Source organism: Mesorhizobium sp. M1428 (genome assembly GCF_040317515.1).
Classification (GTDB): Bacteria; Pseudomonadota; Alphaproteobacteria; order Rhizobiales; family Rhizobiaceae; genus Mesorhizobium.
In genome coordinates, this window is record NZ_JAMYKT010000005.1 from 1 (window position 1) to 111435 (window position 111435).

Consider the following 111435-nt stretch of genomic DNA (forward strand, 5'->3'; position numbering starts at 1 on the left):
CCCCCCCCCCTTACAAACAATATCCTTTTGCGGGGCCGGGTTTTTTTTTAAAACCACACGTCGCGTGGGTTGTTTTTTAACTTTTAAATCGGGCCCCCGGTGCTTGGCGCGGGTCCCCCTCTTGCTTGAGGCCTTTGGTTCACTTTACCACCGCCTCGATCCACACGACGATCCGCTACGCGAGGAAAGCCGTGGTCGACGGCGACAGCGCGTCGCCGGCAATGACGTGGCGCCACAGCGACCGCAAACATGATCGTCGCTCCATCCTGGATCCTACTCGACCGGTGGCTTGCGGTCGAAATTCAGCGGCCGCGCATTCCAGCGGGTGACCGTGCTGATCACCCATCGGCAGAACGGCCTCGGCAGCATCCTGAGCAGCTTCAGCGTCCAGCTCAGGCGGCGTGGGAAAGTGACTTCGAAGCCGCCGTATTCGATGCCATGCGCGATGCGGCGCGAGGCCAGATTGACCGGCATCAAGCCCGGCATCGGCAGGAAGTTCTTTTCGGTCAGCCGCGTGTCGACAAAGCCCGGATTAATCACCTGGATGCGGACGTTCATCTTGTCGAAATCGTATTTCAGCGACTCGGCCAGGATATTGACTGCCGCCTTGGTGCCGCCATAGGCGGCGGTGGTCGGCCAGCCGAAATAGGCGGTGACCGAACCGATCAGTACGACATGGCCGCGCGAGCGTACGCGCATGCGTTCGATGACGGGCACCAGGCCATTGATGATGCCGAAATAATTGACCTCGAAAGACCGACGGAAATTGTGCGCCACAAGATCCTCGCCCGGCGTTGCGATATAGCTTCCAGCGTTGAACACTGCCAACACGATCGGACCGAGATCTTTCTCGATCGCTGCAACCGTCTTCGCCATACGTTTTTCGTCGGTCACGTCGCAAGGATAGGCCGCGACACGGCCCGCCATCTGCGCCGTTTCGACGATGAGCGTATCGATCGGATGATCATCTGGCGCAGTCACCGCGACGACATAGCCCCGAGCGGCAAGATCCTTGGTCAGCGAACGGCCGATACCGCTGCTGCCGCCCGTAATCCAGGCGACGCCATGCTTCGGATTGGCCCGATAGAGTGTCATGCTGCGCCCCGCCGGCTCTTCTTAGCTTGTGCTCTAACGGTGAAGAAATCGAATGAAAAGAGTGCTTTTCGGTACATGGTTGAAATGAATACCGGCCGGGCGCGCCTGGCTGCAGGAATTGCAGTGTGCGAAATGCGACTGGACCAGGCAAATTCTTGCCTTGAAACCGAAGCTTCGGGTTTCTAGGGTTTCGCCGCACCCACAAAGGAATCTCCATGCCCCGTTCTGTGATCGACGTGATCGGCAACACGCCCCTGATCCGCCTCAACAAGGCCTCGGAAGCAACCGGCTGCGAGATCCTGGGGAAGGCCGAATTCATGAATCCCGGGCAGTCGGTAAAGGACCGCGCCGGCCTGTTTATCATCCGCGATGCGGAGCAGCGCGGGCTGCTGCGGCCCGGCGGCGTCATCGTCGAGGGGACGGCTGGAAATACCGGCATCGGATTGACACTGGTTGCCAAGGCGCTCGGCTACCGCACGGTGATCGTCATTCCCGACACCCAGAGCCAGGAGAAGAAGGATACGATCAAACTGCTCGGTGCCGAGCTGATCGAAGTGCCCGCCGTGCCTTACAAGAACCCGAACAACTACGTGAAGCTGTCGGGCCGGCTGGCCGAGCAGATGGCGAAGAGCGAGCCGAACGGCGCGATCTGGGCCAACCAGTTCGACAATGTCGCCAACCGTGACGGCCATATCCGCACCACGGCCGAAGAAATCTGGAACCAGACCGACGGCAAGGTGGATGGTTTCGTGTCGGCGGTCGGTTCCGGCGGCACTCTGGCAGGCGTCGGTTTCGGGCTGAAGGCCAAAAACAACGAGGTCAAGATCGCGCTGGCCGATCCGCTGGGGGCAGCGCTCTATTCCTTCTACACCAGCGGCGAGCTGAAATCCGAGGGCAGTTCGATCACCGAAGGCATCGGGCAGGGGCGGATCACCGCCAACCTCCAAGGCTTTACACCCGATTTTGCCTTCCAGATCCCCGACGAGGACGCGCTGCCGATCGTATTCGACCTGATCCAGGAGGAGGGGCTTTGCGTTGGCGGTTCGACGGGCATCAACATTGCCGGCGCCATTCGCCTGGCGCGCGAGCTAGGCCCCGGCCACACCATCGTGACCATGCTTTGCGACTACGGCACGCGCTACCAGTCGAAGCTGTTCAATCCTGAATTCCTGCGCGAAAAGAAGCTGCCGGTGCCGGGCTGGATGGAGCAACAGAGCACGATTTCGGTACCGTTCGAAAGGGTTGCGTGATGGCGCACAAGACCGAGGCGTTATTTCGTGACGACGCCTATCTGGGGACGGCCGACGCCACCGTCGTCGCAGTCAACGATCGCGGCGGCATCATTCTGGACCGGACGGTGTTTTACGCCACATCGGGCGGGCAGCCAGGCGACACCGGCAGCCTCGAACGCGCCGACGGCACCGGCATAGCGATTGCCGCTACGATCACCGGCGAAACCAAGGACGAGATCATCCATGTGCCGGCGCCGGAGCAGACAGTTCCAAAGGTGGGCGAGCGCCTAAGGCTCGCCATCGACTGGCCGCGGCGGCAGTTGCTGATGCGCATGCATTCTGCCTGCCACCTGCTTACCGTCGTCTGTCCATTCCCGATCACCGGCGCCGCGGTTTCCGAGGACGACAGCCGTATCGATTTCGACATCCCGGACGCCGGCTTTACCAAGGAAGACGTGACGGCCAGACTGATGGAGCTGGTGCGAGCCGACCACCCGATCTTCACCCGGCTCATTTCCGACGAGGAACTGGCATCCAATCCGGGCCTGGTGAAATCCAAGAATGTGCGCCCTCCGGCCGGCACGGGAAAGATCCGATTGGTCTGCATCGGCGAGAACGCTTCGATCGACAGCCAGCCTTGCGGCGGCACCCATGTAAAGAGCACCGGCGAAATCGGCGAGATCCATATCGGCAAGATCGAGAAGAAGGGCCGCGAGAACCGGCGCTTCCGCATTCGCTTTGGTCCTATGCCGCCAGCCTGATATAGGACTGCGACAGGCGGGACAGGAGAGAAAAGATGGCCGACGACAGTCCTTTCACCATCGATGCCGATTGGTTGCAGAAGCGGCTCGGCGAGCCCGGCCTGACGATCGTCGACGCGTCCTGGTATCTGCCGGCGCAAAAGCGTGACGCGCGCGCCGAGTATGACGCAGCGCATATTCCAGGGGCCGGCTTCCTCGACCAGGATGCGGTTTCGGACCCCGACGCGGCTCTGCCGCATACGCTGCCGTCGCCGCAGCATTTCGCGCAATATGTCGGCGCGATGGGTATTTCGGCCGATGACACGATTGTTGTCTACGACGGGCCAGGGTTCTTTTCTGCACCGCGCGCCTGGTGGTTGTTTCGCGTCATGGGCGTGTTCCAGGTCTATATACTCGACGGCGGCTTCGATCGTTGGAAAGCCGCCGGACGGCCGGTGACGGCGGAGCCGACGAAGATCGCGCCTTGCGTGTTTTATGCCAACTTCGATGCCGCCCGCGTCGCCAGCCTTGCCGACATGCGCCGGATCGTCGAGACGGGGGAAAGCCAGATCGCCGACGCGCGCTCGCCTGGCCGTTTTGCCGGCACCGAGCCGGAGCCGCGCCCCGGCATCCGCTCCGGCCATATGCCGGGCGCGCACAACGTGCCGTTTTCGGCGCTTTCGGATAACGGCGAATTGTTGCCCAAGGACAGGCTGCGTAAAGTGATCGAGGACGCCGGCATCGACCTGTCGAAGCCGGTCGTCACCTCCTGCGGGTCGGGCGTCACCGCGGCAGCCATCACGCTGGCTTTGGAGACGCTTGGCCATGCCGATAACAGGCTTTATGACGGTTCATGGACCGAATGGGGCGGGCTTTCCGACACGCCCGTCGTGACGGACAAGGACTGACAGTGATGGAAGACGGATCGCTGGAAGACATCGACGTCACCGTGACGTTTCTCGAAATGCATGTGCCGCCTGCCTATTCGCCGCCGCTGCCGTACAACCGCCAGATCGCGCTGCTCAAGACCAAAGACATTCCGCTGCATTTCTACCGCTATTTGATGGATCGGGTGGGCCGCAAATGGCACTGGGTCAATGTGCTGAGGCTGAGCGATGAGGAGCTTGCGGCGGGCATCCACCGCGAGGATCGCGATATCAGGGTGCTTTATCTGGATGGTGCGCCGGCCGGCTTCTTCGATCTCAAGCCGCATTTGCCGGAGGAAGTCGAACTCGCTTATTTCGGAATGATGGAGCACGCGACCGGGCAAGGCATCGGCCGCTGGTTCCTCGGTGCGGCGATCGCCGCAGCCTGGTCGCACGGGCCAAAGCGGGTGACCGTGCAGACCTGCACCCTCGATCACCCAGCGGCACTGCCGCTCTATCAAAAACTCGGCTTTACGCCAGTGGCGCAAAAAAAGGAGGTCGTACATCCAATGTCTTTTGCCGAGCGGGCGGCCAGCGTCATGCGGCCTTGATTTTTTCAGGCCCGTTCATCCAAGCTTCAGCTTGTCGTTGCCACGTCCCAGGGTCTCTGGATCAACACTCAAAGGCGGACCCGACTTGAATGAGCTTGGCTCTTTCCATATCGCTATCGTCTAAAAACCGATGGAGGATCGCACGATGGCAATACGCGTGGTAATGGCCGGCGCGACCGGCTGGGTCGGCAAGGCGCTGGTTCCGGCGATCGGAGCGCAAGGCGACATGGCGCTGGCCGGGGCTGTGTCACGCAGCGGCGCGGGGCAGGATTCCGGCCTGCTGGTTGGCATGCCGGCTAATGGTATCACCGTTTCGGCCACGCTGGCCGAGGCGCTGGAGGCGCCGTCGGACGTGCTGGTCGACTTCACCAAGCCGCATGTCGTGAAAGACCATGTGCTGCTCGCCATCGACAAGGGACGGCACACGGTGATCGGCACGTCGGGACTGGGTGCTGCCGACTATGCCGAGATCGACGCCGCGGCGCGCGCCAAAGGCGTCGGCGTCGTTGCCGCCGGCAACTTTTCCATCACCGCCACGCTGATGAAGCGGTTTGCACTTATGGCGGCAAAATACGTGCCGGATGTCGAGGTCATCGATTATGCCAGTGCAAAGAAGCCCGACGCGCCCTCCGGTACCGCACGGGAGCTTGCTGAGGCGCTGGCCGACATCCGCAAGGCCTCAACGGCAAAGCCGGTCTCCGAGGTCTCTGGCGTGCCCGCTACACGCGGTGGTGCGGTCGGCGCAGGCGAGGGGGTGCAAGTGCACGCGCTTCGCCTGCCGTCCTACATCCTGTCCTGCGAGGCGCTGTTCGGCCTGCCAGACGAGCGGCTGACCATCCGCCACGACGCTGGTTCGTCCGCGGCGCCTTATGTGGCGGGCACGCTGCTCGCCATCAGACGGGTACAGCAGATCAAAGGTCTGGTTCGTGGTCTCGACGCGCTGATGGATTGATCCGTTTCGGCAGGAATCGGGTGGGAAGCTCTGCATGGGAGGCATAATCTCCAGTCGAAACACCGGAGATTATGCCATGACGCTAAAATTCAAAGCCTTGCCAACCGATGCCGTCCGGGCACTTCAGCGCGGCGGGGCGGATGCTTATGGCCTTAAGCCAGAGCGGCAGATTTCGGACGGCGACGGCGTGCCTTGCCGTCACTGCCTGAAGAACGTTGCTACAGGAGAGGCCTATCTTGTTCTGGCGTATCGGCCTTTTCCGGAGCTGCAGCCTTATGCCGAAACCGGGCCGATCTTTCTTCATGCTGAAGAATGCGAACGCGCTGTCGAGGTTGAGTTGCTTCCCGAAATGCTCGAAAGCAGCGATTACATCGTGCGCGGTTATGGCAAGGACGACCGCATCGTTTACGGCAGCGGCGGCGTAATTCCGACCGACGCCATTGCCGCACGGGCAGAGACGTTGTTCGAACGCGACGACATCGCTTACGTCCACATCCGCTCGGCGCGCAACAATTGCTATCAGTGCCGGATCGACCGCGGGTAACCGGACAGGCTGCACCGGCTTGGGGCTGTCGTACTCCCGTCGCATACCGGCGGTAGAAAGAGACTGTCGATCGATTTGCCGACCGCGGATGAACCGGCGGGAATTTTCGACAACCGAGGAAGCGGGGCTTTGGCTCCGCTTTTTTGTTGTCCGGTCATTCCGCGCGCCTCGACACTTTTCAGTTTTTCGACATAAGAAAAAACCCGTCGGACGAATCCGACGGGCACTGGAGAGGCAGATTCGGACAGCTCAGGCGGCGAGAACGGCCTTCGGCTCGACCAGCTCGTAACCGAGCGCTTCGGCCACTGCGCGATTCGTGATCTTGCCCTTGTGGACGTTCAGCCCGTTGCGCAGATGGTGGTCGTCTACCAGCGCCTTGAGGCCCTTGTCGGCGAGCTGCAGGCCATAATGCAGCGTCGCATTGTTGAGCGCGTGGGCCGAGGTGACCGGCACCGCACCCGGCATGTTGGCGACGCAATAGTGGATGACGCCGTCAACCTCATAGGTCGGCTCGGCATGGGTCGTGGCGTGCGAGGTCTCGAAACAGCCGCCCTGGTCGATGGCGACGTCGACCAGCACGGCGCCTTTCTTCATGCCCGACAGCATTTCGCGCGTCACCAGCTTGGGTGCTGCTGCCCCCGGGATCAGCACGGCGCCGACGACGATGTCAGCCGAAAAACATTCTTCCTCCAGCGCCTCGACGGTCGAGTAGCGGGTGTGGACGCGGCCGCCAAAGATGTCGTCGAGCTGACGCAGGCGCGGGATCGAGCGGTCGATGATAGTGACGTCGGCGCCAAGGCCGGCCGCCATCCGTGCGGCATGCAGGCCGACGACGCCGCCGCCGAGCACAGTGACCTTGCCGGGCAGCACGCCGGGCACGCCGCCAAGTAGCACACCGCGGCCACCATTGGCCTTTTGCAGCGCCGTGGCGCCCGCCTGGATCGACAGGCGGCCGGCGACTTCCGACATCGGTGCTAGGAGCGGCAGGCCGCCGCGCTCGTCGGTGACGGTCTCGTAAGCTATTGCGGTCACGCCGGAGGCCAGCAGGCCCTTGGTCTGCTCCGGATCCGGAGCAAGATGCAGATAGGTATAGAGGATCTGGCCGTCGCGGAGCTGAACCCATTCGTTGGGCTGCGGCTCCTTGACCTTCACGATCATGTCCGACTTGGCAAACACGTCGGCGGCCGTCTTGGCAATCGTGGCGCCGGCGGCACGATACGCGTTGTCGTCGGCGCCGATGCCGGCGCCCGCGCCGGGCTCGACCAGCACTTCATGGCCATGCGCGACATATTCGCGGACCGAACCGGGTGTCAGGCCGACGCGGTATTCATGGTTCTTGATTTCCCGGGGGCAACCGACGCGCATTTTTTTCTCCTGATCCGCCCCCTTTTTGGGGCTGTTCCCTGTCTAGAGATAGTGAACCACGAATCGCTCGGTAGGTGTTTGCGAATGCGCTTGCCTGAGAGGCCACTGTTCGATAATCGTTGCGCAAAACATTAGAATTGTCGCAGGAACCCGCAAAAATGCCGCTCGACAGGATTGATATCGCCATTCTCGAGACATTGCAGAAAGACGGGCGGATACCGAACGCAGCGCTCGCCGAGAAGGTTGGCCTGTCGCAGTCGGCCTGTTCGCGGCGACTGGACAATCTGGAAAAATCCGGAACCATCCGCGGCTATCATGCCCGGCTTTCCAATGCTGCACTTGGGCACCAGATGACGGCGATCGTGCATATATCGCTGTCCGGGCAATTCGAGAAGACGTTGTCGGATTTCGAGGCGGCGATAAAGCGCTGCCCGAACGTCCTGTCCTGCCATTTGATGTCGGGCGAATATGACTACATCCTGCGCATCGCGGCAAAGGATCTCGTCGACTACGAACGTATCCACAAGGAGTGGCTGTCGGCAATGCCGCATGTGACGAAGATCAATTCGTCTTTTGCCTTGCGCGAAATCGTCGATCGCACGGCCGTGGGAATGAAGCCTGAACTCGCCTAGGCCCCGAACTCGCCTAGGTGTTGAATGCCTCGGTCACCACACGGTCCATCGGAATGTCGTGCGGCTGCGGGTAGATGGTGGCGATCCGCTGCACTTCGTAGCCGACGCCGATGACCAGCGGTTTGAAGGGCATAGCCGCAAGCGTGCGATCGAAGAAACCGCCGCCATAACCCAGGCGAAACTGCCCGGGATCGATGCCGACAATCGGCGAAATGACGATGTCAGGCAGCACCGGATCGCCCTCGGCCGGTATCGGGATATTCCAGACGCCCTTCTCCAGCCGGTCTCCGTGGGTATAGGCGCGAAAGACAAGCGGCCGGTCTTTCTCCACGACGACGGGCAACGCCGTGCGCCCGCCCCGCGCGTTAACGGTTTCCATCCACGGGCGCAGGTCCGGCTCGCCGCGAAACGGCCAATAGAGGCTGACCATGCGGCCGGCGACGTCGCCGATCACCGCGTCGAGCCCTTCGGCAATGCGCTGCGACATGGCTGCGCGCGTGTCGGCTGAAACGGCAAGGCGGGATGCGATCAACCGCTCGCGCTCGGCCTTGCGCCAGCGCTTTACGTCGGTCCAGTCGGATAGCGGCGCTTGGAACTCCGGGTCGAGCTCGTGCATAAAACAAGGCGGCGAGGCGTACTGCGCTGAGCCTTCGTCTTCATCCCTAGCCATGCTTCACCTGCAATATACAGTTCCAACCAAGTCGTATCCTGGACGTAGGCTATATCCGGGAATGAGCCTGCAGCATGCGTATTCACGACATCAAGAGACGAGTCCCAGGCAGTTGCAGCGCAGCCATTGCTGCACTGCACAACGATACTTACATCAGTCTTGGCGAGAGGGATGAGTGAGATGAACACAGCCAACCATCACGTCGTCGTCGTAGGTGCCGGTTTCGGCGGCCTCGAGTTCACCCGCGCACTTGCCGGCGCACCGGTGCGCATCACCATGATCGACAGGCGCAATCATCACCTTTTTCAGCCGCTGCTCTACCAGGTGGCGACGACGGCGCTGGCCACCTCCGAAGTGGCCTGGCCGATCCGCCATCTCCTGCGCAGGCGCAATGATGTGACGACGCTGCTTGCGACTGTGACTGGCATCGACCGCACCGGCAAGCGGGTGCTGCTGCAGGACGGCGGCACGGTCGCTTACGACACGCTGGTGCTGGCCACCGGCGCGCGGCACGCCTATTTCGGCCATGACGAATGGGAGCCATTCGCCCCGGGCCTGAAGACGCTGGAGGACGCCACCACCATTCGACGGCGTATTCTTTTGGCTTTCGAGGAGGCCGAGCGGGAAACCGATCCCGCCAAGCGCCAGGCATTGCTGACGCTGGCGATCGTCGGCGGCGGGCCGACCGGCGTGGAACTGGCCGGCACCATTGCCGAACTGGCACACGACACCCTGCGCGGCGAGTTCCGCAACATCGACACGCGGCAGACGCGTGTGGTGCTGATTGAGGCCGGCGAACGCATCCTTGCCAATTTCGCGCCGGAACTCTCCGATTATGCCACGAAGGCGCTCGAGCGGCTCGGCGTGACCGTCGAACTCGGCAGGGCGGTTACGCGCTGCGATGCCGAGGGTGTCGTCTTCGGCGACACACATTTGCCGGCCAGGACAATCCTGTGGGCGGCGGGCGTCGCCGCTTCGCCGGCCGCCGAATGGCTCGGCGCGGCAGCGGACCGCGCGGGCAGGGTGCTTGTCGAACCCGACCTGAGTGTGCCGGGAAACCCGGAGATTTTCGTCATCGGTGACGCAGCGCACGTCCTGCGGCCGGATGGCCGGCTGGTGCCGGGCGTCGCGCCCGCCGCCAAGCAACAGGGACGGCACGTCGCCGCGACGATCAGGGCAAGGCTTGCCGGTGACGCGACACCGCGTCCTTTCAGCTACAGGCATGACGGCGATTTGGCGACGATAGGCAAACGCGCGGCGGCCATCGATTTCGGCTGGATCAAGCTTACCGGCCGGCTTGCCTGGTGGTTATGGGGCTTGGCGCATATCTACTTCCTGATCGGCTTTCGTAACCGGCTTGCGGTTTCCCTGAGCTGGCTATGGATCTACTTCACCGGTCAGCGCAGCGCTCGGCTGATCACCCAGGGTGACGACGATAAGGGCTGATTGTTCGCTGCCGGACATTCATCGGCGCGTCACCTCCTCTTGATGGAATCGGCTTCTGGACTCGGCTGGATTTCGGCGCGAAGCTTTGCTTCGGGCAGGACCTGTCACGTCGTGGAAGAAAGAGAAAACGAATGTCCCAATTGCGCCACCTCGTCTCACGCCGCGATTTCCTCGCCGGCGTCGCCGCCAGCGGAGCGCTGATCATGCTACACCCGTTCTCCGCCCGGGCTCAAGCCAATCAGGCGCATCTTAGGATTATGGAGACGACCGACATCCACGTGAACGTGCTGCCTTACGACTACTACGCCGACAAAGCCAACGACACGATGGGGCTGTCGCGAACGGCATCATTGATTGAAGCCGTGCGCAAGGAAGCAACCAACGCGATGCTGATCGATAATGGCGACCTTCTGCAAGGCAACCCGATGGGCGACTACATCGCCTACGAGAGGGGGATGAAGGATGGCGATCTGCATCCGGTCATGAAGGGCATGAACCTGCTCGGCTACGAATGCTCGACGCTCGGCAACCACGAGTTCAACTACGGCCTGTCGTTCATGGACAAGGTGCTGGCCGGTGCTAATTTCCCGTTCGTCTGCGCGAATTTGATCCGCGGCACGGAGCTTGCCGCGAACCCGCGCGACGACAAGCTCTATCTCAAGCCTTACGTCATCCTCGACAGGAAGATCAAGGACGGATCGGGCGCCGAGCAGCCTATCAGGATCGGCATCATCGGCTTCGTGCCGCCGCAGATCATGGTCTGGGACCTGAAAAATCTCGAAGGCAGCGTCAAGACGCGCGACATCGTCGAGGCGGCCAAAGCGTGGGTGCCGCAGATGAAGGAAGAAGGCGCCGACATCGTCATTGCACTCTCCCATTCAGGCATCGACGTGAAGCAAAGCGACATGATGGAGAATGCCTCCTTCTTCGTTGCCGGTGTCGAAGGTATCGATGCGGTGTTTACCGGTCACCAGCATCTGGTCTTCCCTGGCAAGAAGGACTTTCAGTCGCTGGACGCCGTCGATCCGGCGAAAGGCACGTTGCAAGGCAAGCCCGCCGTCATGGCCGGCTTCTGGGGCTCGCATATGGGGCTGATCGATCTGTTGCTGGAGCGCGACGGATCGACGTGGAAAATCGTCTCGGCGACCTCTGAGGCCAGGCCTATCTTTGAGCGAGTCGACAAGACGAACAAGCCGACCGTCGCGGACGACCAGCGCATCGTCGACGGGCTCAAACAGGACCACGAGGCGACGCTTGCCTATGTGCGCCGGCCGGTCGGCAAAACCTCGGCGCCGCTCTATTCCTATTTTGCCCTGGTCGCTGACGATCCGTCGGTGCAGATCGTCAGCCAGGCGCAGACTTGGTACTTGAAGGACATCCTGAAGAACACCGAGTGGAAGGATATGCCGCTGCTGTCGGCGGCGGCACCGTTCAAGGCGGGCGGGCGCAACGGCGCCGACTATTACACCGACGTATCGGTGGGCGATATCGCCATCAAGAACGTCGCCGACCTCTACCTCTATCCAAACACGGTGCGCGCCGTCGAAATCACGGGAGCAGAGGTGAAGGAATGGCTGGAAATGTCGGCCGGCATCTTCAACCGGATCGAACCGGGAAAAGCCGACCAGGCGCTCATCAACACTGACTTCCCATCCTATAATTTCGACGTAATCGACGGGGTCACTTACAAGATCGATCTGTCGCAGCCACCGAAATATGATTCGAAGGGCGGGCTGGTTAACGCCGGCTCGAACCGCATCATTGACTTGATGTTCAACGGCAAACCAATTGATCCAAAACGGAAATTCGTCGTCGCCACCAACAACTACCGGGCCGGCGGCGGCGGCAATTTCCCGGAGATCAATGCCTCGAAAATCATCTACGAAGCGCCCGACACCAACCGCGACGTGATCGTGCGCTATATCGTCAGCAAAGGCACCATCAACCCGTCGGCGGACGCCAACTGGTCGTTTGCGCCACTACCGGGAACCAGCGTCGTATTCGAGACCGGCGCCAAGGCGAAGGATTTCATTGCGCAAGTGAAGTCGCTGAAGATCGAGCCGGCGGGCGAGGGCGAAGCAGGCTTTGCAAAATACCGCATCACTCTTTGAGGATTTGAGCGTCGGCTCGAAACTGTCTCAGCGCTAAGATACTGTCCCGATATGGCCAATCCATTTGAGACAGGTGCCTCTTCAAACAGGTGGTCCGAAACGCCGCTTGACGGCAGGCATGACCAGATCCAGCGCGTCTGTCGAAATCCCACCGGAATAATCGTCCGGCAGTTGGTCGATCGAGGCGGGGTCGTCGAGGCCTTGTGAAAAGCCGCCGCCGGAATAGGGACCGAGCAGGTTGGTACGACAATCCAGCGTCCAATCGTGGAAGACGGCGAACTTGCCGTCCGTAGTGGGATGGACATCGAGTTCGAGCGCATCCGCACCGAGCGCGAAAGCGGCTTCCATCGACGGTATCGTGTTTTCGAGGAAGGAATGGCGCGGCGTCAGCATGCGAGCGGCCGTGCATGTTTCCGATCCGAGGTTCGTACGGTCGAAATCCTGAGCCAGGCCGCGATGGGCAAGCACCGAAGGGGTGCCGGCCGGCCGGCTCGACAGCAGTGAGGTGTTGTTGAGCCAGACGCCGCCTGCAGAAACAAGAATTGCAACGAGGGAGATCGTTCGTTTGCGCATGGTATGATTCCCATTGACCGTCATGGCCGCATCCTGCGTCGCGATCGGACTTTTTGACGGCGGCAGAGCAGATCAAAAGGCGGCTAAGATTCCCGTGGAGGGTCCCCAGCAGCGTTGGAATCGCTATGGTTGCAACCGTCCATATGCGCTAGTTTCAGTCATGCGTCATGTCATCGTCATCACGACTGTCACCTTTTTCCTGATCTGGGACGGCATTTACAACCAAGGCCGCTACCTCGACAGGACGGTCAGGGAGGTGACCCGCATCGTGCACTATGTAACCAGCATGGTGTAGTTTCTCTTCGTTGCTACGGTTCGCAGACGCGACAAACCTGCCGATTGACGGCACGCTGCCGCTGACACAAAAGAACGCCGGTCCAACGGTCGAGGAGGCTGGGTTGATCCGGCATATCGTTTTCTTCAGCGCACGGCATAAAGCGGATGTCGAGGTAGTGCGCACGGGCCTCCTGGCGCTTGGCAAGATACCTCATTCGCGTCATTTCGAGGTAACGCTCAACACCAAGGTCGACCCGCTTTCGGATGAGATCGATGTGGTCGTCTATGCCGAGTTCGAGGACGAAGCGGCGCTCGCCGCCTACAAGGCGCATCCGCTCTATGCAGAGACAACCAGCCGGGTCAAACCTCTGCGCGAATTGCGTTATTCGGCCGACATCGTTGCAAGTTGACGAGCCGCCGTCCCCTACGGGCTGAGGTGGTCTTGCCGCTGAGGCGTCAGCCAAGCCCTTGAACCATTGTCAGGAATGAGGCACATCGCGCGGGACATGACCGAGAACACCCCCGCAAGGCCTCGTCCGCTCGATCACCTGGTGCTGCCGACAGCGAGCCTCGATGTTGCGCGGGCGCGCTTGACCTCGCTCGGCTTTACCGTTGCGCCGACAGGTATCCACCCTTTCGGAACGGAAAACTGCTGTGTCTTTCTCACCGACGGTACCTATCTCGAGCCGCTCGCGGTCGCTGACCGGCAGGCCGTGGCAACGGCGATCGCGAACCGCAATGTCTTTGTCGCGCGTGATCGCGCGTATCGCGAAGAAAACGGCGATGAAGGATTTTCTGCCGTGGCGCTGGGCACCGAAAGCGCCGCCGCGGACCACGCGCGCTACATGGAAGCCGGTCTGTCGGCGGGAGACGCGCTAAGCTTTTCGCGCGCCTTCACCGATGCGGCGGGAAAGAGCGACACCGCATCGTTCAAACTGGCCTTCGCGGCTACAGGCAAGACAACGGACGCTTTTCTCTTCGCCTGCGAGCGGATCAATGCGCCGAACCTCGACCGCACTGCGTTGCAGGCCCACGCTAATAGCGCAACCGGCATTGTCGAAGTCGTGGCAGTCAGTGGCGAACCTTTCGAACAACGCAATGTGATTTTGATCGCAGCCAGAATCGAGGCTCAGGGCGGCGGCACTGTCTATGAGCTGCCGAATGCCGTCGTGACCGTTCTGGATCCTGCAGCCTATTCGGCACGCTTCGGCATTCCTGCCGGCGCACCATCTGAACTCCGCTTTGCTGGGATCGTCTTTTCGATTAGGCACGGCGATGCCGTCGCCAAGCTGCTTGCAGCCAATTCCGTCGAACATCACATGCGCGGCGGTGATATCATCGTGCCGCCGGCGCCAGGGCAGGGCGCAGCCTTCATTTTCCGGGAGATCGCATGAACAAGCTCAATCCACTGATGCCGAACTCTTCCGTTGCGGTCGGCAAGGTCATTTTCGGCAACAGCGCGCCCCTGTCGCTGATCGCCGGTCCATGCCAGCTGGAATCGCGGCAGCACGCTTTCGACATGGCCGGTGCGCTAAAGGAACTGACCGAAAGGCTCGGCATTGGGCTCGTCTACAAGACCAGTTACGACAAGGCCAATCGCACCTCGCTTGGCGGCACGCGCGGTGCGGGACTTGAAGCGGCAATGCCGATCTTCGACGATTTGCGCAAGAATTTTTCGCTGCCGATCCTGACTGACGTCCATACCGAGGAACAATGCGCGATCGTCGCGCCGCATGTTGATATCCTGCAGATTCCTGCCTTCCTTAGCCGGCAGACCGATTTGCTGATTGCTGCGGCAAGAACCGGCAAGGTGGTCAATGTGAAGAAGGGGCAATTCCTCGCGCCGTGGGACATGAAGAACGTCGTCGCCAAGATCATCGGCTCCGGCAACGCCAATGTCTTGGTCACCGAGCGCGGCGCATCCTTTGGTTACAACACCCTGGTGTCCGACATGCGGGCGCTGCCGATCATAGCCGAGATCGGCGCGCCGGTGATTTTCGATGCCACCCATTCCGTGCAGCAGCCGGGTGGGCAGGGCGGTTCGTCTGGAGGTGACCGGCGCTTTGTCGAGACGCTGGCGCGCGCGGCCGTCGCGGTTGGCGTCGCCGGCGTCTTCATCGAGACGCACCAGGACCCCGACAACGCGCCTTCCGACGGTCCCAACATGGTGCCGCTGAAGGATCTTCCCGCATTGCTTGAACGGCTGATGGCGTTCGATCGCATTGCCAAAAGCGTGGGTTGAACCAGCAGTTGCGCCACAGCAGCGCGGCCAAGAAAACTTTGAAGAATTTCGAACCCGCCTGGAACCTTAGCCCGCGGCCCTCATTGTCAAAATCTAATGTCAACGACGACGAGGAGCACACCATGACGACCCAGACGGGACACACCGAAGCCATCGCCGCTTCGCGGGTTATCGGCACATCGGTCTACAATACGGAAGGCACTCATATCGGCGACATCGAGGACGTCATGCTCGACAAATTGTCGAACGGAATCATGTTTGCCGTGATCGGTTTTGGCGGATTTCTCGGAATCGGCGAGAAATACCATGCCATTCCGTGGGCGAGCCTTGACTATGATGAGAACAAGGGCGGCTATGTCGTGCCGTTCACCAAAGACCAGCTGATGGCCGCTCCTTCCTATTCGATCAACGAGCTGACCGGCGCCGACGGCGAGGCCGCACGTGACGCCTCATACAACTACTACAAGGTCGAGCCTTACTGGCACTGACCTTACTGGCACTGACTAGTCTCCTGGAATCAAAAAGGCCCCCGGGAAAACGGGGGCCTTTCGATGTGGCGGGATGCTACTGCGCAGTCTGCAGGGTCGGCAAAGGCGACGATCCCTGCGGGGGTTGCTGATTGTCGCACGACGTCAGGAACGCAGCCGCGATCAGGAACAAACTCACAATACCGCTCAACTGGGACATGGCGAAACTCCTCCTGTTTCGCCCCGCGCGACAACAGCCATAAACCAGAAACCGGCATGCCGCGTATGACAAATGATGACAGCGCTTCGTGCTTCGTGAATCCCGTAGCGCGCGGGCAATATTTGCAAGTGCCCCGATTGCGTTTTGCGGCACTTTGGCTAAGAGGTGCGCGACGCTTCAATCGATCAATCGGGGACATCGCAATGACGGCCATCATCGACATTGTCGGGCGTGAAATCCTGGACAGCCGCGGAAATCCGACCGTCGAGGTCGACGTCGTGCTCGAAGACGGCTCGATGGGTCGCGCCGCGGTGCCGTCTGGTGCCTCGACCGGCGCGCATGAGGCGGTCGAACTGCGCGATGGCGGCCCCCGCTATCTCGGCAAGGGCGTGCTGACAGCGGTCGAGGCGGTGAACGGCGAGCTGTTCGAGGCGATCGGCGGCATGGAGGCAGAGAATCAGATCCATATCGATCAGACCATGATCGAACTCGATGGTACGCCCAACAAGAGCCGGCTCGGCGCCAATGCCATCCTCGGCGTGTCGCTGGCGGTGGCCAAGGCCGCGGCCGAAGCGGCCGACCTGCCGCTCTACCGTTATGTCGGCGGCACCAAGGCCCATGTGCTGCCGGTGCCTATGATGAACATCATCAATGGCGGCGCGCATGCCGACAACCCGATCGATTTCCAGGAATTCATGATCCTGCCGATCGGCGCGCCGACGCTGCGCGACGGCGTGCGCTGGGGCTCGGAGATCTTTCATACGCTGCGAAAGAAGCTGAAGGACGCCGGCCACAACACTAATGTCGGGGACGAGGGCGGCTTTGCCCCCAACCTGAAGAGCGCGCCGGCCGCGCTCGACTTCATCATGGAATCGATCGAGCAGGCTGGCTTCAAGCCCGGCGAGGAGGTTGCGCTAGGCCTCGACTGCGCGGCGACCGAATTCTTCAAGGATGGCAACTACGTCTATGAAGGCGAGAGGAAAACCCGCGACCCGAAGGCGCAGGCCAGATATCTGGCCAAGCTTGCTGCCGACTACCCGATCATCACCATTGAGGACGGCCTGGCGGAGGATGACTGGGACGGTTGGAAAATACTGACCGATCTCATCGGCAAGCAAACGCAGCTGGTTGGCGACGATCTGTTCGTCACCAACACGGCGCGGCTGCGCGACGGCATCCGCATGGGTGTCGCCAATTCGATCCTGGTCAAGGTCAACCAGATCGGCTCGCTTACCGAAACGCTCGACGCCGTCGAGACCGCGCACAAGGCCGGCTATACCGCGGTGATGTCGCACCGCTCGGGCGAGACCGAGGATTCGACCATCGCCGACCTCGCCGTTGCCACCAATTGCGGGCAGATCAAGACGGGCTCGCTGTCACGCTCGGATCGCATGGCCAAGTACAACCAGCTCATCCGCATCGAGGAGGAGCTCGGCAAGCAGGCGCGATATGCCGGCAAGTCCATCGTGAAAAGCTAATTTTCGAGAGAAAATCCGCGGCGGCGAGGGCGGGGACATTCCCGCCCTTTTTTGCTTCCTGGCTCTGAATCCAACGGTCTGTAACCGTCCATTAAGCACAATCGGGCGACAAAGGCGGCGTAGAGGATTCGGACCATGTGGACACGCCAGCACAAGCAAAGAAACACCGGCCGGCTGATCATCCCCTCGCTCTGCGTGGTGTTCCTGACTTATTTCGGCTTCCATGCCTATCATGGCGAGTTCGGCATCTATTCCAAGTATCAGCTCGAAGCCGAGACTGCCGAATTGCAGGGCAGGCTCGATGCCGTCAAGGCGCGCCGGATCGACCTCGAGCGCCGCGTTCAGCTGATGCATGAGGGCACGCTGGAGAAGGACATGCTGGACGAGCAGGCGCGCAAGGCACTTAATCTGTCGCACGCCGACGAGATCACCATCATGCTGCCGGTCGCAAGATAACCTGATCTCAGTTAATCAGCGATATTTGCAATGATTTTAATTGCTTAGATGCATGACAGCCATGCGTTTTCGGCATGGCGAAAGCCTTCCCTGCATGTTAGCCTGCCTCAAATCGGTGGGAGAACTGATCTCCCTCGCTGTCCGCTAAGAGACGCCAACAGGGAGTGATGCATGGCCACCGCCACCAGAAGAGCGCCTGCCAAATCCAAATCCGACGGCAAAACGCCGGGCCTTTCCACCCCAAAGCCTGTTGAGTTCACCAAGGACCAGGAGCTTGCCGCCTACCGGCACATGCTGCTCATCCGCCGCTTCGAGGAAAAGGCCGGCCAGCTTTACGGCATGGGCTTCATCGGCGGTTTCTGCCACCTCTACATCGGCCAGGAAGCGGTCGTTACCGGCATGAAGATGGCGCTGATCGATGGCGACCAGATGATCACCGCCTATCGCGACCATGGTCATATGCTGGCCATGGAGTTGTCGCCGCGCGGCGTCATGGCCGAACTGACCGGGCGCCGTAGCGGCCTGTCCAGGGGCAAGGGCGGCTCGATGCACATGTTCTCCAAGGAGAAGCATTTTTACGGCGGCCACGGCATCGTCGGCGCGCAAGTGTCGCTCGGCACCGGCATTGCCTTCGCCAACCGTTATCGCGGCAACAACAATGTGACGCTGACCTATTTCGGCGATGGCGCCGCGAACCAGGGCCAGGTCTACGAAAGCTTCAACATGGCCTCGCTGTGGAAGCTTCCGGTGATCTACATCATCGAGAACAACCGCTACGCCATGGGCACCTCGGTCTCGCGCTCTTCGGCCGAGACGGATTTCTCGCACCGCGGCGCCTCCTTCAAGATTCCAGGCATCCAGGTCGACGGCATGGATGTGCGCGCCGTGAAGGCCGCCGGCGACCTCGCCGCCGAATGGTGCCGCGCCGGCAATGGGCCGCTCATTCTCGAAATGCAGACCTATCGTTACCGCGGCCATTCGATGTCGGATCCGGCAAAATACCGCTCCAAGGAAGAAGTGCAGAAAATGCGCTCCGAACGTGACCCGATCGAACAGGTCAAAGCGCGGCTGCTCGATAAGAAATGGGCAAGTGAGGACGAACTCAAGGCCATCGACAAGGAAGTCCGCGACGTTGTCGCCGACGCCGCAGAATTTGCCCAGAACGACGCGGAGCCGGATCCGTCCGAGCTCTGGACCGACATCGTACTTTAACGAGAGGGCAAGGACATGCCGATCGAAATTCTCATGCCCGCCCTCTCGCCGACCATGGAAGAGGGTAATGTTTCCAAATGGTTGAAGAAAGAAGGTGATAAGGTCGTAGCCGGTGACGCCATTGCCGAGATCGAGACCGACAAGGCAACGATGGAAGTCGAAGCCGTGGACGACGGCACGCTTGCCAAGATCGTGGTTCCTGCCGGCACCGAGGGTGTCAAGGTCAACACGCTGATCGCTGTGCTGGCCGTCGATGGCGAAGACATCGACGAGGCAGGCGAAGGCATCGGCGAGGAGGCTATCAAGTCGCAAGCGGAAGCGCCCGCTGCCGCTCCGCCCCCCGCTGCTGCTCCGGCCAAGAACGAAGCGGCAGCGCCTGTTGCCGCCGCGCCCAAGCTGGAAATTGCCGCCGATCCGGACATCCCGGCCGGCACCGAAATGGTCTCGACCACAGTGCGTGAAGCCTTGCGCGATGCAATGGCGGAGGAAATGCGCCGCGATGGCGATGTCTTTGTCATGGGCGAGGAAGTCGCCGAGTACCAGGGCGCCTACAAGATCACGCAAGGCCTGTTGCAAGAATTCGGTCCGCGGCGCGTGGTCGATACGCCGATCACAGAGCACGGCTTTGCCGGCGTTGGTGTTGGCGCGGCGATGGCCGGCCTGAGGCCGATCGTCGAATTCATGACCTTCAACTTCGCCATGCAGGCGATCGACCAGATCATCAATTCAGCCGCCAAGACGCTCTATATGTCCGGCGGCCAGATGGGCGCCCCGATCGTCTTTCGCGGCCCGAACGGCGCGGCTGCCCGCGTCGCCGCGCAGCATTCGCAATGCTATGCCGCCTGGTACAGCCATATTCCCGGCCTGAAGGTGGTGATGCCTTATACCGCCGCCGACGCCAAGGGTCTGCTCAAGGCGGCGATCCGCGACCCGAACCCGGTCATCTTCCTCGAAAACGAAATCCTTTACGGCCATTCCTTCGACGTGCCAAAGATGGACGATTTCGTGTTGCCGATCGGCAAGGCGCGCATTCACAAATCCGGCAAGGACGTGACCATCGTATCGTTCGGCATCGGCATGACCTACGCGATCAAGGCCGAGGCGGAGTTGCGCGGCATGGGCATCGATGCCGAGGTCATCGACTTGCGCACCATCCGCCCGCTCGACTTCGACACCATTATCGCCTCGGTCAAGAAGACCAATCGCCTGGTGGTGGTCGAGGAAGGCTTTCCGCAGAACTCGGTCGGCGACCATATCGCCAACCAGGTTTCGCAGCGCGCCTTCGATTTCCTCGACGCACCGGTCATCACCATAGCCGGCAAGGACGTGCCGATGCCCTATGCCGCGAATCTCGAAAAGCTGGCACTGCCCAATTTCGGCGAGGTCGTCGAGGCGGTCAAAGCCGTGACGTACCGGGGGTAACGAGATGTCGCGCGAACTAGAAGTTCCCGCGGTGGTCGTCGAGAATAGCGAATTCGATGAAATACTCCGCGTCTGGATTGGTTCGGACGCGGTCGTCACGATGCAAGACCTCTTTGGGCCAAACGCTCACAACTGGGGCATGGTGCTCGCTGATGTCGGCATGCACATAGCCAGGATGAGACTGGAACAAGATGGCATCCCTGAAATCGAGACGCTTCAGGCATTGGAAGAAGGCTACCGAGGTAGAATGTCGGAGCAGTTCAATATCCAGCACCGTTCGCTAACCGGGCGGAACTGAGGAGGAAAAATGCCGATCAACATCACCATGCCGGCGCTTTCGCCCACGATGGAAGAAGGCAACCTTTCCAAGTGGCTGGTCAAGGAAGGCGACAAGGTCTCGCCGGGAGACGTGATTGCCGAGATAGAGACCGACAAGGCAACGATGGAAGTCGAAGCCGTCGACGAAGGCACGGTCGCCAAGCTGGTGGTTCCGGCGGGCACTGAAGGCGTCAAGGTCAATGCGCTGATCGCGGTGTTGGCGGCCGAGGGCGAGGATGCTGCTTCTGCCGCGAAAAGCGGTGACGCCGCTACGCCGGCAAAGGCTGAGGTTCCGAAAGCGGACGTCTCCAAAGCTGAAACACCAAAGCCCGAAGCGCCGAAGCAGGAGCCTGCCGCACCTGCAGCCAAGGCGGAAGCGCCGCCTACCGCCAACGGCCATGCAAGCGGTGAGCGCATCTTCGCCTCGCCGCTGGCCCGGCGCATTGCCAGGGAAGCCGGCGTCGATGTCGCGGTGCTGACAGGCTCCGGCCCGCATGGTCGCGTGGTCAAGGCCGATGTCGATGCCGCAATTTCCAGTGGCGGCGCCAAGGCGGCACCAGCGGCAAAAGCGGCGCCCGCCGGCGCTCCGGCACCTGCGGCCGCAGCACCCAAAGCGATGTCGGACGAGCAGGTGCTCAAACTGTTTGCCGAAGGCTCCTACGAGCTGATCCCGCACGACAATATGCGCAAGACCATTGCGAGGCGGCTGGTCGAAGCCAAGACCACCATCCCGCATTTCTATCTGACGCTCGACTGCGAGCTCGACGCACTTCTAGCCCTGCGCACGCAGATCAATGCGGCCGCGCCGGTGAAGAAGACCGAGAAGGGCGAAACGCCGGCCTACAAGCTGTCGGTCAACGACATGGTCATCAAGGCTCTTGCCATGGCGCTGATGGCGGTTCCGGATGCCAATGCGTCGTGGACAGAAAACGCCATGATCAAGCACAAGCACGCCGATGTCGGCGTTGCCGTATCGATCCCCGGCGGCCTGATCACCCCGATCATCCGGCGTGCTGACGAAAAGACGATGTCAGTCATCTCCAACGAGATGAAGGATCTTGCCGGCCGCGCCCGCAGCCGCAAGCTGAAGCCGGAAGAATATCAGGGCGGCACCACGGCGGTGTCCAATCTCGGCATGTTCGGCATCAAGGATTTTTCTGCCGTCATCAACCCTCCGCATGCGACGATCCTGGCGGTCGGCGCCGGCGAGCAACGCGCAGTGGTGAAGAACGGCGAGATCAAGATCGCGACAATCATGTCGGTGACGCTGTCGACCGATCACCGCGCAGTCGACGGTGCGCTAGGCGCCGAGCTGCTCGTCGCCTTCAAGCGTATGATCGAAAATCCGATGGGCATGCTGGTCTAAGAGAGGGGAACAGGGCGGTGCGGAAATTCTTCACCAGCCTTTTTGCCTTCTTTCTTTCCGGTTTGGCCGGCGGATTGGTTGTGCAGTGGCTCGCCGTCGCAACCAATGCCGACGTGGAGTACATCCTTGTATTCATGATCTCGGCTCTCGTCACCATCTTCGCGACGCTCGCATTCTTCATCGCACAATTCATGTCGGACCCACGACGGGCAACAAAACTGACCGCGATCATAGGGTTAGCATTTTTTGTGCTCATTGGAGTTGCCCTGATCGGCTGGACTTTCTCCCAGCTGCCGAGCAAGCGCCAGTGGTCGAGCGATCTTCCTATCGTCGCCGGTCTCGTCCTGCCAGGCATCGCTACGGTGCTGGTCCAGTGGCTTTTCGTGCGCTGGCGATTGGGGCGCACGCAACCAAGTTTCGGCCGGGCAGGCACATGAAGACGGTCCTCTGCTATGGCGATTCGCTGACCTGGGGCTATGACGCGGCAGGCCTTGGCCGTCATCCGCCGGCGGATCGCTGGCCGAGCGTGCTGCAGGCAGCATTGGGCGGCGGCGTCGAGGTCATCGCCGAAGGCCTGAATGGCCGAACCACCGCCTTCGACGATCACTTGGCCGGGGCGGACCGCAATGGCGCAAGGCTGTTGCCAACAATCCTGACGACGCACGCACCGATCGACTTGATCATCATCATGCTCGGCGCCAACGATATGAAGCCGTGGATTCATGGTAATCCGGTCGCGGCCAAGCAAGGCATGCAACGGCTGATCGATATCGTGCGCGGTCACGATTACCCGTTCGATTGGCCGGCGCCTCAGATCCTGATCGTCGCGCCGCCCGTAGTCAGCCGCACGGAAAACGCTGAGTTCAAGGAAATGTTCGCCGGCGGCGATGACGCGTCAAAGCGGCTGGCGCCGCAATATTCCGCTCTTGCCGACGAGGCCGGCTGCGGCTTCTTCGATGCCGGCGGGGTGGCCAAAACCACGCCGCTCGACGGCGTCCACCTCGACGCAGGAAACACGCGGAACGTCGGGCAAGCGCTGGCGCCGCTCGTGCGCGTCATGTTGGAATTGTGAAGGAGAAAGCCGTGGTTGAGAACTACGACGTCATCATCATCGGCTCCGGCCCCGGCGGTTATGTCACTGCAGTGCGTTCGGCCCAGCTTGGCTTCAAGACGGCGATCGTCGAGCGCGAGCACCTTGGCGGCATCTGCCTCAACTGGGGCTGCATTCCGACCAAGGCGCTGCTGCGCTCGGCCGAGATTATGCACTATTCGGATCATCTGAAGGACTACGGCCTGAAGATCGATGGCAAGGTCAGCGTCGACACAGCCGCCGTCGTCGATCGCTCGCGAAAGGTCTCGCTGCGGCTCAACGGCGGCGTCGGCTTCCTGATGAAGAAGAACAAGGTCGACGTCATCTGGGGCGAAGCCAAGCTGACCAAACCTGGCGAGATCGTCGTGTCGAAATCGTCGAAGAAGCCGATGGAGCCGCAGCCGCCGGCGCCCAAGGGCGTCAAGGGCGAGGGCACCTATAGCGCCAAGCACATCATCCTGGCGACCGGCGCCAGGCCGCGCGCGCTGCCCGGCATCGAGCCTGACGGCAAGTTGATCTGGACCTATTTCGAGGCAATGGTGCCGAAAGAGATGCCGAAATCGCTGCTGGTGATGGGCTCAGGCGCCATCGGCATCGAGTTCGCCTCTTTCTACCGCACCATGGGCGCGGAGGTGACGGTGGTCGAACTGCTGCCGGCCGTGATGCCGGCCGAGGACGCCGAAGTCTCGAAATTCGCGCAAAAGCAGTTCGAAAAGCAGGGCATGAAGATCATGCTCGAAGCCAAGGTGACCAAGGTCGAGAAGGGCACTAACTCGGTCACCGCGCATGTCGAGATGAAGGACGGCAAGGTCGAGAAGATCACGGCCGACCGCATGATCTCGGCCGTCGGCGTGCAAGGCAATATCGAGAATCTCGGGCTCGAGGCGCTCGGCGTGAAGACGGAACGCGGTTGCGTCGTCGTCGACGGCTACGGCAAGACCAACGTACCCGGCATCTATGCCATCGGTGACGTCGCCGGACCGCCGATGCTCGCCCACAAGGCCGAGCACGAAGGCGTGGTGTGCGTGGAAAAGATCGCCAATTTCCCCGGCGTGCATGCCACCGACAAGCTGAAGATCCCGGGCTGCACCTATTGCAATCCGCAAGTCGCCTCGGTCGGACTGACGGAAGCCAAAGCGAAAGAAGACGGCAAGGACATCCGTGTCGGCCGCTTCCAGTTCGCCGCAAACGGCAAGGCGATTGCGCTCGGCGAGGACCAAGGCTTCGTCAAGACCATTTTCGACAAGAAGACCGGCCAGTTGCTGGGTGCCCACATGGTCGGCGCAGAGGTAACAGAACTGATCCAGGGCTTCGTCGTGGCGATGAACCTGGAGACCACCGAGGAAGAGCTGATGCACACGATCTTCCCGCACCCGACGCTGTCGGAGATGATGAAGGAGAGTGTACTCGACGCCTATGGTCGCGCACTGAATGCATGATAAATTAATTGGGCGAGTCTCACGCGGAAGACACAAAGGAACTCGACGGCAGAGCAATTCGTTTCGCACGCATCATCCATCATACAAGGAGAGGGCATATGGAAATGAACGGCGTGGGCTGGGTAGCAGCCATCATCATCGGCGGACTGGCGGGGTGGCTCGCCGAGATGGTCATGAAGAGCAATACCGGCATCCTCATGAACATCATTCTCGGCATTGTCGGCGCAATCGTGTTGAACGCCATCTTGCAGGCCCTGAACATCGGCATCTTCGGCGTCGGCTGGATCGCCTATCTGATCACCGGCTTCATCGGCGCCTGCATTCTGATTGCGGTGGGACGACTGGTGCGCCGCTGACCTGTGTCGGCACTTGCTATGCGAAAAAGGCCAGCGCGCCATGCGCGATCACGGCCTTTTTCTTTTCGCCGAAAAGTCCTAGATGACGTGAATAGAGCGAGCGCCGGACAAGCGCTTGCCAATGAGCCGGGTTTCACATGGTCACCGTCCTCGACACGATTGCCAATGCGCCGCGCCTGCGGCATCCCGAAAAGGCGCACAAGCCGGATCAGGACGTACTGCGCAAGCCTGACTGGATCCGCGTCAAGGCGCCGATGTCGAAAGGCTATGCCGAGACGCGCGAAATCGTGAAGTCTCACAAACTGGTGACGGTTTGCGAAGAGGCGGGCTGCCCCAATATCGGCGAGTGCTGGGAGAAGAAGCACGCCACCTTCATGATCATGGGCGAGATCTGCACGCGGGCCTGCGCCTTTTGCAATGTCGCCACCGGCATCCCGACCGCACTCGATCCCGGTGAGCCGGCGCGTGTCGCACACGCCGTCAAGCAAATGGGCCTAAGCCATGTCGTCATCACCTCAGTCGATCGCGACGATCTCGCCGATGGCGGAGCTCAGCACTTTGCCGAGGTCATCCGTGCGATCAGGGCGGCAACGCCTCTGACGACGATCGAAATCCTGACGCCCGACTTCCTGCGCAAGGAAGGCGCGCTGGAGATTGTGGTGGCGGCCAAGCCCGACGTTTTCAACCACAATCTGGAGACCGTGCCGTCGAACTATCTGACGGTTCGGCCGGGCGCGCGCTATTTCCATTCCATCAGGCTCTTGCAGCGGGTCAAGGAGCTTGACCCCTCGATCTTCACCAAGTCCGGCATCATGGTTGGCCTTGGCGAGGAGCGGAACGAAATCCTGCAACTGATGGACGATCTGCGTTCGGCCAATGTCGACTTCGTGACTATCGGCCAATATCTGCAGCCCTCGAAGAAGCATCATCCGGTGATCCGGTTCGTCACGCCTGAGGAATTCAAGTCCTTCGAGACGATCGGCAGGACCAAGGGCTTCCTGCTGGTGGCGTCGAGCCCGCTGACGCGCTCGTCGCACCACGCCGGCGACGATTTCGCCAGGTTGCGGGCGGCGCGCGAGGCGCTTCTCAAAAAGACCGCCTAACGTTCTGGTTTCATGCCACAATTCGAAGCCCATCGCCGCGTTGCGCATACGCCGGAGCAGATGTTTGCTCTGGTCGCCGATGTCGAATCCTATCCGCAATTCCTGCCGCTTTGCGAGGCACTGACGGTTCGCTCACGCAAGGAACGCGACGGACGCACCTTGCTCATCGCCGACATGAGCATCGGCTACAAGGCGATCCGCGAGACTTTCACCACGCAGGTGCTGCTGAAGCCTGACGAGAATGCCATCGACGTCAAATACATCGACGGCCCATTCAAATATCTAAGCAATGTCTGGCGCTTCGACCCGGCGGAGGGCGGCGGTTGCAACGTCTGCTTCTTTATCGACTACGAGTTCAAGAGCCGCATTTTGGGTGCGCTGATGGGAACCATGTTCGACCGCGCCTTCCGCATGTTCTCCGAGGCGTTCGAGAAACGGGCCGAAATCATCTACGACGCGCCATCGGCAGCCTGATCCGCAGCGAGCGCGCGCAGACCCAGCTCAAGGGCATGCCGGACCGTCTCCCGGCGGATGAAATCACGGCCCTTGTCGGCGAACAGCTCGCATTCGCTGACTACCGGCCGCCCAGCCACGGCAACGCCGAACCAGACCAGGCCGACAGGTTTTTCCGCAGAGCCGCCGTCCGGTCCGGCGATGCCGGTCACCGCCAGGGCGAGCCCGGCCGGCGAATGGGCCAAGGCTCCGGCCGCCATCTCCACCACAGTCTCGCGCGAGACCGCGCCATGCGCCTCGAGCGTAGCGGCCGAGACGCCGAGCATCTCGGTCTTGGCCTGGTTGGAATAGGTGATGAAGCCGCGATCGACCACCGCGGAAGAGCCAGCGATGTCGGTCAGCGCGGCGATGATCATGCCGCCGGTGCAGCTCTCGGCCGTCACCAGCATGATGCCGCGCTGCTGGCAGGCCTGAAGCAGGGCATCTGCGAGATCGCTATTGCTCATTCAGGGACATCCCCTGGAAATACAACGCTGGCGGTCGCGATGGCCGCTATGCCTTCCTCACGGCCGACGAAGCCGAGCTTCTCATTGGTTGTCGCCTTGATCGAGATGCGATCGCGCGAAATTCGCAGCATTGCCGAAAGCGCTGCGGTCATGGCCTCGCGATGCGGGCCGACGCGCGGCACCTCGCAGATAAGCGTGATATCGGCGTTGGCGATGCGCCCGCCGCGCGCGCGCACCAGCTTGGCCGCGTGTTCGACGAAGATGCGTGAAGCGGCCCCTTTCCACTGCGGGTCGGAGGGCGGGAAATGCGTACCGATGTCACCTGCGCCGCAGGTGGCGAGCAGGGCGTCGGTTAACGCATGCAGGCCGACATCGGCATCCGAATGGCCGGATAACTTCCTGTCGTGCGGAATGGCGACGCCGCACAGGGTGACATGGTCGCCGGGCTCGAACGCATGGACGTCATAGCCATTGCCGGTTCGGATGTCGGGAAAACGTGAGGCGCTGGAAAGCCGCTGATCCGCCATTGCAATATCCCGTGCCCAGGTCAGTTTGACATTGTCCGGCGAGCCGGGAACGATCTTCACCGGAATATGCGCCCATTCGGCGATTGCCGCATCGTCGGTGAAATCCGCTTTGCCCAGGTGATGAGCCTTTTCGTGCGCAGCCAGGATCGGCCAGAACGGAAAGCCCTGCGGTGTCTGTGCAGCATGAAGCCCGGCCCTGGACACGGTTTCGCCGATCATGCCTTCGGCCGTTTCGCGCTTGAGCGTATCGGCAACGGGCAAGGCAGGCAGTGCTCCCTGGCGCTCGCCAATGGCGGCGATCGTGCGGTCTATCAGTTCCGCGTCGACAAACGGCCGAGCCGCATCATGGATCAGGACCCGGCCCGGCGCATGGCTTCTCAACGCCAGCAGTCCAAGGCGGACGGACTCCTGCCGTGACGTACCGCCGGTCACAGCGAGGACATGGTCGGCGTTCGCGCCGGCGGCGCGGTGGAAAAGCGCGCCGTCATCGGCATGGATAGCAACAACGACAGGTCCAATCTTCGGGTGCGTCAGAAAGGCGTCGAGTGTGCGTGCAATGACGGCGCCGCCGCCAATCTGCTGATACTGCTTCGGCCCATTGGCCTGTCCGGCGCGCGCGCCGCGGCCGGCGGCAACAATGACCACGGCGACCTTGTCGTCCGCAGCTTGCTTTTCGCTCACATCTCTCATGCCGAGACGCTTAGCGCATGATCCCGAAAAGTGGTATCGCTTTCCGAAGACCCAGGATTGATGCGGTCCGGCGATCCTTATTTTTCCCAAATGCGCCTTAATGTCACGACATTGCGCGTTGCACATTGCCGTCGTTCTGGCTAGAGAATGTGCAGCAACCGAAGGTGCTTGGTTTTTGTGCATGCCTGATGTGACCAAATTGGCTTCGCCGCTGGACGTGGGTGGCGTGAGAATCCGCAACCGCGTGTTTCTCGCGCCGATGTCGGGCATTACCGACGAACCGTTCCGGCAGCGCGCCCATGCCCATGGCGCCGGGCTGGTTGTATCGGAAATGGTGGCGAGCGGTGAGCTCGCAAAGGGCAGGGCTGGCTCGGGCCTGCGCATCCGTCATTCCGGGCTGCCTGTCCACATGGTCCAGCTTGCCGGCCGCGAGGCGGCGCACATGGCCGAGGGCGCGCGAATCGCGGCCGGCGAGGGTGCCGACATCATCGACATCAACATGGGCTGTCCGGCCAAGAAGGTGACGGGCGGCTATGCCGGTTCGGCACTGATGCGAGACCTCGACCACGCGCTGTCGCTGATCGAAGCGGTGATCGGCGCGGTCGGCGTGCCGGTCACGGTCAAAATGCGGCTCGGTTGGGACGAAGGTGCGCTCAACGCGCCGATGCTGGCGCGACGCGCCGAGCAGGCCGGGGTGAAGATGGTTACGGTGCACGGCCGCACGCGTTGCCAGTTCTATCAGGGCAAAGCCGACTGGCGTGCCATCGCACGCGTCAAGCAGGCCGTCTCGATCCCGGTGGTTGCCAATGGTGATGTCGGCTCGCCGGCAGAGGCTGCGTCGATCCTCGATCAGTCCGGCGCCGACGCGGTGATGATCGGCCGTGCGCACTATGGCGCGCCGTGGATTGCCGGCAGCATTGTAGCGGCCGCGCTGGCCGAGCCGGTAGCCGGCATGCCGGACAGCCCGCAAGCGCTGACCGACTACGTGATTGCCCATTACGAAGATATGCTGACGCTCTATGGCGTGGAAAGCGGATTGCGCCAGGCGCGCAAGCATCTCGGCTGGTATCTCGACCGCCACGACGCCACAGGCGACGACCGGCGCAAGGCCATACTCACGTCTTTCGAGCCGGAGCATGTCATTGCCCTGCTGCGCGAGATGTTCTCAAGCGCTCCCGAAGCGGCGAACCTGCGGAGTGCGGCATGAACGCTACCGTCACACAGAGCACGGATATGGCGGACGCCGCGCATATTGTGCTCAACACCATTCGTCGGCCGGTGATCATGGTCGATCCACAAGGCTTCATCACCTTCGCCAATGCCGATGCCGAGGATTTTTTCCGCTCGAGCGCCACGATGCTCGCCCGCAACACGCTGCACAAGCTCATTCCTTTCGGCAGTCCGCTGCTGACGCTTGTCGACCAGGTGCGCGAGCGCCGGGCGCCGGTCAACGAATACCGGGTGGACGTGTCGTCGCCACGTCTCGGCATCGAGAAGGTAGTCGACCTCTACGTCGCACCGGTGACTGAATTTCCAGGCTCGGTCGTGGTGATGTTCCAGGAACGCTCAATGGCCGACAAGATCGACCGGCAGATGACGCATCGCGGCGCGGCACGCTCGGTTACCGGCCTTGCCGCGATGCTTGCCCATGAGATCAAGAACCCGCTGTCCGGCATTCGGGGTGCCGCGCAGCTGCTTGAACTGTCGGCGTCCGACGAGGATCGCGCCCTGACCAGGCTGATCACCGACGAGACCGACCGCATTGTCTCGCTGGTCGACCGCATGGAGGTATTTTCGGACGAGCGGCCGATCGACCGTTATCCCGTCAACATCCATGTCGTGCTCGACCATGTCAAGGCAATCGCCAAGAACGGTTTTGCCAAGCGGATCAAGATATTGGAGGACTATGATCCATCATTGCCTCCGGTTTTTGCCAATCGCGACCAGCTCATCCAGGTGTTCCTCAATCTGGTAAAAAATGCCGCCGAGGCGATCGGCAGTGATCCGCAGGGCGAGATCATGCTGTCGACAGCCTTCCGCCCGGGCATTCGCGTTTCCGTACCCGGGACTCAGGACCGCGTGTCGCTGCCATTGGAATTCTGCGTACGCGACAACGGTTCGGGTGTCTCCGAGGATATCCTGCCGATCCTGTTCGATCCTTTCATCACCACCAAGCCGAACGGCTCCGGTCTCGGTCTGGCGCTGGTCGCAAAGATCGTCGGCGAGCATGGCGGCATCATTGAATGCGAATCGACCCCGCGCGGCACCACCTTCCGCATCCTGATGCCGGCGTGGAAAGAAACCCAGTTTGGCACCGACGACGACGGTGAAGGAGACCGCAAATGACCGTTCGCGGCAATATTCTCGTCGCCGACGACGATGCGGCCATCCGCACCGTCCTCAACCAGGCGCTTTCGCGCGTTGGCCACGACGTGCGTGTCACCTCCAACGCTTCGACGCTGTGGCGCTGGGTTGCGGCGGGCGAGGGTGATCTGGTTATCACCGACGTTGTCATGCCTGACGAGAACGCCTTCGACATGCTGCCGCGCATCAAGAAGGCGCGACCGGAACTGCCGGTCATCGTCATGAGTGCGCAGAACACGTTCATGACAGCAATCCGGGCCTCCGAAACCGGAGCCTATGAATATCTGCCGAAACCGTTCGACCTGACCGAGCTGCTCAACATCGTCAACCGCGCGCTTTCCGAGCCGCGGCGGCCCAAGATCGATACGCGGGCCGACGAGCCGCCGGAAACGATGCCGCTGGTCGGCCGCTCGGCGGCCATGCAGGACATCTACCGCATGCTGGCGCGCATGATGCAGACCGACCTGACGGTCATGATCAGCGGAGAGTCGGGTACCGGAAAGGAACTGGTGGCGCGCGCGCTGCATGAGTACGGCCGCCGCCGGGGCGGTCCCTTCGTCGCCATCAACATGGCAGCGATCCCGCGCGACCTGATCGAATCGGAGTTGTTCGGGCACGAGAAGGGCGCCTTTACCGGCGCGCAGAACCGCTCGACCGGCCGTTTCGAGCAAGCCGAAGGCGGCACGCTCTTCCTCGACGAGATCGGCGACATGCCGATGGAAGCGCAGACGCGGCTGCTGCGTGTGTTGCAGCAGGGCGAATACACTACGGTCGGCGGCCGCACGCCGATCAAGACCGACGTGCGCATCGTCGCTGCCACCAACAAGGACCTACGCACGCTGATCAATCAGGGGCTTTTCCGGGAGGATCTGTTCTACCGCTTGAACGTTGTGCCGCTCAGGCTGCCGGCGCTGCGCGAGCGATCGGAGGACATTCCGGACCTCGTCCGGCACTTCTTCAAGCTCGGCGCCAGTGAAGGCCTGCAGACCAAGCGCATCTCGACCGGCGGCATCGAGCTGATGAAGCGCTATCCATGGCCGGGTAACGTGCGCGAACTCGAAAACCTCATCCGCAGGCTGGCTGCGCTGTATTCGCAGGACGAGATTTCCGCCGAGATCATCGAGGCGGAGTTGAAGACCGGCGAAAGGCCTGTCGTTCCAGGTGGTGGCAACCTCATTCCCGATGACCTTTCCATCGGCCAGGCGGTGGAGCATTTCCTGCAACGCTATTTTGCCTCGTTTGCCGGCGATTTGCCACCGGCCGGCCTCTATCAGCGAATCCTCTCCGAGGTCGAATATCCGCTGGTCCTCGCCTCGATGACCGCAACGCGCGGTAACCAGATCAAGGCTGCCGAACTGCTGGGGCTCAACCGCAACACGCTGCGCAAGAAGATTCGCGAACTCGGCGTCAACGTCTACAAGTCCTCCAGGCAGATCTAGCCGAACCCCTTACGAGCGCTTTCCAGGGGATCGATCGCCGAAAGATTTCCGTCTCGGCCACACTTGTTGCATAATCGCCACAATGCGTTGCATACATCCGACGCAATCACTGGCTCTAGACGGCGACATGGCCCTGCACGCACCGACACTGAGCAAACCGCTTTTCAGCAACACCGGCGCGCGAGACGGTCGCCGGCTGCTTGCGCTGCCCGGTGTGATCGCCGTTGCCGGTGCGCTGGTGACGGCGGCGATCTCCTTCGCCATTCTGGTTGGCGCGACGCCGATCACGCCCGACGCAAGGACGACGCTGGCGCTGATTGCGCTTAATGCGGCGTTCGTGCTGTTTCTGATCTTGCTGGTCGGCCGCGAGGTGCATCGTATCCTGATGGCACGACGGCACGGCAAGGCTGCGTCGCGCCTACATGTGCGCATCGTGGCGATGTTTGCGCTGGTCGCCGCCATCCCCGCGATCATGGTTGCGATCATCGCGTCGATCACGCTCGACATCGGCCTCGACCGCTGGTTCGAGATCCGCACCAAGACGATCGTCAATTCGTCGTTGTCGATTGCCGACGCCTATGTGCAGGAAAACGCACGAAATCTTCAGGGCACGACGTTGTCGATGGCTTACGACCTCGACGCTTCGCGCACGCTCTACGGCCTCGATCGCACAGGTTTCCTTGACCTCATGAACAAGGAGGCGGTGGGACGCTCGCTGGCGCACGCAGCACTCATCAAGCCCGATGGTTCCTTCGTCATGAGCGCCAAGACCGACGCGGACTTTGCTATGCCGGAGCCGCCTGAGGGCGCCGTGGCAACCGCTGCCGACGGCAAGCCGGTGCTGATAGAGCCGCGCACCCGCAATATCATGGGTGCCATCGTCAAGCTGCGCGAGATCGACGGGCTCTATCTCTACACCATCCGCCTCGTCGATCCCGAGGTGATCAAGGCACGGCAGATCGTCAAATCCAACACCGCCGAATATCGCGGTCTCGAAGACAATCGCCGCACCTCGCAAGTGGCTTTCGCGCTTCCCTATCTGTCGCTGACGCTGATCATCATCCTGTCCGCCATCTGGACTGGCATTGCGGTGGCCGACCGCCTGGTGCGGCCGATTCGTCAGCTCATCGGCGCGGCCGATGAGGTCGCTACCGGCAATCTCGACGTAGCCGTGCCTGTCCGCCCCTCCGATGGCGATGTCGCCTCGCTCGGCGACACATTCAACAAGATGCTGATGGAGTTGAAATCGCAGCGCAACGAGATCCTGTCGGCCAAGGATCTGATCGATGAACGGCGGCGCTTTTCGGAGGCGGTGCTTGCCGGCGTCACCGCCGGGGTCATCGGCGTCGATCCATATGGCATCGTCACTATTGTCAACCGTTCGGCCGAAACGATGCTGGCCATATCCGCCACGGCAGCGCTTGGGCAGAACCTTTCCGCCGTGCTGCCGCATGTCGGGCGCGTCTTTGAGATCGGCCGCAAGTCGGGCAAGCCGGTCTATCGCGAACAGGTCACCTTCTATCGTGCGGGCACTGAACGGACCTTCAACGTGCAGATCACCATCGAAGCCGGCGACGACGGTTCGGAGGATAAATCCTACGTCGTGACGGTCGACGACATTACCGATCTGGTCCAGGCACAGCGTTCCTCCGCATGGGCCGACGTGGCGCGGCGCATTGCCCACGAGATCAAGAACCCGCTGACGCCTATCCAGCTTTCGGCCGAGCGCATCAAGCGCCGTTACGGCAAGGTCATCACCGAGGACCGTGAGGTTTTCGATCAATGCACCGACACCATCATCCGGCAAGTGGAGGACATCGGACGCATGGTCGACGAGTTCTCGGCGTTCGCCCGCATGCCGAAACCGGAAATGAAGGCCATCGACCTGCGCGATTCGTTGCGCGAAGCCTCGTTCCTGGTCGAAGTGAGCCGGGCTGACATCACCTTCGAGCGCGTCTTCGGCAGCGAGCCGCTCAAAGGCACGTTCGACAGCCGGCTGATGGCGCAAGCTTTCGGCAACGTCATCAAGAATGCTGCCGAAGCGATCGACGGACTTGATGCAGAGGATCGTCCGCACGGCATAATCCGGATTCAAGCCGGGCGTCAGAATGGCGCGATTCGAATCGACGTCATCGACAACGGCAGGGGCTTGCCGCGCGAGAACCGGCAGCGCTTGCTCGAGCCTTACATGACGACACGCGAGAAAGGCACCGGGCTTGGCCTCGCTATCGTCAAGAAGATCGTGGAGGACCATGGCGGGCGACTCGAATTGCACGATGCACCAGCGGACTTCCACGATGGGCGGGGTGCAATGATCAGCATCATCCTGCCGGTTGCCGCCACCGTTCCGATACGCGGCGAGGGCAAGACGGAACACGAAAAAGAAACTGAAAAGGTCGGTAATGGCTTCTGATATTCTTATCGTCGATGACGAGGAAGACATCCGCGAACTCGTCGCCGGTATCCTGAGCGACGAAGGTCACGAAACACGCACGGCGTTTGATGCCGACAGCGCGCTGGCGGCGGTCGCCGACCGGGCACCCAGACTGATCTTCCTCGACATCTGGCTGCAGGGCTCGCGGCTCGATGGCCTGGCTTTGCTGGACGAGATCAAGACGATGCACCCGAACCTGCCGGTGGTGATGATCTCGGGCCACGGCAATATCGAAACGGCAGTCTCGGCCATCCGCCGCGGCGCCTATGATTTCATCGAAAAGCCATTCAAGGCCGACAGGCTGATCCTCATTGCCGAACGGGCGCTCGAAACCTCCAAATTGAGACGCGAGGTTTCGGACCTCAAGCTGCGCAGCGGCGAGACTTTCGACCTCATCGGCATGTCATCGGCAATGAGCCAATTGCGCCAGACCATCGAGCGCGTCGCGCCGACCAACAGCCGCGTCATGATCATTGGCCCTTCCGGCTCGGGCAAGGAACTGGCGGCGCGCGCCATCCACGCGCTCTCGGCGCGCAAGAGTGCACCGTTTGTAACGCTGAGCGCCGCCAACATCACGCCCGAGCGTATGGAGATCGAGCTGTTCGGCACCGAATCGAACGGCGTCGAACGCAAGGTCGGTGCGCTGGAGGAGGCCCATCGCGGCATTCTCTACATCGATGAAGTGGCCGACATGCCGCGCGAGACGCAGAACAAGATCCTGCGCGTGCTAGTCGAACAGCAGTTCGAGCGGGTAGGGGGCACCAAGCGGGTCAAGGTCGACGTGCGCATCATCTCGTCGACCTCGCAGAACCTGGAAGCCATGATCGCCGACGGCCGTTTCCGCGAGGACCTTTATCACCGCCTGGCCGTGGTTCCGGTCATGGTGCCGGGACTGGCCGAGCGTCGCGAAGACATTCCTTATCTGGTCGACAATTTCATGAAGCAGATCGCTCGCCAGGCCGGCATCAAGCCGCGCCGCATCGGCGACGACGCGCTGGCGGTGCTACAGGCGCACAACTGGCCGGGCAACGTTCGGCAGTTGCGAAACAATGTCGAGCGTCTGATGATCCTGGCGCGCGGCGACAATGTCGATGCGCCGATCACCGCTGACCTCTTGCCTGCCGAGATCGGCGACGTGATGCCGCGCACTCCAAACAAGTCCGATCAGCACATAATGGCGCTGCCGCTGCGTGAAGCACGCGAACAATTCGAAAAGGATTATCTGATCGCCCAGATCAACCGTTTTGGCGGCAACATCTCGAAGACGGCAGAGTTTATCGGCATGGAACGCTCTGCATTGCACCGCAAGCTGAAGTCGCTGGGCGTCTGACGCCAAACCAGTCGTGGCCCACGCAATTATCGGTTACGGCCGTGTTGGAATCACATAAGAAAGCTGGGACTTCTTCCAGGGATTAGCCATGCCGCGCATTGCCTATGTGAACGGGCGCTATGTCGCTCACGCCGAAGCTTCCGTGCATATTGAGGACCGTGGCTATCAATTCGCCGACGGCGTCTACGAGGTCTGCGAGGTGGCACGAGGCTTCATCGTCGACATGCCGCGCCATCTCGCCCGATTGAACCGCTCGCTTACCGAACTCTCGATCGATTGGCCGATCACGCGCGGCGTGCTGCCGCTCGTCGTGCGCGAGGTGGTGCGCCGCAACCATGTCGTCGACGGCCTGGTCTATGTCCAGGTGACGCGCGGTGTCGCCAGCCGCGAGTTTTTCTTCCCGCCGGCGGGCACGAAGCCGTCGCTGGTGGTGACCGCCAAAAAAGCCGATCCTGCAGCCGCCGCGAAGCGGGCCGAGAGCGGGATCCGGGTCATCACGGTGCCGGAGAACCGGTGGGATCGGGTGGATATCAAGTCGGTCGGCCTGTTGCCGAACGTGCTGGCCAAACAGAAAGCCAAGGAAGCCGGCGCTCAGGAGGCCTGGTTCGTCGATGTCGACGGCACCGTCAAGGAAGGTGGATCGTCGAACGCCTGGATCATCACCAGGGACGGCGTGCTGGTGACGCGCCCCGCCGAGCACGGCATCCTGCGCGGCATCACCCGCACGACGCTGTTCGATGTCGCCGCCAAGCTGGGCCTGAAGATCGAGGAGCGCGGCTTTTCGGTTGCCGAGGCCAAGGCCGCACGCGAGGTTTTCATCAGCTCCGCGACCACGATTGCCATGCCGGTGGTAGCGATTGATGGCGCTGCCGTCGCCAACGGCCACCCGGGCTCGATAACAGTTTCATTACGGCAGGCCTTTTTTGACGTTGCGGAAAAAAGTCCAGCCTGATAACCGCACAGATGGAATGAACATCAATATATCTCGTTCTGCTTGTCGTAACTGACGGCAAGATGGTGTTTGCGTGCTTGACATGTGCCGGCTAATTTGGCGCATTGGCCTGCAAACCGAAGGGGATCGGCGAAAGACAAGAACAATGGCGGAACGATCGCAAAATCTTCAGGACCTGTTCCTGAATTCAGTTCGCAAGAGCAAAAACCCACTCACCATCTTTCTCATCAACGGCGTGAAGCTGACCGGCGTGGTCACTTCGTTCGACAATTTCTGCGTTCTGTTGCGTCGCGACGGCCATTCCCAGCTTGTCTACAAGCACGCTATTTCCACGATCATGCCGAGCCAGCCGGTTCAGATGTTCGATGGTGAGGAAAGCCAGGGCGCCTGATTGACACGTGAGAAAGACGCGGACCGCAGCGTTCGCGGAAAACCAGTACATCAGACCGGGACAGAGGCCAACGGTCCGACCCGGGCGGTGGTCATCGTGCCGGTGCTTACCCGGCAGCCGCGTGGCGACGACGATACCAATCGCCCGCGCCTAACCCGTTCTGCCGAGGCCCGTCGCGACGAGGCGGTCGGCCTCGCCAGCGCCATCGACCTTGACCTGGTCCACACGGCGGTGGTGACCGTCAACGATCCACGCCCGGCGACCTTGCTCGGCAGCGGCAAGGTCGCGGAGTTCGCCGAGATCGTCAAAGAGGGCCACGCGGAAGTGGTCATTGTCGATCATCCGCTGACCCCGGTACAGCAGCGCAACCTCGAAAAAGAGTTGAACGCCAAAGTGCTCGACCGCACCGGGCTGATCCTGGAGATTTTCGGCGAGCGCGCCCGCACCAAGGAAGGCACGCTGCAGGTCGACCTTGCCCATCTCAACTACCAGAAGGGCCGCCTTGTGCGGAGCTGGACCCACCTCGAGCGCCAGCGCGGCGGCGCCGGCTTTCTCGGCGGCCCTGGCGAGACCCAGATCGAGTCGGATCGGCGTGTGCTGCAGGACAAGATCACCAAGCTGAAGCACGAGCTCGAAACCGTGCGCCGCACCCGCGACCTACACCGCGCCAAGCGCAAGAAGGTGCCATTTCCGGTGGTGGCGATCGTCGGCTACACCAATGCCGGCAAGTCGACGCTGTTCAACCGGCTGACCGGAGCAGGGGTGCTGGCGGAAGACATGCTGTTTGCCACGCTCGACCCGACGCTGCGCCGCGTGCGCCTGCCGCACGGCACGCCGATCATCCTTTCCGATACGGTCGGCTTCATTTCCGACCTGCCAACGCATCTGGTCGCGGCCTTCAGGGCGACGCTGGAGGAAGTGGTCGAGGCAGACCTCATCATTCATCTGCGCGACATCTCCGATCCCGATACGGCCGCGCAGGCCGAAGATGTCGAGCGCATCCTTGCCGATCTCGGCGTCGATGCCGGCGATAACAAGCGCGTCATCGAAGTATGGAACAAGATCGACCGGCTCGACGAGGGCAACCGGGCGCGGCTGCTTGCCGATGGTGCCGACGGCAAGAAGGCACCGCCGATCGCCATATCGGCGGTAACCGGGGAGGGCATCGATGCGCTGAAGGCGATCATCGAGACGATGATGTCGGGCGAACTGGAGACGTTCACCGTCACGCTCAAGCCCGACCAACTCGCCGTCGTCGACTGGCTTTACCGCAACGGCGACATCGTCTCGCGTGATGACAATGAGGATGGCAGCGTGACCATCGCGCTCAAGGCCACGCACAGCGCTCGGCAAGAGATTGAAAGCCGATTGCGCCGTCAAAACAACGGGTAGGGGCGTTTACTTCGCGCTCTTTGCCTGCTGCCAGAGCGCTTCCATCTCGTCCAGCGTCGCCTCTTCGAGGCTATTTCCCGACGCTTGCAGCGTCCGCTCGACATAGTGGAAGCGCGACCGGAATTTTTCGTTGGTGCCGCCGAGTGCCGCTTCGGAATCAATTTTGAGGTGCCGGCCGAGATTGACGACCGCAAACAGCATATCGCCGAACTCGTCCTTGATCGGCGCAGTGTCGCCTTTGGCCAACGCCTCGCGTAGTTCGCCGATCTCCTCCTCGATCTTGTCGAGGATCGGCGCCGCCTCGCTCCAGTCGAAGCCGACGCGGGCGGCCTTTTCCTGCAGCTTCAGCGCCCGGGTAAGCGCGGGCAGGGCGACCGGCACGCTGTCGAGAAAGCCTTTGCCATGGTCTTCCGGGTCGAGCCCACGGGTGAGCCGCGCACTGCGTTTCTCAGCCTTTTCCTCTGCCTTGATCTTTTCCCACATGCCCTTGGCCATGCCGGCGCTGCGCGCCTTGTCGTCGCCAAAGACATGGGGGTGGCGGCGGATCATTTTTGTGGTGATGGCCTGGACCACATCGCCGAATGAAAATTCACCGGCCTCCTCGGCCATTTGCGCGTGGTAGACCACTTGCAGCAGGAGATCGCCGAGTTCATCCCGCAGATCGTCCAGGTCGCCGCGCGCAATGGCGTCCGCCACTTCGTAGGCTTCCTCGATCGTGTATGGCGCGATTGTCGAAAAGTCCTGCTCGATATCCCACGGGCAGCCGGTTTCCGGTGCTCGTAGCGCGGCCATTATCTCGATCAGCCGGGAAATGTCTTTTGAGGGTTTCATCAGGCGAACGCTATCCTGCACACGGCTGTGCGGCCAACGGCTTCAGCCGGCGAGGGCGCCTTGTCCACAGATGGGCGGCCAGACCATGATCCCGAACGGACCGACTGCGTCAGCGAAAAGTGGAAGCTGGTTTTCGGAAAGATCATGGTCAACCAAAAAGCATCAGTCGAGCACTGAGACGATCGCCTTGGCGAGCGCATCCATGCCGTCCTCGGGCAGGCCGGCAACGTTGATGCGACTGTCGCCGACCATGTAGATGGCATGCTCGGCGCGCAACCGCTCGACTTGCGCTTCCGACAGGCCGAGCCGGGAAAACATACCGCGATGGCTGGCGACGAAATCGAAACGATCGGAGTTGGACTGCCGGCGCAGCGCCTCGGCGAACTGGACGCGCAGCCGCAGCATGCGCAGCCGCATCTCTTCAAGCTCTGCCTCCCAGTCGGAACGCAATGCGGGGTCTTCAAGCACGATGCGCACCGCGGCCGCGCCGTGGTCCGGCGGCATCGAATACATGGCGCGTGCCGCCGACAGCATCTGGCCCATCGCCAAATCCGCCTGCGCGCCGTCTTTCGCCATGATCAGCGCTGCACCGACGCGGTCGCGATAGACGGCAAAGTTCTTCGAGCAGCTCGAGGCAACGACCATTTCCGGAACTTTCGCCGCCAGAAGGCGCAAGCCGGCGGCATCCGCATCAAGCCCCTCGCCAAAGCCCTGATAGGCGATGTCGACAAAGGGCAGCAGGCCGCGCTCAACGACAAGATCGGCAATGGCAGCCCATTGCGGGATGTCTAGATTGGCGCCTGTCGGGTTATGGCAACAACCATGCAACAATACGACGTCGCCAGGATTCGCGGCTCTCAATGCATTCAGCATGTCGTCGAAGCGAACCGCACCAGAAGCAGCGTCGAAATAGGGGTATTCGCGTGTCTGCAGGCCAGCGGCGCGCATCACCGGCATGTGGTTCGGCCAGGTCGGATCCGACAGCCAGACCATCGCGTCGGTGCGGGTCCTTTTCAGCAGCTCTGCTACCAGCCGCAGCGCGCCGGAGCCGCCTGGCGCCTGCGCCGCACGAATGCGCGTCATGTCGGCTGCTGGGCCGAACACCAACCTGGCCATCGCCGCGTTGAAGGCGGTATCGCCGGCAAGGCCGAGATAGATCTTGGTATCCTGGCCTTGCAGCAGCCGCTTTTCGGCTTCGCGCACCGCGCGCATCACCGGCGTTTTGCCGTCGCGATCCCTATAGACGCCGACCCCGAGATCGACCTTGTCGGCACGCGGGTCGGCGCGATAGAGGCCGATCAAGGCCAGGATCTTGTCGGCAGGCGCGGGCTGGAGATTTTCGAACATCGATAAGGTTCCGTTGGCGGCGGAGTGATACGCAAACCGGCCATACTTTGCCAGCAGTTTCATATGCGCCAACTCGGCGTCGGTCTGCCTCGAGGGCGGCCGATACTATCTGCCGGGCGAAGGCAGGCGCGGTATCTCCCAGAACGCGAGCGCGGCGAGCCGCAAGAAAATTCGGGGAGGGCGGGATTAAAATGCCGACCTGCTCCGTAAACAGGACATGAAACGGCCGATGCCACGCTTCGATATTCTGGGACAGCTCGGTTCACTGCGCCGCTATGCACGCTCGCTGACACGCGACAGCGCCGATGCAGAGGATCTGGTGCATGATGCGCTGGTGCGTGCCTACGAGCGACGCGGCAGCTTCCGCTCCGGCGGAAATCTTCGCGTATGGCTGCTGTCGATCGTCCACAACGCGTTCATCGACGGCTTGCGATCCCGCAAATCCGAAGCAATGCGCATCGAACAGGCCGGCCATCTGGCCGAGGCGAATGTCCAGGCTCCGCAGGAACATTCGGTCCGTCTGGCGCAGGTGCGCGACGCTTTTTTCGAATTGCCGGAGGAGCAGCGTTCGGCGTTGTATCTCGTCGCCATCGAGGGGCTTAGCTATAGCGAGGCGGCCGAGATCAGCGGCGTGCCGTTGGGCACGCTGATGTCGCGCATCGGCAGGGCGCGTGCGGCCCTGCGCGAGATGGAGGACGTGGCACCGGCACGCGCAAAAGGCCATCTGAAGATCGTCGGAGGTCGGTGATGAACCAACTGCGCGATCCCGTGACCGACACCGATCTCGACGCTTATGTCGACGATCAGCTGGACGTGGCTCGTCGCATCGAGGTCGAGGCGTTCCTTTCGGCTCGCCCGGAAGCGGCCGCGCGGGTGATGGCCGACCTGCGGATGCGTGACGAATTGCGTGTGGCGCTTGCCGGATCGAAAGGCATGGCGCGGCCCGCGACGGCCGATGCTGCACGGCGGCTGGAACGGGCATTGGCGCGCGGCCGCGTCCTTGGTGCTTTGCAGAGAGCGGCGGCGGTCGCTGTCTTCGTCGCCGCCGGCTGGCTTGCGAACGGGCTCATCGGGCCGATATCGGTGACGGAAGTCGTCGCTTCGACCCATCCGCCCGCCTATGTAGAAGAGGCGGTGCGGGCGCACCGCACGACACTCATGCGTGAGGCGATGTCGTCCCAAACCGCGGCACCCGGCTACAACGCCGATGAAATCCGCGCCGCGACTGCGATCGTGATGCCATCGCTGCCAGCGGACTGGACGGTCCGTGACGTGCAGATCTATCCATCGCAATTCGGCCCGAGCGTCGAGATGGCCGTCGAGACAAAAGAGATGGGGCTGGTCTCGCTGTTCGCCATCCGGCCCGGAACATTCGACGTCGTCAAACCGACTGTCGTTCCCTCGGGCGAAGTTTCCTCGGCCTATTTCCAGATCGGCGAGGTCGCCTACGCGGTCGTCGGACGCAGCGATGTCGGCGGTCTCGATCGCACGGCCGAAGCGCTCGCCAAAACGCTCTACTGATCGACCTTCAAGAAGGAGAACCACATGAACAATCTCGGATATATCGGGGCCGGAGCCCGAGCCGGAGCCGTCTACGACGAAGGTCTGCGCCGGCACATGCTGCGCGTTTATAACTATATGGGCCTTGGCCTCGTCGTCACGGGCGTGATCGCGTTCTTGGTGGCTTCCACGCCCGCCCTTTACGTGCCGATCTTCTCCACCCCGCTGAAATGGGTGGTGATGCTTGCCCCGCTGGCCTTTGTGCTCTTGTTCTCGTTTCGGATGCAGACGATGTCGGCGGCCGGCGCCCAGGCGATGTTCTGGGCATTCTGCGCGGTCATGGGGCTGTCGCTGGCTTCCGTGTTCCTGGTCTTTACCGGCACCAGCATCGCACGCACCTTCTTCATCGCCGCCACCATGTTCGGCGCGACCAGCCTTTACGGCTACACGACCAAACGCGACCTGACGCAGTTCTCGTCGTTCCTGATCATGGGCCTGATCGGCGTGGTGATCGCCAGCATCGTCAATATCTTCCTGGGCTCGACCGCGCTCCAGTTCGCGATCTCGGTGATCGGCATCGCCGTCTTCATCGGCCTCACCGCCTGGGATACCCAGACTATCAAGGAGCAGTATGCGGAAAACTTCGGTGCGGAATCACAGCAGAAGCTCGCTGTCTTCGGTGCATTCTCGCTCTATCTGAACTTCATCAACATCTTCCAACTGCTGTTGAACTTCACCGGCGAGCGCGAATAGCCGGCGTTGGACCAAGACCGGAGTTGGACATTATGGACAGAAACGATCAACAGGCGATCGGACAGCTCTTCGAGAAATTGGCAAGCGTCGAGCGCCAGGCGCCGCCGCGCGATGCCGAAGCAGAGCGCTTCATCCAGGACCAGATCACCCAGCAGCCTGGGGCGCCATATTACATGGCCCAGACGATCGTGGTGCAGGAGCAGGCCCTGAACGCAGCTCAGGCACGCATCGAAGAACTGGAAGAGCAGGCGCAGCAGCCGGCCGGCGGTGGACCGCTCAGCGGCTTCTTCGGCCGCAGCGGCGGCAGGCGCTCAGGCTCGGTTCCGCGGGTAGGGCGCACCGCTTCCGTTGCAACTGGAGGGCCACAGGACACGCCACAGCGGGCAGGCGGCGGTTTTCTTGCCGGCGCCGCGCAGACCGCGATGGGCGTGGCGGGCGGCGTGCTGCTCGGCAACGCGATCGCCGGCATGTTTGGCGGCGAAGCGAAGGCAGCTGAACAGCCGACGCCGCAGCCGGACGAAGCCGATCAGGCAGGCGATTCCAGCTCCGATAATGGCGGGGATTTCGGTGATATGGAGTTCTGACGAGCGACCTAGCCCGTGCCTGTGCTGGCGCTGGTGACAATTGCGGGTCAGCATAGGCGAGGCGGCGAGGGCAACATCCGGGAAGCGAGCCCTCGCCGGCGGCTAATAGCCCAGGCGCTTCAGTTCAGCCTTGACCGCCGCGATCGTCTTGAAGCGGAAGTGCTTCGTTGTGCCGTCGCGCCAATGGCAGTCGCATGTGGCGTCGAACTTCCGGCTCGCTTTCAATTGAGTCAGCGCCTTCTGGCCTGGCTTGGGGTCATCGAAGATGCGAACTTCGTACAGCGTCCCTTCGACATCGTAGTGCATCTGAGCCCAGGAAAGTATCACGATCAGTTCTTTTGCCGGGTCGTGGTCGGCGTTGGCGAGGCCCAGCGCTATGTCCGGTGTGTCGCCCTCTTGTTCACCGAGCGTGACCTGGATTGCCCGATACCTGTTGTCAGCTAGCCGTTGCAGCGCGACGAGCGGGCGTTCCGGATAGTCCTCAGCGGTCTGGTAATCGACAAAGAGTGTCTGGAGGCCGTTCCAGCTCACGGCTGTGGTGTGCGGATCGGCGTTATCCGCGAACCCAACCACACGTTTCGCGAAAGCCAGGTCATTCTCGCCTGGAGCACGATCAAAGTCCTGCGCTCGCGCGCCAGTGAGCGCGCACGCGAGGGTGAGGGCAAGAGTTGCGAGCAGCGGGAGTGTCTTCATGATTCGCAACCCTAGCATGCCCGCTGTTGCGAATGTCCAAGAGTGACCGGTCTGATCTCACCGCCAACGGATGCTATAGGCTTTAGTCGCATAAGATAGATTATGCATGAAAGAAGCGAAGGTTTTGCGAACTTTTTACTTGAATATCGGGGATAACGACTTTCGTCACCCCCGAAACGAACCAAGCAGTGATTTGCTTTTGAATGTCAACGCTACGAAAGAGCTATTGACGATTATTTTTTTAACAAAGCCCTCAGCACTGCAAAGACAGCGATGAGGACGAGTACCGATAGGACGGTACTCATCACGCGCCGCACCACGGCACGTAATTTTTTGATGTCCCACCCTTTGATTTATTTGAGCGTGGACGCTCTTTGCAGACTGCTAGAGTTGCGCGCACAGAGTGACGGTCAGAGACCGGCTTAGAGGCAGCTGCTAGGGGGGCCGTGCCCCCCTGTACCCCCACGTAGATTTTAGGGGTGGGAAGTTTTTTTATCTCAACGAGTTTCGCTCTTCTTACGGAGTGATCAGGCCGCGTGGCCAATGTTGAGATTTTGAGCCGCGAGACGTTGCGCTTTCCACTTTCGTTCAGCGCTAAGTACCCAGCCGCCACGCGGCTGTCGTGCTGCGCACGCAACCTCTCAACGCGAGCGCTACGCACGGTTGAAGCCGCATCCGGCATGGGCCGGGGGTTAAGCGGCTTGGGAGGGAAGAATTCAGGCCCGAGGCCGAGTTTCATTTGGTTTCGCCGAGCTCCGAACGCTACGCGCCGTGAGATCGGTCGGGGTAGGGACCGGCGGGCAGTTTCCCGCCGAGGGGCGTTACCTTGCCGTTGTGCACGGCGGTCCCGTTTTTTCCGATGCGATAGTGCCATACCAAGTCCCCTTGTGGATTGAGATAATACCATAAGCGGCCGCTTATGGTATCACTGTAGTAACAGTTATGCTTTTCGCTGAAAAGTGGCGGAGAACCGCCTGGAGGAGGGGACGCCGGTTTATTTGGACCCCGGCGGATAGGCTTAAGTTGGAGTGGTTCATTGAGGACCGTTTTCCGGTCTATCCACCATTCCACCAGATCGGAGTGAGGCCACCGGTTGTTTCCGTGGACCTCATGCCAAGCTTCGATGAAGCTCGACAAGAACACACCACCAGCAGCGCTAATTTTGGACAGATAGAACTGTTCAGGCTTGCCGGTTTTAGAGTTCAGCACGTCAGGGAACCAATAGAAATTGTCTCTCGGAGAGATACCCTGTCGCGCATAATCCATTGCGAGCTTTTTGAAGTAGGGAACCCCGATAGCGGGGTTTTTTGATAAGACGAATTTGGCTTGCTTACTTTCGTCAGCGCCTATGTCTTTATAGAGATACTTCACGCAATAGCGGATGGATTGATTGGACGCTATTTCCCACTGGGAAAAGCCATGTTTCCAATCCTTCTGATCATGCCGTTCATTCAATAACATTTCAGGAGGTTCGGCTTGATAGAATAAGATCAGATGCCAGTGCGCACGGCCCTTTTTGGAACCGTACTCACCTACTGCAAAGTATCTGAATTTGTGTCCGTGTTTACGGAGACGCTTCAAGTACAATTGCACATCTGAATAAGTCAGTACTTCCGAGCGGGCAGTTAGGCCACCGCCATACGTCAAGGTTACAAAGCGATTTGCAACGGAAGTCCGACTTTCAGCAATGCAGCGTCCTACCCAGTCTTGAGCCCGGACGGACATGCATTGCATACATTTACGACACCCAACGACTGTTCCGCTTGGCAGGTTCCTTGGAGAACTACACATAGTGGCGGCCATCGTTAGAGGTGTCAGTAATTGCACTATACGACGAGAGGTGTGTGCATGCGCGGCGCGCGCGATAAATCGCACGACGCCGCAAATCAAGAGGCTTGATTAAAGAAAACAGCATTGTTTTCAACTCCTTAAGTATCAGGCGCAGAGAAGCCGACCGGATCATTGCTGATCCAGTCGGAGTTATTGAGAGAGAGAGGGGGAAGGCCTAGGACAGGTTTACCCGCGACCTGTCAGGACAAGCGCAATCTTGCGCGGCTCGCTTCCAGCGCTTAGCCCTGCCTTCCGCGACACATATACTCTACTAGAGCACGGACCGCCAGCGGCGGATTTCCCAGTGTGCTGGGTCCCAGAATTCCCAATCGCCGCCCCAATCGATCTTCATCTGATTTCGGGCCGCGACGTCTTTGCCGATATGGCCGATAACCTGCCATTCTCGCTTAGTGAGCGACCACGCCTTGCGGGAGTGGACGATATCAACCGCACAACCGAAGTTGTGCGGACTTTCGCCGGCTTGAGCCTTGCTGTTTCCCGAGGCATACGCCGCGTCCTGGGCCTCACTGTCGCGCACGAAGCAGAAGGCGAACATCGGGACGCCGAGCGCCCGTAGCTGGCGCTGGAAGGCGTCATAGAACGCGAGGATTTCAGGCCGAGAGCCTTCTCTTGAGGCCCGCAGTTGCTGCGAGGCGTAGCGTTCGGACATCATGAAGGCGCGATCGCGCAGACCTTGAAGCACAGTTTCATGTTCGGGCGAAGCGTCACGAGCCGGAAGCAAGCTTTCTTGCCGGGCAATGATTTTGAGTGTCACGGGGGGTTGCCTTCCACGTTTGAGGTATTGCGAGATCGCGACGGCAGCGGCCCGGGCGCGAACGCCCGAGCCTTTGGGTTCAGCCTCCGTAATGGTCACTGCCCCGGCGCGGCTCCGCCGCCATTCGCCCCGTTGTCCGGAGCGCTAGCAGGCGCTGCAGCGCCAACGGGTCGCGCGGGGTCGGACTGTTCGACGCCCCCAGAAAGCCCGTCAGCAGAGGCCGGGGACTGCCCGCCCGTTGCCGCCGATGGTAGTTTTTCACGTTGCGCAGGCGTTCGCTTATGAAGACCTGCTTCGCCGCTAGCGTTCTCGCCATTTGTCAGACCTTTCGTTATGCCGGCGATCCGGCGTTCAATTTCAGCATCCATGTCGCGCATACGCGCATCGATGTTCTGCTGCATCATGAAGTTCATATATTCAACTTCAGGATTGCGTTCGCGACGATGCGCGATTTTGGTGAAGCTTTCCGGGTCGCCCTCGACGTGGATGAAGTCGAATTCAGACGATGAAAAGTGCATGGAGGCATCCTTCGGGAAGAGCGGAACAAGCCGCATTTCCTCGGAGGCGAGAAGCTCAATCGTGGAGTTCCCGGCCGGCGTGAGACAGAGAAACTCTGTCGTCACCACGCCGTCCTTATTGACCCACTCGACCATCCAGTCGGCCGCGTCCGAGGCGCGAAGATCGAGGCGGACGGTGCGCGTTTTGCGCCCGTCCAGATTGATGGCTTGGCCCGATTTAACGGGGGACCACCGGTTGAGATCACCCATACGAAGAACGATAGCAGACATTGGTTTTTCTCCTTTTTGAGAATTCTATTCCAGAATTGTGCCGGATCCGGCGAGCCAGGCGGAGCCGTAAAGGCCCCGCCCGGAGAATATTATACCCCGATAAGCCGGGTCTGATCCGCCTTGGCCAACACCTTGGCGTAGTCGTCGTTTGCCTCGATGAGCGGCTGCCCGAAGACGGTGTTTCCTTCAATGAGGAAATCGCCTTGCGTCATGCATTCGAACGGGTCGGCATTGGTGACGACGAACACTTTCGTGTTCATGTTCGTGCACAGATAGAAGTCCACGCCGAGCGTAGGATTGACGGTTTCGACCGCCCAGAGGCGTTGCCGATCCTCATCGAACGGCGCGGCCGGGTCGGGATTGTAGAACTTGCCGCCGATACGCGGCTGCATAACGTTCCACCGATAGTTCAGCGGAGCGTAACCGAAGGTTCCGGCCGGCGTGGCGTGGGCCGTGTCGATATAGCGGTTTGGCACCGCCTCGACCTTTTCCGGGTCGAGAGTGTCACGCAGGTAGTGCGGGAAGGCCCCGCCAGTGTGCGCGTTTGCACCGGGCACGACCGGATAGTGATACATCGGGTCGGCCTGACGCTCAAACAACTGTTCGGGCGTGATTTCCGCGACAATCATAATGATGCCGCCGACAGGGACGCGAGGCGTCTGAATGGCCATGTCGATCATGGTCGCGCCGTTGACGACGCTTTCGGCAAGATTGCCGTAGTCCGTCGCATAGCGCTTGGACATGCCGAACACCGTTGTCTGCTCACCGAGCAGCATCGGCTGACGCATGGCCTGCTCAGGAATGGTCAGACCGTCCATAAGCATATTGATCAGGTAATTGTCGTCCAACTCGCTGTAGTGCGTGCGCAGCTGCGCAAAGGCAGCGGTCTTTTTCGCAAGCTCAATATTAGACAGCGAGATGGTAATGCCGTTGGAGGCCATTTCCGCATAAATCTGCGGGATAAGGCCGGTAGCATCCATCTTGACAGTGAGAGCGCCAACGTCGGTCGAGTCGTGATACTTGGCGTAGGTTGAAGCCACGCCAGCGCCGCCGACAGTCGCACCGGTTTCAAGACCAGTGCCGGCCGCCTTGGCCGCAGGAGCGCCGGTTTTGCGGGAGATACCGCTAACCCGGAGCGAGCCGGCAACGATGTTCAGCGGCACCTGCCCATCGATCAACGCTTGATCGAAGTCCGGAACAATATGTTTGAATTGTTCGTGACGCCAGAAGGCAGGAGCAAGAGACTTGTCAGTCAAAGCCCGCAGAGCGAGGTTTGGCGAACGGTTGTTGGCGCGGAAGTTCCAAATTTCATTGTAAGCTTCATGATACGCCGTAGTAACGGTATCGCCGGTCTTGGCATGAAGGCCAAGGTATACTTTGATATCGTCCGCAGTAGCGGAGTTGAACACCTCGCGCTGGACGAACGGCTGCACCGGGCCGGCTGCATATTGTTCCGTCCCATCATAGGCGCGGTTTACGGCGTCGACAGAGTCGAAGCGCGTAAACGCAGACCAAGGGACGAGGTAGGCTTTCACCGAGACATAGACAGCGTTCATAAGGATTTCCGCTGTTTCCATCATTTCGAAGGTGAAGCGCAGGCGGCCCGATTTAACCGCGTCTTCGCGGAGCAGCGGCACAGCCGCAATCGGGACCATCTTGCCAGCCGGCAGGGAGGTGATGCCGCGTGCGGTGTGAACGCGGTTGGACCGGTTCACCATGATAGGCGTCGTCAGCGTCCGGTTCATACGGAGCATGTCGCCCGATCCCGGAGCGATTTCAGCTGACGATTGATTTTTGCGAGTAGCCATTTTTCCGACCTTTCAGAGAGCGCATGACGCGCGTTGATTTTTTTGAGATTGCTCGGAGCGTCCGAGCGACGGCCTTGCGCCGCCGATTGCAAGCGGCGCAGGGCATTAGTTACCCCACGGCGTGACCATGGGAGGCAGCACATAAGCTTGCCCCCCTGGCTGGTTTCCAGAGGCCGGGGGAGGGAGCCACGGATTGCCCGACGGCAGATAACGCCGCACGGTTTTGCGGGCCGCAGCCGCCCCGCTTTCAATGCCGTTGGCGACGCTGGCAGCGTCGTTGCCGACATGACCGAGCGAAGGCACGATCAATTGATCGGCATCCGGCAGTTGCGCATTCGGCAGCATAATGATTTTGCCGCCGCCGCTTACGCTGTTGTCCCGCCACGGCGAATACAGGTCTTGCGGCTGAGCCGAGACAGCGCCCGTTCCCGGCCGGCGCGCCACAGGACCGGACGGCGTTGCGAGCGTCCGTTGGTGACTGCCGGTTTCCGCATCAAGATTGCGGATTTGTGCATCCACGAGACGGGATGCTTGATCACGCGCCGCATCGGCGAACGGGTCGAAGTTTGTGAGAAACGACCCAGCGGCCGACAGTCCGGCAGCCAGAGGATTGCCGGGAGTAGTGGTGCGCGTGAAGCCGGCCGAGCCGCCATTGCGAATAGCGGTGAGGGGGTTAAAACCCGCCTTTTCGGCCGAGTTGACCATCTGTTCATAGTCGATGCTCGAGGTAGTGGTTTGATCACCACCACCGAGGATGCTGCCGAGAATAGAGGCAGCCCCGCCGAGCAGAGCTTCGATGAACTAGACCCCCTCCTTTGTGGGGGAGGGGGCAAGGCGATTGGCGCCTAAGTCGAGGATGACAAGGCCGATAGCCAATAGCCCGTTGACCAGCTGGTCAACAAGATCGCCGTCCATGCCTTTCGCCAACAGGTACGCTCCCAGAGCAGTACCAAGGCGAGTGGCAAGAGGCACGACGACGCTACGAAGTAGGACATGTTTCACGGCTCCATTTCCTTTCGGATTTGGTTCGCTTTAGCTCGCTTCGTGAATTAGTCGCATAAGATAGATTATGGAACTGACGTGGCCGATTAGATGTGGCGTGAAGATAGCACCTCGCGAGATCCAACCCGGGAACCCCAGCCGTAAAACCTTGGTCCTTCACGCTGATTCATAAGGGATTTCGATCGTCATGCCGTCATAAGCAGGCTCGACGTTATCAGGCGTCTCGGCCATTACCGTGGCGTAGTCGAGCGGCACATGCATATGCGTCAGCACCGCGTTCTTCGGCGCCAGTCTTCCGATCCAGCCAAGCGCCTGGCCAAGCGACAGATGGCTCGGATGGACGGTGTATTGCAGCGCGTCGATAACCAGCATGTCCAGCCCGCGCAAACGCTTGGCGGTCGCCTCCGGAAAGTCGCTGACGTCAGGGCAATAAGCCAGCCCGCCGATGCGGAAACCCAGCGAGGTGATGTCGCCATGGAGCTGCAGCAGCGGTTCGAGGGTGAGGGCGCCGCCCTCGCCTTCGATCACCACCGGCCTGTGGTGGTCGATGATATGGGCGTTGACGATCGGCGGATACGAACTGCCTTTCGGTGTTTCGAAACAGTAGCGGAACGCCTCGCGTAGGCGCAGCATGGTGGCCTGATCGGCATGGATGTCGATCCGGTGGCGCTGCTCGAGCACAAAGCCGCGCAAATCGTCTATGCCGTGGATATGGTCGGCATGCGGATGTGTATAGACCACCGCATCGATGCGCTTGACCGATGCCAGCAGCATCTGCTCACGGAAATCCGGGCCGGTGTCGATGACGACCGTGGTTCGGGCGCCACTCGCCGCGATTCGCTCGACGAGCGCTGCGGTGCGCGTGCGCCGGTTCCGGGGATTCGCGGGATCGCAATTGCCCCAGTCGCCGGTGATGCGTGGCGTGCCCGGCGATGAGCCGCAGCCGAGGACGGTAAGGCGTAACCGGTCGCTCATGCGTCAGGCGCCCGGCGCGCTCGGGCGCGGCATTTTCCTGAACAGCCGGAAGAAATTATCCGTGGTGATATCAGCGATTTCGGCCTCGCCGACGCCAATCGTCTCGGCCAGCACCTTGGCTGTATGCGCGACATAGGCGGGCTCATTGCGCTTGCCGCGGAACGGTATCGGCGCCAGATATGGCGCATCGGTTTCAACCAGCAGACGGTCGCGCGGCGTATCGGCGGCGACGGCGCGCAGCTCGGCGGAGTTTTTGAAGGTCAGGATGCCGGAAAACGAAACGTAGCCGCCAAGCGCCACACCGATCTCGGCCAGCCTGCGTCCGGACGAAAAACAGTGCAGGATGAAGGGGAAGGCGCCCTTCCCTGTTTCTTCTTCGAGTATATCAGCCATGTCATCGTCGGCGTCGCGCGAATGGATGACCAGCGGCAGACCGGTCTCGCGCGCCGCAGTGATGTGGGTGCGAAAGCCCTGCGCCTGTGCATCGCGCGGCGCATGATCGTAGAAATAGTCGAGCCCAGCCTCGCCGATCGCCACGACTTTGCGATGAGCAGAGAGCCGCACCAGATCATCGACAGTGACATCAAGCTCTTCGGCCGCATTGTGCGGATGGGTGCCAACCGAGCAATAGACCTCATCGAAAGTTTCGGCAATCTCAAGCACTTGGCTAAATCGCTTCACCCTCGTCGAGATCGTCACCATTCGGCCGATGCCGGCCGTAAGGGCGCGGGCGACAATGGCCGCCCGCTCCTCGGCGAAGTCCGGAAAGTCGAGATGGCAGTGACTGTCGACCAGCATCAGGCGCTTGTATCCGTTTGCTCGACATAACGTGGAAATACCGGTTCCGGCGCCGGCAGAGCCGTGCCTGAAACCAGCGCGTGAGCCTCGGCGACATGCGCGAAGTCGCGGCTGTCTGGCGGCACCGCCAGCAGGTCGAGCAGCTTCGCCGCCGAAGTCGGGACCACGGGCTGGCAAAGGATCGCGATGCGCCGGATCGCCTCAGCGGTCGTCCACAACACCGTTTCCATGCGCGCCGGATCGGTCTTCTTCAGCGCCCATGGCTCCTGCCCGGCGAAATAGCGGTTGGCTTCGGCTACTACGCCAAAGATCGCCGCCAGAGCAAGGTGGATGCCCTGGTCGGCCATCGTCCTGCGCGCCGTGACAAGGGCGGTATCTGCCTGATCGAGGATCGCTTTGTCGGCATCGCTCAATTCGCCGCGCTTAGGCACCACGCCGCCGCAGTTCTTGGCGATCATCGACAGCGAGCGCTGCGCCAGATTGCCGAGATCGTTGGCGAGGTCGGCATTGGTGCGGTTGACGATGGCATCGTGACTGTAGCTGCCGTCCTGGCCGAACGGCACTTCGCGCATGAAGAAATAGCGCACCTGGTCGAGGCCGTAGTGCTCGATCATCGCGAACGGGTCGACGACATTGCCGACCGACTTCGACATTTTCTCGCCACGGTTGAACAGAAAACCATGTGCGAACACGCGCTTCGGCAATTCGATGCCGGCCGACATCAGGAATGCCGGCCAGTAGACCGCGTGGAAGCGGATGATGTCCTTGCCGATGACGTGGACGTTTGCTGGCCAGAAAGACCATCTCTCATTAGCCGGATCCGGATAACCGGCGGCGGTGATGTAGTTGGTTAGGGCATCGACCCAGACATACATCACATGCTTCTCATCGCCGGGCACCGGCACGCCCCATTTGAATGTGGTGCGCGAGATCGACAGATCCTTCAGGCCGGATTTGACAAAGCTGATGATTTCATTGCGCCGCTCCGCCGGTCCGACGAATTCGGGGCTGTTCTCGTAGAGCGCGAGCAGTCTGTCCTGATAGGCGGAAAGGCGGAAGAAATAGCTCTCTTCCTCGGTCCATTCGACAGGCGAGCCGAGCGGTTCGCGGCGCACGCCGTCGTCACCGACCTTGGTTTCGGCCTCGTCGAAATAGGCTTCCTGCCGCACCGAATACCAGCCGCTGTAGCGGTCGAGGTAGATGTCGCCATTCTCCGCCATGCGCGTCCAGATCGCCTGGCAGGCCTTGTAATGACGCTCCTCGGTGGTGCGGATGAAAACATCGTTCGAGCAACCGGTCGCTTCGAGCATCGAGCGAAAGATCGCCGAGTTGCGATCGGCAAGCGCTTTCGGCGTCAGGCCTTCGGCGTCCGCCGTCTGCTGCATCTTCAAACCGTGCTCGTCGGTTCCCGAGACGAAGAAGACGTCCTTGCCATCGAGCCGCTGGAAGCGGGCCAGCGTGTCGCTGGCGATGACATTGTAGGCATGGCCGATATGCGGCTTGCCGTTCGGATAGAAAATCGGCGTCGTGACGTAGTATTTTTCGCGTGCCATGGATGAGCCGTCATGAATGTCTGAATGAAAGATGTCGCGGTGAGATATCGCATCGAAACGGCAATTGCCATCCGACGCCAATGTGGTGGCTTCGAAGTTCCTGCGATTGATTGGGAATCAATACTCAGGGCTCAAAAGCCACGCCAGCGGCCGTCACATTCGCATTGCAGAATTCAGGCGGTCGATCATGGTCAGGGCGTGCTGCTTTTTGTCGAGGTTGTAGGTCTCGGTTTCAGATATAGCGTTCAAAGCCTCGTGCCAAGTATCCGACAGCGTTTTGGCCCGCGCGAGATCGCCGGCGAGCGCGGCCTGGCTGGCGCAGGCCGACAGCAGATCAAGCGCGCGGCGATTGAATATCTCGAACGGGATCGCCTGGTCGCGGCCGGCGACCGCCTCGGCAAGACGGTAGGCGCCTGCGACATCTATCTTTTTGGACATCACCAGAGCGTCGAGGGTGGCGGCGATTTCAAGCCCGCCATACTGCGTCAACAGGATCGCATTGCGCGCGCTGCCCCCTGCCCGCTGCGCCAGCGCCGCGCGCGCCGCAGGATCCTCCGGTGGCGGCGGCTCGATGCCCTCCAGAATCGTCATCAAGCTCTCGGCATCGAGCGGCGCCAACCGCACCATCTGGCAGCGCGACCGGATCGTCGGCAGCAGACTGCCCGGCGCATGGACGATGAGGATGAACAAGGTGCGCGCGGGTGGCTCTTCAAGATTCTTCAGCAAGGCATTGGCAGCATTGGTGTTCATGTCGTCGGCGGGATCGACGATAACCACCCGGTAGCTGCCGTCGTGCGAGGTCAACGACAGAAAACGGCTGACCTTGCGGATTTCGTCGACCGTGACCACTGTCTTGAAGCTCTTGGTCTTGTCGTTGGCGGGGCGTGTAAGATGCAGCACCGAAGGATGTGCCCCGGTGGCGATCTGACGAAACAGTGACGAAGCCGGATCTGGAACGGCAAGGCTTTCCGGCGCCTGCTCGAAGGCCGGGTGCTTCAACAGATGATGCGCCAGGTGAAAGGCCAGCGTCGCCTTGCCGATGCCAACCGGTCCGGCAAAGATCAGTGCGTGCGGCAGCTTTCCCGAGCGGTAAGCGGTGGCCAGCATGTTGGCCGCTTGCAGGTGACCGACAAGACGTGGCGTCTCGGATGGCTCTGGCACCCCGTCCAGCGTGTCGTGCTGTTCGGGCGCGATGCGTTCGAAAATCATGCCGGCGCCGCCTGCCTTCTTTGCGCCGGCATCATCCTCTCGAGAGCCGCAAAGACGGTGGCGGTAACGACATCCTCCACCGCATCTAGGTCGGCTGACGCATCGACGACGACGCAGCGTTCGGGTTCAGCTGCGGCGATCGCGAGAAACGCCTCACGCCGGCGTTGGTGGATGGCCAATGTTTCCTTCTCGAAGCGGTCCGGTCCGTCAGTGCTGCCCCGCCGGGCGGTAGCGCGCCTCAAGCCCTCGGCAGGGTCGATGTCGAAGATCAGTGTCATGTCCGGCACCATGCCGTTGATGGCGACCTTCTCCAACGCGTCCATGAATGCCGGGTCGAGGCCGCCGGTGACGCCCTGGTAGACGCGCGAGGAATCCATGAAACGATCGCAAAGCACGACTGAGCCGCGCTCGACCGCCGGCCGGATGACCTGTTCGACATGGTCGGATCGCGCAGCGGCGAAAAGCAACGCTTCCATCTTGGGGCCGAACGGCTCGGCTGCGCCTGAAAGCAGGACATGCCTGACGGCCTCCGCGCCCGGCGAGCCACCCGGCTCACGTGTCACCAGCACATCGTATTTCTTGGCGCGCATCTTCTTTGCCAGTCGCTCGATCTGCGTCGACTTGCCTGCTCCTTCGCCGCCTTCAAAAGTGATGAAAAATCCGCGCGCCAAAGCCTTTGTCCATACTTCGGGGACCGTATAGTCCCGGCGGGAAAAAAGGTCCACCGCGACGGTGCTAACGCAGCCAGCCGACGGCCAGTTCCTTGGCGGCATCGAGCGCGCGCTGCGGCAGCGAGCCGACACCGATCGACTCGGCGGCAAACAGCGGCGTCTCCTGGCTCAGCGTATCGCCGATCCAGACGCGCAGCGCACCGACCGGCTGCCCCTCCTCCACCGGCGCTGCAACCGGTCCGTCATAGACGATCCTGGCGGTGAGCTTGTCGCGGTTGGTGATCGGCAGGAAGATCTGCACCGGTCCTTTTGCCTTTAACGCGACACCGGACTTGGCGCCGCCAAAGACCTGGGCTTCGCCAACCACTTCGTCCTTGGCGAATATTTCAGTCTTCTCGAAGGAGCGAACGCCCCAGTCGAGCAGCTTTCGCGCTTCCTCGGCACGCTCACGGTCGTTTGCCAGGCCGCTCATCGCCGCGATCACCCTTGTGCCATTGTGGCTGACCGAGCCGACGATGCCGAACCCGGATTGCTCGCTCGCGCCGACCGCGAGCCCGTCGGCGCCTACATCCATGGCCAGCAGCGGATTGCGGTTCCTCTGGGAAATCTTGTTCCAGGTAAAATCCTTCTGGCCGTAATAGCGGTAGAGATCCGGGTAGTTGCGCCAGATATGCAGCGCCAGAAGCGCGAGTTCGCGAACGCTCGTTTGCTGCCCATCGGCCGGCAGACCGGTGGAATTGACGAAGGTCGATTTCTGCAAGCCGATCTGGCGGGCACGCTCGGTCATCTGCGCCGCGAAGTTTGCCTCGGACCCGGCCATCCCTTCAGCGATGACGATACAGCCGTCATTGGCCGCCTGCACGGTCACGCCCTGGATCAGGTCTTCCAGCCTGATCGTCGACTTGAGCTTGGCGAACATGGTCGATGTCCCCGAAGGAGCGCCGCCTTTGCGCCAGGCGTTCTCGCTCACCACGAAGGTGTCATCGAGCGTCATGCGCCCTGATTTGATGGCGTCGAAGACCACTTCCATCGTCATCAGCTTGGCCAGCGAGGCCGGCGGGATCAAGCTGTCGGCGTCCTTGGAAAACAGCACGGTTCCGGTGTCGGCATCGATCATGAAGGCCTGCGCGGCCTTGGTCTCGAAAAGCTGTGCTGAGGCCGGCGCAAGCGAGAGCAGCAGCAGGCCGAGCGCCATAAGCCCGGTGAAAGGGTGAAAAAATTTCATCAGGGTTCGACCAGTGAGCCGGCGCTTTTGCAAGTTGGCGGAAGCCATCAGGCTTTTCCCTGGCGGATCAATCGCGCACGAAAAAAACCAGGCAGCCCCGAGCTCAGTTGCGTACAGCAAGCGCATCCGGCGCACCATGCGACCACGCTGCCTGCAGCATCTCGTCCAGGCTACCACGGCCGTCGGCAAAGAGGTTGACCGAGTACCAGTCCTTGCCTTCAAGTTCCGAGCGCTGGATCTCGGTCTTGCCGAAGCTGGAAAGCTGGGCCGCCACACGCTCCGCTTCGGCGGCATCCTCGAACGAACCCGCCGCGACATAGGCCGCGGGCGACCCGGTTGGAGGAGCTTGCCGCTTCCACGATTGAAGAATTTCGGCGGGCGACATGCCGGCGCCATCCAGCTCGGCGAACGCGTTGGAGGCACGCTGCACGCGCTCGTCCGCATAAGACAGCGACGCCACGGTGAACGGCGATTGCGCCGGCAGGTTGATCTCCGGACGCTCTGGCACGATCGGGCCGAAATCGGGCAGTACAATGTCTCCCGAAGCAGATGCTTGCACCGCCATGACAGGCCCTGCATCGGATCCCTGCCCGGAATTTGTCAGCTGACCGGGGAACGGCACGGCAGCAGCGCTCACGGGCAGGCTTGGCGACGGCCCATTCATCGCGACCATGACACCGCTGGGCAGACCGTCCGACGGATCCGGCGCCCTGTTGCCTGGACGATACGAAGCCATAAGATACTGCCCGTCATTGCCTTCGAGCGGCGCACGGCCGACATATTCGACCTTCACCTCGGCCGTACCGATATTGGCATAATCGAGCATTTCAGCAGCGCGCTTCGACACATCGATGATGCGTCCATCATGATAGGGTCCGCGATCGTTGACGCGCACAATCACCGAGCTGCCGGTCTTCATGTTGGTGACCCGCGCATAGCTCGGCAGCGGCATGGTCGGATGCGCCGCCGTCAGATCTGCCATGTCGTAAACTTCGCCGTTGGCGGTCAACCGGCCGTGGAACGCCTCACCGTACCAGGACGCGAGGCCAACCTTGGCGTAACGTTTGTCTTCCTTCGGATAATACCACTTGCCGCGCACCTGATAGGGCTTGCCGAGTTGGTCGCGTCCCCGAGATGTCTTGAACATCACGCGCGGGCTGGCTTTCACGCCATACTCGGCTTCCGAAAAATATTCCTTGGAACGAGGTTTCTTGTTGACCATCGCCTTTTGCTGCGGGCCGGCACATGCCGCAAGAAAGGCTGCCGACAAGGCAAACAGCGCGAAAGCGGAAGCGCGACGAAGACGCGGGCGCGCCGTGGTCTGCATATTTTGATCGTCCCCTATAGCATCGACGAAGGCACCGCAGCATGAACGTCAGCGATGCCAAAGCACCCACTCCAGAAACGCCGGCGACGCCCTACCCCAACCCTTTTTGTGCGCAGGAATTGTTTATCACCGTATTAACCGATTGTGGTCGGAACCGGGCGAGATTGTGGCACGGATCGTCTCGCCGATCGGCATGAAAGTCATCGCTTATCGATCAGCAACGCGGTTCGTGGCCCGCCTTGCCCTTGGCCTGGCCTGGCTGCCAGCGCAGATCAGGGACCGAAGATCACAAGCTCGGTGAACGTCAGATCTCCAGGTGCGGGTGGTCTGGGACCTTTGAAGTATTTCAGCCCCTTGTTGGGCCGGTACCATCCCACCAAACCTGGAATCGGCTCCTTGGCGTCGACAAAGCAAACCAGGATTCCGCTTCGCAAGAGAAACCGCCCCGTCGCACCGGCGCAGCGGCTCAAATCCGCAAGCGAGCGGCAATAGATGACCTGATGGGATCGGATAGCACCGTGCAACATTCGGCGCGGCATCAACACCAGGGGGAACGCTGCTCCGTCGCAAATGCAGATCAACGACAGGCAGCCCAGCGCGGCGTGTTCCTCGAGTATGTATCTCTCATCCTCGGGCAGCATCGCCAATTCCGGAAGATCGGGACGCACTTCGACTACGCGACATGACCGCTGCGCCGAACTTAAAGCCGGCAAGAAGGTAAATTGTCCGCTGGAGAAGAGCCGAAAGCCGAGCGCCCGGTTGGCTTTCAATGTCGCTTGTGCCGGCGAAATGTTCGTGTAGGTCACGTCCTTCCGCTTGAGAACCGCCGCTACCAACATGGCACCATAAGGACGGAATTCTGCATCGACTGACCAGCTTGAAAGATTGCAGCGGATTTCCTCGCTCTCCGACCCCTGATAGCGAGCATAAAGGGTGAGCACAACGCCGACGATCTGACCGGCGTGCTCCAAGGCAAAGCCATATTGTGGGAACTCGGCAACCACAGGCCGCTGCGACAAGCGGGTCAGAGCGTGTGTCCAGTAGCTCCGGTTACGCGCCGGAAAGCCCCTGCACAGGCAATCGACCACTCCCTCCCAGTCGGTTTCGCAGATTGGTCTACAGCGGAGACCGGGCGGGAGAGCGCCAAGTACGGCCAAAATCAACTCCAGAATACGATTTACTTACATGTCCCTAATGCGCTCAACATATCAGCGCTCAACGATTAATACTCCGTGCGGGTTTTAAAAACGATTTTCCACACTCAGCACAAAACACAGCTCGCCATGGCGCTTCTCACCGTCCTGGATCGCGCCGAAAGGTGCGGCCGCCACGGTTGACTTGGCGTTGAATGCGGCTTTACAGGAATGGAACGCGAACCGGTCGGGGAACGTCCTGGTGCCAATCCGGTACCGACAGCTCGAACCCGCTCCTCTCGCGATATCCTAAGTGATTGAAAAGTCACCTTGGAGGGATGGCCGAGCGGTTTAAGGCACCGGTCTTGAAAACCGGCGTGGGTGCAAGCCCACCGTGGGTTCGAATCCCACTCCCTCCGCCATATCCGGCCAATTTCTTCAATCCTGCAGGCATGACGTCGAGTTTTCCGCTCGTCGGATTCTCGACTGCCTGGTTTTAACAGGCCGGTCCGCGTCGGGGAGAACCGCCGCTCTGCCCCATGCCGCGCGCCACCTCTCGCGTCGCTGAAATGCGACAGGTGCTGATCGCGGCAACGATACCAGGTACCGGTGATACTATTGCGTAATCAACAACCTGCCACAAAGCGAAGACTGTCACCCGCCGCGCAGCCGCGCTTCGTCGGGTTGATTTCTCCGCCCGGATATGGTGCTTCTCCCGCCTATGAATAGACTATTTTCTGCGGTCCTCGCATGGACGATAGTGGCTTGGCCGGCCAGCGCAATGGACAGCGCATTGCGCGCCGGCCTGCTGAAACTCGATCCGCAAACCCGGCTGGAGCAGCGATGCGACGCCGAAATTCTCGACCGGATTACCCGCGACGACCACAAATACAAAGCCGATCGTGTCGTCGCCTACGCTTTTGCGACGCCCGAAATGGGCGCCGATGCGATCAAGAGCCCGGGTGCTGCGTTTCGCAGCAAGGGACAATGGTACCGGCTGAAATTCAGATGCGAGACAGCGCCGGACCAGGTGGAAGTCCTGCAGCTCCGCTACCGGATCGGTGATGAAATTCCGGAAAGCGACTGGCCCAAATACAACCTCTATAACTAGGCATTCGGGAGCTGTGGCCGCATTTTGCCAGTGTTTCGGCCCGATTGTCGCAAACTCTGTATATAGCTGACCTTGTTCCAACCAGTCCCTTGACGCGCGGGAACCATACACGTTAGGCCCTCCAGGCATTCGACGCGAACGGTCGGCCAACCAGCAAGGGACTTCCAGTCGATGGAAATTTTCACTGCCGCGGGCTTCTCTGCCCTGCTCCAGGTCATCGCCATCGACCTCGTGCTTGCAGGCGATAACGCCATCGTCATCGGCCTGGCCGCGGCGGGCTTGCCGGTCGAGCAGCGCAAGAGAGCGATTCTCATCGGCGTGGTGGCGGCGACGGTGCTGCGTATCGGTTTTGCCGCGATCACCGTCACTCTGCTGCAGATTGTCGGCCTGCTGCTGGCCGGCGGCATCTTGCTGCTGTGGGTGTGCTGGAAGATGTATCGCGAGCTGCGCACGTCGCATGCCGACGAGGTGGAGGCGACCGAAGCGCTGTCCAATTCCGATATCAACAGCGATCATATGGTGGCCGGCAAGGCGCGTAAGAAGACCTTGGGTCAGGCGGCATTGCAGATCGTCATCGCCGACGTGTCGATGTCGCTCGACAACGTGCTGGCGGTCGCCGGCGCAGCGCGCGATCACTTCCAGGTGCTGGTGATTGGCCTCGTCCTTTCGATCGCGCTGATGGGCCTTGCCGCGAGCTTCATCGCCAAGCTGCTGCACCGCCATCGCTGGATCGCCTATATCGGCCTTTTGATCATCTTCTATGTCGCACTCGACATGGTCTACCGGGGCGCGGTGGAAGTCTTGCCGCATGTCAGCAGTGCGGTGAGCTGACGCGTCGACTCGAATTCGCATCGGCCGGCCTTTCAGCTTCGGCGAGCCTTCGTCGAAGCTGGCGGTTGCGTTTCGCCGCAGCCGCTGCCCATACCAATGCGGCAACAAGTGTGATACTGCGCCGCCAATCCTGAAAATCCGGAAAGCTTTGATGTCCGCCCCTCGCGTCAGTTTCGTCAGCCTTGGATGCCCGAAAGCCCTTGTGGATTCGGAGCGCATCATCACGCGCCTGCGCGCCGAAGGCTACGAGATCGCCCGCAAGCACGACGGTGCCGACCTGGTCGTCGTCAACACTTGTGGCTTCCTCGATTCGGCCCGCGACGAATCACTCAACGCTATCGGCTCGGCACTTTCAGAGAATGGCAAAGTCATCGTCACCGGCTGCCTCGGCGCCGAGCCGGACGTCATCCGTGAAAGACATCCCAACGTCCTCGCCATCACCGGCCCGCAAGCCTATGAAAGCGTGATGGCGGCAGTGCATGAGGCTGCCCCCCCGAGCCACGATCCCTACATCGACCTTTTGCCGCCGCAGGGCGTCAAGCTGACGCCGCGCCACTATGCATATCTCAAGATTTCGGAAGGCTGCAACAACCGCTGCACCTTCTGCATCATACCGGCGCTGCGTGGCAACCTCGTATCGCGGCCCGCCGCCGACGTGTTGCGCGAAGCCGAGAAGCTGGCCAAGGCCGGCGTCAAGGAGATCCTCGTCATTTCGCAGGACACAAGCGCCTACGGCATCGACATCAAGTATCAGGCAAGCCAGTTCGGCGACCGCGAAGTACGGGCGAAATTCTTGGATTTGTCGGAGGAACTCGGCAAGCTCGGTGTCTGGGTGCGCATGCACTATGTCTATCCCTACCCGCATGTCGCAGACGTCATCCCACTGATGGCCGAAGGCAAGATTCTTCCCTATCTCGACATTCCGTTCCAGCACGCCTCGCCGCAGGTGCTGAAGAATATGCGTCGGCCAGCTCATGGCGAAAAGACGCTCGAGCGCATTCGCGGCTGGCGCGAAGTCTGTCCGGACCTTGCCATCCGCTCCACCTTCATCGTCGGCTTCCCCGGCGAGACGGATGACGATTTCGAGATGCTGCTCGACTGGCTGGACGAGGCCAAGATCGACCGCGCCGGCTGTTTCAAATACGAGCCGGTTAGAGGCGCCCGCTCCAACGAGCTCGGCCTCGAGCAAGTGCCGCAGGAGATCAAGGAAGCCCGCTGGCACCGCTTCATGCAGCGCCAGCAGAAGATTTCGGCAACGCAGCTCACCAAGAAAATTGGCAAGCGCCTGCCGGTCCTGATCGACGAGGCGCATGGCAATGCGGCCAAGGGCCGGACCAAATACGATGCGCCCGAAATCGACGGTTCGGTCCATATCCAGTCGCGGCGGCCATTGCGCGCCGGCGACATCGTCACGGTCAAGATCGAGCGCGCTGACGCTTACGACCTTTACGGCTCAGCTGTCTGATATTCCGTCCAAAACAAAAGGGCGCCGCGTGGCGCCCCTTCGTTCGATATGTTTCCGGCTGCCTACTGCGGCAGCTTGTCGTCGACGCCCTTCACGTAGAAATTCATGCCGAGCAGCGTGGCGTCGTCGGCGACCTCGCCCTCCTTCAGCCAAGGTGTGCCGTCCTGCTTGGCGATCGGCCCGGTGAAGGGGTTCCAGCCGTCGGCGATCTTCTTGGTGGTGGCTTCGGCCATCGCCTTGACGTCGTCGGGCATGTTGGTGAACGGCGCCAGCTTGACGGCGCCGTCCTTAATGCCGAGCCAGACATTGTCGGGCTTCCAGGTGCCGTCGAGCGCCGCCTGGACGCGGCTGATGTAGTAGGGACCCCACTCGTCGGTCAGCGCGGTCAGCTGCGCGTGCGGCGCGAACTTGATCATGTCGGAGGACTGCCCGAAGCCGTGCAGCTTGCGCTCCTCCGCCACCTGCAAGGCAGCGGTCGAGTCGGTGTGCTGGACAATGATATCGGCGCCCTGGTCGAACAATGCCTTGGCAGCGTCGGCCTCCTTGCCCGGATCGAACCAGGAGTTCACCCACACGATCTTCGCCTTGAAGTTCGGGTTGATCGACTGTGCGCCGAGCATAAAGGAATTTATGCCCATCACCACTTCTGGGATCGGGAAGGAAACGATGTAGCCGGCGACGCCCGACTTCGATTGCTTGGCGGCGATCTGGCCAAGCACGTAGCGGCCTTCATAGAAACGCGCATTGTAGATGCCGAGATTTTCAGCCGTCTTGTAACCGGTGGCATGCTCGAACATCACCTTGGGAAATTTCTTGGCGATCTTCACTTCCGGGTCCATGAAGCCGAAGGACGTGCCGAAAATGATCTTGCATCCCTCGCGCGCCAGGCGCTCGAAGGCGCGATCGGCATCGGGGCCTTCGGAGACGTTTTCGAGATAGGCGGTCTCGACCTTGTCGCCGAGTGCCTTTTCCACCTCGAGGCGACCTTGGTCGTGCTGGTAGGAGTAGCCGAAATCGCCGATCGGGCCGGTGTAGACCCAGCACGCCTTCAGCTTGTCCGCCGCCTCGGCTGAGGCCGCCAATGACAATGCGGCCGTCGTCGCCATCAGGGCAATAAGCAGTTTTTTCATTGTGTTACCTCTCTGAGTTAAGCCTTGGAGCTTCCGTCTTTTTGTTGTCAACGATCCGGAACGAATGGCTGGCCCAAGGAGGCCGGCGTGTTCATCATCGTCAAACGCTTGTTGCGCGAGATTAGAACGAGAACCACGACGGTTGCCAGATAGGGCAGCGAAGAAAGCAGTTGCGAGGGAAACGATTTTAAGAACGAAATTAACTTGTAGAGCAACCAGGGGGCGTCGACGAAGTCCTGCAGATTTATGGCTTGGACGTGAAGCTGGCCAACCCAGATCGCGCCGAAAATATAGGCGCCGGCCAGCACCCGCCATGGCCGCCAGGAGGCGAAAACGACCAGAGCCAGCGCGATCCAGCCGCGGCCGGCGGTCATGTTCTCCACCCATTGCGGTGTGTAGACCAGCGATAGGTGACCGCCGGCGAGGCCGGCACAAGCGCCGCCGAAAATCACTGAGAGATAACGGTAGCGGATGACGTGAATGCCAAGCGCATGGGCGGATGCATGGCTGTCGCCGATCGAGCGCAGCGTGAGCCCGGTGCGGGTCTTGAACAGGAACCACATGACGGCGGCGGTCAGCGCGATCGAGATGTAAAAGATTGGATCCTGACCGAACAGCAGCCTGCCGACGACCGGGATTGCGGTCAGGCCGGGAATATCGAGGTTAGGCAATCTCTCGCCGGGCTGGCCGACAAAATTCGTCCCCATCATGCCGGAAAGACCGAGGCCGAGCAGTGTCAGGGACAGGCCGGTTGCCACCTGGTTGGTGGCCAGCGACAGCGTCATGACGGCGAACAGCAGCGAGAACACTGCCCCCATGGCAATTGCCGCCAACAGCCCTATCCACGGCGAGCCGGTGAGATAGCCGGCGCCGAACCCGCCGACCGCACCCATGATCATCATGCCTTCGACGCCGAGATTGAGCACGCCGGAACGTTCGACCACCAGTTCGCCGATCGCCGCGATCAGCAGCGGCGTCGCCGCCGTGGCGATGGTCAAGAGTATGTTGACGGTGATGTCCATCAGCGGGCTTCCTCCAGTTTCGGCGCCGCCTCGAGCTTCGGCGCGGAAAAGCCGGTCAGGCGAATGCGGTAATGGATGAGCGTGTCGCAGCCGAGCACGAAGAACAAAAGCATGCCCTGGAACACTCGCGCCACCTTGTCGGAGATGCCGAGCGCGCTTTGCACTGCCTCGCCGCCGAGATAGGTCAGCGCCAGCACAAGCCCTGCGGCGACGATGCCGAGCGGATTGAGCCGGCCGAGGAATGCCACGATGATGGCGGTAAATCCGTAGCCGGGCGAGATCACCGGCTGCAATTGTCCGATCGCGCCCGAGACCTCCGAAATCCCTGCAAGTCCGGCCAGTGCGCCCGACAGCAGGAAGGCAAAGAAGACCATACGGTTAAGGCCAAACCCGGCGAAGCGCCCTGCCCTCGGGCTTGAGCCGAGCACGCGGACCTCGAAGCCTTTTAGCATGCGGCTCATCAGGATCCAGATCAGTATCGCCGCGATCAGCGCGAAGACAAATCCCCAGTTTGCCCGGCCGGATTCCGGGAGGAGTTCCGGCAGTATGGCCGAGTCGTTGAACTGGATGGTTTGCGGGAAACCATGCCCCTGCGGATCGCGCCATGGCCCGCGCACCAGCCAATCGAGGAAGAGCTGGGCGACATAGACCAGCATCAGGCTGGTCAGGATCTCGTTGGTGTTGAAGCGCGTCTTCAGCAGTGCCGGGATTGCAGCATAGGCGGCCCCGCCGACCATGCCGAGCAGAAGCATCAGCGGCAGCACCAATGGGCCTTCCAACTGCGGAAACAGCACGGGGATGATCGAGCCGACAATGCCGCCCAGGATGAACTGGCCTTCGGCGCCGATGTTCCAGATGTTGGCCTTGTAGCAGACCGACAGTCCGACCGCGATCAGGATCAGGGGGGCGGCCTTGATCGCCAGCTCATGCAGCTGCCAGACCTGGCTGATCGGTTCGATGAAGTAGATGCGGAACGCAGTCAACGGGTTGACGCCGAGCAGCGCGAACATGATGGCACCGGCAATGATCGTCAAAACGAAAGCGATGAAAGGCGAGAGTGCCGAAAACAGCATCGAGCGCTGCGGGCGTTTTACAAGTTCGAGGCGCATCAGGCCGTCTCCAGCGTATGTTCGGCATGCCCGGGTTCGGCGCCGCCCATCAGCAGCCCGATCTTCTCGAATGTCGCTTCAGCTATCGGCAGCGGCTTCGAAAGTTCGCCATTGTGCATGACCGTGATCGCATCGGAAATCTCGAACAGCTCGTCGAGGTCCTGGCTGATCACCAGCACCGCCGAGCCGCTGCGCGCCAGTTCGATCAGCGCCTGGCGGATGTGGGCCGCCGCACCCGCGTCGACCCCCCAGGTCGGCTGATTGACCACCAAGACGCTCGGCCGGCGGTCGAGTTCGCGGCCAACGATGAATTTCTGCAGATTGCCGCCCGAAAGAGCCGCAGCCTCCGGATCCGGCGAGCTCTTGCGCACGTCCATTGCCTTTATGATGCGCTGGGCAGCGGTATAGATCGCATCGCCCTTGACCATTCCACCGGCGCTGACAAACATCTTGCCATCGGTGGCGTGGCGCGACAGGAGCAGGTTCTCCGAAAGCTTCATGCGCGGTGCTGCGCCATGGCCGAGCCGCTCTTCCGGGACGAAGGCAGCGCCCATCAGGCGCCTGCCTGTGATGGTGAGGCCGCCGGCATCCTTACCGCGGATGCGGACCGAGCCGGCATCCTGCTGCAGCACCTCGCCGGAAACGGATTCGAAAAATTCGCCCTGGCCGTTGCCCGCCACACCGGCAATGCCGATCACCTCGCCGGCGCGGACTTCAAGATTGATGTTCCTGAGCGGGATCGAGAACGGGGTCGCCGGCTTGCGGGTGAGTTCGCGGATTTGAAGCAGCACCGGCGCGGTCTCGATACCCTCGGCCGGCGCCCGCATCACGGCCTGCACCTCGTTGCCGACCATCATCCGCGCCAACGAAGACGCGGTTTCCTGGCGCGGATTGCAATGGCCGACCACCTTGCCGTGACGCAGCACGGTGGCGCGGTCGCAGATCCGTTTGACCTCTTCCAGCCGGTGCGAAATGTAGAGGATGGACTTTCCTTCCGAACGCAGCCGTTCGAGCGTCTCGAACAGCTTATCGGCCTCCTGCGGCGTCAGCACCGAAGTCGGCTCGTCGAGGATGATGAGTTGTGGCGTCTGCAGCAGGCAGCGGATGATTTCGATACGCTGACGCTCGCCGACCGACAGATCACCGACCAGCGACAGCGGATCGAGAGGCAGGCCGTAACTGTAGGAGAGCGCCCTCGCCTTGGCCGCGATCGTGCTGATCGGCGAGCCGTCATCCAGCGACAGCGCGATGTTCTCCGCAGCCGTCAGCGCTTCGAACAGCGAAAAATGCTGGAAAACCATGCCGATGCCGAGCTTTTTTGCGGTACCGGGGCTGGTGATCCTGACCGCCTGGCCATTCCAGAAAATCTCGCCGGAATTCGGTTCCAGCGATCCAAACAGCATTTTCACCAGGGTCGACTTGCCGGCGCCGTTCTCGCCAAGCAACGCATGGATCTCGCCCTTGGCGATGTTGAGATCGACATGGTCGCACGCCGTCAATGTGCCGAATATCTTTGTGAGGCCGCGAACCTCAAGCAGGTTTGCGCCGTCCTGATCTGCACTCACGGTGCCTCCATCTGGTTTGCCAGACATGTTCTGTGTTCCCGCAAGCATCGTATGCGCGGGCTGCTCTCTACGGTAAGCGCCTCGCGACTTGAAAGAGCTTCAAGAATTTCAGCGGAAACTCAAGCGGTAAAGAGCAGTTCGCAAGAACGGCGGCGTTGGCGGGCCGAAAATGCGGGCTCAAGGGATAAGTATTGTTGTCCCGGTGGTCCGGCGCCCTTCGAGATCGGCATGCGCCTTGCCCGCATCGCTGAGCGCGTAACGCTGGTTGATCTTGATCTTGACGGCGCCGCTGAGCACCACATCGAACAAGGCGGCGGCGGAAGCCTCGAGATCTTCGCGCCTGGCATTGTAGACGAACAGCGTCGGCCGCGTTGCGAACAGCGAGCCCTTCTGCGCCAGCAGCGAGATGCTGAAAGGTGGGATCGGCCCAGACGATTGACCGAAGCTGACGAACGTGCCGAGCGGCCGCAGGCAATCGAGCGAGGCTGGAAACGTGTCGTTGCCGACCGAGTCATAGACAACGTCGCATTTCTTGCCACCGGTGATAGCGGCAACGCCGGCCACGAAATCCTGTTCGCGATAGTTGATCACGTGGTCGAAGCCATGCGCCTTGGCGATCTCGATCTTGTCGGTGGAACTCGCCGTGCCGATCACTGTCGCGCCGAGATGCTTGGCCCATTGGCCGAGGATCAGCCCGACACCGCCGGCCGCCGCATGAAACAGGATCGTGTCGCCAGCTTTCACCTTGAATGTACGGCGCAACAAGTACTCGGCGGTCATGCCCTTTAGCATCATCGCTGCGGCCTGTTCGTCGCTGATGCCGTCCGGCACCTTCACCACGCGGTCGGCGGCGATCACGCGCTGCCCGGCATAGGCGCCGGTCGTCACGGCGTAGGCGATGCGATCGCCGGGTTTGAGCCAGTCGACGTCCGAGCCGACATCCAAGACCACGCCGGCCGCCTCGCCGCCGGGGATCAGCGGAAATCCGCCCTGCGGCGGATAAAGGCCAGAGCGATAATAGACGTCGATGAAATTGAGACCGATCGCGGTGTGCTTGACCAGGATCTGTCCCGAGCCCGGCTGCCCGGGATCGGCATCCTCATAGGTCAGGACCTCCGGGCCGCCATGGGCATGGATGCGGATCGCTTTGGACATTTTCTGGCTCTCTTGGGATCAGGCTTTCTTGTCCGGCTTGGCGCCGAGATTTGGGAAGAACTGCATGATAGCGCCGATGCAAGCGAGGTAAAGTCCGGTGACCGTAATCCCGATCTTGATGAAATCGCTGACCTGCTCGCCCAGCACGCCAATCTGGTCGTAGAAGGAGGCAAGTGCGGCCTGCGCCAGCGCCAGCGCGCCGAAAGCGCACCAAAGCAGCGTCATGCCGAGATTGATTGGCCGCAGCCGCTTCACCCGCACCGGATGGATGAAATTGATCGGCACGAAGGTGAGAATGCCGGCCACCACGACCACGGCGAAGGAAACCCATTGTCCGGGCTCGATGACGAACAGCGTGAACACCACCATGTTCCAGACGACCGGAAAGCCCTTGAAGAAATTCTCCTTCGTCTTCATGCCGGTATCGGCATAGTAGATTGCGCTCGACACCACGATTATCGCCGCCGACAGGAACGACAGGCGCTCGCCCATGAAGCCGCGCTGATAGAGCGCGAAGGCCGGAATCAACACGTAGGTCACGTAGTCGATGATGTTGTCGAGCAGTTCGCCAGACCATGTCGGCAGGATTTCCTTGACGTCGAGCTTCCTGGCGATCGGCCCATCGATGCCATCGACGAAAAGTGCCAGGCCCAGCCACCAGAACATCGCCGTCCAGCGCTGCTCGCTTGCTGCCACTAGCGACAGAAACGCCAGGAATGAGCCCGACGCGGTCAAGAGATGGACCGAGAACGCCCGCGCCTGCGGCCATGTGACTTTCTTCTTCGGCCGCGGAATCCGGTCGGCGATTTTCCTGGCCGTCGTCTTCTTGCTCACGGGCCCCGCCAGTCCAGCTTGCAGATTTCGGCCGAACGGCCAGCAAAGTTCCAGTTGCGGCCAAAGGCCCGCATTTTGCTCTTGTCGGATTTGGCGACGATGATTTCCGGCGCAATCCAGTATTCCGAATTGCTGATGACCGTATCCTTGTCGCGATCCTTTCCGGTGATTGGCGTCACCGCGCCATCGATGATCTTCGGTATCTGGAAGATGCGCGTTTTCTCACGCGTCTCGTAGGTGATCGGCACCTGCTCGGCGCCGAGGAACTGTCCGACCAGGATGGAGAGCAGCGATGTGGTTCCACCGGCCTTGCCGGTGAAGATCTTGGTCAGTGCCTTCATAGCGTAAACCGAGGCGCGCTTGTCGATGAACAAACCGGCCGTCCAATTGCCGCGACTCATATAACCGGGGATTTCCATGACCAGCCCAAGATTGAGACCGGACAGGTCGACCTCGCCGAAATGACCGGCATCGATGCGGAATCCGGCCCAGGTCTGGCAATAGCCTTCGGTCGGCGGATGATTGCCGAGCGACAGCACGCAAGGGCAAAAAACCGTGCAATTGCAGGAGAGGACGAGCTCTCCCTTCATTGCCCAGTTTTGATCCGTCATCGAATTCTCCCCCCTCATGCCGAGACTACTAGTAGCGCTGCTGCCCAGACAAGCAGTATCGCACCGCCCAACCGCGTCGGCAGATTGCCTGCCGTCTGTTTTTCGACCAGGCTGAACAGGCCGATCAGCGCCATCCAGAACACGTTCATCACACCGACCGCAAACATTACCAGCATCAGCGCCCAGCAGCATCCAAGGCACCACAGGCCCTGCTCCATGCCGAGCCGGAAAATGCGAATGGGCCTGGCGCTCCAGTTGGCGAACAGGACCGAGAACGGATTTCTGCACTTCTCCAGGCAGGCTTCCTTCAGCCAGCTGAACTGATAGAGACCAGCGATCGACAGCGCGGCTGCTCCGGCAATTCCAACCAGCGGATCGAGCATCTGCCCGGATGACGCGAATGCATGGATTGCGAGCGTCAGGGCAGCGAACATTGCCGAGGCGACAAGCCAGACGCTCAAATATCCAGCGACCAGGATCAGCGGATGGACGACCGGCTCCCTCTTGATCCGGGCGGTATCTGCGATCTCGCAATAGGTGCGGATCATCGGCGCCGCGGAGGGCAGCATGGTCGCGATGGCCATCAACAGCCACATCGCGGTGAGTGCCTCGCCTTGCGCGCCTAGGCTTGCGCGAAGCGGCGCCGGCGCAAGGCAGAGAGCGAATAAACGCGCAAGGAAATCCGGTAGCGGCAGTTGCGGCAGGTATTCCAGCACGGCAGCGCCGGGGAGCCGGCTTACGGCACCACGAACTGCCATTACGCCGAGAAGAAGCCAGGCAAGGGCGATGCCCATGCCGGCAACGACGCTCACCGCCAGTCGAGGGTTGCGCGCAACGCTCGCCATCGCGCGGCCGGTGCCGTCGAGGTGGCTGAAATCGTCTTGTTGGCCGGTCATGGCAACCGAATGGGCCGAATCGCCGCGTTGATCAAGCCGCATCACCTGACCTATATGGACCAACAGGTCGGACGGGCCTCACCTCGCAATCCGGAAGCCGAATTTGAACCATCGGGAAACAGCACGGATACTGGTCGCAGGCAGCGGCCCTGCGGGGCTGATCGCGGCGCTTGGCTTTGCCGAGGCGGGCTTTCCCGTGACGCTCGTCGGACCCGAAGCAGCCGGCCCCGATGGCCGGACGACAGCCTTGATGAACCCTGCCCTGAAGATGTTCGAACGGCTCGGGATCTTCGACGGAATCAGGTCGCACGCAGCGCCGCTCAAGGTGATGCGCATCGTTGACGCAACCAACCGGCTGATCCGCAGCCCGACAGTGACCTTTCGTGCCAGCGAGATCAACGAAGAGCAATTCGGGCTGAACTTGCCCAACAGCGTTCTCAACCGCACGCTAGCCGAGGCTGTCGCGCATTCGGGCATCGAATGGCGAAAGTCGATGGTGGAGGCATGGCGCCTCGATGCCGACCATGCCCATGCCGTTCTCGCCGATGGCAGCGAGGTTGAGGCGTCGTTGGCGGTTGGCGCCGATGGCCGTCAGTCGCCGGCCCGCGAGGCAGCCGGCATCCGCACCTCGGTCCGATCCTATCCGCAGGCGGCGCTGGTGCTCAATTTCGGTCACCGCAGCGATCATGCCTTCACCTCGACCGAATTCCACACCGAGACCGGTCCGTTCACACAGGTTCCCCTGCCCGGCAACCGGTCCAGCCTTGTCTGGGTGCTCGAACCCGATATCGCCAGGGACCTTGCAGCACTCGACGACGCCGAGCTTTCGGCGCGGGTCGAACAGCGAATGCAATCGATGCTGGGCCGCGTTTCGGTTGAGCCCGGCCGGCAGGTCTATCCCCTTTCAGCGGTGAGCCCGTGGCGGTTTGCGCATCGCCGCGTGGCACTTGTCGGTGAAGCCGCCCACGTGTTTCCCCCAATCGGCGCGCAAGGCCTCAATCTCGGCATCCGGGACATCGACGACCTGATTGGTACCGCAAGCAGAAACCGCTCGGACCCGGGCGCCGCCCAGGCGCTTGCAGCCTATGATTTCAATCGGCGGCCGGACATTCTGGCGCGCAGCAGCGCGGTCGATCTGCTGAACATGTCGTTGCTTTCCGACATGCTGCCGGCCCAGTTGGTGCGCAGCGCTGGCCTGGGCGCGCTTGAGGGGTTTGCGCCGTTGCGGGCGTTTTTCATGCGCGAGGGTCTTCGACCCGGCAGCGGTTTTGCGGCGTTTTTTGGCGGATTGCGAAAACCGGCTGCGCGATAGCGATCTTGGGCACCGCCCTTGATCCGCATCTTGGCATCAAGGGGATCGGGATTGAATTGACGCGGCGTCTGCGCCAAATAATGACGATGTCGACCGTAAGGTCTGGGCCAATCTTTGCCGGATTGGTGCGTAAGAGTCTAAAGTCCTGGAGCGTTTTCTTGCGTGTTTCAGGATGCGTGGCGTTCAAGAAGTTCAAGTGGTGAGTACGATGAAGACAGCCAAATTCTCGATCGGACAGGTGGTTCGGCACCGGCTGTTTCCATTCCGCGGCGTCATTTTCGACGTCGACCCGCAATTCGCCAATACCGACGAATGGTACGAGGCGATCCCCGCTGACGTGCGGCCGCGCAAGGACCAGCCTTTCTATCATCTGCTCGCCGAGAATTCCGAAACGGAATACATCGCCTATGTGTCCGAGCAGAATTTACTCGAGGACCGGTCGGGCGAACCGGTCCGGCATCCGCAGATTGGTGAAATGTTCGACAAGAAGCCGGACGGACGCTACGAGCCAAAGCACCAATTGCGACATTGACTTAGTCGGGATCGGGCTGGGACAGGCTTGAGACATGGCTTGACCCGACAAACGTCCGGTCCAAACGAAAAAAGCGGGGCATGAACCCCGCTTTTTGTTGGTTCGAAAACCCGTCGATCAGTTGGCGGCCTTCGCCTTCTCCTGCTCTTCCTTGAGCTTCTTGGCAAAATCCTGATTGTTCTTGGCGACGAAGTCCTGGAGCTTTTTCTGCCGGTCCTCGATGTCCGACTGCTGCAGCGGCGGGCCGTCGAAGGCGCCGCTGAAGCCGGTCAGCGCAATCTTGATCGGGTTCGGCTGGTTTTGGAAATTGACTGAGGTGAGCGTCAGCGCCGATCCCTTCTTGAAGGATGCGACGAGCTGATCGCTCAACGGGACTTCCGCCACGCAGCGATCCGGGAAACAGATCACATAGTCGAGCTTCTGCGCCTTGCCGCCGTCGATCTGGAGGCCGATGCCGGGAGGAACCAGACGGCCGGTCGGAACCGTCACCTGAAACACCTTGCGGTTCACCTTGCCCTTCAATTCGATCAGGCTGACGCCGGTGATGAGCTGGCCGTTGCCGGCGGTGGTGATGTTCTGGACATTGCAGATGTCGACGTCTTCCTGCTTGGTGCAGGCCTTGAACCAGCCTTGCGGAATCTGCTGTTGCTGCTGCGCGGAAGCAGCGGGAATCCCGGCGCCGAGAATGCCGACCACGCCAGCGGCCATGACCGACAGGCGGTACGCGTTGCTGTTCAGGCTCGTCATGTCGTGCATTCCTCTCAAATGATCCCGGAACCGGCTTTTTCCCGCCGTGTGGTCCAGCTACCTGTTGCCGAAATGAGGCAACAGAATGACTTCGGACGGCGTGTTACACTGCAAGCGATGCCGAATCCAGCCCGGGCCTCGCGAATCTTGGCCGACGGGTTGGTCAAGGGGTTGGCCGGTGCACGACCGGCTCATGTATGCTGCGCATCGAATCGGGAAGGAGACGGTCATGGGCCGCGTTGTCGTTTGGCTGATCGCCGCAATCTTGTTTGTCGGCCTTTCCCTGCAGCCGGCCCTGTCGGAACCGAAGCACGCGCTTGCCATGCAGGGCGAGCCGGCGATGCCGTCCGACTACAAGCATTTCAACTACGTGAATCCCGACGCGCCTAAGGGCGGCAGCATTACCTATTGCGTCGTCGGCAGCTTCGACAATCTCAATCCGTTCATCCTGAGAAGCCTGCGCACCACCGCGCGCGGCATGATGGATCAAGCCTTTGGCAATCTCGTCTTCGAGCCGTTGATGCAGCGCAACTACGACGAGGCCTTCAGTCTCTACGGCCTGCTCGCCGATACCGCCGACATGGATCCCGAGCGCAAGAGCATCGAATTCCACCTCGATCCCAGCGCAAAATGGTCGGACGGCGAGCCGGTGACGCCGGAAGACGTGTTGTTCACCTATGACGTCTTCACCGAGAAGGGCCGGCCACCTTACAGCCTGCGGATGAAAGCGATCGCCAAGCTCGAAAAGACCGGTGACCGCAGTGTGCGCTTCACCTTCAACGACAAGGCGGACCGCGAATTTCCGCTGATCATTGCGCTGACGCCGATCATCCCGAAACACGCATTCAACAAGGACACCTTCGACAGGACGACGCTGAAGCCGGTGATCGGCAGCGGGCCTTACACGGTGGCGCAAGTCGTGCCCGGCCAGCGCATCGTGTTCAAGCGCAATCCGGACTATTGGGGCAAGGACGTGCCGTCCAAGCGCGGCTTCGACAATTACGACCAGATCACCATCGAATATTTCCTCAACGCCAACGCCAAGCAGGAAGCGTTCAAGAAGGGCATCTGCGCCATCGACGACGACAGCGACCCGGTCAAACGCGAGCGCGATCTCGATTTTCCGGCCTTCCACAGGGGCGAGGTCATCGCCGAAACTTTCGATACCGGCATTCCGCCGGCGGTCAACGGTTTCCTGTTCAACACGCGGCTGCCGAAATTTTCCAACCCGGTCGTGCGGCGCGCGCTCGGCATGCTCTACGATTTCGAATGGGCCAACAAGAATCTGTTCGGCGGCAAATACACGCGCACAATGAGCTTTTGGCAGAATTCCGAGCTGTCCGCGCTCGGCCACCCGGCCAGCGAAAGGGAAAAGGCCCTGCTGGCCCCCTACCCCGGCCGCGTGCCCGCAGATGTCATGGACGGCACCTACAGGCCGCCCGTTACCGACGGCTCCGGCCAGGACCGCAAGGTGCTGAAGGCGGCATTCGAGCTGCTGAAGAGCGCGGGCTATACGTTGCAGGACGGCGCGATGCTCGATCCCGAGGGAAAGCCGTTCGGTTTCGAGATACTGACCGCCTCGCAGGATGAAGAGCGACTTGCCGCTATCTATCAGCGCACCCTTGAGAAGCTCGGCATCGATGTCGGCATCCGCAGCCTCGACGGTGATCAGATCCAGTCGCGCAAGCAGCGTTTCGATTTCGAGGTGCTGGTCGGCTCGACCGGTTTCAACAACTCGCTGTCGCCGGGTATCGAGCAAACCGGGCGCTGGGGATCGGCTGCCGCCAAGGCCGAAGGATCGTTCAACCTCGCCGGCGTCGCCGATCCGGCGGTGGATGCGGCGATCGAGGCGATGCTGAGAGCTCGCTCGAAGGAGGACTATGTCGCCGCCGTCCGCGTTCTCGACCGGCTGCTGATCTCCGGCAACTACATGGTGCCGACCCAGCACAACAACCAGCAATGGCTTGCCTATTGGAACTATCTGGAACATCCGCAAAAGACGCCCATATACGGTTATCAGTTGCCGACCTGGTGGCGCAAACCGAAGTGACCTCTTCAGAACAGGAGACCAAGATGAACGACGAGAACTCGATTACCGTCGATGTGGTCTCCGACGTGGTATGCCCCTGGTGCTTTATCGGCCAGAAACGGCTCGACAAGGCGATTGCCGCCGTCGATATCGACGTTCACATACGCTGGCGGCCCTTCCAACTCGACCCGACAATCCCGCCCGAAGGCAAGAACCGCCGCGACTATATGGTGGCGAAATTCGGCAGCGAGCAACGCATCCGCGAAATCCATGCCCGGATCGAGCCGCTGGGCGAGGCTGAAGGCATCTCCTTCGCCTTCGACGCCATCAAGGTCGCGCCCAATACGCTGGATGCGCACCGTCTCATTCGCTGGGCCGGGACGGCCGGCGAGGCGGTTCAGAACCGGCTGGTGCGCCGGCTGTTCCAACTGAATTTCGAGGAAGGCGCCAATCTCGGCGATCATGCCGTGCTGATCGAAGCCGCCCGCGAGGCCGGCATGGATGCCTCCGTGGTCGAAACGCTTCTGCCGACCGACGCCGATGTCGAGGCGGTGCGCACCGAAATCGCCACCGCTTCGCGCATGGGCATATCGGGCGTGCCGTGCTTTCTGCTTGAAGGCAAATATGCGGTGATGGGCGCCCAGGACGCCGATACGCTTGCCGATGCACTCCGCCAGGTCGCCGCAGCCAAGGCACGCGGCGAACTGGAAACGGCCAACTGAGTCGGACTATTTCACCGTCACCTTGGCCTTGCTGACGAAAAAGCCATGGCCATGCTTGCCGGTGCAGGTCAATCCCCTGGTGGATGACTGGCAGGAAAACGGCCCCTTGCTCCAGCTATTGCCGTACGCCAGCTTGGTGACGTCGCCGCAGCAGCCTTGCTCGCCCGGATTCTTGATCAGCGTCGCCGGGCCTTTCGGGCCGAGGATGATGGTGACGTAGCTGGGCTCGACGCGCGAACAACTCAGTTCCGGTCCGCCATCCTGCGGCTCGTAGGTGCTGGTGCCGCCCTTCGGCGTGTAGATGCAGCCAATATTGCCGGACGGCGTGTTGAACTCGATCTGTCCCTCGGCGTTTGCGGGAACGGTCTGGCTGCCGGCATATGTCGGCGGCAGCCAGGCCAACATTGCGAGCATCGCCACAACCAATGTCCGTGCAAGCATGAAGAACTCCCCCGGTTCAAACCTTGATGCATCCGGGCAGGTTCGATCCGCAGCGCATCATTGTCAAACGCAGTTTGCGCGCGCTCTAAAAAAGTACGGTCTGATCGATGTTGGTCTGCATCCTGGACTGTAACGGCAAGTCAGTGCCTGGCCGATTACGGGGTCCTGACAAGGCGGCTTCAACCACGAATCATACGGTCACGTTCTGGCCGCCGACGAGGTCGGACCTGACTGTAAAGGCGGACTGAAGATCGGTTCAGGCTGTGAAGATCGACCGCTGGGCGGCGCTTCTATGTTCACAAAGCTGTGTGAAGACCTTCCCCAGGGGAAGGTCTCTACTTGCTCCGGCGCAGGCAAGTAACTACTTGAAATGGCGTCGGTATTCCACCCCTCGAAACGTAACGGCCTAACGCCGCGATCATTCATTCTGTTGCTCCACTGCAACGGCCCGCGAGCTAAGCCACCTGCGGCCGGAGAAAAGCTAATGGAAAATGATCAATTGGTGTTACTGTCCGTAACAAAAGAAAAATCGTTTGGGCGGGATAGTGATTCGGGTCGATAGACCAACGCGACATTCAATATCGGAAAAATGGCTCCGCGGTGCCGCAAGGCAGTCGCCCCTGACGCCCGTATCGTCGATGCGCAGCTTCTGGGGACTGGTGCGGGCCTACTGGTTCTCAGACCGCTGGATGGAAGCCTGGACGCTGACACTGGTGATCGCCCTGCTCACCGCGCTCTCCAGCAAGTCAGGCGTCTGGTTTGCCGTAGCATCCGGAGAGCTGGTCAACTCGATCGCCTTTTTCCACGATGCCGCAAACACCACCCCGCTTCACACACTGCTGACCAATGCCGGGATACTTGTCCTCCTGGTCTTGCTCAAGGATGCGGGTTTTACCGGTATCCGCAGCCTGGTATCCGCAACTTTGCATCGCAAGTGGCGCGGCTGGCTGGACAGCCAGTTCAACGAAGCCCTGCTTGACGCCAATCACACCCATTTCCACGCTCAGCATGGCTCGTCAGGTGCCGCCGCTCCCGACAATATCGATCAGCGCATCCAGGAATCGATCAAGGATATGACGGGCGGAGCCATCGGCCTCGCGATGGGGGTTCTGGCCGTTGCTACTTCATTGTATTTCGTTGGCCAGCAACTGCTTGCGCACTCGGCGGAGGTCAAGGGGCTGGAGTTCCTCGGCAGCTATGGCAGCGCCGTTCTCGCCTTTCTGGCGGTCGCCACCTATGTGCCGTTGAACACCTGGATCGCGGTCAAGCTGGGCAGGCTGCTGGAACGGCTCAATGTCAGGATGCAGCAGGCCGAAGGCAGCTATCGCGGCGAGCTGATCACGTTCCTGCGCCGCAGTTTTCATGTCGCCGCATCGCAAGGCGAGAACGTGCAGAAGGCAGTGCACACCCAGCGCTATGTCGACATCGACCGCACCTGGGCGCGGCTGAACATCGTCAACACAGGCTACAATTCATTCGAGCTGATCTACAATTTCATCGGTGCCCGCATTGTCGCCTACGGCCCAGGCTTGGTTCCCTTTATCCATAACGGCTTCGATCTCAAGGGCTACATAACCGGCTCCGAGATGGTCAACTCGCTGATCAGTCAATGCTCGTGGTTCATCCACGTCATGCCTGCCATCGCCGCGCTGCGGGCCAACAGCCAGCGCGTCACGGAACTCGCAAACGCGATCGAAAACGTCCAGCACCCGCAGGAATTTTATCAGCAGACCGGCCGGTCCGACTTCCGCTACGACCGCCAAAACCCGGTCTTCGGCCTGACCATCCAGAAACTAGAGCTTGCGCATCAGGGCGAGGACGCAACGCCCTTCCTGAGTGCTGCAAATTTGCGCTTCCGGCGTGGCGAGTGGACTTTCCTCAAGGGCGAATCCGGTTGCGGCAAGACCTCGCTGATCAAGGCGATCAACGGCCTGTGGCCTTACGGCCGCGGCACCATCGTCTTCCCTGAAGGGGTCAGGAGTTTCTACGCCGCCCAGGAGGTGAAGCTGCAGCAGGTTTCACTGAGGCAACTGGTCTGCCTGCCCGGTTCCGAGCATGATTACGCCGACGTGCAGGTCGCATCCGCCCTGCACAAGGCCGGCCTCGGCGATTTCATCGAGCATTTGGCCGATGAGAGCCGTGAAGGAAAGATCTGGGACCAGGTTCTGTCGGGTGGGCAGAAACAGAAGCTGGTTGTCGCCCGCATCGTGCTGCAGCAGCCAGGATTGCTGTTCCTCGATGAAGCCACCGGCGCGCTCGACCCCGATGGACGGATCGCCTTCCACCAGGCGATCAAGGACAATTGCCCTGATGCAACTGTGATCTCGATCATGCATGAGGCGACGCCGCCGAGATCGCTCGCGGGCACCGAATTCTACCACAGCGTGGTTGCGATCGCCGACGGCGTCGCCACCAAGAAGCCGCTGGTTCCGAGCTTGCCGGTCGAGCTCACCACCATCCTCACGCAGCCGACGCGGCCGGCCGAGGACAAATGGCTGCGCTTTCCCCGCCGGCTGAAGCAGAGATAGCCGCGGTACCATTGCCAGCGTCCAGCCAGCCTGCCACGTCGCCCGATCACAGTCTCGCGATCCAGTCGGTTTGCCGCCGCTTTAACCCGCTCTCACGATTGACTCGGCAAGGCGCTCTCCTATGTTGCGCCGGCTTGCAGAATCTCAACTCGAACCCGCGAGCAGAAAGGTCACCGCGCCATGCCTGGCGACAGTCACAGTCGAACGCAACCGCCGTCCGCTTGACGTGACCTGACCGGCTCACGTCCTGCCGGACGGCAAGGAGTGAGCCATGAACGAGTTTTCCCCCGTTGCGGGCGGCGATGCCATCGCCATCGCCCGCGTGCTTGCCAACGAACACATCGCCGACATCGTCGAGGCCTTGAACCAGGAGCCCCGCGAGACGGCATCGGAGCTGCTTTGCGAGGTGCCGTTCGAGCGGCTGGTCGAGATCTTCGACCAGCCTGAACTCGACGGCGCAGCCGAACTGGTCGAGGCGCTGCCCCGCATCAAGGCAGGCAGACTGCTTGCCGCCATGTCGGTCGACCGTGCCGCCGACATACTGCGCGATCTGAACGAACCGGCTCGTTCCGAGCTGCTTGGTGGCCTGGCGCCACCGCTGCGCGTGACGCTGCTCGCCATTCTCGGCTACCCCGAGGGCAGCGCCGCCTCGCTCATGACGACCGAATATGTCAGCGTGCCGCCGGACTGGAGCGTGGCCCGCACTCTGGATTATATCCGCAAGGTGGAGCGGACGCGCGAAACTGTCTACGCGATCTACATCGTCGATCCGCAAACGCATGTCCTGTTGCGCTCGACCAGCCTGCGTCGACTGATCGCTGGCGAGCCCGACGAGCTGATCATGGCAATAGCGCCGGATCGTGCGCCTATCACCGTTTCACCGCTGACCGATAGTGAAAAGGTTGCTCAGTTGATCTCGAAATATGATCTGCTCGCCGTCCCGGTCGTGGACAACGGCAAGCTCCTCGGCATCGTTACCATCGACGATATTATCGACACGATGATCGAGGAAACGACCGAGGACGTGCATCGTTTCGGCGGCATGGAGGCTCTGGACGAGCCCTATATGAAGATGGGCTTTCTAGCGATGATCCAGAAGCGCGCCGGCTGGCTATGCGCGCTGTTTATCAGCGAGATGCTGACCGCCAACGCGATGCAAAGCTACGAGGGCGAGCTGGAAAAGGCGATCGTGCTGACGCTATTCATTCCATTGATCATGAGCTCCGGCGGCAATTCCGGCTCGCAGGCGACCTCGCTCGTCATCCGGGCGCTGGCGCTGCGCGAGATCGGCCTTGGCGACTGGTGGCGGGTGGCATTGCGCGAGCTGCCCACCGGCCTGGTGCTTGGCTCGATTCTTGGCGTGGTCGGCGTCTGCCGCATTGCGCTCTGGCAGTATCTCGGCTTCTACGACTACGGCCCGCACTGGCCGCTGATCGCAATGACGATCGGCGCCACGCTGGTTGGCATCGTCACCTTCGGCTCGCTGTCTGGATCGATGCTGCCGTTCGCCCTGAAGCGCATCGGCTTCGACCCGGCCAGCGCATCGGCTCCGTTCGTGGCCACGCTGGTCGACGTCACCGGGCTGGTGATCTATTTTTCGGTTGCGCTGGTGATCCTGCGCGGAACGCTGCTGTAAAAAACTCACGCACTTCCATCGCGGCAATTTCGTTGCCGCGATGGGTTTATTGTCGCGTCAGACGCGCTCTCCATCCTTCACCCGGTAAGTCGGCCTGTACATGGTGACGAGTTCTTCCGCCGCGGTCGGATGCACCGCCATGGTGCGATCGAAATCATCCTTGGTCAGCCCCGCCTTCAGGGGTATGCCGAGAAGCTGCGCCATTTCGCCGGCATCCGGCCCGAGGATGTGGGCGCCGAGGACCTTTTTCGAGGCGCCGTCGACGACCAGCTTCATCAGCATCTTTTCATCGTGGCCGGAAAGTGTGTGCCGCATCGGCCGGAAGGTGGCCCGGTAGATTTCAAGATCCGAGAAGCGTTTTGCCGCCTCATCCTCCGACAGGCCGACCGTGCCGATCTCGGGCTGCGAAAAGACTGCGGTAGCGATCGTGTCGTGGTCGGGCGCCGTCGGATTGTCCTTGAAGGCGGTCTCGACGAAGCACATCGCCTCGTGGATTGCCACCGGCGTCAATTGCACGCGGTGGGTGACGTCACCGATTGCCCAGATGTTGTCGATGTTCGTGCGGGAGTATTCGTCGACGTGGATTGCCCCGGTTTTGGTCATCTCGATGCCAACGCCTTCCAGGCCCATGTTCTCGGTATTGGGAATGCGGCCGATGGCGAGCATGACCTGGTCGACCGTCAGCACGGTGCCGCCGGTGACAAGCGCGTCGAGCCGGCCGTCAGGCCGCTTCCTGACCCACTCGGACACGGCGTGGCAGAGGATTTTTATCCCCTTCTTTTCCATCGTTTCGTGCAGCATACGTCTGAGGTCCATGTCGAAACGGCTGAGGATCTCCTTGCCGCGGTAGACCAGCGTCGTGTCGACGCCAAGGCCGTGAAAGATGTTGGCGAATTCGACGGCGATGTAGCCGCCGCCCTCGATCATGATTGCCTTCGGCAACTCCTTTAGATCGAAGGCCTCGTTGGAAAAGATACAGTGCTCATGGCCGGGCAATGCCGGATGCGGCGCCGGGCGCCCGCCGGTAGCGATCAGGATCTGGTCGGCGGTAACGGTGCGATCCTCACCGAGAAGATGCACCACATGCGGATCGACCAGGGTGGCGCGCGAATGAAAGACCTCGCCGCCGGCGCCCTGCACGTTCTTCTTGTAGATGGCCTCCAGCCGGCTGATTTCCCGGTCCTTGTTGGCGACCAGCGTCTGCCAGTCGAAACGCGCCTCAGGCACCGTCCAGCCATAACCGGCGGCGTCGGCGAAATGCTCGGGGAATTGCGAGGCGTAGACATAGAGCTTCTTCGGCACGCAGCCGCGGATCACGCATGTGCCGCCGTAGCGATATTCCTCGGCAATGCCGACACGCTTGCCGAGTGCGGCCGCGACGCGCGCCGCCCTCACCCCGCCGGAGCCGCCGCCGATGACGAAAAGATCGTAGTCGTAACCGGCCATGGCTGAACTCCTTGCCCCTCAAACACCGAGACAGGTAGGCTGCCGACTATCAAAAGAAAAGCCCGGACTTGCCGGGCTTTCTGGTCCAGTGTCGGTCAGGCCGCTCTGAAGTCCGCAATCAATTCGGTGTGGCGTCCGCGGGAGCTGCGCCGTCGGCCGGAGCGGTACCGTCGGCAGGTGCAGCCGGCGCCTTGGCATTCGCCGCTGCGCCCAGGGTCTCGCCGACCTGCTGGGCCAGATCGCGAGCCAGGCCGTTCTGCCAGATCTCGGCAGCCTTCACCAGTTCGCGCGTTACGATCGGGCCGTTATCGAGCAGCTTCTTGCCGGAATCGGAATTGTAGAAGGCGGCAATTTCATTGAGTTCCTTTTCCGAGAACACCTTTGCATAGGCGAGCGCTGCTTCCTTTTCCAGGTCGGCGCGGCGCGATGCCAGGACCATCGCCTTCTCGTTGATCGTCTTTGCGATCAGTTCCTGCATGTCCGGGTTCTTCTGGATCAGCTGCTGCTCGAGTGCGGCGGCCGCTTGCGGCAGGATGTTGTCGAATGTATCCGTCGCATGGATCGCCGCGACCGCGGCGCGCGCCGCCTTCAAATGCGCATCGGTGACGTCCTGCGAAAACGCAGGCGACGAAAACGCGAAAACGGCCGAGGCCGCCAGCATGGCAAAAAAGCGGCCAACCCGGTTATGCAACATCATGATCGGTAAAACTCCCTGATTTTCGGGCGGCATGGACGGTTTGGATGCCATCGCCGCCGGCTATAATGGCCGTTGATGCCAGCCCGATGAAAAGACCATGCTCGACCACGCCCGGAATGGCGTGGAGAGCATTCGAAAGCGCTCTTGTATCCGGAATGCGGCCAAAAGATGCATCGAGGATAAAATGGCCGCCGTCTGTAACAAATGGCTGGCTCCCCGTCATCCTCAATGTAACAGGGCCGGAAAGGCCAAGGTTTGCAGCCGCCGCGCCAACCGCAATTTCGGTGGCGCGCAGGCCGAACCGGTTGACTTCGATGGGCAGCGGAAAACGACCGATCATCTCGACCATCTTGGAGCTGTCGGCGATGACGATCATGCGGCCGGAGGCCGCCGCGACGATCTTTTCGCGCAGCAGCGCGCCGCCGCCGCCCTTGACCAATGTCAGTGCAGGATCGATCTCGTCGGCGCCGTCGATGGTAAGGTCGAGCTCGGGCGTTTGCTCAAGGGTCGACAGAGGCACACCAAGCTCGGTGCAAAGGACGGCGGTGCGCTCGGAGGTCGGCACGCCGATGACAGTCAGGCCGGTGGCGACCTTGTCGGCGAGCAGCCGTACGAACTCATCCGCCGTCGTGCCGGTGCCGATGCCGAGCCGCATGCCATCCGTGACATGGGCAAGCGCTGCTCGCGCGGCCTCAACCTTCAATTGCCTCGCATCCATGCCGGGTCCCGAGATTTGTTTCGGCGCTCGTAGCATTTTTGCCGGGCTGGTCAAAGGACCTTGCCCGCGGTGGATAAGCCGGCTTGCCTGAACGGGCCGCAGCGGTTATCGCCTGCCGGCAATCGAATCGTCACAGGACAGGCCATGACCCGACCGATCATCGTGTTCGACCTCGACGGGACGCTGATCGACACGGCGCCGGACCTGCTCGACAGTCTCAACCACAGCCTTGCCGCCAGCCAGCTCGCGGCCGTCGACGAAGCCGGCTTCAAGCGCTTCGTCGGCCATGGCGGCCGGGTGATGATCGAGCGCGCTCACGCAGCGCAGCATAGGTCACTGGCAGTGGAGGAGCACGACCGCCTGCTCAAGCTGTTTCTGGACCATTACACCGTTAACATCCCCGGCAAATCGCGCCCCTACCCCGGCGTCCCCGAGGCGATCGCACGGTTCGAGGCAGCCGGTTACCTGCTGGCCATCTGCACCAACAAATACGAGGCCAATTCGGTGGCATTGATCGAAGCGCTCGGTATGCCCAGGCATTTCGCGGCGATCTGCGGCCAGGACAGTTTTCCGTTCCGCAAGCCCGACCCGCGCCATCTCACGCAGACCATCGCGCGCGCCGGCGGCGACCCGCACCGTGCACTGATGGTCGGTGATTCGCAGACCGACATCGACACGGCAAAGGCCGCCGGGATTCCTGTGGTGGCAGTCGATTTCGGCTACACCGACCGTCATGTGCGAGAGTTCGAACCGTCGGCGGTAATCTCGCATTTCGATTCGCTGACGCTCGATCTGGTCCAAGGGCTGATGGCCGCGGCAGAAGGCTGAAGCCGGGCCTCAGGCGAACCGCAGATGCCGACCGACAAGTGGTTGACTTCGCAGGCCGGCCTCCCTTATATCGCGGCGCGCTTGGCCTTCGGGCAACGAGCGGGCGATTAGCTCAGCGGGAGAGCACACCCTTCACACGGGTGGGGTCGCAGGTTCAATCCCTGCATCGCCCACCATCTGCTTTCCTGAATCAATTCAAGCCAAGCCAGAGCGGCTAGCAGCTGCAGGTAGCCCCCTCGCCGCCAAAATTCTTTTGGGCAAAATTCAAAGCGCTGCTGTAGCTCGTATAGCTCTGGAACTGGCAAACGTTGGAGCCGGCCCGCACCTTCATCTGCTCGATATCCCAGAACGAAACCTCGATACGGTCGTCGGCGCAATAGACTGTATAGCGCTCAGGTTCCAGCGCTGCGGCTTTCTGGACAGGCATCGAAACGGCCAGGATGGACAGTGTGAAAAGTACAAATATGATGGCATGACGCGTTTGCATGTAGACCCCCGAATGACCACCGGCACTATTATGGCCGCGATGTTGAGACGACGCATCATGATTTTTAAGCAGTCGCCGTGTTCTTTCGGTGGCCATAAATCAGGCACGGCCGGCGCCTCGTTGTAGCGCAACGCCCGGCGATCCCGGAACAAACCTGCATGGAAACGAGTTTCTGCTGATCGAAATGTGAGGGAAAGCCATGTCCAGACTTGTTTTGGCGGCCGCCGTGCTGCTTGTCGGCGGATCGGCCTTTGCCGCGGACGACAATCCGGTGCCGCCGCAGAATGCCAAGAAGCTGTCGGAAATCATTGCCAAGGTCGAGCAGCGCGACGACTTCCGCTACATCAAGGAAATCGATTGGGACATCGGCGCCTACACTGTCACCTACTACACGAACGACAAGGCGAAAGTCGAAATCACCTATGATCCGGTGACAGCCGCGCCGAAATGAAGCTGGCCGCCAACGGTCCAAATTCTAAAAAATGGCGCGCCTCGAAGTCCCCCGACTTTCGGCACACACTTGCGCAGATATGACTTTGATGGCTGACTGCGGGCTATCATTGCGCGCGGGGGTGGGCATGGCGACGGTAAAGCACGTATTGAAACGCTTTCTGATGATGCTCGCGGGCTATTTGATAGCGGTACTGGTTGGGCTGATCGCGGTGGCGGCGATTTATGGCGGGTTGAGCTCGCTGCCAAACGCGCCGAATTATTTCGACGTCATGGGTGTCACCCCCGTTGCGGTGCTGCTGTTGCCGCCGCTCGGCATGTTCATCTATTTTCTGACGATCGTGCTGACCGGCCTGCAGACGCTGATCTTCGCACTGATTGCCGAGTTTTTCTCGCTGCGCAGTTTTTGGCTGCACATGATCTTCGGCGCAGCGGCCGCGGTTGGCGGTTTCGCCTTGATCTGGCCCAGTGTACCGGACGACACGAACCCGGAGCGCTGGGCCGATATCGGTATCATTGCCGCGGCAGGCATTGTCGCCGGCCTGGTCTATTGGCTGATCGCCGGACGCGACGCCGGCTTCCGGCGTCCGCTGTTTCAGCGCTAGAATCGCATTCGTCAGCTTGCCGGCGAACGCACCGCTTCCGTGCTGTCGAGCGCCTGCTGCAGCCTTGTGTCGCGGCCGTAGACGTCATTGAAATATTCGACGGTGCCGGACAGGTCCGGCCACGCGGTGAAATAGGCGACATAGACCGGGATCTTGCGTGTCACGTCTTCGGTCGAATGTCCGTGTTTCAGTTTGTCCTCAATGTAGTCGACCGAGGTGCCGAGAACGGCAGCCGCCATGCCGCGCGGATCCTGCAAGCGAACACAACCATGGCTGAGCGCGCGCATGTCGCGCTGGAAAAACGACTTCTGCGGTGTGTCGTGCATGTAGATGGCGTGCTTGTTGGGAAACAGTATCTTCAATTCGCCCAGCGCATTGGCCTCGCTCGGCAGCTGGCGCACGCCGTAGGGTATCTTTGCGCCGTAGGCACCCCAATTGACCGAGGATGAGGGAATGCGCTTGCCGCGGGCATTGACCACCTCGTAGCCGGCGCGGTCGAGATAGCCAGGATCCCGGCGCAGCCGCGGCAGCATCTCGTTGACCAGGATCGACTGCGGCACGCCCCAATAGGGATGGAAGTCGACCTGCTCTATCTGGTCGTAGAAGAAAGCAGTCTGGTTGGTGGGCCTGCCAACGACGGCGCGGGTCTTCAGCTTCTCCTCGCCATCATCGATATAGCTCGCGGTGAAAGCCGGCTGGTTGATGAAGACGCGCGGGCTGCCAAGGTCGGAAGGCAGCCAGCGCAACTCTTCGAGCGCAACCCGAACCTTCTGAATTTTGTCGGCCTTGGACGTTCCGGCCAACGATGCAACGGTACGGGGACCGATGACGCCGTCGCCTTTCATGCCGGCCCGTTTCTGCACCGCCTTGATCACCGGCACCAGCTCCGGATCGTAGACCTCGCTGGTGGCGAGCCTCGCCAGGACCTCGCCATAGGCGCCGCCCATCTCGTCATCGAGATTGCGCGCGATCTTTGTCAACAGCTTCGGCAGCTCGGGGTTGGTCTGCCCCGGCTTCAACAGCAGATTGGGATCGATGGTGACTTCGTCGTCGGCGCTGGCCTGGAGCGCTTCCAGTTCGACACGCAGTGCCTGATACTCGGAATTCTGTGGATGCCGCGATTCGAGATAGGTGCGCACTTGCTGGGTGTGGGCCAGCGTGTTCAGCACCCCTTCCATGTCGAGCGGCTTCGGCGGAAAATCGTAGTAGCCGGTCATGCGGTTGGGATCGACGCGGCCGCTTTGTGCGTCACGGGCGTAGCGCAGGACACGCGCCGACAGCGCCATCTCGAAGCGGACCAGCTCTTTCAGGCGTTCATCGGCATTGCCCGCCGATGCGCCTGCTGCCGGAACTTCGACGGTGTAATCCGCGGGCGTCAGGCCGTAGCTCGCGGCCTCGCCCAGCACCCGCACCGCATCCTCGGCACGGCTGTTGGGACTGGTTCCCGTCACCCAGATGAAATCCGGATTGGCCGAGTAATAGGCGATCAGCGCCTTGGCGATGTCCTTCTCGGCGTAGAGGTCATAGCCGTCGAGCCCGGCAACGGCTTCGCGGAATGCAGCCCCGGTGGCCGCCGGCTCGAATGCAGCATCCTGAGGCGTTGCCGGTTCAGGCGTTGCCGACAGTGCCGAAAAATCGACGCGCACCAGCGGATCGCTCTTGTAGGTGTAATAGGACGGGCTGCTGATTTGCGCACCACCACCGCCCCCACCGGAAGCGGCCGGCGCCTTGGGCTTGTATTTTGACGGTGGCGGCGGAAAGTTACCTTTCGGCGGTGCGTGTTTGACGCCGCCGCCGAAAAGCATATCGAAGAACCCTTGCGCTTCAGCCTTCGGCGCCCCGAAGGCCAGCATTGCCGCGGCCACCGCAAACGGCAGCACGGTTGCTTTGTTTCCAAGGAGTTTCATGGATCACCCGCTCCGGTTGAACCGGATCCCGTTCCGCACCGCTTTCACGGTCTCGCCCACCGCATGGCGGATGTAAGGCGTGACTACACTGATTCATACTGATTTCGTTAAGCTTCCATAAATTTCGGAACGTCTGTTGCAGAACGGTTTCACAACATCGTGACGGGCCAAGCGGTTCCGCCATCGCCCCCGATCAATGGAAGTGCCCGTGAGCCAAGCCTCAAGCGTTGGCGCCGCCGTCGATGGTCAATGCCGCGCCTGTCACGAAGCGCCCTTCGGGACCGGCAAGCCAGGCGACCATGCCGGCGATCTCGTCGGCCGTGCCGAAGCGAGGCATCGCCATCTTCTGGCGCTGATGCTCGGCGTGCGGGCCGGCTGCCGGATTCATGTCGGTATCGGTCGACCCGGGATGGACGACATTGGCGGTGATGCCGCGCGGACCGAGATCGCGTGCAAAGGCCTTGGTCAGGCCAACCAAGGCAGCCTTGCTGGCCGAATAGGCGCTCAGGCCGGCGTCCGTGGCACGCTCGGCCAGATTGCTGCCGATCGAGATGATCCGGCCACCCTCGCCCATATGCGCTGCTGCCGCCTTGGCGGCGACAAACGGGGCTCTGAGGTTGACCTCCATTGTCTCATCGAAGTCGGCAAGCGACAGGACATCGATCGGCGCAGCGCGCCAGATGCCGGCGCTATTGACCAGGATGTCGAGCCGTCCGAAGGCTTTTGCTGCCTCATCGACTGCCGCCTCGATCGCCGCAGCATCGCGATTGTCGGCCTTGATGGCAAAGGCCCGGCCGCCGGCCGCTTCGATTTCCCTGACCACCCCGCGCGCCCCTTCCTCGCCATTCACATAGGTGATTGCCACCCCTGCGCCGTCGGCCGCGAGCCTTCTTGCGATCGCCGCACCAATGCCGCGACTGCCGCCGGTGACGAGGGCGGCCTTGCCGTTCAAGCTTCTGGATGACATCTGCTTCTCCATTTTGTAGTGATTGATACATAAATATCTGCCAGCCTTGCTGAACAAGGTCAACTGGATTATGTATCGATCAATACAGAAAGGATGCCATGCCGGAACGAGGCCGCCCCCGCACCTTCGATCGAGCCGCCGCCTTGCGGCGCGCAATGGAAGTGTTTTGGGCCAAGGGTTATGAGGGCGCGTCGATAAGCGACCTGACCGCTGCAATGGGCATCAACTCACCCAGCCTCTATGCCGCCTTCGGCAGCAAGGAAGCGCTGTTTCTCGAGGCAACCGAGCTTTACACGCGGGTCGAGGGAACCGAGATCTGGTCCGCGCTGGAAAAGGCGCCGACCGCACGCCAGGCCGTCGAGCGGTTCCTGCGGCAGACTGCCAGGGCCTATTCACAGACCGGTCGTCCGCAAGGCTGCCTTATCGCGCTCGGCGCATTGCACCAGGACTCAAGCCGCGGTGCCATCTGCGATGATCTGCGCCGTCGCCGCGCCGAAAACCGCGAAGCATTGCTGAGACGGCTCGAGCGTGGCGTGGCCGAGGGGGAGTTGCCGGCCGATTTCGACTGCGGTACGGCCGCGACCTTCTACGCGACCGTGCAGCACGGCATGTCGATCCAGGCGCGCGACGGCGCGTCGCGTTCGGCCCTTCTGGCGACGGTGGCTGGGGCAATGGCAGCTTGGATAGCGATGGCCGACACCGGGGCGGCGTGACGATCGAACCCGGCAGACAAGAACAGACATTCAGATCACTGCAGAGACGGCTCCAGCCTGCCCGCAACGAAGCCAACGGCACGCTCCACCACACCCTTGTCGGCAAGAATGCGGCGGTGGCCGAGCCCGTCGGCCCAGCACAGCCGCACATGGTTTCCGGCGCGCGCATAGAGCCTTGCATGCTCGGCGGACACTTCGCGGTCGTCCGGTGCGTGGATCACCAGCGTCGGCAGCGGCGTGCTTGCCAACTGGCGGTCACCGGTGAACTCATGCAACGGCCGGCCGGCGATGCGCTCGACCCGGTCGGCCATGGCGGCCTGCGAGCGCGAGCCGACATTCAGCATGCGGCTGAAATCAGCAAAGATCGCCGGCAGGGAGCTCGGCGCGGCGATAAGCACCAACCGCCCGGCCGCCAATCGCGGGATGTTCCTGATCGAACCGGCGACGGCATTGGCGGCAACGGCACCACCAAAGGAATGGCCGACGATGGCGGCAAACGGCCCGAACCATTCGCCGGCAACCCGTACCGCATCGACCGCACTGACCAGGGTAAGCCGGCGGCCCTGCGACTGGCCGTGGCCCGGCAGGTCGAGCGAGACCACCTTGTAGCCTGCATCGCGATAGGCTTCGATCAATGTGCGCATGTATTCGGTGCGCGAACGCCAACCATGGATGACGAGCACGGTGCCGGCAGTTGCCCTGCCCGCCTCGGGCCGGAATTCATGCACCATGACGCAGCCGGTTCTGGTCTTTAGCCGGTGATGGCGCGCTTGGGTCATGAAATCGGCGGCGCGATCGATTGCGCGGCGCTCACCTTGGCTCAAGCTCTTTTCGTGCGGTGTGCGGCAGAACAGCTCGAATGCGGCGCGCCCGGTGAGTCGCGGCGCCACATGCTCGGCCACGCCGAACGTGCCGCGGATGACCTTCAGTCCAAATGATGCCATAGTGGCGATCCATTCATTGGTTCAAGCATGAACATAATAGTTCAAAAATGAACATTAAGCAAGACCTGCCCTGGGACAACCCGCGTTTTCGCAACTGGGTCGCGGTGGCGCGTGCCTGCCACGTGGTGGAACGCACCCTGGCGGTGAAGCTGGCGCCACTCGACCTGAAGCCGGCGCAGCTCGACGTGCTGATGAACCTCTACCGCCATCCCGGCATGTCGCAGCACGACCTCGCTCGCCGCCTGCTGGTCGGCCGCTCCAACATCACCATGCTTTTGCCGCAGTTGGAGACCCGCGGCCTGCTGCGCCGCGAGGGCGACGAGAAGGACAAGCGCGTGCTGCGGCTGACGTTGACCGAGGCCGGCGAGGCACTGCTGATGCAGGCGCTGAAGGTCCACATGACACTGATCGAAAAGGCGATGAGCCAGTCGACGCCGGAACAATGCGACATGATCGGCGAACAGATGCGGAGGGTTGCCGAGGTTTTGAAGACCGCCTGACCGCCCAGTGCTCCACCACCAAGTGCTTTCACCACATCGATTTTTTTGCGCGCTCCGGCCATTCCTTGTCGTAGACCTCGCCGTCGATGTTCTTGCGGCTGGTGATCTCGAGGATCTGTCCGGGGGTCGGCAGCGATTTCGGGTCGACCTGCCTTGCCGGATTCCACAGTTCCGATCGGTGGATGGCGCGGGCGCACTGGAAATAAACCGCATCGATCTCGACAATCGTCACCGAGCGCGCCGGCTTGCCCTCGACGGCGAACGAGGCGCAGAGCGCAGGATCGGTGGTGATGTGGGCGCGGCCATTGACGCGCAGCGTCGTACCGGAACCCGGCACCAGGAACAGGAGCGCGACGCGCGGATCGCGAAGGATGTTCCTTAGCGAATCGGCACGGTTGTTGCCACGCCGGTCCGGCATCATCAGCGTTTTCGGATCGTGGATGCGGACGAAGCCGGCGAGATCGCCGCGCGGCGAGCAGTCCAGCCCTTCAGGCCCGCAGGTCGCGAGCACGGCAAACGGCGAAGCCTCGATGATAGCTGCGTATTCGGGAATCAGCTGGTCGAGTTCTTTGACCACCGACGCCTCGCCGGGCAGGCCATAGAGCGCTTCGAGTTGTTCGACGCTGGTGATCATCGACATGTTTTCGTCTCCAAAACTTTGCCGGCGCTACTCCAGATGCATGACGTTTTCACGACATAATGCCCGTTTGCCGTCATCAGGAAACGGGTGTCGAGGCAACGCGAACAAGCGCAAACGCTTTCACCTACACAATCGTGCCGACGGATACGGAGACCGAAAAATGGATAAACCGCACGACCGGCGACGCACCGCCATGAAACTTATCGAAAACATGTTCAATGTTGAAATGCGTTTCCTGCAATCAGGGTCGGAGAGCCTCGATATGCTTGCCGGCGCATTTCATGCCGAGATTGTCGTGCATGAGCCGCGCTCCCTGCCCTATGCCGGTGACTGGAACGGCCTCGACGGCGTTGGCGCCCTTTTCCGCAAGATGCGGGAAATCTGGAGCGACGTGGCGGTGGAGGACCTTCAGGTCGCCCAAAACGATGACACGGTATTCATGAGCTGCTCGCTTTCGCTGACATCGCGGGCCAATGGTGCAACCATCAAACAGCCGTTTGCCGAAGTCTTGCGCTTCAAGAATGACCGGCTGATCGAAGGCACGCCGTTTTATTACGACACCAGCGAGATACTGGCGATCCTGCGTTGACCGGAGAGTCCTGCGGGCTCCATTCAACGGTCGCGGCTCAGGCCTTTCTCTTCCAGTTCGGCGAGGTAGGCGGCCCAGCGTGCATCCTTCTCATGACCCAGCGTGTGCAGGTAATTCCAGGTGAAGATGCCGGTATCATGGAAATCGTCGAAGGTGATGCGTACGGCATAATTCCCGACCGGCTCGATCTTAAGGATCGCGACATTGCGCTTGCCGGGAACGGTGACGCGCTGTTCGGGCGAATGGCCCTGCACCTCGGCGGATGGCGAGGCGACGCGCAGCAACTCGGCCGGCAACTCGAACGGCTGATGGCCCGGAAAGGTCACGGAAAGCAGCTTGCGATCTTTCGAGACCCTGAGTTCCTTCGGCGCTGTCATGGTGGTGGATCCTGCGGAGAACTGCCCTTCCCTACGCCGCTTCGTGTCGAGGGAAAAGGCCGCATGGAAAGTTCCGACATGATCTGTCGGCGTCGGAATGTTACCGAAGATCGCGAGCTTCTATCTTGAATGGCAAGTTGGCTCGTATCACATAGCAATATATAACGAAGCCGTTCACGGCCACGGGAAGCGCATAAGCATGGATATGATCGATCCTTTCGGTCGCACGATCACCTACCTGCGCGTGTCGGTCACCGACCGCTGCGATTTCCGCTGCACCTATTGCATGGCCGAGGACATGACGTTCCTGCCCAAGAAGGACCTGCTGTCGCTGGAAGAACTCGACCGGCTCTGCACGGTCTTTATCGAAAAGGGCGTGCGCAAGCTCCGCCTCACCGGAGGTGAGCCGCTGGTACGCAAGAACATCATGCACCTGGTGCGCCAGCTTTCGCGGCATCTCGAGAGCGGTGCGCTGGAAGAGCTGACGCTGACCACCAACGGATCGCAGCTTTCCCGCTTTGCCGCCGAGCTCGCCGACTGCGGCGTCAAGCGGATCAACGTCTCGCTCGATACGCTCGATGCCGACAAATTCCGCCAGATCACCCGCTGGGGGAATCTGGACAAGGTCATGGACGGCATCGACGCCGCGCAGGCGGCCGGGCTGAAGGTAAAGCTCAACGCCGTGGCGTTGAAGGACTTCAATGACGCCGAATTGCCGGAAATGCTGCGCTGGGCGCATGGCCGCGGCATGGATCTGACGGTCATCGAAACTATGCCGATGGGCGAGATCGACGCCGACCGCACCGACCAGTATTTGCCGCTGTCGCTACTGCGCGCGGCACTCGAGCGCCAGTTCACGCTAAGCGACATCCCTTACAAGACCGGTGGCCCGGCCCGCTATGTCCAAGTCGCCGAGACCGGCGGACGGCTGGGTTTCATCACGCCGATGACGCATAATTTCTGCGAAAGCTGCAACCGGGTCCGGCTGACCTGCACCGGCACTCTTTACATGTGCCTCGGCCAGGAAGATGCCGCCGACCTGCGCGCGCCGCTGCGTGCGTCGGAAGGCAACGAGCTGGTCGCCGATGCCATCGACGAAGCAATCGGCCGCAAGCCCAAAGGCCATGACTTCATCATCGATCGCCGCACCAACCGTCCGTCGGTGTCGCGGCATATGAGCGTCACCGGCGGCTGATTTTTCGCCGATTTCGTGCAAGAATAATCGCCTTGGTATCGGCGCGAGGCAAGGCGTGCAGCGGTTTTTTGCAGTCCTGACGTTTTTCGGAGTGATGGCGGGGACCACGGCAGTCGCCGCGCCATTTACCTATACGAACGAGCGCTTCGGTACCGTCTGCACCTTTCCGGATGAAATCTTCACTCTTCGCCAGCCCGAGCCGGACAATGGCGATGGACAGCAATGGCTCACCGCCGATGGCGCCAGCCTGATCTGTTCGGGTATCCTCAACATCGATGATGACACCCCGACAGCCTTCGTCTCCGCCGAGAGGGCCAGCAAGGAACCTGATTACAAGATCACCTACAGCAAGACCGGCAAGAACTGGGCGGTGCTGTCGGGCATCAAAGGCGGAAACATCTTCTACGAACGCCGCCTGTTCGGAAAAGACGGTGTCATCCGCACGGTCTGGATCGACTACCCGCCAGCCCTGAAATCGAAATTCGACCCGCTCGTCGATGCGATCGCCGGCAGCCTCAGGGGACCGTGAGCATCCGGCGACGTCAGAACTTATTGGCAGCCCGTTGTTTTTGCTGGCGAGTCACGGTTGTTGACGGGTGTAGTCGTATCGTACGGCAATCCATTTCTTGCCGCTGCCATTGGCCTGGAGGAAATGTTGCTCGGCCACTTCGTGATTGTCGCCGTCCCTGGAAATGACGAAATCGGAGGCAGTGAACCGCCCTTCGACCTCGGGCCCGAACCCGACGAAACCAAGCGGCTCGAACAGCAGTGAAATCTTGCCGTCCTCCTCGCCACCAAAACTCCAGGCGGGCATGATCCCTGCCGGGAAACGGGTATCCATGGAGACATACTTCCAGCGGCCCTCCACCCGGTCATAGCTCAAATAGGCTATCCGCTGGAAGTCTGGATTTTCGACCCGGGCGCCGGGCGCATCACCTCCTGCATGAAGGGGCCGATCATCGTGCGCTCGGCCACCAGCCCGGTCATCACGATCGGCTCGGCACCGGGCGTTGGCCAGATCGTGTTGACGACGGTCCATTTCCCGACGCGGCGAGCGAGCTCATCCGCTTCGTGACCCGGCGTGGACATCCGTTCGACTGCCGACGCCGAAGCGCCGTTCTCGGCGAACGCAGGCGCTATCGCCATGAGCATAACCGCCAAGACAGAAGAGAACCGGAAAGCCGACGACCGCCTGCTGCCTGTGCCAAGCCTGTCCGCATTGCCTCGTGCGTTCATCATGGATTACCTCCCAGACAAGATCAGAAGCCTACAATGACCAATTTGGTGAATCTTGCCGAGCAAATTTGATAGCGTCGAAAAGTTTTCCTGGAGCCGCAGTGTGATCGATTTGCCCTCCGAACCCATCCTTTAGAACGGCACCTTTTCGGGGTCACACCCAGAAAAGGTCTTGTCCGCAAACGGTCAGCGGATTTACCGCAAGCCCATTCGGGCCTAGCCTCTGCCCTGGAGCGGTTCTTCGCCCAGTGGGGGAATACGATATGCGCAAACTCATTCTTTCTCTTGCATTGCTCAACCTCGCGGCCCTGCCCGCGGCGGCCCAGTCGATCGGCGGCACCTATGCCGTGGCCGGCACCAATTTCGATGGATCGTCCTATGGTGGCGACGCGACTATCACGCTGACCAGCGAGACGACCTGCACGATCCATTGGGAGACAGGCGGCTCGTCCTCGGACGGCATCTGCATGCGCAACGACGATGCCTTCTCCGCCGGCTATATCATGGGCAAGGCGGTCGGTCTTGTCGTCTACAAGGTGCAGGACGACGGCTCACTGCATGGCCTGTGGACGATTGCCGGCAAGGAAGGCAACGGCACCGAGGTACTGACACCCAAATAAGCCATGCCGCTCTTGCGCGGCAGATGTCATGGGCCACAGAAAGGCTGTGGCCCAGCCCTTTGACGTTGCTGTCTTGTGGGTGCCTGCTAGACGCTTGCTGCAGGACTCACCCGGTAATCGCCTTGCCTCTTTCGCCAAATCTGCGCGGCGCGTTGTTCATGATGGTGGCCATGGCTGGTTTCACCCTCAACGACGCGATCACCAAATTCTCGTCGGAATCGATGAACATGGCGCAGGTCATGCTGATCCGCGGCGCCTTCGCTTCGCTTTTCGTTGGCCTGCTTGCGTGGCAACGCGGCGCGCTTGCCCGGCCAGGTTCGATGCTGCAGCCGACAGTTGCGCTGCGCGTCGCCAGCGAGGCCGGCGCCACTGTGTCGTTCCTGGTTGCTCTGGCACATCTTCCGATCGCCAATGTCTCCGCCGTGCTGCAGGCGCTGCCGCTGGCGGTGACGATGGGCGCTGCGCTTGTGTTCAACGAGGCCGTCGGCTGGCGGCGCTGGCTGGCTATTGCCGTTGGTTTTGCCGGCGTGCTGATCATCGTGCGGCCGGGCTTCGAAGGGTTCAGCGTCTTTTCTCTGCTGGCGCTGGCCAGCGTTGCATGTTGTGCGGTGCGTGATCTCGCCACCAAGCGGATACCGCAGGCAATTCCGACATTGCTGGTGTCGACCGCTACCGCACTTGCCATGACGGTTCTGGGCGCGGCATTGCTTTCGCCGATGGGCGGCTGGACGCCAATGACAGGAAAAAGCACGGCGTTCCTGGCGCTGGCGGCAGTGCTTGTGCTCATAGGCTACCAGTTCATCATCACGGCCATGCGGGTGGGCGATATCTCCTTTATCGCGCCGTTCCGCTACACCGCCCTGCTCTGGTCGATCCTGCTTGGCTTCACAGTCTTCGGCGATGTCCCCGATCTGCCGATGATCCTCGGTGCCTCGATCATCATCGCGTCAGGCCTCTATGCACTCTACCGCGAACGGATCGTCGGCCGGCAAAAGACGGCTGCCGAAAGCGCTGGACCGGACATGGCGCCGGACGGCATATAGGCGTGACCGTCGACGATCGTCTGATTTGAAAACTGGATTTTGGTCATTGGGTCTAGGCAGCAAACGATGGGCCGACATATCGCAGGGATCATTCTGGCCGGCGGCCGGTCGAGCCGGATGGGCGGCGGCGACAAGACCCTGCTTGCGCTTGGCGACGGTACTCTGCTCGACCGTGTCGTTTCGCGCCTTAGCCCACAGGTCGGACCGCTTGCGCTAAACGCCAATGGCGATCCGACAAGGTTTGCCGCGACGGGGCTTCCAGTGCTTGCCGACACTGTCAAAGGTCATGCCGGGCCGCTTGCCGGGATCCTGACCGGCCTCGAATGGGCTTCCGACACGACCTGCCAGGCGCTGGTCACGGCTGCCGGCGATACGCCTTTCCTGCCCAGGGATATGGTTGAGCAGCTGCTCGCGGCAGCCGACGAACGCCGCGGCTCGATTGCGGTCGCCTGTTCCGGCGGCAAACTGCATCCGACTTTTGCACTCTGGCCGCTAGGGTTGGATCAGGCCTTGCGACAATTTCTCATCGAGGAAGACAACCGGCGCGTTTCGGCGTTCATCGACCGGCACGGTTTTGTCGAAGTGGAATTTCCCATCCTGAAATTCGGCGGGGCCGAAATAGATCCGTTCTTCAACATCAACACTCCGGACGACCTTGCCCAGGCCGCGCATCTGTTGCAGAGCATCGAGCCATGAAAAGACGTATTTTCGGCATCACCGGCTGGAAGAACTCCGGCAAGACGACATTGACCGAAAAGCTGGTAGCAGAACTCGTCCGGCGCAACTGGAAAGTGTCGACTGTAAAACACGCCCATCATGATTTCGACATCGACAAACCCGGCGCGGACAGCTTTCGCCATCGGCAGGCGGGAGCGACGGAGGTCGCGGTCGTGTCGGGCAGGCGCTGGGCGCTGATGCACGAATTGCGGGGCGAGGACGAGCCGAAGCTGGACGCGATCCTGTCACGGCTGGCACCCTCCGATATCGTGCTGGTCGAGGGTTACAAGCGCGAGGCGCACAAGAAAATCGAGACGAGACGGCTCGAGGCCAAGGACCGGACACCGCTCTCGGCAGGCGATCCACACATTGTCGCCATCGCGTCCGACTTCCCCATTGTTGGCCAAGACCTGCCGGCCTTCGATCTCGACGACACGAATTCGATAGCTGACTTCATCGAGCGCGCCACCGGCCTGTCGCGCTGAGAATGCGGCAGAAGACAGTTTCCGCCCGCTTGCTTTCCAATTTAGGCGTCTGACCCAACGTCATCGCTTTCTGAACATGACCTTCCCTCAAGCGACGGTTTTGCAGTTGCTTTTTCTTGGGAAAGAATGGGAGTATCGCGCCAGCGGGCGGTCAAAAGCACCGCCCACAGAGCCGTTCGGGAACGACGGCCGGGACCAACAGAGAGGACTATTATGCGTATTGCACTGCGTATCGCGCTCGCCACATCGGCTGCGCTGCTGACGCTTGGCGTTGCCCAGGCCCAGGAAAAAACCTTGCGGATCGGCACGGAGGGAGCCTATCCCCCATTCAACAATCTGACTGCCGACGGCCAGCTCGTGGGCTTCGATATCGACATTGCCAAGGCGCTCTGCGACGAGATGAAGGTGAAGTGCACCTTTGTCGCGCAGGACTGGGACGGCATCATTCCAGCCCTTCAGGCAGGCAAGTTCGACGCCATCGTCGCGTCTATGTCGATCACGCCGGAACGCGCCGAGAAGGTCGACTTCACCCACAAATATTACAACACGCCGCCGGCGATCGCCGCGCCCAAGGACACCGACATCAAGGGTGTCACCAAGGAAGATTTGGCCGGCAAGACGATCGGCGTGCAGGCGTCCACCACGCATTTCAACTATTCGACCAAGACTTATACCGACAGCACCGTCAAGCCGTACCCGACCGCGCAGGAATACCAGCTCGATCTGGCCAATGGCCGGCTCGATGCCGCCAATGACGACGTCGTCGTGCTGCAGCAATGGCTGGATTCGCCGGACGGCGCCTGCTGCAAGCTGGTCGGCACAATCCAGCCGGTTATCGAAATCCACGGTCCGGGCGCCGGCATTGCCGTGCGCAAGGGCGAGACCGATCTGGTCAACCAGTTCAATGCGGCGATCGACGCCATCCGCGCGAACGGAAAGTACAAGGAAATCAATGACAAGTACTTCAAATTCGACGTCTATGGCGGCGAGTCCTGATCGACCGACATAGAACGACGTGAACGGCGGGAGATTCCCGCCGTTCTTATAAGGATGTCGCGCACGAGGGATGACGCGGCACGGGTCTCAAAGAGCCTCAAGGAGAACAGGCCGGCGGATGCAGAGCGCACTGACGCTTCTCAGTTGGGGACCCGAAGGCTGGCTCGACGACATTGCCGCGGGTATGTTTGTCACGGTATGTCTTGCGCTGGCCACTCTGCCCTTCGGGCTGACGCTCGGCTTTTTCGTGGCGCTGGCCAAACAGTCGGAAGAGCCGTCGCTGAGGCTGGCCGGGAACATCTACACCACGATTTTTCGCGGAATACCCGAGCTGCTCACGCTGTTTCTGATCTTCTTCGGCATCCCATTGATCCTGCAGTACATTGTCCGGCTGGTGAGCCCCGGAACGTCCGCCGACGTCAACAGCTTCGTCGCCGGCATGATCGCGCTGTGCTTCATTTTCTCCTCTTATTCCAGCGAGGTGTTTTTATCCGCGTTCCGCGCGATTCCAAAAGGGCAATATGAGGGAGGCTATTCAGTTGGCCTGTCCAGCGGCCAAACGATGCGGCTGATCGTGCTGCCGCAGTTGATCCGCATCGCATTGCCCGGACTTGCCAATCTCTGGCTTATCCTGCTCAAGGACACTGCGCTCGTCTCGGCGGTCGGCCTCAACGAGATCCTTCGGCAGAGCGGGGTTGCCGCTCGCGTCACCAAGCATGCTTTCCTGTTTTATGGTTTTGCCGGCCTGATCTATCTCCTGCTGGCGATCGTCTCCTCCTTCGGCATCAACGCGATCGAACGAGCGGTCGGCGGCAGCGAGGTCAAGAGATGAGCCTTGCCACCGACACGCTGAAGGTCGACCGGCCGCCGCCGCCCGCACGCGGCTGGTCGCGCCAACGCATCCTCGGCCATGTTCTGGTCGGCCTGTGGATCGCTCTCGGCATTGGCATGGTCGTCTACCTGGTCGCTGCGTGGAACCCGGCGTTCTTCCAGAAATATGCACCCGGCTACATATCCGGCCTCGGCATCACCCTGTTGCTGGTTGCCATCTCGATTGTGCTTGGCGCGATCCTGTCGGTGCCGATCGCCTATGCACGCATGTCGAAGAACCCGATCCTTTCGGGGTTCGCCTATGCCTATGTCTATTTCTTTCGCGGCACGCCGCTGTTGGCGCAGACCTTCCTGGTCTACTACGGGGTCGGCTCCTTCCGGCCGGAGCTCGAGATGGTCGGACTGTGGGGCTTCTTCCGCGAAGCATTCAACTGCGCGATCTTCGCCTTTTCGCTGAATACGGCCGCGTACCAGGCCGAGATCTTGCGTGGCGCGATCGAGAGCGTGCCGAGAGGCCAGTGGGAAGGTGCCGCCTCGCTCGGCCTGCACAAACTGCAGACGATGTGGAAGATCATCCTGCCGCAGGCGCTGATCGTCGCGTTGCGCCCGTATGGCAACGAGATCATCCTGATGATCAAGGGCTCGGCAATCGTCGCCATCATCACGGTCTACGATTTGATGGGCATCACCCGGCTCACCTATGCGCGCACCTTCGACTTTCAGTCGTATATCTGGGCGGCGATCATCTATCTGATCATCGTCGAAACATTGCGCCACGGCGTCGAGTGGATCGAACGGCGCATCACCATCCATCTGCACCGCTGACTCCCATCACCGTGCCTGATCCGGTAAGAAGGCCGCAAAGCAGGCTTTCAAGGGATTCGAAAACATGGCTTCTGTGGCATTTCTCGGTCTTGGCGTCATGGGCTATCCGATGGCCGGGCACCTCAAGAACAAGGGTGGCCATGACGTCACCGTCTACAACCGCACCAGGGCGAAAGCCGAGCAATGGGTTGGCCAGCATGGCGGCAGCCTGGCCGCAACGCCGGCGGAAGCGGCCAGGGGAAAGGATTTTGTCTTTTCCTGCGTCGGCAATGACGACGATCTGCGCTCAGTGACGACCGGCGCCGGAGGCGTCTTCAATTCCATGAAGAAGGGCGCCATCTTCATCGACAACACCACGGCATCCGCGGAGGTCGCGCGCGAACTGGCGCAGCAGGCGCAAGCGCTCGGGTTTTCGTTCCTCGACGCCCCGGTCTCCGGCGGTCAGGCAGGCGCCGAGAATGGCATGCTGACCGTGATGGTCGGTGGCGAGCCCGACGCCTTCGACAGGGCCAAGCCAGTCATAGATGCTTATGCCCGCATGGTCGGGTTGATGGGACCAGCCGGGGCTGGCCAGCTCACCAAGATGATCAACCAGATCTGCATCGCCGGCCTCGTTCAGGGCCTCGCCGAGGGCCTCCATTTCGGCAAGCAGGCTGGGCTCGACATCGAAAAGGTCATAGACGTGATTTCCAAGGGTGCGGCCGGATCCTGGCAGATGGAGAACCGCCACAAGACGATGAATGCCGGCAAATATGATTTCGGCTTCGCCGTCGACTGGATGCGCAAGGATCTTGGCATCTGCCTCGCCGAGGCCGACCGCAACGGCGCCAAACTGCCGGTGACGGCACTTGTCGACCAGTTCTACAAGGACGTGCAGGCGATGGGCGGCAAGCGCTGGGACACGTCCTCGCTGCTGGCGCGGCTGGAGAAATAGGGTTTCGCCGTGGCCGAGCTTTCGCCTCAATCCAGCGCCGACGAAATCGTCGCTCATCTGCGCTCGATCGCATGGGAGGAAAATCGACTTGGCATGCTGCGCTACGGCATCAAGATCGAACGTGCGCTCGGTATCCCGCACGGCGTGCAGCGGCAGATTGCCAGGAAAATCAAGCGCAACCATGAGCGTGCCTTCGAGCTTTGGCGAACAGGCATCATGGAGGCGCAGTTTATCGCTTCCGTCACGGCCGATCCGGAGCGGTTCTCTGCCGCGGACGCAAGACGATGGGCGGCGACGTTCGACTCTTGGGATATCGTCGACGGCGTCTCGGATCTCTTTGTCGATACGGATTGCTGGAGGCAATTGATCGCCGAATTTGCGGTCGACGAACGGGAATTCGTTCGACGCACCGCCTTTGCCATGATGGCTTGGTCGGTAGTCCACCGGAAGAAAGAACCGGAGGCGACCTTCCTGGAATTCCTGTCGACCATCGAGGCACAGGCCACCGACGGCCGTAATTTCGTGAAGAAGGCCGTGAATTGGGCGCTTCGTTCGATCGGCAAGCGATCGATGAATTTGCACGGCCCTGCCCTTGCCCTGGCGCAAAAACTGGCGGCCTCGACGGACAAGACTGCACGCTGGATTGGCAAGGGCGCCGTAAAGGAACTTTCCGATGCCAAGACGCTCCAACGGCTCGCCGCCAGAAAAGCTTGACCTGAGCAAGGTCCGCTTCACGGAGGTGACGCGATCGACGCGCGCCGATTTCGAAAACCTGTTCGAGCAACCGGGCGGGCCGAAATACTGCTGGTGCATGGCCTGGCGTAATCTCGACAACCGCGAGCATGTCGGAAACGACGAGAGGAAACGCGCGATTATGGCGCTGATCGATACCGGCACGCCGGTCGGCATTGTCGCCAAAATCGATGGCCGGACCGTCGGCTGGTGCTCGGTCGCGCCGCGCGAGACCTACCGCAAGCTGTCACGGCAGCAGGACAAAAGCGAGATGGGCATCTGGTCGATCGTCTGCTTCTACGTGCCGAAGGCGTTGCGCGGCGGCGGGCTGGCAAGGGTATTGCTCGACGCGGCCATCGATCACGCCTTCGCCAAAGGTGCCAAGACGATCGAAGCCTATCCCGTCGACCAGGCCTCACCGAGCTACCGTTTCATGGGCTTTCGCGACATGTTCGTCGCCCGCGGCTTTCGCGAGGTCGGCACGACCGGCTCGCGCCGGCACGTGATGCGGCTTGAGCGTTGACCTGTGGGGCTGCGGCAGCTTTACTTGATGTCCGCAGATCAAGGCTCAGCGGCGGAGCAGCGATGAGCAACCGTTTTAAATCAGGCACGATCATGGCAACTGCCTTGTTGGCGTCCGCCATCGCGGCAGGCGCTTCCGCCGGAACCATGCGCATTTTCTGGAAAGATCTGCGCCCGCCGACCCAGCCAGCCGCCGAAAGCGTCGGGCTGCCGATGATCGCGGCCAAAATGCCGGATCATGGCGAAACGCTGTCTCTCAATTTGCAGGACAAGACCGTGCAACTCGCGGGCTACGCGCTGCCGGTCGATCGTGAGGGCGATCTCGTCTACCTGTTCCTGCTGGTCCCCTGGACGGGAGCCTGCAGCCATATGCCGACACCACCGCCCAACCAGATGGTCCTCGTCACGCCTGCCCGCCCCTACAGGATGTCCGAGGCCTACCAGCCGGTTTCGGTGACCGGCGCATTACGGCCGGGCATGGAGAAGAGCCAGCTTTTCATCCTCGACGGCGTCAGCGTCATCCAGTCGGGTTACACGATCCGCAAGGCCGAGGTGGTCGACGTCGACGCGGTCCCGGACACGATCACGCTGCCGGCCAATTCCCCCTGGAGCTTCCTCAACAAGAAGAACTAAGCGGGCCTAGCTCAAAGAATAGATGGAATTGGAATTGACATTGAGCGGGTATGATCCGCTCCATTAATGGATACCTTTGCGCGGCAGCCCTCCCAAAGCCATATCACAAACGTGCCCTGAGCATGCCGGCTGTCTATCCTGCCTGGCGTTGTGAAGAATATTGATATTTCCGCAGCAGATTTTCCTAGGATATCGAATTCTTCCGCCCACGGTTCGACGATCAAACGGACATTGTCGGTGCCGTCGTTGCGAAAACCGACTATTAGGGTTTGCTCAGTCAACGGCCGCCTCTGCAGCAGATGGTGTTGACGCTATAGCGCTCAGGCGGCGTTCGCACCCGATTCCTTGTCCAGCACCATATAGTCGAGCGGCATTTCGGTCGTGTACTTGATCTGCTCCATGGCGAAGGAAGACGACACGTCGCGGATCTCGATCTTGGCGATCAGCCGCTTGTAGAAGGCATCGTAGGCGGCGATGTCGGGCACCACGACGCGCAAGAGATAGTCGACGTCGCCGCTCATGCGGTAGAATTCGACCACTTCGGGAAATTCCTGGATAACTTCCGAAAAGCGCCGCAGCCATTCATGGCTATGCGAATTGGTGCGGATCGAGACGAACACCGTGACCCGCACATTGACCTTTTCATGATCGAGGATGGCGACGCGGCGCTTGATGACGCCCTCTTCCTCGAGCTTCTGGATGCGCCGCCAGCACGGCGTCGTCGACAGGCCGACCTTTTTGGCGACGTCGGCGACTGCAAGCGTCGCATCCTCCTGCAGGAGGCGGAGGATTTTTCTATCGAGGCGGTCCATTGGGTGCTCCCCTGATGCAAGTCGTCCAAAGTGCGCAGCGGCCTTGGCACAACGACATGCATAAAAACAAGAATTTAACGCGCGTCCCCTCATGCGCGACGCGCTTCGAGGAATGGATTACCATATTCCCTCTTGCTCAAGCCTATTACAAGAAAGAAATTCTGTTGAATAGCGCAAAAGCGAGTGATTTCTTGCTGAATGGCTAGCCGAGGCGATAGCGGATTTCCGATCTCAGAAAGGGCAGCAAATCCATTTCAAACCATGGATTGCGCTTCAGCCAACCAGTGTTGCGCCAGGACGGGTGCGGCAGCGGCAGGACTTTCGGTTCGGTCGCCGCCGCCCAGATGGCACGCCAATCCATGACCGTTTCCGTCAGCGAGGGACGGCGCGCCGCGCCCATATGCCAGCTTTGCGCGTAGATGCCGATCGTCAGCACCATATCGACTTGCGGCATCAGCGCCATCAGCGATGCGCGCCATGCCGGCGCACATTCGCGGCGCGGCGGCAGGTCGGCGCCCTTGGCGTCCTGACCGGGAAAGCAAAAGCCCATCGGCACGATGGCAAATTTGTCCGTGTCATAGAATTCCTCGCTGCCGACGCCTAGCCAGCTTCGCAGCCGGTCGCCGGAGGCGTCGGTGAACGGCATGCCTGACACGTGGACCTTGGTGCCCGGCGCCTGGCTGGCGATCAGGATACGCGCGCTCGAAGATGGCCTGAGCACGGGCCGCGGTCGGTGCGGCAACGGCCTGCCGGCCGGGTTATCGATGCAGATGCGGCAGGCGCGTACCCTCGCCGTGAGGGCTTCCAACTCTTCGCTCACCAGCTCTTCGCTCATTTGAGACTCGTTCTCAGGCGGCGGCACTCGGCCGGCTGGAGATTTCTCGATACCAGCGCAGCACGTTGGTGCACTCTTCGGGTACCTTGATGCGAGCCGGCTTCATGAAGTCGATGGCGACCAGCCCGGTGATGTCGGCGATCGAATAGGCATCACCGGCGACGAATTCCCTGCCGGCGAGCTCAGCGTCCAGAAATCTCAGGAATTCGATCGCCTTCGGCTTGTTAGCCTCGCCCCATTCGGGGATTTGCGGGATCTCCCATTCCCTCATTGCGGGGTGGATATGCCGGAACGCCGCGGCGACGCAGCCGAACAGATTGAACTCCACACGTCTTTGCCACATCTCGACGATCGCCTTGCCGAGCGCGCCACGCCCGAACAAAGCCGGCTCGGGGTGCAGTTCCTCGAAATAACGACAGATTGCGACGGATTCGGTGATGATGGTGCCATCGTCGAGCTCGAGCACCGGCAGACGCTTCAGCGGATTGCGCGAGCTGACCGGCTGCTCTTTGTGCTCCAGCGCGCCCATGTCGACCGGCACCAGCGGAACCTGAAGTCCCTTTTCGGCCAGAAAAATCCGAACCCGACGTGGATTGGGCGCGCGCCCGCCGTCGAACAGCTTCATCTCTATCCTCCTCGTCCGCCCCGACGAACTATAGGCACAGCTCACCAGAAGCGAAAAATTTCGCGCAAGGCATCGCCGATCGACGCCAAGGTGCCGTGCTTTCTTTCGACCAGCTCGTGGCCGTGGCTCTCGCGCCAGTTCTTCGGTTCGTCGAAAGTTCCGGCCCAGATGCCGGCTTTGCCCGCGCGCGCAGCGGCTTCCTCGGTCTCGAAATCGCCAAAGGCGACCGCCCAGCCGGCCTCGACCTGCGCGCTGTTGAGATCCTTGCCGCCGGCCTTGCAGTCGCCGAGCAGCCTGCCGTAGCGGTCGCGCTGCCAGCCGCTGCAGGAGACGGCTTTGCCGGCTATCAACCGCACCAGGGACTGCCGCGCGAGCTTGCCGCAGGGATAATCGGCATCGTCCTTGCGGCAGATCTGCGAATATTCCGGCGCGTCGATGCCACGCATGCGGATACGCTCGCTGCCGAGGATGATGCTATCGCCATCATTGACGATGGCCGCGCCCTCCGTCTTGCGCGTCTCCACTCGGTCGAGGCGCGCCGCCAGGAGGATCAGCAGGCCGAGCACAATGAGTGTCAGCCCATAGTCCATCAGCCTGCGCCACAGGCTTCGCGGAGGCGGCGCATAGTATCGCTGGCGCGGCCATCGCGACCACGAACGGCTCATATGGCAAACCGTTGGTTAATCATTCGAACGTAGCTTAACGATTTGAAATTGCTGCCCGCGTAAATTGAAGACTTCATGCCCCTGCAACGCTCGACCACGGCGGACAAGTTTATTGTGGACCGCAGGAAACGCCATCGCAACAGCGATGTCGCGCGCGCGGTGCGCAAGACGCGCGACCGTCTTTCGCAGCAAGCCGGAAATCCCGACTTCGACCGCGAGCTATTGAAGCTCCACGCGCTTTCGATGACCGGCGGCGTGATCGTCATCCCGCTGCTCGTTCTGGCAACGGCCGCGGCAGGCTTGCTCGCGGGCATCGGCAAGGAGATCGGCGTCTGGGCGCTGTTCACATTCATCTGCTATACCATCGTTGCATTCATGGCCAGACGCGTCACTCAAGCGTCCGAGCTCAACCCGCTGGAAACGCATAGGGATTTCCTGATCGGCCAGTTTCTTTGCGGGCTTGGCTGGGCCTGGTTCGCATGGCTCAGCTGCGAAACTTGCCAAATGGATCAGTTCCAGGTCGCCAAGGCGGTGGTGCTGCTGCTCGCCATGTCGGCAACCGCGATCCTGGCCTCGTCGCTGCGCGGTGCGCTGTTGGCGACCTTCGCCCTCCCGGTCGCCATCTATGCTTATGCCAGTGCGAAATTATGGATGCCGGTCGAAGTGATCATGGCAGGCTTGCTGATCGCGTCGTTGCCTTTCTTCGCCTATGTAGCGCGCCAGCTCAACCGTTCCTCGCTGATGCTGCTGTCGTTCCGCTCCGAAAAGGATGCGCTGATCGCCGAACTGGAGACGGCGAAATCGATGTCGGACGAGGCACGGCGGCGGGCGGAAGACGCCAATCTGGCGAAATCGCGTTTCCTGGCCTCGATGAGCCACGAACTGCGCACACCGCTCAACGCCATTCTCGGCTTTTCCGAAGTGATGGCCAACGAGGTGCTCGGCCCGATGAGCAACCCGACCTATCGCGACTATGCCCGTGACGTGCACGACTCCGGACAGCATCTGCTCGACCTGATCAACGAAATTCTCGATTTGTCGCGCATCGAAGCGGGCCGCTACCAGCTCAACGAGGAGCCGATGATGCTGCTCTCCGTCGTCGAGGATTGCTGCCACATGATGGAGCTGAAGGCGCGCAACAAGGACATCCGCATCGTCCAGGATTTCGAAAACGCGTTGCCGCGCCTGTTCGCCGACGAACGCGCGGTGCGGCAGATTGCGCTCAACCTGTTGTCCAATGCCATCAAGTTCACCGCCACCGGCGGCGAAATCCGCGTGCGCGTCGGCTGGACGGCGGGCGGTGGGCAATATCTCTCCGTCAAGGACAATGGGCCGGGCATACCGGAGGACGAGATTCCGATCGTGCTCTCGGCCTTCGGCCAGGGCTCGATCGCCATCAAGAGCGCCGAACAGGGCACCGGGCTAGGCCTGCCGATCGTGCAAGGCCTGCTTGCCATGCATGGCGGCGAATTCCAGCTCCATTCCAGGCTGCGCGAAGGCACCGAGGCGATCGCCATCTTCCCGCTGAGCCGGGTGATGGAGGAACTGCCGGCGCTGCCGACCAAGGCGGTTGCTTCGCGCCGGCGCTGAGTTCTTAACCGCGGACCGCCGCCGCCATGCCTGAACTGGTCAGCGCGGCCGCCTTGACCAGGCCGGCGGCAAGAGCCGCCCCTACCCCCTCGCCTTGACTGACGCCCAGATCGAGCAGCGGGCGAAGGCCGAGGCGCTCGGCGGCCTTGGCATGGCCAGGCTCCGGCGACAGGCTTGCGAGGAGACAATGATCGAGCGCGGCTGGGTTGGCGGTATGTAGGACACCAGCGGCCGCAGTCGCCGTGAATCCATCGAGCAGCACCGGGATCTTCTGCATCCGCGCCGCCAGAATGGCGCCGCAGATCGCTGCGAATTCCCGTCCGCCGACCCGGCGCAGCGCTTCCAGCGGGTCCTTGAGGCTCGCGCCGTGAAACGTGATCGCGGCATCGACCACCTCCGCCTTGCGCCTCTGCATTGCCGCGTCGGCCCCCGATCCAGGGCCGATCCAGTCGGCGCTGCTGCCGCCGAAAAGTGCCGTGCAAAGAGCCGCGGCGACAGTCGAATTACCGACGCCGAGGTCGCCAAGGCAAAGCAGGTCGGTGCCACCGGCAATCGCTTCCATGCCAAACGCCATGGTGGCGGCGCAACCGCGCTCGTCCAGTGCCGCATCCTCGGTGATGTCGGCTGTCGGAATGTGCAGAGCCAGATCGAACACCTTCAAGCCGAGATCGTAAGCGATGCAGATCTGGTTGATCGCTGCACCGCCGGCGGCGCAGAGCTCGACTGCATTTGCCGTGGCGGCGGCGGGGCGCGGCGAAATGCCGTGGCGGGTGACGCCATGATTGCCGGCAAAGATTGCCACCAATGGTCGCGTCACCGCCGGCGGCGCGCGACCGCTCCAGCCGGCGAGCCAGGCGGCGACGTCCTCGATGCGGCCGAGCGAGCCTTTGGGCTTGTCTGCCTTGGCAAACAACTGGCGCACGCGGGCCTTGGCCGTCAGATCTGGCGGCGGCAGGCTCACCAGAAGGTCGCGAAAATCGTCGAAAGGCAGCGCGCTGGTCATGTCGATGGCGATCGTCCGTGTGAATTGGTGAGCGGCATAGCCGCCTTGGCCAGCCGGCACAACCTCAAGCCGGCACAACCTCCAGTCCCGGTACAACTTGGCGGTTTTGACGCGAAAGCATTCGTTGGCGGCGCATCCCGGAGGGCTTGCATTGACTTTGTCGTTGCACCATGTGGAGGCTAGCCAAGGAAATCCTTATGACGGCCATTGAATCCCCGTGCATCCTGGTCTGCTCGATCGATATGAAAACCGGCTTCTGTTTCGGTTGCGGGCGCACGCGCGAGGAAATCGCCGCCTGGATCGACATGACCCCGCAAACCCGCCGCAGCGTCATGGCCGGGCTGCCGGCAAGGCTGGAAACGGTCGAACGACGCCCCCGCCGGGAAACCCGTCGCAGCCGCATGGCACGCGAACGCGACGCCCTCTCGTGAACCGGCCGCAGAGATGAACCGACTGTTGTGGATTCTGATCGTCGCGATCGGGGCGGGTGTACTCCTGCTCATGCTCAACGATTCCGCCGGCAGTACATTCGGCATTGAGAATTACGATTTCAGCCAGCTGATCTGGCTTGGCGCTTTAGCGGCGCTCGTCGGCGCCGGCCTGCTCAGATCAGGCAGGCCGTTAGGCACCATGGCACGCAGTCTTGGCGCCTGGGCTGCCATCGTGCTGGCGCTGATCGCCGGCTATCAGTACCGCTATGAGTTGCAGGATTTCGCCAGCCGCATCACCGCCGGCCTTGTTCCCGGCAGTCCGCTGGCGCTGGGTGTGGAAGAAGGCCATGTCACCGTCACTCTAGACAAGGCCGGCAACGGCCATTTCGAAGCGCGCGTCACGATCAACGGCACGCCGATCCTGACGGTTGTCGATACCGGCGCGACCAGCACCGTGCTGACCGCCGAGGACGCGCTGGCGGTCGGGTTCAATTCGGCGGCTCTCCGCTTCACCATACCGATCTCTACCGCCAACGGCATGACACGCGCCGCCGCCGTGAGAACCGATGAATTGTCGATCGGCGGCATCGTGCGCAAGGACATGCCCATCATGATCGCCGCACCCGGCACGCTCGGCCAGAGCCTGCTCGGCATGAATTTCATCGGCTCGCTATCGGGTTTCGACGTCCGTGGTGACCGCATGGTGTTGCGGGATTAAGTCTTCTCCTCAGGCCGCCTCTGCGGTCCTGCCGAAATCGACCTCTGCGAAAGCCGTCTTGAGCACCTCCGGTCCCGCACCCGGCTTTGTCGCCTCGGTGGAAAGGATCTGGCGGTAGCGCCGTGCACCGGGCAGGCCGTGAAACAGCCCGACCATGTGCCGGGTGACATGCCCCAGCCGGCCGCCCTGCTCGATATGGCTTGCCGCGTAGTCCGCCATCGCATCGATCAGTGCGGCAAAATCAAACGGCTCAGCTGTGCCGCCGTAAAACGCGGCATCGATGCCGGCCAGTATCCCTGGCGTGTGATAGGCGGCGCGGCCGAGCATGGCGCCGTCGACATGGTCGAGATGGGTCAGCGCCTCTGCGAGAGATTGAATACCGCCATTGATGCCGATGAATTTGTTTTGTTTTCTGGCTTTCAGCCGATAGACGCGGCTATAGTCGAGCGGCGGAATGTCGCGATTTTCCTTTGGGCTCAGTCCTTCCAGCCAGGCCTTGCGGGCGTGCACCCAAAGCGCGTCGGCGCCGGCCGCGAAAACACCGTCCGCCAACGCATCGAGTGCCGCTTCCGGATCCTGCTCATCGACGCCGATGCGGCACTTGACGGTAACCGGTATTTTCACCGCCGCCTTCATCGCAGCGACGCAATCCGCGACGAGCACAGGCGCCTTCATCAGGCAGGCGCCGAAGGTGCCCGACTGGACGCGGTCGGACGGACAGCCGACATTGAGGTTGATTTCATCATAGCCGAAGGCTTCGCCGATGCGCGCCGCCTCGGCCAGCTTTCCCGGATCAGCGCCGCCGAGCTGCAGCGCCACCGGATGTTCGCTGTCGTCGAAGCCGAGCAGCCGCTCGCGTGCGCCGTGGATGACCGCATCGG

General features: G+C 61.3%; 116 protein-coding genes, 2 tRNA genes and 2 pseudogenes (1 of these 120 only partly in view). 71 read left to right on the forward strand and 49 right to left on the reverse strand.

Features of this window, described 5'->3' with window-relative positions; genetic code table 11:
• Positions 1-273: 273 nt before the first annotated feature.
• Positions 274-1095 carry an SDR family oxidoreductase gene (locus NKG60_RS08795; RefSeq protein ID WP_352974852.1) on the reverse strand — a complete coding sequence of 274 codons (822 nt, stop codon included), beginning with the start codon at positions 1093-1095 and terminating at the stop codon, positions 274-276.
• A gap of 215 nt (positions 1096-1310) precedes the next feature.
• On the opposite strand from NKG60_RS08795, the gene NKG60_RS08800 reads away from it, so the two are divergent.
• From NKG60_RS08800 to NKG60_RS08825, 6 genes are all read left to right on the forward strand, one after another.
• Positions 1311-2345, forward strand: coding sequence for a cysteine synthase A (locus NKG60_RS08800; protein WP_352666863.1), 1035 nt, complete (start codon positions 1311-1313; stop codon positions 2343-2345).
• Positions 2345-3088: an alanyl-tRNA editing protein gene (locus NKG60_RS08805; RefSeq protein WP_352867489.1), complete on the forward strand. Its 744-nt coding sequence runs from the start codon at positions 2345-2347 to the stop codon at positions 3086-3088. The genes NKG60_RS08800 and NKG60_RS08805 overlap by 1 nt, the downstream gene beginning before the upstream one ends.
• A gap of 35 nt (positions 3089-3123) precedes the next feature.
• Positions 3124-3975 (forward strand): 3-mercaptopyruvate sulfurtransferase, encoded by an 852-nt coding sequence (gene sseA, locus NKG60_RS08810; protein ID WP_352666859.1) that lies wholly within the window; start codon positions 3124-3126, stop codon positions 3973-3975.
• A gap of 5 nt (positions 3976-3980) precedes the next feature.
• Positions 3981-4544 (forward strand): GNAT family N-acetyltransferase, encoded by a 564-nt coding sequence (locus tag NKG60_RS08815; protein ID WP_352448953.1) that lies wholly within the window; start codon positions 3981-3983, stop codon positions 4542-4544.
• 145 nt (positions 4545-4689) lie between these two features.
• A complete protein-coding gene (gene dapB, locus NKG60_RS08820; protein ID WP_352666856.1) occupies positions 4690-5496 on the forward strand; it encodes a 4-hydroxy-tetrahydrodipicolinate reductase in 807 nt (268 codons plus the stop codon).
• A 76-nt stretch (positions 5497-5572) separates the two neighbouring features.
• Positions 5573-6040 (forward strand): DUF1203 domain-containing protein, encoded by a 468-nt coding sequence (locus NKG60_RS08825; protein WP_352666854.1) that lies wholly within the window; start codon positions 5573-5575, stop codon positions 6038-6040.
• Between the two features lie 249 nt (positions 6041-6289).
• On the opposite strand, the gene ald is transcribed toward NKG60_RS08825, so the two are convergent.
• Positions 6290-7405, reverse strand: a complete 1116-nt coding sequence (gene ald / locus NKG60_RS08830; protein ID WP_352974855.1) for an alanine dehydrogenase — start codon at positions 7403-7405, stop codon at positions 6290-6292.
• Between the two features lie 158 nt (positions 7406-7563).
• Between ald and NKG60_RS08835 the strand changes: the two genes are divergently transcribed.
• Positions 7564-8037, forward strand: a complete 474-nt coding sequence (locus NKG60_RS08835; protein ID WP_023675099.1) for an Lrp/AsnC family transcriptional regulator — start codon at positions 7564-7566, stop codon at positions 8035-8037.
• A gap of 13 nt (positions 8038-8050) precedes the next feature.
• Here the strand turns inward: NKG60_RS08835 and NKG60_RS08840 are convergent, their stop codons facing one another.
• A complete protein-coding gene (locus NKG60_RS08840) occupies positions 8051-8707 on the reverse strand; it encodes a 5-formyltetrahydrofolate cyclo-ligase (protein ID WP_352666851.1) in 657 nt (218 codons plus the stop codon).
• Between the two features lie 180 nt (positions 8708-8887).
• On the opposite strand from NKG60_RS08840, the gene NKG60_RS08845 reads away from it, so the two are divergent.
• Together NKG60_RS08845 and NKG60_RS08850 are read left to right on the forward strand one after the other, a co-directional pair.
• Entirely contained in the window at positions 8888-10153 is a 1266-nt protein-coding gene (locus NKG60_RS08845; RefSeq protein WP_352666849.1) for an NAD(P)/FAD-dependent oxidoreductase, read from the forward strand.
• A 131-nt stretch (positions 10154-10284) separates the two neighbouring features.
• Positions 10285-12264 carry a bifunctional 2',3'-cyclic-nucleotide 2'-phosphodiesterase/3'-nucleotidase gene (locus NKG60_RS08850; protein ID WP_352666847.1) on the forward strand — a complete coding sequence of 660 codons (1980 nt, stop codon included), beginning with the start codon at positions 10285-10287 and terminating at the stop codon, positions 12262-12264.
• Positions 12265-12501: 237 nt separating this feature from the next.
• On the opposite strand, the pseudogene NKG60_RS08855 reads toward NKG60_RS08850, so the two are convergent.
• Positions 12502-12837: pseudogene (locus NKG60_RS08855) on the reverse strand (glycerophosphodiester phosphodiesterase family protein); the annotation flags it as partial.
• Positions 12838-12997: 160 nt separating this feature from the next.
• Here NKG60_RS08855 and NKG60_RS08860 point away from each other — a divergent pair.
• The 17 genes from NKG60_RS08860 to NKG60_RS08940 all read left to right on the forward strand — a co-directional run bounded on the left by NKG60_RS08860 (position 12998) and on the right by NKG60_RS08940 (position 26756).
• Positions 12998-13132 carry a hypothetical protein gene (locus NKG60_RS08860; RefSeq protein WP_352974856.1) on the forward strand — a complete coding sequence of 45 codons (135 nt, stop codon included), beginning with the start codon at positions 12998-13000 and terminating at the stop codon, positions 13130-13132.
• A gap of 103 nt (positions 13133-13235) precedes the next feature.
• Positions 13236-13523 carry a Dabb family protein gene (locus tag NKG60_RS08865; protein WP_352666844.1) on the forward strand — a complete coding sequence of 96 codons (288 nt, stop codon included), beginning with the start codon at positions 13236-13238 and terminating at the stop codon, positions 13521-13523.
• A 96-nt stretch (positions 13524-13619) separates the two neighbouring features.
• Positions 13620-14507 carry a VOC family protein gene (locus NKG60_RS08870; RefSeq protein WP_352666842.1) on the forward strand — a complete coding sequence of 296 codons (888 nt, stop codon included), beginning with the start codon at positions 13620-13622 and terminating at the stop codon, positions 14505-14507.
• Entirely contained in the window at positions 14504-15355 is an 852-nt protein-coding gene (gene kdsA / locus NKG60_RS08875; protein WP_352666840.1) for a 3-deoxy-8-phosphooctulonate synthase, read from the forward strand. The genes NKG60_RS08870 and kdsA overlap by 4 nt, the downstream gene beginning before the upstream one ends.
• Before the next feature lie 122 nt (positions 15356-15477).
• Positions 15478-15843 (forward strand): PRC-barrel domain-containing protein, encoded by a 366-nt coding sequence (locus NKG60_RS08880; protein WP_023675091.1) that lies wholly within the window; start codon positions 15478-15480, stop codon positions 15841-15843.
• Between the two features lie 402 nt (positions 15844-16245).
• On the forward strand, positions 16246-17520 hold the full coding sequence (gene eno / locus NKG60_RS08885; RefSeq protein ID WP_352666837.1) for a phosphopyruvate hydratase: 1275 nt from the start codon (positions 16246-16248) through the stop codon (positions 17518-17520).
• A gap of 135 nt (positions 17521-17655) precedes the next feature.
• A complete protein-coding gene (locus tag NKG60_RS08890; RefSeq protein WP_292655325.1) occupies positions 17656-17976 on the forward strand; it encodes an FtsB family cell division protein in 321 nt (106 codons plus the stop codon).
• A gap of 171 nt (positions 17977-18147) precedes the next feature.
• Complete coding sequence (gene pdhA, locus NKG60_RS08895) at positions 18148-19188, forward strand: pyruvate dehydrogenase (acetyl-transferring) E1 component subunit alpha (RefSeq protein ID WP_352491368.1); 1041 nt, start codon at positions 18148-18150, stop codon at positions 19186-19188.
• Between the two features lie 15 nt (positions 19189-19203).
• A complete protein-coding gene (locus tag NKG60_RS08900) occupies positions 19204-20610 on the forward strand; it encodes a pyruvate dehydrogenase complex E1 component subunit beta (RefSeq protein WP_352666833.1) in 1407 nt (468 codons plus the stop codon).
• A 4-nt stretch (positions 20611-20614) separates the two neighbouring features.
• Positions 20615-20908: a DUF5076 domain-containing protein gene (locus NKG60_RS08905; protein ID WP_036262673.1), complete on the forward strand. Its 294-nt coding sequence runs from the start codon at positions 20615-20617 to the stop codon at positions 20906-20908.
• 9 nt (positions 20909-20917) lie between these two features.
• Positions 20918-22294: a pyruvate dehydrogenase complex dihydrolipoamide acetyltransferase gene (locus tag NKG60_RS08910; protein WP_352666830.1), complete on the forward strand. Its 1377-nt coding sequence runs from the start codon at positions 20918-20920 to the stop codon at positions 22292-22294.
• Between the two features lie 17 nt (positions 22295-22311).
• Entirely contained in the window at positions 22312-22731 is a 420-nt protein-coding gene (locus NKG60_RS08915) for a hypothetical protein (protein WP_352974857.1), read from the forward strand.
• Complete coding sequence (locus NKG60_RS08920; protein ID WP_352666824.1) at positions 22728-23366, forward strand: SGNH/GDSL hydrolase family protein; 639 nt, start codon at positions 22728-22730, stop codon at positions 23364-23366. The genes NKG60_RS08915 and NKG60_RS08920 overlap by 4 nt, the downstream gene beginning before the upstream one ends.
• A gap of 11 nt (positions 23367-23377) precedes the next feature.
• The gene (gene lpdA, locus NKG60_RS08925; RefSeq protein ID WP_352666821.1) at positions 23378-24823 is read left to right on the forward strand and encodes a dihydrolipoyl dehydrogenase; all 1446 of its coding nucleotides are present in this window, start codon (positions 23378-23380) and stop codon (positions 24821-24823) included.
• Between the two features lie 98 nt (positions 24824-24921).
• Positions 24922-25179, forward strand: coding sequence for a GlsB/YeaQ/YmgE family stress response membrane protein (locus NKG60_RS08930; RefSeq protein WP_292655302.1), 258 nt, complete (start codon positions 24922-24924; stop codon positions 25177-25179).
• A 137-nt stretch (positions 25180-25316) separates the two neighbouring features.
• Positions 25317-26282 (forward strand): lipoyl synthase, encoded by a 966-nt coding sequence (gene lipA, locus NKG60_RS08935; protein ID WP_352666818.1) that lies wholly within the window; start codon positions 25317-25319, stop codon positions 26280-26282.
• Between the two features lie 12 nt (positions 26283-26294).
• Complete coding sequence (locus NKG60_RS08940; protein ID WP_352666816.1) at positions 26295-26756, forward strand: type II toxin-antitoxin system RatA family toxin; 462 nt, start codon at positions 26295-26297, stop codon at positions 26754-26756.
• On the opposite strand, the gene NKG60_RS08945 is transcribed toward NKG60_RS08940, so the two are convergent.
• On the reverse strand, positions 26732-27241 hold the full coding sequence (locus NKG60_RS08945) for a CinA family protein (protein ID WP_352666813.1): 510 nt from the start codon (positions 27239-27241) through the stop codon (positions 26732-26734). The two genes, NKG60_RS08940 and NKG60_RS08945, sit on opposite strands and share 25 nt — an antisense overlap.
• Positions 27238-28458 carry a bifunctional 2-C-methyl-D-erythritol 4-phosphate cytidylyltransferase/2-C-methyl-D-erythritol 2,4-cyclodiphosphate synthase gene (locus NKG60_RS08950; protein ID WP_352666811.1) on the reverse strand — a complete coding sequence of 407 codons (1221 nt, stop codon included), beginning with the start codon at positions 28456-28458 and terminating at the stop codon, positions 27238-27240. Before NKG60_RS08950 ends, NKG60_RS08945 begins: the two co-directional genes overlap by 4 nt.
• 181 nt (positions 28459-28639) lie before the next feature.
• Between NKG60_RS08950 and dusB the strand changes: the two genes are divergently transcribed.
• The 8 genes from dusB to hflX all read left to right on the forward strand — a co-directional run bounded on the left by dusB (position 28640) and on the right by hflX (position 38760).
• Entirely contained in the window at positions 28640-29665 is a 1026-nt protein-coding gene (dusB, locus tag NKG60_RS08955; RefSeq protein WP_352666808.1) for a tRNA dihydrouridine synthase DusB, read from the forward strand.
• Entirely contained in the window at positions 29662-30804 is a 1143-nt protein-coding gene (locus NKG60_RS08960) for a two-component system sensor histidine kinase NtrB (protein WP_023675075.1), read from the forward strand. Before dusB ends, NKG60_RS08960 begins: the two co-directional genes overlap by 4 nt.
• Entirely contained in the window at positions 30801-32261 is a 1461-nt protein-coding gene (gene ntrC, locus NKG60_RS08965) for a nitrogen regulation protein NR(I) (RefSeq protein ID WP_352466165.1), read from the forward strand. Before NKG60_RS08960 ends, ntrC begins: the two co-directional genes overlap by 4 nt.
• Positions 32262-32388: 127 nt before the next feature.
• A complete protein-coding gene (locus NKG60_RS08970) occupies positions 32389-34674 on the forward strand; it encodes a sensor histidine kinase NtrY-like (protein WP_352974858.1) in 2286 nt (761 codons plus the stop codon).
• A complete protein-coding gene (gene ntrX / locus NKG60_RS08975; protein ID WP_352491356.1) occupies positions 34664-36025 on the forward strand; it encodes a nitrogen assimilation response regulator NtrX in 1362 nt (453 codons plus the stop codon). Before NKG60_RS08970 ends, ntrX begins: the two co-directional genes overlap by 11 nt.
• A gap of 88 nt (positions 36026-36113) precedes the next feature.
• Positions 36114-36977 (forward strand): D-amino-acid transaminase, encoded by an 864-nt coding sequence (locus NKG60_RS08980; protein WP_352666800.1) that lies wholly within the window; start codon positions 36114-36116, stop codon positions 36975-36977.
• 145 nt (positions 36978-37122) lie between these two features.
• Complete coding sequence (hfq, locus tag NKG60_RS08985) at positions 37123-37368, forward strand: RNA chaperone Hfq (RefSeq protein WP_006202172.1); 246 nt, start codon at positions 37123-37125, stop codon at positions 37366-37368.
• Entirely contained in the window at positions 37369-38760 is a 1392-nt protein-coding gene (gene hflX / locus NKG60_RS08990) for a GTPase HflX (RefSeq protein WP_352867508.1), read from the forward strand.
• A gap of 6 nt (positions 38761-38766) precedes the next feature.
• On the opposite strand, the gene mazG is transcribed toward hflX, so the two are convergent.
• Both mazG and NKG60_RS09000 read right to left on the reverse strand, forming a co-directional pair.
• Positions 38767-39591 (reverse strand): nucleoside triphosphate pyrophosphohydrolase, encoded by an 825-nt coding sequence (mazG, locus tag NKG60_RS08995; protein WP_352666797.1) that lies wholly within the window; start codon positions 39589-39591, stop codon positions 38767-38769.
• A 162-nt stretch (positions 39592-39753) separates the two neighbouring features.
• Positions 39754-40938 carry an amino acid aminotransferase gene (locus tag NKG60_RS09000; protein WP_352666794.1) on the reverse strand — a complete coding sequence of 395 codons (1185 nt, stop codon included), beginning with the start codon at positions 40936-40938 and terminating at the stop codon, positions 39754-39756.
• Positions 40939-41155: 217 nt separating this feature from the next.
• On the opposite strand from NKG60_RS09000, the gene NKG60_RS09005 reads away from it, so the two are divergent.
• The 4 genes from NKG60_RS09005 to NKG60_RS09020 are packed head-to-tail and all read left to right on the forward strand — an operon-like array spanning position 41156 to position 43775.
• Positions 41156-41686, forward strand: a complete 531-nt coding sequence (locus NKG60_RS09005) for a sigma-70 family RNA polymerase sigma factor (protein ID WP_502903421.1) — start codon at positions 41156-41158, stop codon at positions 41684-41686.
• Entirely contained in the window at positions 41686-42459 is a 774-nt protein-coding gene (locus NKG60_RS09010) for an anti-sigma factor family protein (protein ID WP_352666789.1), read from the forward strand. The genes NKG60_RS09005 and NKG60_RS09010 overlap by 1 nt, the downstream gene beginning before the upstream one ends.
• A gap of 24 nt (positions 42460-42483) precedes the next feature.
• Positions 42484-43191 carry a Bax inhibitor-1/YccA family protein gene (locus NKG60_RS09015; protein WP_352666786.1) on the forward strand — a complete coding sequence of 236 codons (708 nt, stop codon included), beginning with the start codon at positions 42484-42486 and terminating at the stop codon, positions 43189-43191.
• A gap of 32 nt (positions 43192-43223) precedes the next feature.
• Entirely contained in the window at positions 43224-43775 is a 552-nt protein-coding gene (locus NKG60_RS09020; RefSeq protein WP_352666783.1) for a DUF2076 domain-containing protein, read from the forward strand.
• A 102-nt stretch (positions 43776-43877) separates the two neighbouring features.
• Here NKG60_RS09020 and NKG60_RS09025 read toward each other — a convergent pair whose 3' ends face one another.
• From NKG60_RS09025 to NKG60_RS09090, 14 genes are all read right to left on the reverse strand, one after another.
• Positions 43878-44468, reverse strand: coding sequence for a hypothetical protein (locus NKG60_RS09025; protein WP_352666780.1), 591 nt, complete (start codon positions 44466-44468; stop codon positions 43878-43880).
• Between the two features lie 762 nt (positions 44469-45230).
• Complete coding sequence (locus NKG60_RS09030; protein WP_502912301.1) at positions 45231-46271, reverse strand: rolling circle replication-associated protein; 1041 nt, start codon at positions 46269-46271, stop codon at positions 45231-45233.
• Positions 46272-46569: 298 nt separating this feature from the next.
• Positions 46570-47073 carry a M15 family metallopeptidase gene (locus NKG60_RS09035; RefSeq protein ID WP_352974860.1) on the reverse strand — a complete coding sequence of 168 codons (504 nt, stop codon included), beginning with the start codon at positions 47071-47073 and terminating at the stop codon, positions 46570-46572.
• 95 nt (positions 47074-47168) lie between these two features.
• Positions 47169-47861, reverse strand: coding sequence for a hypothetical protein (locus NKG60_RS09040; RefSeq protein WP_352974861.1), 693 nt, complete (start codon positions 47859-47861; stop codon positions 47169-47171).
• Between the two features lie 89 nt (positions 47862-47950).
• The gene (locus tag NKG60_RS09045) at positions 47951-49669 is read right to left on the reverse strand and encodes a hypothetical protein (protein ID WP_352974862.1); all 1719 of its coding nucleotides are present in this window, start codon (positions 49667-49669) and stop codon (positions 47951-47953) included.
• A 105-nt stretch (positions 49670-49774) separates the two neighbouring features.
• Positions 49775-50374 carry a hypothetical protein gene (locus NKG60_RS09050; protein ID WP_352974863.1) on the reverse strand — a complete coding sequence of 200 codons (600 nt, stop codon included), beginning with the start codon at positions 50372-50374 and terminating at the stop codon, positions 49775-49777.
• 453 nt (positions 50375-50827) lie between these two features.
• The gene (locus tag NKG60_RS09055) at positions 50828-51646 is read right to left on the reverse strand and encodes an MBL fold metallo-hydrolase (RefSeq protein WP_352666778.1); all 819 of its coding nucleotides are present in this window, start codon (positions 51644-51646) and stop codon (positions 50828-50830) included.
• Positions 51647-51649: 3 nt separating this feature from the next.
• Positions 51650-52444, reverse strand: coding sequence for a TatD family hydrolase (locus NKG60_RS09060; RefSeq protein ID WP_352666776.1), 795 nt, complete (start codon positions 52442-52444; stop codon positions 51650-51652).
• Complete coding sequence (gene metG, locus NKG60_RS09065) at positions 52444-54030, reverse strand: methionine--tRNA ligase (RefSeq protein WP_352666881.1); 1587 nt, start codon at positions 54028-54030, stop codon at positions 52444-52446. The genes NKG60_RS09060 and metG overlap by 1 nt, the downstream gene beginning before the upstream one ends.
• Before the next feature lie 120 nt (positions 54031-54150).
• Positions 54151-55206, reverse strand: coding sequence for a DNA polymerase III subunit delta' (locus tag NKG60_RS09070; protein WP_352666773.1), 1056 nt, complete (start codon positions 55204-55206; stop codon positions 54151-54153).
• A complete protein-coding gene (tmk, locus tag NKG60_RS09075) occupies positions 55203-55877 on the reverse strand; it encodes a dTMP kinase (RefSeq protein ID WP_352666770.1) in 675 nt (224 codons plus the stop codon). Before tmk ends, NKG60_RS09070 begins: the two co-directional genes overlap by 4 nt.
• A 64-nt stretch (positions 55878-55941) precedes the next feature.
• Positions 55942-57072, reverse strand: a complete 1131-nt coding sequence (locus tag NKG60_RS09080) for a D-alanyl-D-alanine carboxypeptidase family protein (protein WP_352666878.1) — start codon at positions 57070-57072, stop codon at positions 55942-55944.
• Between the two features lie 133 nt (positions 57073-57205).
• Positions 57206-58429, reverse strand: a complete 1224-nt coding sequence (locus NKG60_RS09085; RefSeq protein WP_352666768.1) for a septal ring lytic transglycosylase RlpA family protein — start codon at positions 58427-58429, stop codon at positions 57206-57208.
• Between the two features lie 272 nt (positions 58430-58701).
• Positions 58702-59433, reverse strand: coding sequence for a hypothetical protein (locus tag NKG60_RS09090; protein ID WP_352666766.1), 732 nt, complete (start codon positions 59431-59433; stop codon positions 58702-58704).
• Between the two features lie 461 nt (positions 59434-59894).
• On the opposite strand from NKG60_RS09090, the gene NKG60_RS09095 reads away from it, so the two are divergent.
• The 4 genes from NKG60_RS09095 (at position 59895) to rimO (ending at position 62969) form a co-directional block, all read left to right on the forward strand.
• Positions 59895-59984 (forward strand) — tRNA-Ser (locus tag NKG60_RS09095).
• Positions 59985-60265: 281 nt separating this feature from the next.
• Positions 60266-60673 carry a DUF930 domain-containing protein gene (locus NKG60_RS09100; protein ID WP_352666763.1) on the forward strand — a complete coding sequence of 136 codons (408 nt, stop codon included), beginning with the start codon at positions 60266-60268 and terminating at the stop codon, positions 60671-60673.
• Between the two features lie 171 nt (positions 60674-60844).
• Positions 60845-61504: a TerC family protein gene (locus NKG60_RS09105; protein ID WP_352666760.1), complete on the forward strand. Its 660-nt coding sequence runs from the start codon at positions 60845-60847 to the stop codon at positions 61502-61504.
• 151 nt (positions 61505-61655) lie between these two features.
• Complete coding sequence (rimO, locus tag NKG60_RS09110) at positions 61656-62969, forward strand: 30S ribosomal protein S12 methylthiotransferase RimO (RefSeq protein WP_352666758.1); 1314 nt, start codon at positions 61656-61658, stop codon at positions 62967-62969.
• A 62-nt stretch (positions 62970-63031) separates the two neighbouring features.
• On the opposite strand, the gene NKG60_RS09115 is transcribed toward rimO, so the two are convergent.
• The 8 genes from NKG60_RS09115 to NKG60_RS09150 form a co-directional block, all read right to left on the reverse strand.
• The gene (locus NKG60_RS09115; protein ID WP_352621764.1) at positions 63032-64099 is read right to left on the reverse strand and encodes a BMP family ABC transporter substrate-binding protein; all 1068 of its coding nucleotides are present in this window, start codon (positions 64097-64099) and stop codon (positions 63032-63034) included.
• Positions 64100-64146: 47 nt separating this feature from the next.
• Positions 64147-65121 (reverse strand): ABC transporter permease, encoded by a 975-nt coding sequence (locus NKG60_RS09120; protein ID WP_352666755.1) that lies wholly within the window; start codon positions 65119-65121, stop codon positions 64147-64149.
• A complete protein-coding gene (locus NKG60_RS09125; protein WP_352666875.1) occupies positions 65121-66233 on the reverse strand; it encodes an ABC transporter permease in 1113 nt (370 codons plus the stop codon). The genes NKG60_RS09120 and NKG60_RS09125 overlap by 1 nt, the downstream gene beginning before the upstream one ends.
• On the reverse strand, positions 66230-67822 hold the full coding sequence (locus tag NKG60_RS09130; protein WP_502911906.1) for an ABC transporter ATP-binding protein: 1593 nt from the start codon (positions 67820-67822) through the stop codon (positions 66230-66232). The genes NKG60_RS09125 and NKG60_RS09130 overlap by 4 nt, the downstream gene beginning before the upstream one ends.
• Before the next feature lie 150 nt (positions 67823-67972).
• A complete protein-coding gene (locus NKG60_RS09135; RefSeq protein WP_352666749.1) occupies positions 67973-68950 on the reverse strand; it encodes a quinone oxidoreductase family protein in 978 nt (325 codons plus the stop codon).
• A gap of 18 nt (positions 68951-68968) precedes the next feature.
• Positions 68969-69745 (reverse strand): phosphatidylcholine synthase, encoded by a 777-nt coding sequence (pcsA, locus tag NKG60_RS09140; protein WP_502893794.1) that lies wholly within the window; start codon positions 69743-69745, stop codon positions 68969-68971.
• A 35-nt stretch (positions 69746-69780) separates the two neighbouring features.
• Positions 69781-70395 (reverse strand): DUF1326 domain-containing protein, encoded by a 615-nt coding sequence (locus tag NKG60_RS09145; protein ID WP_352666747.1) that lies wholly within the window; start codon positions 70393-70395, stop codon positions 69781-69783.
• A 14-nt stretch (positions 70396-70409) separates the two neighbouring features.
• Positions 70410-71291 (reverse strand): DUF2182 domain-containing protein, encoded by an 882-nt coding sequence (locus NKG60_RS09150; RefSeq protein ID WP_352666744.1) that lies wholly within the window; start codon positions 71289-71291, stop codon positions 70410-70412.
• Positions 71292-71394: 103 nt separating this feature from the next.
• Between NKG60_RS09150 and NKG60_RS09155 the strand changes: the two genes are divergently transcribed.
• Both NKG60_RS09155 and hspQ read left to right on the forward strand, forming a co-directional pair.
• Positions 71395-72603 (forward strand): UbiH/UbiF family hydroxylase, encoded by a 1209-nt coding sequence (locus tag NKG60_RS09155; protein WP_352974865.1) that lies wholly within the window; start codon positions 71395-71397, stop codon positions 72601-72603.
• A 208-nt stretch (positions 72604-72811) separates the two neighbouring features.
• A complete protein-coding gene (hspQ, locus tag NKG60_RS09160) occupies positions 72812-73135 on the forward strand; it encodes a heat shock protein HspQ (RefSeq protein WP_023675043.1) in 324 nt (107 codons plus the stop codon).
• A 117-nt stretch (positions 73136-73252) separates the two neighbouring features.
• On the opposite strand, the gene NKG60_RS09165 is transcribed toward hspQ, so the two are convergent.
• Positions 73253-73882 carry an invasion associated locus B family protein gene (locus NKG60_RS09165; protein WP_352491327.1) on the reverse strand — a complete coding sequence of 210 codons (630 nt, stop codon included), beginning with the start codon at positions 73880-73882 and terminating at the stop codon, positions 73253-73255.
• Positions 73883-74111: 229 nt separating this feature from the next.
• On the opposite strand from NKG60_RS09165, the gene NKG60_RS09170 reads away from it, so the two are divergent.
• Together NKG60_RS09170 and NKG60_RS09175 are read left to right on the forward strand one after the other, a co-directional pair.
• Positions 74112-75932 (forward strand): extracellular solute-binding protein, encoded by a 1821-nt coding sequence (locus NKG60_RS09170; RefSeq protein ID WP_352666738.1) that lies wholly within the window; start codon positions 74112-74114, stop codon positions 75930-75932.
• Positions 75933-75955: 23 nt separating this feature from the next.
• Entirely contained in the window at positions 75956-76633 is a 678-nt protein-coding gene (locus NKG60_RS09175; RefSeq protein ID WP_292653598.1) for a DsbA family oxidoreductase, read from the forward strand.
• 6 nt (positions 76634-76639) lie between these two features.
• Here NKG60_RS09175 and NKG60_RS09180 read toward each other — a convergent pair whose 3' ends face one another.
• The gene (locus NKG60_RS09180) at positions 76640-77074 is read right to left on the reverse strand and encodes a hypothetical protein (protein WP_352666733.1); all 435 of its coding nucleotides are present in this window, start codon (positions 77072-77074) and stop codon (positions 76640-76642) included.
• Positions 77075-77712: 638 nt separating this feature from the next.
• On the opposite strand from NKG60_RS09180, the gene NKG60_RS09185 reads away from it, so the two are divergent.
• The gene (locus tag NKG60_RS09185) at positions 77713-79602 is read left to right on the forward strand and encodes an ABC transporter ATP-binding protein/permease (protein WP_352974866.1); all 1890 of its coding nucleotides are present in this window, start codon (positions 77713-77715) and stop codon (positions 79600-79602) included.
• Positions 79603-79873: 271 nt separating this feature from the next.
• Positions 79874-81238: a magnesium transporter gene (gene mgtE, locus NKG60_RS09190; protein ID WP_352666728.1), complete on the forward strand. Its 1365-nt coding sequence runs from the start codon at positions 79874-79876 to the stop codon at positions 81236-81238.
• A gap of 57 nt (positions 81239-81295) precedes the next feature.
• Here mgtE and gor read toward each other — a convergent pair whose 3' ends face one another.
• The 3 genes from gor to rpiA all read right to left on the reverse strand — a co-directional run bounded on the left by gor (position 81296) and on the right by rpiA (position 84099).
• Entirely contained in the window at positions 81296-82684 is a 1389-nt protein-coding gene (gene gor / locus NKG60_RS09195; RefSeq protein WP_352974867.1) for a glutathione-disulfide reductase, read from the reverse strand.
• A gap of 118 nt (positions 82685-82802) precedes the next feature.
• Positions 82803-83381, reverse strand: coding sequence for a DUF2059 domain-containing protein (locus NKG60_RS09200; RefSeq protein ID WP_352491320.1), 579 nt, complete (start codon positions 83379-83381; stop codon positions 82803-82805).
• Positions 83368-84099, reverse strand: a complete 732-nt coding sequence (gene rpiA, locus NKG60_RS09205; protein ID WP_352666723.1) for a ribose-5-phosphate isomerase RpiA — start codon at positions 84097-84099, stop codon at positions 83368-83370. Before rpiA ends, NKG60_RS09200 begins: the two co-directional genes overlap by 14 nt.
• Before the next feature lie 144 nt (positions 84100-84243).
• Here rpiA and NKG60_RS09210 point away from each other — a divergent pair, with 144 nt between their 5' ends.
• Positions 84244-84927, forward strand: a complete 684-nt coding sequence (locus NKG60_RS09210) for a phosphoglycolate phosphatase (protein ID WP_352974869.1) — start codon at positions 84244-84246, stop codon at positions 84925-84927.
• 101 nt (positions 84928-85028) lie between these two features.
• A tRNA-Val gene (locus tag NKG60_RS09215) sits at positions 85029-85103 on the forward strand.
• Positions 85104-85141: 38 nt separating this feature from the next.
• Here NKG60_RS09215 and NKG60_RS09220 read toward each other — a convergent pair.
• A complete protein-coding gene (locus NKG60_RS09220; RefSeq protein ID WP_352466207.1) occupies positions 85142-85354 on the reverse strand; it encodes a hypothetical protein in 213 nt (70 codons plus the stop codon).
• Positions 85355-85613: 259 nt separating this feature from the next.
• Here NKG60_RS09220 and NKG60_RS09225 point away from each other — a divergent pair, with 259 nt between their 5' ends.
• Positions 85614-85865: a PepSY domain-containing protein gene (locus NKG60_RS09225; RefSeq protein WP_352974870.1), complete on the forward strand. Its 252-nt coding sequence runs from the start codon at positions 85614-85616 to the stop codon at positions 85863-85865.
• A 127-nt stretch (positions 85866-85992) separates the two neighbouring features.
• Complete coding sequence (locus tag NKG60_RS09230) at positions 85993-86469, forward strand: hypothetical protein (protein WP_352666716.1); 477 nt, start codon at positions 85993-85995, stop codon at positions 86467-86469.
• An 11-nt stretch (positions 86470-86480) separates the two neighbouring features.
• Here the strand turns inward: NKG60_RS09230 and NKG60_RS09235 are convergent, their stop codons facing one another.
• Both NKG60_RS09235 and NKG60_RS09240 read right to left on the reverse strand, forming a co-directional pair.
• Positions 86481-88376: a L,D-transpeptidase family protein gene (locus NKG60_RS09235; protein ID WP_352666713.1), complete on the reverse strand. Its 1896-nt coding sequence runs from the start codon at positions 88374-88376 to the stop codon at positions 86481-86483.
• Positions 88377-88596: 220 nt separating this feature from the next.
• A complete protein-coding gene (locus tag NKG60_RS09240; protein WP_352666710.1) occupies positions 88597-89343 on the reverse strand; it encodes a 3-oxoacyl-ACP reductase family protein in 747 nt (248 codons plus the stop codon).
• A 98-nt stretch (positions 89344-89441) separates the two neighbouring features.
• On the opposite strand from NKG60_RS09240, the gene NKG60_RS09245 reads away from it, so the two are divergent.
• Positions 89442-90056: a TetR/AcrR family transcriptional regulator gene (locus NKG60_RS09245; protein WP_352867532.1), complete on the forward strand. Its 615-nt coding sequence runs from the start codon at positions 89442-89444 to the stop codon at positions 90054-90056.
• Positions 90057-90091: 35 nt separating this feature from the next.
• Here the strand turns inward: NKG60_RS09245 and NKG60_RS09250 are convergent, their stop codons facing one another.
• Complete coding sequence (locus NKG60_RS09250) at positions 90092-91000, reverse strand: alpha/beta hydrolase (protein ID WP_352666704.1); 909 nt, start codon at positions 90998-91000, stop codon at positions 90092-90094.
• Between the two features lie 47 nt (positions 91001-91047).
• Here NKG60_RS09250 and NKG60_RS09255 point away from each other — a divergent pair, with 47 nt between their 5' ends.
• Positions 91048-91500, forward strand: a complete 453-nt coding sequence (locus NKG60_RS09255) for a MarR family winged helix-turn-helix transcriptional regulator (protein WP_352666701.1) — start codon at positions 91048-91050, stop codon at positions 91498-91500.
• Between the two features lie 28 nt (positions 91501-91528).
• Here the strand turns inward: NKG60_RS09255 and NKG60_RS09260 are convergent, their stop codons facing one another.
• A complete protein-coding gene (locus NKG60_RS09260) occupies positions 91529-92140 on the reverse strand; it encodes a pyridoxamine 5'-phosphate oxidase family protein (RefSeq protein WP_352666698.1) in 612 nt (203 codons plus the stop codon).
• 40 nt (positions 92141-92180) lie between these two features.
• Between NKG60_RS09260 and NKG60_RS09265 the strand changes: the two genes are divergently transcribed.
• Positions 92181-92729 (forward strand): nuclear transport factor 2 family protein, encoded by a 549-nt coding sequence (locus NKG60_RS09265; RefSeq protein WP_352666695.1) that lies wholly within the window; start codon positions 92181-92183, stop codon positions 92727-92729.
• 23 nt (positions 92730-92752) lie between these two features.
• Here NKG60_RS09265 and NKG60_RS09270 read toward each other — a convergent pair whose 3' ends face one another.
• On the reverse strand, positions 92753-93106 hold the full coding sequence (locus tag NKG60_RS09270) for a gamma-butyrobetaine hydroxylase family protein (RefSeq protein WP_023717628.1): 354 nt from the start codon (positions 93104-93106) through the stop codon (positions 92753-92755).
• A 199-nt stretch (positions 93107-93305) separates the two neighbouring features.
• Between NKG60_RS09270 and moaA the strand changes: the two genes are divergently transcribed.
• Both moaA and NKG60_RS09280 read left to right on the forward strand, forming a co-directional pair.
• Positions 93306-94301 carry a GTP 3',8-cyclase MoaA gene (moaA, locus tag NKG60_RS09275; RefSeq protein WP_352568644.1) on the forward strand — a complete coding sequence of 332 codons (996 nt, stop codon included), beginning with the start codon at positions 93306-93308 and terminating at the stop codon, positions 94299-94301.
• Positions 94302-94395: 94 nt separating this feature from the next.
• Positions 94396-94830 (forward strand): hypothetical protein, encoded by a 435-nt coding sequence (locus tag NKG60_RS09280; RefSeq protein ID WP_352974871.1) that lies wholly within the window; start codon positions 94396-94398, stop codon positions 94828-94830.
• Positions 94831-94881: 51 nt separating this feature from the next.
• Here NKG60_RS09280 and NKG60_RS09285 read toward each other — a convergent pair whose 3' ends face one another.
• Both NKG60_RS09285 and NKG60_RS09290 read right to left on the reverse strand, forming a co-directional pair.
• Entirely contained in the window at positions 94882-95184 is a 303-nt protein-coding gene (locus tag NKG60_RS09285; protein WP_352666691.1) for a hypothetical protein, read from the reverse strand.
• A gap of 5 nt (positions 95185-95189) precedes the next feature.
• Positions 95190-95447, reverse strand: coding sequence for a hypothetical protein (locus NKG60_RS09290; protein ID WP_352666688.1), 258 nt, complete (start codon positions 95445-95447; stop codon positions 95190-95192).
• Between the two features lie 353 nt (positions 95448-95800).
• On the opposite strand from NKG60_RS09290, the gene NKG60_RS09295 reads away from it, so the two are divergent.
• The 11 genes and pseudogenes from NKG60_RS09295 (at position 95801) to NKG60_RS09345 (ending at position 103875) form a co-directional block, all read left to right on the forward strand.
• Complete coding sequence (locus NKG60_RS09295; RefSeq protein ID WP_352666686.1) at positions 95801-96157, forward strand: hypothetical protein; 357 nt, start codon at positions 95801-95803, stop codon at positions 96155-96157.
• Between the two features lie 122 nt (positions 96158-96279).
• Positions 96280-97200 (forward strand): DMT family transporter, encoded by a 921-nt coding sequence (locus tag NKG60_RS09300; RefSeq protein WP_352666684.1) that lies wholly within the window; start codon positions 96280-96282, stop codon positions 97198-97200.
• Positions 97201-97266: 66 nt separating this feature from the next.
• A complete protein-coding gene (gene mobA, locus NKG60_RS09305) occupies positions 97267-97896 on the forward strand; it encodes a molybdenum cofactor guanylyltransferase MobA (protein WP_352666681.1) in 630 nt (209 codons plus the stop codon).
• Positions 97893-98402, forward strand: coding sequence for a molybdopterin-guanine dinucleotide biosynthesis protein B (gene mobB, locus NKG60_RS09310; RefSeq protein WP_352666678.1), 510 nt, complete (start codon positions 97893-97895; stop codon positions 98400-98402). Before mobA ends, mobB begins: the two co-directional genes overlap by 4 nt.
• Positions 98403-98615: 213 nt before the next feature.
• Complete coding sequence (locus tag NKG60_RS09315; RefSeq protein ID WP_352666676.1) at positions 98616-99398, forward strand: ABC transporter substrate-binding protein; 783 nt, start codon at positions 98616-98618, stop codon at positions 99396-99398.
• A 118-nt stretch (positions 99399-99516) separates the two neighbouring features.
• Positions 99517-100230 (forward strand): ABC transporter permease, encoded by a 714-nt coding sequence (locus tag NKG60_RS09320; protein ID WP_352666673.1) that lies wholly within the window; start codon positions 99517-99519, stop codon positions 100228-100230.
• The gene (locus tag NKG60_RS09325) at positions 100227-101054 is read left to right on the forward strand and encodes an ABC transporter permease (protein ID WP_352666670.1); all 828 of its coding nucleotides are present in this window, start codon (positions 100227-100229) and stop codon (positions 101052-101054) included. The genes NKG60_RS09320 and NKG60_RS09325 overlap by 4 nt, the downstream gene beginning before the upstream one ends.
• A 46-nt stretch (positions 101055-101100) precedes the next feature.
• Positions 101101-101988: pseudogene (locus NKG60_RS09330) on the forward strand (NAD(P)-dependent oxidoreductase); the annotation flags it as partial.
• A 9-nt stretch (positions 101989-101997) separates the two neighbouring features.
• Positions 101998-102702, forward strand: coding sequence for a DNA alkylation repair protein (locus NKG60_RS09335; protein ID WP_352974872.1), 705 nt, complete (start codon positions 101998-102000; stop codon positions 102700-102702).
• Entirely contained in the window at positions 102662-103243 is a 582-nt protein-coding gene (locus tag NKG60_RS09340; RefSeq protein WP_352666665.1) for a GNAT family N-acetyltransferase, read from the forward strand. The genes NKG60_RS09335 and NKG60_RS09340 overlap by 41 nt, the downstream gene beginning before the upstream one ends.
• A 62-nt stretch (positions 103244-103305) precedes the next feature.
• Entirely contained in the window at positions 103306-103875 is a 570-nt protein-coding gene (locus NKG60_RS09345; protein ID WP_352666662.1) for a DUF3299 domain-containing protein, read from the forward strand.
• A gap of 320 nt (positions 103876-104195) precedes the next feature.
• Here the strand turns inward: NKG60_RS09345 and NKG60_RS09350 are convergent, their stop codons facing one another.
• The 4 genes from NKG60_RS09350 to NKG60_RS09365 form a co-directional block, all read right to left on the reverse strand.
• The gene (locus NKG60_RS09350) at positions 104196-104687 is read right to left on the reverse strand and encodes an Lrp/AsnC family transcriptional regulator (protein ID WP_006333679.1); all 492 of its coding nucleotides are present in this window, start codon (positions 104685-104687) and stop codon (positions 104196-104198) included.
• Positions 104688-104889: 202 nt separating this feature from the next.
• Entirely contained in the window at positions 104890-105522 is a 633-nt protein-coding gene (locus NKG60_RS09355; RefSeq protein WP_352666659.1) for a uracil-DNA glycosylase family protein, read from the reverse strand.
• A 13-nt stretch (positions 105523-105535) separates the two neighbouring features.
• A complete protein-coding gene (locus NKG60_RS09360; protein ID WP_352666656.1) occupies positions 105536-106147 on the reverse strand; it encodes a glutathione S-transferase in 612 nt (203 codons plus the stop codon).
• A gap of 41 nt (positions 106148-106188) precedes the next feature.
• Positions 106189-106812 (reverse strand): thermonuclease family protein, encoded by a 624-nt coding sequence (locus NKG60_RS09365; RefSeq protein WP_352974873.1) that lies wholly within the window; start codon positions 106810-106812, stop codon positions 106189-106191.
• Positions 106813-106887: 75 nt separating this feature from the next.
• Between NKG60_RS09365 and NKG60_RS09370 the strand changes: the two genes are divergently transcribed.
• Positions 106888-108402 (forward strand): sensor histidine kinase, encoded by a 1515-nt coding sequence (locus tag NKG60_RS09370; protein ID WP_352666651.1) that lies wholly within the window; start codon positions 106888-106890, stop codon positions 108400-108402.
• 4 nt (positions 108403-108406) lie between these two features.
• On the opposite strand, the gene NKG60_RS09375 is transcribed toward NKG60_RS09370, so the two are convergent.
• On the reverse strand, positions 108407-109405 hold the full coding sequence (locus NKG60_RS09375; protein WP_352666872.1) for a nicotinate-nucleotide--dimethylbenzimidazole phosphoribosyltransferase: 999 nt from the start codon (positions 109403-109405) through the stop codon (positions 108407-108409).
• 197 nt (positions 109406-109602) lie between these two features.
• Between NKG60_RS09375 and NKG60_RS09380 the strand changes: the two genes are divergently transcribed.
• Together NKG60_RS09380 and NKG60_RS09385 are read left to right on the forward strand one after the other, a co-directional pair.
• Positions 109603-109836, forward strand: coding sequence for a DUF1289 domain-containing protein (locus NKG60_RS09380; RefSeq protein ID WP_352974874.1), 234 nt, complete (start codon positions 109603-109605; stop codon positions 109834-109836).
• Between the two features lie 13 nt (positions 109837-109849).
• Positions 109850-110554, forward strand: a complete 705-nt coding sequence (locus NKG60_RS09385) for a TIGR02281 family clan AA aspartic protease (protein WP_352666649.1) — start codon at positions 109850-109852, stop codon at positions 110552-110554.
• Between the two features lie 9 nt (positions 110555-110563).
• Here NKG60_RS09385 and dusA read toward each other — a convergent pair whose 3' ends face one another.
• Positions 110564-111435: the 3' portion of a tRNA dihydrouridine(20/20a) synthase DusA gene (gene dusA, locus NKG60_RS09390; protein WP_352974875.1), read on the reverse strand. The gene runs 121 nt beyond the window's last position; the window shows 872 of its 993 coding nt (coding positions 122-993); the start codon falls outside the window, past its right edge; its stop codon occupies positions 110564-110566.

What these genes read in the sequence shown, in the direction of transcription:
- NKG60_RS09085 (WP_352666768.1), bottom strand. Translation starts at nt 58,429, where the DNA reads ATGCAGACCACGGCGCGCCCGCGTCTTCGTCGCGCTTCCGCTTTCGCG.
- NKG60_RS08840 (WP_352666851.1), bottom strand. Translation starts at nt 8,707, where the DNA reads ATGGCTAGGGATGAAGACGAAGGCTCAGCGCAGTACGCCTCGCCGCCT.
- NKG60_RS09080 (WP_352666878.1), bottom strand. Translation starts at nt 57,072, where the DNA reads ATGGCGCTCGGCCTGCTGCTGCTCTCGCTTGCGCCGGCCTCAGCACAG.
- NKG60_RS09365 (WP_352974873.1), bottom strand. Translation starts at nt 106,812, where the DNA reads ATGAGCCGTTCGTGGTCGCGATGGCCGCGCCAGCGATACTATGCGCCG.
- hspQ (WP_023675043.1), top strand. Translation starts at nt 72,812, where the DNA reads ATGAAGACAGCCAAATTCTCGATCGGACAGGTGGTTCGGCACCGGCTG.
- NKG60_RS08980 (WP_352666800.1), top strand. Translation starts at nt 36,114, where the DNA reads ATGCCGCGCATTGCCTATGTGAACGGGCGCTATGTCGCTCACGCCGAA.
- lipA (WP_352666818.1), top strand. Translation starts at nt 25,317, where the DNA reads ATGGTCACCGTCCTCGACACGATTGCCAATGCGCCGCGCCTGCGGCAT.
- NKG60_RS09170 (WP_352666738.1), top strand. Translation starts at nt 74,112, where the DNA reads ATGGGCCGCGTTGTCGTTTGGCTGATCGCCGCAATCTTGTTTGTCGGC.
- NKG60_RS08905 (WP_036262673.1), top strand. Translation starts at nt 20,615, where the DNA reads ATGTCGCGCGAACTAGAAGTTCCCGCGGTGGTCGTCGAGAATAGCGAA.
- sseA (WP_352666859.1), top strand. Translation starts at nt 3,124, where the DNA reads ATGGCCGACGACAGTCCTTTCACCATCGATGCCGATTGGTTGCAGAAG.
- mazG (WP_352666797.1), bottom strand. Translation starts at nt 39,591, where the DNA reads ATGAAACCCTCAAAAGACATTTCCCGGCTGATCGAGATAATGGCCGCG.
- NKG60_RS09320 (WP_352666673.1), top strand. Translation starts at nt 99,517, where the DNA reads ATGCAGAGCGCACTGACGCTTCTCAGTTGGGGACCCGAAGGCTGGCTC.
- NKG60_RS09360 (WP_352666656.1), bottom strand. Translation starts at nt 106,147, where the DNA reads ATGAAGCTGTTCGACGGCGGGCGCGCGCCCAATCCACGTCGGGTTCGG.
- NKG60_RS09355 (WP_352666659.1), bottom strand. Translation starts at nt 105,522, where the DNA reads ATGAGCGAAGAGCTGGTGAGCGAAGAGTTGGAAGCCCTCACGGCGAGG.
- NKG60_RS09180 (WP_352666733.1), bottom strand. Translation starts at nt 77,074, where the DNA reads ATGCTTGCACGGACATTGGTTGTGGCGATGCTCGCAATGTTGGCCTGG.
- NKG60_RS09200 (WP_352491320.1), bottom strand. Translation starts at nt 83,381, where the DNA reads ATGATGTTGCATAACCGGGTTGGCCGCTTTTTTGCCATGCTGGCGGCC.
- NKG60_RS09020 (WP_352666783.1), top strand. Translation starts at nt 43,224, where the DNA reads ATGGACAGAAACGATCAACAGGCGATCGGACAGCTCTTCGAGAAATTG.
- NKG60_RS09265 (WP_352666695.1), top strand. Translation starts at nt 92,181, where the DNA reads ATGACGTTTTCACGACATAATGCCCGTTTGCCGTCATCAGGAAACGGG.
- gor (WP_352974867.1), bottom strand. Translation starts at nt 82,684, where the DNA reads ATGGCCGGTTACGACTACGATCTTTTCGTCATCGGCGGCGGCTCCGGC.
- NKG60_RS09165 (WP_352491327.1), bottom strand. Translation starts at nt 73,882, where the DNA reads ATGACGAGCCTGAACAGCAACGCGTACCGCCTGTCGGTCATGGCCGCT.
- NKG60_RS09040 (WP_352974861.1), bottom strand. Translation starts at nt 47,861, where the DNA reads ATGTCTGCTATCGTTCTTCGTATGGGTGATCTCAACCGGTGGTCCCCC.
- NKG60_RS09290 (WP_352666688.1), bottom strand. Translation starts at nt 95,447, where the DNA reads ATGGCGATAGCGCCTGCGTTCGCCGAGAACGGCGCTTCGGCGTCGGCA.
- NKG60_RS08880 (WP_023675091.1), top strand. Translation starts at nt 15,478, where the DNA reads ATGACGACCCAGACGGGACACACCGAAGCCATCGCCGCTTCGCGGGTT.
- NKG60_RS08835 (WP_023675099.1), top strand. Translation starts at nt 7,564, where the DNA reads ATGCCGCTCGACAGGATTGATATCGCCATTCTCGAGACATTGCAGAAA.
- NKG60_RS08970 (WP_352974858.1), top strand. Translation starts at nt 32,389, where the DNA reads ATGGCCCTGCACGCACCGACACTGAGCAAACCGCTTTTCAGCAACACC.
- NKG60_RS09135 (WP_352666749.1), bottom strand. Translation starts at nt 68,950, where the DNA reads ATGTCCAAAGCGATCCGCATCCATGCCCATGGCGGCCCGGAGGTCCTG.
- NKG60_RS08805 (WP_352867489.1), top strand. Translation starts at nt 2,345, where the DNA reads ATGGCGCACAAGACCGAGGCGTTATTTCGTGACGACGCCTATCTGGGG.
- NKG60_RS09345 (WP_352666662.1), top strand. Translation starts at nt 103,306, where the DNA reads ATGAGCAACCGTTTTAAATCAGGCACGATCATGGCAACTGCCTTGTTG.
- NKG60_RS08795 (WP_352974852.1), bottom strand. Translation starts at nt 1,095, where the DNA reads ATGACACTCTATCGGGCCAATCCGAAGCATGGCGTCGCCTGGATTACG.
- NKG60_RS08825 (WP_352666854.1), top strand. Translation starts at nt 5,573, where the DNA reads ATGACGCTAAAATTCAAAGCCTTGCCAACCGATGCCGTCCGGGCACTT.
- NKG60_RS09260 (WP_352666698.1), bottom strand. Translation starts at nt 92,140, where the DNA reads ATGTCGATGATCACCAGCGTCGAACAACTCGAAGCGCTCTATGGCCTG.
- NKG60_RS09315 (WP_352666676.1), top strand. Translation starts at nt 98,616, where the DNA reads ATGCGTATTGCACTGCGTATCGCGCTCGCCACATCGGCTGCGCTGCTG.
- NKG60_RS08920 (WP_352666824.1), top strand. Translation starts at nt 22,728, where the DNA reads ATGAAGACGGTCCTCTGCTATGGCGATTCGCTGACCTGGGGCTATGAC.
- NKG60_RS08960 (WP_023675075.1), top strand. Translation starts at nt 29,662, where the DNA reads ATGAACGCTACCGTCACACAGAGCACGGATATGGCGGACGCCGCGCAT.
- NKG60_RS08850 (WP_352666847.1), top strand. Translation starts at nt 10,285, where the DNA reads ATGTCCCAATTGCGCCACCTCGTCTCACGCCGCGATTTCCTCGCCGGC.
- NKG60_RS09350 (WP_006333679.1), bottom strand. Translation starts at nt 104,687, where the DNA reads ATGGACCGCCTCGATAGAAAAATCCTCCGCCTCCTGCAGGAGGATGCG.
- NKG60_RS08950 (WP_352666811.1), bottom strand. Translation starts at nt 28,458, where the DNA reads ATGAGAGATGTGAGCGAAAAGCAAGCTGCGGACGACAAGGTCGCCGTG.
- NKG60_RS09055 (WP_352666778.1), bottom strand. Translation starts at nt 51,646, where the DNA reads ATGAGCGACCGGTTACGCCTTACCGTCCTCGGCTGCGGCTCATCGCCG.
- NKG60_RS09145 (WP_352666747.1), bottom strand. Translation starts at nt 70,395, where the DNA reads ATGACGGATCAAAACTGGGCAATGAAGGGAGAGCTCGTCCTCTCCTGC.
- NKG60_RS08940 (WP_352666816.1), top strand. Translation starts at nt 26,295, where the DNA reads ATGCCACAATTCGAAGCCCATCGCCGCGTTGCGCATACGCCGGAGCAG.
- NKG60_RS09045 (WP_352974862.1), bottom strand. Translation starts at nt 49,669, where the DNA reads ATGGCTACTCGCAAAAATCAATCGTCAGCTGAAATCGCTCCGGGATCG.
- NKG60_RS09380 (WP_352974874.1), top strand. Translation starts at nt 109,603, where the DNA reads ATGACGGCCATTGAATCCCCGTGCATCCTGGTCTGCTCGATCGATATG.
- NKG60_RS08945 (WP_352666813.1), bottom strand. Translation starts at nt 27,241, where the DNA reads ATGAGCAATAGCGATCTCGCAGATGCCCTGCTTCAGGCCTGCCAGCAG.
- NKG60_RS09000 (WP_352666794.1), bottom strand. Translation starts at nt 40,938, where the DNA reads ATGTTCGAAAATCTCCAGCCCGCGCCTGCCGACAAGATCCTGGCCTTG.
- ntrX (WP_352491356.1), top strand. Translation starts at nt 34,664, where the DNA reads ATGGCTTCTGATATTCTTATCGTCGATGACGAGGAAGACATCCGCGAA.
- NKG60_RS08800 (WP_352666863.1), top strand. Translation starts at nt 1,311, where the DNA reads ATGCCCCGTTCTGTGATCGACGTGATCGGCAACACGCCCCTGATCCGC.
- dusB (WP_352666808.1), top strand. Translation starts at nt 28,640, where the DNA reads ATGCCTGATGTGACCAAATTGGCTTCGCCGCTGGACGTGGGTGGCGTG.
- eno (WP_352666837.1), top strand. Translation starts at nt 16,246, where the DNA reads ATGACGGCCATCATCGACATTGTCGGGCGTGAAATCCTGGACAGCCGC.
- NKG60_RS09100 (WP_352666763.1), top strand. Translation starts at nt 60,266, where the DNA reads ATGGTGCTTCTCCCGCCTATGAATAGACTATTTTCTGCGGTCCTCGCA.
- NKG60_RS08900 (WP_352666833.1), top strand. Translation starts at nt 19,204, where the DNA reads ATGCCGATCGAAATTCTCATGCCCGCCCTCTCGCCGACCATGGAAGAG.
- dapB (WP_352666856.1), top strand. Translation starts at nt 4,690, where the DNA reads ATGGCAATACGCGTGGTAATGGCCGGCGCGACCGGCTGGGTCGGCAAG.
- NKG60_RS08845 (WP_352666849.1), top strand. Translation starts at nt 8,888, where the DNA reads ATGAACACAGCCAACCATCACGTCGTCGTCGTAGGTGCCGGTTTCGGC.
- NKG60_RS09385 (WP_352666649.1), top strand. Translation starts at nt 109,850, where the DNA reads ATGAACCGACTGTTGTGGATTCTGATCGTCGCGATCGGGGCGGGTGTA.
- pdhA (WP_352491368.1), top strand. Translation starts at nt 18,148, where the DNA reads ATGGCCACCGCCACCAGAAGAGCGCCTGCCAAATCCAAATCCGACGGC.
- NKG60_RS09295 (WP_352666686.1), top strand. Translation starts at nt 95,801, where the DNA reads ATGCGCAAACTCATTCTTTCTCTTGCATTGCTCAACCTCGCGGCCCTG.
- NKG60_RS09030 (WP_502912301.1), bottom strand. Translation starts at nt 46,271, where the DNA reads ATGGCCGCCACTATGTGTAGTTCTCCAAGGAACCTGCCAAGCGGAACA.
- NKG60_RS08930 (WP_292655302.1), top strand. Translation starts at nt 24,922, where the DNA reads ATGGAAATGAACGGCGTGGGCTGGGTAGCAGCCATCATCATCGGCGGA.
- mobB (WP_352666678.1), top strand. Translation starts at nt 97,893, where the DNA reads ATGAAAAGACGTATTTTCGGCATCACCGGCTGGAAGAACTCCGGCAAG.
- kdsA (WP_352666840.1), top strand. Translation starts at nt 14,504, where the DNA reads ATGAACAAGCTCAATCCACTGATGCCGAACTCTTCCGTTGCGGTCGGC.
- NKG60_RS09120 (WP_352666755.1), bottom strand. Translation starts at nt 65,121, where the DNA reads ATGGACATCACCGTCAACATACTCTTGACCATCGCCACGGCGGCGACG.
- NKG60_RS09010 (WP_352666789.1), top strand. Translation starts at nt 41,686, where the DNA reads ATGAACCAACTGCGCGATCCCGTGACCGACACCGATCTCGACGCTTAT.
- NKG60_RS09245 (WP_352867532.1), top strand. Translation starts at nt 89,442, where the DNA reads ATGCCGGAACGAGGCCGCCCCCGCACCTTCGATCGAGCCGCCGCCTTG.
- NKG60_RS09325 (WP_352666670.1), top strand. Translation starts at nt 100,227, where the DNA reads ATGAGCCTTGCCACCGACACGCTGAAGGTCGACCGGCCGCCGCCGCCC.
- NKG60_RS09130 (WP_502911906.1), bottom strand. Translation starts at nt 67,822, where the DNA reads ATGTCTGGCAAACCAGATGGAGGCACCGTGAGTGCAGATCAGGACGGC.
- ald (WP_352974855.1), bottom strand. Translation starts at nt 7,405, where the DNA reads ATGCGCGTCGGTTGCCCCCGGGAAATCAAGAACCATGAATACCGCGTC.
- NKG60_RS09250 (WP_352666704.1), bottom strand. Translation starts at nt 91,000, where the DNA reads ATGGCATCATTTGGACTGAAGGTCATCCGCGGCACGTTCGGCGTGGCC.
- rpiA (WP_352666723.1), bottom strand. Translation starts at nt 84,099, where the DNA reads ATGGATGCGAGGCAATTGAAGGTTGAGGCCGCGCGAGCAGCGCTTGCC.
- NKG60_RS09220 (WP_352466207.1), bottom strand. Translation starts at nt 85,354, where the DNA reads ATGCCTGTCCAGAAAGCCGCAGCGCTGGAACCTGAGCGCTATACAGTC.
- NKG60_RS09070 (WP_352666773.1), bottom strand. Translation starts at nt 55,206, where the DNA reads ATGATTTTCGAACGCATCGCGCCCGAACAGCACGACACGCTGGACGGG.
- NKG60_RS09270 (WP_023717628.1), bottom strand. Translation starts at nt 93,106, where the DNA reads ATGACAGCGCCGAAGGAACTCAGGGTCTCGAAAGATCGCAAGCTGCTT.
- mgtE (WP_352666728.1), top strand. Translation starts at nt 79,874, where the DNA reads ATGAACGAGTTTTCCCCCGTTGCGGGCGGCGATGCCATCGCCATCGCC.
- NKG60_RS09025 (WP_352666780.1), bottom strand. Translation starts at nt 44,468, where the DNA reads ATGAAGACACTCCCGCTGCTCGCAACTCTTGCCCTCACCCTCGCGTGC.
- NKG60_RS09150 (WP_352666744.1), bottom strand. Translation starts at nt 71,291, where the DNA reads ATGACCGGCCAACAAGACGATTTCAGCCACCTCGACGGCACCGGCCGC.
- NKG60_RS09370 (WP_352666651.1), top strand. Translation starts at nt 106,888, where the DNA reads ATGCCCCTGCAACGCTCGACCACGGCGGACAAGTTTATTGTGGACCGC.
- NKG60_RS09255 (WP_352666701.1), top strand. Translation starts at nt 91,048, where the DNA reads ATGAACATTAAGCAAGACCTGCCCTGGGACAACCCGCGTTTTCGCAAC.
- NKG60_RS08860 (WP_352974856.1), top strand. Translation starts at nt 12,998, where the DNA reads ATGCGTCATGTCATCGTCATCACGACTGTCACCTTTTTCCTGATCTGG.
- rimO (WP_352666758.1), top strand. Translation starts at nt 61,656, where the DNA reads ATGTCCGCCCCTCGCGTCAGTTTCGTCAGCCTTGGATGCCCGAAAGCC.
- NKG60_RS08890 (WP_292655325.1), top strand. Translation starts at nt 17,656, where the DNA reads ATGTGGACACGCCAGCACAAGCAAAGAAACACCGGCCGGCTGATCATC.
- NKG60_RS09060 (WP_352666776.1), bottom strand. Translation starts at nt 52,444, where the DNA reads ATGCTGGTCGACAGTCACTGCCATCTCGACTTTCCGGACTTCGCCGAG.
- NKG60_RS09005 (WP_502903421.1), top strand. Translation starts at nt 41,156, where the DNA reads ATGAAACGGCCGATGCCACGCTTCGATATTCTGGGACAGCTCGGTTCA.
- NKG60_RS09115 (WP_352621764.1), bottom strand. Translation starts at nt 64,099, where the DNA reads ATGAAAAAACTGCTTATTGCCCTGATGGCGACGACGGCCGCATTGTCA.
- NKG60_RS08910 (WP_352666830.1), top strand. Translation starts at nt 20,918, where the DNA reads ATGCCGATCAACATCACCATGCCGGCGCTTTCGCCCACGATGGAAGAA.
- NKG60_RS09340 (WP_352666665.1), top strand. Translation starts at nt 102,662, where the DNA reads ATGCCAAGACGCTCCAACGGCTCGCCGCCAGAAAAGCTTGACCTGAGC.
- moaA (WP_352568644.1), top strand. Translation starts at nt 93,306, where the DNA reads ATGGATATGATCGATCCTTTCGGTCGCACGATCACCTACCTGCGCGTG.
- mobA (WP_352666681.1), top strand. Translation starts at nt 97,267, where the DNA reads ATGGGCCGACATATCGCAGGGATCATTCTGGCCGGCGGCCGGTCGAGC.
- NKG60_RS09105 (WP_352666760.1), top strand. Translation starts at nt 60,845, where the DNA reads ATGGAAATTTTCACTGCCGCGGGCTTCTCTGCCCTGCTCCAGGTCATC.
- NKG60_RS09050 (WP_352974863.1), bottom strand. Translation starts at nt 50,374, where the DNA reads ATGGTCAACTCGGCCGAAAAGGCGGGTTTTAACCCCCTCACCGCTATT.
- ntrC (WP_352466165.1), top strand. Translation starts at nt 30,801, where the DNA reads ATGACCGTTCGCGGCAATATTCTCGTCGCCGACGACGATGCGGCCATC.
- NKG60_RS08870 (WP_352666842.1), top strand. Translation starts at nt 13,620, where the DNA reads ATGACCGAGAACACCCCCGCAAGGCCTCGTCCGCTCGATCACCTGGTG.
- NKG60_RS09240 (WP_352666710.1), bottom strand. Translation starts at nt 89,343, where the DNA reads ATGTCATCCAGAAGCTTGAACGGCAAGGCCGCCCTCGTCACCGGCGGC.
- NKG60_RS09230 (WP_352666716.1), top strand. Translation starts at nt 85,993, where the DNA reads ATGGCGACGGTAAAGCACGTATTGAAACGCTTTCTGATGATGCTCGCG.
- NKG60_RS09175 (WP_292653598.1), top strand. Translation starts at nt 75,956, where the DNA reads ATGAACGACGAGAACTCGATTACCGTCGATGTGGTCTCCGACGTGGTA.
- NKG60_RS09235 (WP_352666713.1), bottom strand. Translation starts at nt 88,376, where the DNA reads ATGAAACTCCTTGGAAACAAAGCAACCGTGCTGCCGTTTGCGGTGGCC.
- NKG60_RS09015 (WP_352666786.1), top strand. Translation starts at nt 42,484, where the DNA reads ATGAACAATCTCGGATATATCGGGGCCGGAGCCCGAGCCGGAGCCGTC.
- NKG60_RS09280 (WP_352974871.1), top strand. Translation starts at nt 94,396, where the DNA reads ATGGCGGGGACCACGGCAGTCGCCGCGCCATTTACCTATACGAACGAG.
- NKG60_RS08815 (WP_352448953.1), top strand. Translation starts at nt 3,981, where the DNA reads ATGGAAGACGGATCGCTGGAAGACATCGACGTCACCGTGACGTTTCTC.
- NKG60_RS09375 (WP_352666872.1), bottom strand. Translation starts at nt 109,405, where the DNA reads ATGACCAGCGCGCTGCCTTTCGACGATTTTCGCGACCTTCTGGTGAGC.
- NKG60_RS09225 (WP_352974870.1), top strand. Translation starts at nt 85,614, where the DNA reads ATGTCCAGACTTGTTTTGGCGGCCGCCGTGCTGCTTGTCGGCGGATCG.
- hfq (WP_006202172.1), top strand. Translation starts at nt 37,123, where the DNA reads ATGGCGGAACGATCGCAAAATCTTCAGGACCTGTTCCTGAATTCAGTT.
- NKG60_RS09210 (WP_352974869.1), top strand. Translation starts at nt 84,244, where the DNA reads ATGACCCGACCGATCATCGTGTTCGACCTCGACGGGACGCTGATCGAC.
- NKG60_RS09185 (WP_352974866.1), top strand. Translation starts at nt 77,713, where the DNA reads ATGCGCAGCTTCTGGGGACTGGTGCGGGCCTACTGGTTCTCAGACCGC.